Below are 114,892 nucleotides of genomic sequence, written 5' to 3'. Positions count from 1 at the left end.
GAATTAGAGGAAAAGGTTTTAAAATAATAAAAGATAAAGTGCGCTTTACAAATATAAAAATATAATTTATAATCACAAGTAACTTCAATAGATGAAATCGATGAGCAAGAAGAGTACGTATATTTGATGCGTTCAGAGAGCTGGGGTTAGGTGGGAGCCCGGTACGATAAAATATACAGAATGGGCTTGCGAGAGGTATGTTGAACATTGTAGTAGGCAACCCGGGTTCCGCCGTTAAAAGGATAGAGTATCGGAATTATTCCTGTACTTGAACAAGTGGGATTTATCAATCCAATTGAGGTGGTACCACGGTATTTACATTACATATATCGTCCTCTACATGCATATTTGCGTGTAGGGGACTTTTTTATTTTCTAAAGGAGGTGTGCGAGTATGAAATGAAAGTGTATAATTAACAAAAGTTTAAATATTCAGAAAAGGAGAATTTATGATGAAAGAAACACAGCAATGGACGTCGAAAATAGGCTTTGTACTCGCAGCAGCCGGAGCCGCAGTAGGTCTTGGTGCGATATGGAAATTTCCATATGTTGCAGGTAATGGAGGGGGAGGCGCATTCTTCCTTGTATTTTTACTATTAACTTTATTTATAGGTATGCCTCTTCTAATAGCGGAGTTTGTTATTGGACGTAGCACGCAAAAAGAGGCGGTTACAGCTTATAAAGTACTAGTGCCAAATAGCAAATTATATCCTTGGATTGGTCGTATGGGAGTTGTTACTTGTTTTAGTGTACTATCTTTTTATAGTGTTGTAGGTGGATGGATTTTACTTTATTTATATTATAGTGTGACAGGAAGTTTCTGGAATGGTGCAGCTGATTATGGACAATTGTTCGGTGAAACGATTTCAAATCCATTAAGTGCGATTGGAGCACAATTTATCTTTATGCTTTGTACGATTTTTGTTGTAAGTAAAGGTGTAGAGAAAGGGATAGAAAAGGCAAGTAAGTACATGATGCCGCTATTATTTATTTTATTTATTGCGATTATTGTTCGTGCGTTAACACTCGATGGTGCTTTTGCTGGAGTAGAGTTCTTCTTAAAGCCAGATTTTTCAAAGCTTACAGCAGATACGATTTTATATGCAATGGGACAATCTTTCTTCTCGCTAACAGTAGGTGCCTCAGTAATGGTAACGTATAGTTCGTATTTAAAGAAAGAGGAACATTTAACGAAATCAGCAACATCTATTGTAAGTTTAACTGTTTTTGTTACAGTACTTGCAGGATTAGCAATTTTCCCAGCGATTTTCGCATTAGGAGTTAAACCGACTGAAGGACCAGGATTACTGTTTATCGTCCTTCCGGCAGTATTTGCAAAAATACCATTTGGTCAATTTTTCTTTATTATGTTTTTAATTTTATTCTTCTTTGCGACTTTAACATCAGCAATTTCAATGCTTGAAATTGTAGTAGCATCTGTTGCGAAAGGTAATGAGAAGAAGCGTCCTTCAGCATCATTATTAATTGGTATTCTTATTTTTGCAGTCGGTATTCCATCAGCGTTATCATTTGGGATTATGAGTGACGTGAAAATATTTGGGAAAACGTTCTTTGATTTAGTCGACTTTTCAGTAAGTAACGTATTGCTACCGTTAGGAGTACTAGCTATTTCATTATTTGTACCAAATAAAATGAGTAAAGAATTGTTGATGAAAGAATTAGAAGTGACGGAAACGAAAGGGAAAACGTTATTTAACATTTGGTTCTTCTTACTTCGTTATGTTATTCCGGTAACTGTAATAATTGTATTTTTAAATGCGATAAGTGTATTTAAAATGTTTGCATAAAAAAAGGCGGGGATCTCCCGTCTTTTTTTATGGTGATGAATGTAATAGACGATTATACGCTTTATAGGCTGTGGTGACTGCGAGGAATGAACCGATTAAAAATAAAACTGAGCCGCCAAATGTAAATATCCGGCCAATATACGTTTCTCTAGCTTCTTCTATTTTTTGTTGTAATTGCGTATTCATATGGATCACCTCGTAAACTATAGGCATTTAGTTATAGTCTATGTAGAATGCCTATATTGTGTGAAGTGTAAATAAAAAACCTCGGTAGGCACCGAGGTTTTTTTATAATCCGATATAAGGAGATGGGTCAACTGCGTTTGTCTTGCCGACATTCCATTCTCCAAGATGAAGTTCGAAGTGTAAATGTTGTCCGTATGATTGGCCCGTATTCCCCATAAATCCAAGCTGATCGCCTTGTTTTACAGTTTGTCCATTCGATACAGAACGGCTATTCATATGAGCATATACTGTCGTATATGTTTTTCCGTTTATACGGTGAGATAAATACACTACGTTTCCGTAACTAGATGATAATTCTGAGCGAATAACAACGCCATCTGCAGCAGCGATAATTGGAACCGTTCCCGAAGCAGCGATGTCAATTCCTTTATGGTTATCTAAAGAACGTACACCAAATCCGGAAGTTTTTGATCCAGCTGCTGGTTTGATAAAACCACCGATATTTGTATCATGTGGTGTTGGGGCCGCTTGAGCAGATTTAGTAGCTTGTTGTTTGCGAGCCTCTTCTGCCTGGCGGGCTTCTTCCGCTTTACGAGCTTCTTCGGCCCGTTTTTCTTCTTCAATTGCTTTTTGAACAGCTTGACGTTGATTTTCTAAAATGCCTTTGGATTCTTCTAATCCTTCAATCTCTGAATCTACTTTTGCTACTTTCGTATGTAGATCGTTAATAAGAGTTTGTTGCTGCTGTTGGTTATTTTGTAATTCTTGCTGTTTTTGTTCTAGTTTTTGTTCAGAGTCTTTCAGTTGTTGTTCTTTTTTCTCAACAGCCTCTTTTTCTGTCGTTACAGCATTTTGATCAGATGTTTGTTTTTTTACAATATCTGTATCGTTGTTTAATATTAAACTTACGGAGTACATATTATCAACAAGATCAGCAATGTTTGTAGAGTTTGTTAATACTTCTGTAATGATATTTGTACGCGGTTTTTCTTGCATAGATTGTAATCGTTGTTTAATAACTTCCTGACGTGTATCTATGTTTGTTTGTAATTGTTCTATATGTTTCTTTTTGTCAGTAATTACTTGTTGTGTTTTGCTAATTTCTTTTTTTGTATCGTTTAATTCAGTCTCATTTTTATTAATGGAAGTAGTTAATTCATCGATTTTCTTCTGTAATTCTTGAATTTCTTTTTCTATTTGTTCTTTCTCGACTGATTTATTTTGTAAGTCACTTTGTTTGCCTTCTAATTCAGATTGAATGTTAGATAATTTATCTTGATTCGTTTCAGCGTATACGGGTGAAAGTAACGGGGAAGCAAAAATCGTTCCTGCTGCTAAAACGCTAAACGCTGCAAATTTCTTTTTCATTGTTGTCTGACTCCTTTCCCTATGAATGTTATATATCATAAGAAGAAGGGTGTCTATCGTTGTAATCATAATGTAAAGAAAATTTTATAAAATTGCTAAGTTTTGTCGGAATTTATCATTTTTCAACTGTAATTGTCATAGTGCTTACATTTTATTCATATGTGTAACAAAGGTATATTTTGGGATTTATCTGTAAAATGAAGGAGGAAAGTAATCGTTTTTATGAGGTGAAATATTACTTGGAAAGCTAATAAAACACTAGTGAGGAATCGTTCTCATGTTAGGTTTTCTGACATGGGTCTGCTTTTTGTCAAGAAAATTATTTGTATTCGGGCAAAGTTATTTTGTTGTCAGATTTAAATTTTTGATTTATGATTTTTAACAGGGACAAAATGTAGTGAATTGTCGAATAATATGTAATACTCTTAATTTCTTAGTTTTATAGAGATAGAATGAGAGATAGAGTGACACATCGAAGAGGGGGTTACAACAAATATGAAAAGAATAGGACTTGCATGGCAAATATTAATAGGACTTGCGCTTGGTATTGCGGTTGGTGCGATTTTCTTTGATAATCCAGCTGTTGTGAAGTACTTACAACCAATTGGTGATATTTTCATCCGATTAATTAAAATGATCGTTGTACCGATTGTTGTAGCAAGTATTGTTGTTGGGGTTGCTGGTGTTGGCGATGTTAAAAAACTAGGTCGACTAGGCGGAAAAACAATTCTTTACTTTGAAATTATTACAACAATTGCAATTATTGTTGGTCTATTAATAGCGAATATTTTCCAACCAGGAAAAGGCGTAAATATGGAGCAGTTAACAAAGACAGATATTTCGAAATATACACATACGACAGAGCAAGTACAAAGTCATTCATTTGCAGATACATTTGTAAATATTGTTCCAACGAACATTATGAAGTCGTTAGCTGACGGAGATATGCTTGCTATTATCTTCTTCTCTGTACTATTTGGTTTAGGTGTAGCAGCAATTGGTGAAAGAGGAAGACCAGTTCTTCAATTTTTCCAAGGTGTAGCTGATGCAATGTTTTACGTAACAAACCAAGTTATGAAATTTGCACCATTTGGTGTGTTTGCACTAATTGGTGTTACAGTTTCTACATTTGGTCTTGCTTCATTAATTCCATTAGGGAAATTACTAATTGTCGTATATGGAGCAATGATTTTCTTCGTCGTAGTTGTCTTAGGACTTACAGCGAAAATATTTGGAATTAACATTTTCCAATTCTTTAAGATTTTAAAAGACGAGCTGATCTTAGCGTATTCTACAGCAAGCTCAGAAACAGTTTTACCAAAAATCATGGAGAAAATGGAGAAATTTGGTTGCCCGAAAGCAATTACATCTTTCGTTATTCCGACAGGTTACTCATTTAACTTAGATGGATCAACTTTATATCAAGCAATTGCGGCTATTTTCTTAGCGCAAATGTACGGTATTGATTTATCTATTACACAACAAATTACATTGTTGCTTGTATTAATGGTTACATCAAAAGGTATCGCAGGTGTACCGGGCGTATCATTCGTTGTATTATTAGCGACACTTGGTACAGTAGGTATTCCACCTGAAGGCTTAGCGTTCATTGCTGGTATTGACCGTATTTTAGATATGGCTCGTACAGCAGTTAACGTTGTAGGAAACTCTTTAGCAGCTGTAGTTATGTCTAAGTGGGAAGGTCAATATGACGCTGAAAAAGGACAAGCTTATTTAAAAGAGATTTCTGAAAAGGGTCAAGCGGCTTAATTATAATATGAACAAGCTCTCACATAATATGTGGGAGCTTTTCTGTATATAGAAGAGGAGTAGACATAATGAAACGTAAATATGGTGACGGTTCTTCGTGGAAGAGACTAATAGAAAAGAGTTATACGGTTAAGCAAATGGAAGAGGGAATGCTCGGAATACTGGATATAAAAAAGGTGAGAGAGCCTAGTTGTAAAGAATATGATGGTGAAGAACTTTGTATTGCAGCGGATCAGTATACGTGGATTCAATATTTCATAGACGGGAAAAACTTTGCGATTACCGCTATGTTAGATGATCAGAAAAAATTAGTGCAATATTATATCGATGTGGCGAAAGAATATAAAATAGACGATCGTGGTTTACCGTATTTTGATGATTTATATTTAGATGTAGTATTATTATCTAGCGGTAAGGTGTATGTATTAGATGAAGAGGAGCTAGAGGATGCTTATAAAAGTGGTGATGTCACGAAGGAAGAGTATGAGCTAGCTTGGTACACTACGAAATGGATATTAGCAACAATAAAAAATAGTGAATTTTATTGGATTTCAATATTGGAAGAAGAAATCGAAAAGTTAAAATGATTGTTGTATTCAAATTTTTGTATAATTACCAAAAAAATCTATACAAAAAATAATTGACTTTTGTTTTGTAAGCGAGTAAAGTTAGGGAAGAAATTATTATTAAAAAATAAATATGAAACCTTCTTATAAAGAGAGGCGGAGGGACTGGCCCTACGATGCCTCGGCAGCGGACTCGATTTCAGAGTGCTGTGCCAAATCCAGCAAGCATGTGCTTGAAAGATGAGAAGAGCGTTTCTTATAGATGTATAAGACCTCTTCTCATCGGAAGAGGTCTTTTGTTATTCATTAGAAAAAGGTTGAAACTAGGGAGAGATGGTACTTTGAAAGAAACGAGAGGAAATGGTTTAGCTTTATTACCACTTGGGATATTTTTGGCGCTATTTATTGGTTCTGGAATTATTACAGGTGATTTCTATAAATTGCCAATACTTGTAGCGATTTCAATTGCTGTAGGAGTCGCTTTAGTGATGAATCGTAAAGAAAGTTTTAATGTGAAAGTAGAGCGGTTCGCTAAAGGTGCAGGAAATCCGGATATCATGATTATGGTATTAATTTTTGTGCTTGCAGGTGCATTTTCTGAAACTGCTAAAGGAATGGGCGGAGTAGACTCAACTGTTAATTTAGCGTTAACTATTTTACCGCCAGGATTTATCGTAGCTGGAATCTTTGTTATTGGTGCATTTATTTCATTAGCGATGGGAACTTCAATGGGAACAATTGCAGCATTAGCGCCGATTGCTGTAGGTATTAGTGGTCAAACTGATATCTCAATTGCGCTTGCAATGGCTACTGTTGTTGGCGGAGCGATGTTTGGTGATAATTTATCATTTATTTCAGATACAACAATCGCAGCTGTTCGTTCACAAGGAACAGAAATGAAAGATAAGTTTAAAACGAACTTTTTAATTGTGTTACCAGCGGCTATTATTACAATTGTACTATTAGTAATAGTTACTTCAGGAAGTGACACGCAGATTAAAGCACATAGCTTTGATTGGATAAAGATTTTACCGTACGCAGGAGTACTTATTACAGCGTTACTTGGCTGGAATGTACTTATTGTATTAACTGGTGGAACTGTACTATCTGGTGTTATCGGTCTTATAGATGGAAGTTACACGTTAGAAAGTTTCTTTAAAAGTGTAACGACTGGAATGGGCGGTATGATGGAGTTAGTATTACTTGCTATATTAATTGGCGGTATGGTTGAATTAATCCAATATAATGGTGGTATTCAATATTTAATGAATGTATTAACACGTAATATTCGTTCGAAAAAAGGAGCGGAATTTGGTATTGCTGGTTTAGTGAGTATGACGAATATGTGTACAGCGAATAATACGATTTCAATTATCTTTACAGGCCCGCTTGCAAAAAATATTGCAGATCAATATGAAATAGATCCTCGTAAATCAGCGAGTGTATTAGATCTTTTCTCATGTTGTGTGCAAGGATTAATTCCGTACGGTGCCCAAATGTTAACGGCAGCAGGATTTGCAGCGTTATCTCCGGTTGAATTGTTGCCATATGCATTTTATCCAATCTTAGTTGGAGTATGTGGTATTGTTTCTATTTTAATTGGGTTTCCAAGGTTTTCGAAAGTAGCTGAGAAAAAAGAGTATCATAAAACAGCTTAATTTAATATGAATGTTAGTAATTAAAAAACGTGCAGAGAATAGACTCTGCACGTTTTTTTGCGTAAAGGGCTGAATATGACTCGGTCTTAAGTCTGAGTTAAAAACGGTTCTTAAGCTCGTTATGGAAAGATGAAAAAATAGTTAAGATAAGAGTATCAAATCGAAGGGAGGCAAGCACAAGATGAAACAATTTCTAGCGTTTATCGCAGCCGGTATTTTGGCTTTAATTGCTCTTGGTAGTCTTGCTGGTATTGTAGGATTTGCAATCGGAGCAGGAGTTGTATATTGGAGCTATAAATCATTTGTGCGAGCTAAATCATTTTTTGGAAAGTTAGCTTGGGGTATTGTTGGTTTAATCGGTTTATCCATTGCACTTTCTCATTCGCCAGCATTAATCGGTATCGCTGCTTTAGTGGTTTTATACTACGGATACCGTGAGTGGAAAAAAGAAAAAGATGTAGTTGTTGAATCTGCTCCAGAAAGTTCTAAACCATATAGCAACTTTGAAGATGAGTGGAACAAATTAATGAAAAACTAAAACAATAAATCAAATTATAAATAAAGTAGAAGAGAGGAAGATTTATAATGAAACAATCTTTATTCGGACGTGTACGCGATGCAATTTTAGCTGATTTTCATAACGTGTTAGATGAGAAGGAAAGAAAAAATCCAATTGCGATGTTAAACCAATATTTACGTGATAGTGAGCGTGAAATAACAAAAATTGAGAAGTTAATTGAGCGTCATAAAACATTAAAATCTAATTTTGCTCGTGAGCTTGAGCAAGCACGTTATTTCGTTAATAAAAGATCAAAGCAAGCTATCATTGCTCAAGAAGCAGACGAATTACAATTGCACGAACGTGCGTTAGAAGAGGTAGCTTATTATGAAGGGCAAGTAACTCGATTAGAAGAAATGTATGCAGGTGTTGTAGAGCAAATTGATGAGTTAGAGCGTCGTCTTTCTGAAATGAAAAATAAATTAAAAGAAATGCACGCAAAGCGCATGGAACTAATGGCACGTGAAAATATGGCACATGCAAATCGTCGTATGAATACTGCGATGCATAAAATGGATGAAAATAATCCGTTCTTACGATTTGAAGAGATTGAAGATCATATTCGTGACTTAGAAACTCGTATGAATGAAGAGCATGAGCGTGACACGTTTGATATGAAAATTGCAAAACTTGAGCGTGAAATGAAAGAAAAGAATGATGTATCGTTAACGAAAGAGTTAACAAAATAATAGTAGTATATTATAAAACAGGCTTATGATATAGTGATAGGAGAAAAGGTGTTGGAAAGCAATGCCTTTTCTTCTATGTATATGTGACAAGAAGGGGGGAGCTGAAATGAAGAAACATTTTTCAAAGACACAATTAATGGGGATGCTCCTCATCATATTTGGATTCGGTCTTTTTCTTGATATGATACTTGGACATTTTGAACCAGGTGGTCTCATTTTTGCATTTATTATGCTTATGTTTGGAAGGCATTATCGTAAAAAGAATCGTTATGTACGGGGAAATGTATTTTTATTTGTTGGTGGTATCGTATTTTTATTTTTCTTATTTTCATCAGCAGCATTTGTTCTTGTCGTATTTGCTTGTTTAGCTTTAATTGGTTATCAATTGATTCAACAAGGGCATCAGCAAAAAGCAATGAAGGTTGAAATTAAAGAAAAAGGGATTATAGACGAAGAGAAGCAAATATATCGTACAGAAACATATTTGAAAAATATGTTTGTAGGCAATGTGCGAATGATGGATCATATTTATGAACTTGAGGATATTAATGTTCAATATGGTGCTTGTGATGTGGAAATAGATTTAACAAATGCTATGATTCCAGAAGGGGAAACGGTAATTGTTATTCGGGGTGTCGTTGGTAATATTCGTTTATATGTGCCATATGATATTGAACTTTCTTTAAATCATTCTGTTATTGTCGGACGTGTGCTCTTGCCAGGTCATGAAGAGACAGGGTTTAACCGCAATGTTACATTTAGAACAGAGCAGTATAAAGAGGCTCCTCGTCGTATTAAAATTATTTCTTCGCTTGTCGTAGGCGACACGGAAGTGAGGAAAGTATAATGAAGAAACAAAAAAATATTTCGTGGATGTATATTCGTTATTCTATGTTGTCCTCAGTTAGTATCGCACTCATTTGTACAATTGTATATGTATGGAAAAGCGAGCAACAAGTGTATGATTTATTATGGAAGGAATCCATCGCTTCTGTTCCAATTGGCTTGTTTATTATGACTACAAGTTTACTTATCGGGGGAATTGTAGGATATGCAATCGGTTATTATATAGAGCAGCGTATACAAGGATTAAATACTTTTCTATTTGAAGTAGAGCGAGGGAATTTTCCGAGCGATGTTTCGTTTACTGCAGATGATGAATTTCATGAAGTGGAACGAAAAGTAATCGTTCTGGCTCGTCGATTAGAGGAGCAAGCTGGACTCTTTCAAAAAGTAACGAATGAACGAGCTCATTGGAATGAAGAGATGAGACAAGAAGCGATTTCTCAAGAAAGGCATCGTTTAGCAAGGGAGTTGCATGATTCAGTAAGTCAGCAGCTTTTCGCAATGTCGATGATGATGTCAGCGATTAATGAACAAATAACTGAATTTCCAGATGTGACAAAAAAACAATTGCAACTTGTTGAAAATATGGTTGTAAATGCTCAATCAGAAATGAGAGCATTGCTCCTTCATTTACGTCCTGTACAATTGGAAGGTAAGAAACTGACAGAAGGTATAGAGGAATTATTAACGGAATTATCGCGAAAACAACATATGAAAATTGAATGGCTTATTGAGCCAATAGAATTAAAAAAAGGTGTAGAAGATCATTTATTCCGTATTGTGCAAGAAGCGCTATCAAACACGTTGCGACACGCGAAGGCAAAGAAAACAGAAGTGCGCCTTCGAAAAATTGATCAATATGCGATTTTAAAAATCATTGATGACGGCGTTGGGTTTGAAGTAGGGGTTAATAAGGCTGGTTCATATGGCCTAAGATCGATGCAAGAGCGTGTTCATGAAATTGGTGGGACACTTAAGGTACTTAGTTTCCCGGCCAAAGGTACACAAATAGAAGTAAAAGTACCGATTATGATTGAGAGAGGGGGAGAAGTATGATAAAAGTATTGCTTGTCGATGATCATGAAATGGTTCGTATGGGTGTATCGGCATATTTATCGACACAGCCAGATATTGAAGTAGTAGGGGAAGCTGAGAATGGAAGAAAAGGATCAGAATTAGCATTGCAATTAAGGCCGGATATTATTTTAATGGACCTTGTTATGGATGAGATGGATGGTGTCGAAGCAACACGTGCTATTATTCAAGAATGGCCAGAAGCAAAAATTGTAGTTGTAACAAGCTTTTTAGATGACGAAAAATTGTATCCTGTTATTGAGGCTGGGGCGACCAGTTACTTATTAAAAACATCAAGAGCAAGTGATATTGCTGATGCTGTACGAGCTACTTATGATGGAGAAACAGTATTAGAGCCGAAAGTTACCGGGAAAATGATGTCCCGTATGCGTCAAAAGAAAGAGCAACCTTTGCATGATGATTTAACGGAAAGAGAGTTTGAGATTTTGTTATTAATTGCAGAGGGAAAAAGTAATCAAGAGATTGCGGACGAGTTATTTATTGCACTGAAAACGGTAAAGACACATGTGAGTAATATATTAAATAAATTGAATGTAAGTGACCGTACTCAGGCGGTTATTTATGCATTTAGGCATCAATTAACGAAGTGATAAAGTGAAACTTTAATTGGCGGGGAATTCCTCGCTGATTATTGGCTCGATACAATATAGATTTGGCGTTAAAACAATTGAATGTTTTTATTGACGACAAATAATGTAAGCGTTATCATTGAGGTGTTAACAGTACATATAAAGGGGAGAATGTATATGTTAGTTCAAACTATATTCGGAATGGATAAGTCTAAAAAATTAGGGGATTATGTGAACGCATTACAAGCGCTTTGTGAACAATATAATGTTGAAACAGATAAAATTGCGATTATTGAGGCAACAGAGGAATACTATTTATTTTTAGTAAAGCAAGAAGAGCGCTATGATGTTGTCAAGGTAGAAACAGTTGATACGAATATTGAATATTATACGAAGGCTTATAAAATAAGCAGTTTTAATCATGCTGCGTATCAAATGTAAAAAAACTCCCTTTTGGGAGTTTTTTTAGGAGGCTTTTACTTCGTGAGATTCGGTTACTAATGGAACTTTTTTCGTACCGCTTAACTTAGCCGTTGCAAGACCAATAAGACCTCCTACTAATGCTGGTATTAGCCAGCCGATTCCTTCATTATATAAAGGGATAAATTCAAAATATAGTGTGATAAATGAAACTGAAATACCACCTTGTTTTAATCCATCAAATACGCTCACTACAGCTGCTCCAATTAAAGCACCTACATAAACAGAGCGATATCCACCGAAGTATTTATGAAGTAATGATAGTAGTACGAGTACAATCGCAATTGGATACACAACAAGTAGAATTGGAACAGATATTGCGATAATTTTCGTTAAACCTAAGTTGGCAACTAGTAATCCTAATGCGCAAATGATACTCGCGAACGTTTTGTATGAAAATGTAGTCAATAATGTTGAAAAATATTGGCTGCACGCAGATACGAGTCCAACGCATGTCGTTAAACAAGCGAGTGTAACGATAAGAGATAATAGGAGCAAACCGTATGGACCGAATAATTGTTGTACGATAACAGTAAGTAGCTGTCCGCCATTTTTTGCATATCCGAGCGAGACGCTAGTTACCCCAAGCCAGCCGAGTGCACCGTATACAAGTACGAGCCCTGTAGCGGCAATAAGCCCTGCTTTTGCTGTGGCGATGGCAATGGACTTACGATCATTCACACCTTTAGAGCGAATTGCATTTACAACGATAATTCCGAATGCAAGTGCTGAAATAGTGTCCATTGTTAAGTAGCCTTCCATAAAGCCTTTGAAGATTGGAGAAGTTTGATACTCTTGCATCGCTGGTCCTGATTGCCCAAGTGGTGTAAATACACTTTTAACAAATAATAAGAAAATAGAGAGTAATAAAATAGGTGTTAATACATTTCCAATACGATCAACAAGTTTAGATGGATTCAAACTCAGCCAAAATACGATAGTAAAGAAGATGATTGTATATACAAATAGCACTAGGCTGCTAGAGCGGATTGTTTCTGGCAAGAAAGAACTAACCCCCATTTCATAAGCGACATTTGCAACACGTGGGATGCCCATGGATGGACCGATGGCAATGTATACAACTACTGTAAAGAAAATTCCGAATAATGGATGGACATGACTTGCAAGTTGCTGCATTCCATTTCCTGATAGAGAAATTGCGATAACAGTAAGTAGTGGTAAGCCAACTCCTGTTAGTAAAAATCCAATCATTGCTGGCCAAAAGTTTTCACCTGCGTTTTGCCCAAGCATGGGAGGGAAAATTAAATTACCTGCCCCAAAAAATAAAGAAAATAGCATAAGACCCGTGAAAAAAATATGTTTTTTTGATACAGTGTTCATTGTTTTTCCTCCTTTTTCATTCATTTGTAAGAACACAAAAAACTCGTCCCTAAAGAAAGGGACGAGTTATATTTACCCGCGATACCACCCTAATTTACACATGTAGAAATAAATCTATATGTATACGGCTTTGCAACGTACAACATGATACGTGTTCCTTGTAACGGGGGACGGCCGGTAAGAACTTACTGTAACATTCGGTTCTACTTCTCGGAGATGATTTTCGGTTACGCACTGAACGTTGGCTTTCAGCAAATCGCCAACTCTCTGGGGAACAGTTCTATAACGTACTCGTTCTCGTCAATGAATTTTTATTCAAGTATTCTGACAGTATTGTTGCATGTTTTTTTTAGAAAGTCAATATGTTTTTTGAAAGATATATTTATATACGGAAATATCGAAAGTGATATTCGTTGTTGCAAAAGGAATAATGAATTGTAAAATAGGAGTAAAAATTTGCGGAGAATTGTAAAATTCATAGAGAAAGTTGATATTTATAAGAGTAAAGAAGGGATTGTTTGAATTTACAGAGAATAATACAACAATCCACTTGCTGGAAAGAACAAACCAAAAGAGGTGACTGAAATGCTTGCGATGGGAGTATTATTTGGCATTATTGCTATAATTGGTTTTATGTGGTTATATTATTCGCGTTCGTTTAAACAAGCAGAAGTTTTACTCTTTCAAAAAGGTAGTTTATTGACAAATCAGTCTAGATATTTAGTATGTCCGAAGTGTGGAAGTGCACAGGCCAGAAGTGGAGGATATCAAGAGTGTTGCAAAATTAGATTATGAAAGAAAGGAAGCCTCACATTATTTTGTGAGGCTTCCTTCCTTACAACTTCATGGCGCTCCAAATTGTCCATCGATCTCTTTCAATAATAGGAGAGACGTTTTGTAATGCGGTCTGTATATGTTGTAGAAGTTGAGAAAGTTCATCATCTGTTAACTCATATAGAATGGATCGACCTGTTCGAGGAGATAAATCTTGCAATAATGCTTCTACAGAATCATGTATTTTTCGTATTTCCCATTGTGTTTGTGCGGGAAGTACATGAAGAGAATGTTTTTGTAATTCTGTCTGTATAGTGTTGGTTTTTGGACGTCTTTTTGACTCTATTTCAATAAGTTTTGGAAATAGAGAGAAAAAATATCCGCGAATGTGTTCGGGACTTCCTGGAATTGTACAATCTTCAATTGTTCGATCTTGTAAAATAAGTACACCGTTTTTATTTAATATACGAGAAGCTTCACGTAAAAATGTAGGAATGTCTTGTAAATGATGAATAACTGCACGCGAAATAACTATGTCGAATGTTTCATTAGGGTATGGGATATTATGTGCATCACCGTGGATGAATGAAATGTTTGAAAAGTTGTTACAATTTTCTTTTGCAGCTTGTAATATTTCTTTTGAAAAATCAAGTCCCACAACATTTTTGGCTCCCATAAGAGCGAGTTCTTTCGTATAAATCCCACCACCACAGCCGATATCAATTATTTGCTTGTTTTGTATTTCTGTAATGTTTTTTACCATTTCAGCCCAAGAAATATGAGCGTTTCTTGTTGCATATGTGTACTTATTATTTTCATCATGAAAATTAATGGACATGATAAAGACCTCCTTTCAATGATTAGTATAGCGTATTTAATAGGATGTCACGTTTTTGTTTTATGTATGAAGATTATAAGGATTTCTTATCGTAAGAGGAGGATTAATTTGAAAGGGAAATATGTATTGGTGTTGTTGTTTGTTATGTTACTAGCAGCTTGTGGTCAAGTTGAGCCGAAAAAAGAAACAAAAAAAGTAGAAGAGACGGTGAATGAAGTGAAAGAAACAATAGGGGTAACCGTTATACAAAAAAAACATAAAGAGAAAAAGTTGCAGGAATCAGAAGCGAAGTTAGTAATAGACATTTTGAATAAAGCTGAGAAACAAGAAATAACAGGAAGCTTCGGTGAACCTGAATATGAAATACAAATTAGTAGAGATGGGAAAAAAGAAACTTATTATGCATGGTTAAGGGGAGAAGATAGACGAGGATGGGTGCAATATAAGAAAGCTATGTATATGTTGAATGAAAAAGATACGGAAAAGCTTTTGGATATATTTCCAAATGTCTCAGAACAAAAAGAAGATGAGATGCAGGTAAGCCCTTTAACGGAAGTAACAAAAAAAGATTTGCAGATTACCGCGTTTCATATTAAAACAGGCGATCAAAACGTGAATTATACGGTACGGTATACGATTTCACAATCACTATACAATAAGTTAGTGAAGGAGCAAGAATATTATTTGCAACTCAATTTTCCAGAAAAAGTTCAAAAATTAATTGGAGCAAAAGAGAGTGAAATGATTTTAGGTGAAAAAGTAAAGGAAGGGTATAAGCAATATGAATTACATGCTACTGTTCCGATAAAAAGCGCTTCAGAATCACAATTAAAATCATTAGAAACATATTACGAAAATTATGATTTGAAAATATTAAACAGTGAAAAAGAAAAAATAGGTGTGTTTCAAAATATAATTCAGATTGTTAAAGATTATGGTGAAAAAATGAATTTTCAAAGATAAAGTGAGACTTTAATTAGCCCTTACGGATTGGAATGAATGTAAACTCGTCAAATCTATATGACCTTTCCTAGGAAATGATAATAGAGAGGGGAAAGCACCCCTCTCTATTACTTTGCTTTTGTAGATGGCTCATTCATTGATTTTCGTGTAATAAGAAAAGAAATCATAAGAGCGGAAAGGATGACAAGGGCAATAAATACGTGATTGGGCAACAAATCTAATAATAATACGTAACTAACGGTATAAAAAATAAGAGTTGAAGCTAAAAACGATAGAGCACCTATTATAAGAGATTGTAAATTCATTTGTGTACACCTCCTTTTATTTATATTTTTGGCTGAAAATGGATTATATAAACATTATTTCTAACAATAGAAAAAAATATGTCATAATAGAGAAAAGAACAAGCTTTGATGAATGATATGATTCATTAATGAGAGATAAAGGAGAGGAATATGAAAAATAATAAAAAAGGATTATGGGGAATTATTGTTGCGATAGGTCTATTTTTACTGTCTAAGTTAAAGTGGGTATTTGCAATTTTTAAATTAGCAAAGTTTTCAACGGTATTTAGTATGTTTCTATCGCTTGGCGCATACGCAGTTCTATATGGTTGGAAATTTGGAGTGGCGCTCATTTATTTGTTGTTTGTTCATGAAATGGGCCATTTATGGGCTGCGAAAAGAAAGGGGATCCCGACATCGCCAGCAATCTTTATTCCATTTATGGGGGCCCTTATTGGAATGAAAGAGGTGCCGAAAAATGCGAAAGATGAAGCTTACATTGCCTATATGGGGCCGCTTTTCGGACTTCTGTCATTTTTACCGGCGATACCGCTTTATATAATGACGAAAGAGCCATTTTGGGCGCTTGTTATTTTGCTTGGAAGTATGATTAATTTCTTTAATTTAATTCCCGTTTCGCCGCTAGATGGTGGGAGAATTATTTCAGTTGTCAGTACTAAAATTTGGGGAGCAGGCCTTATTTTATTACTTGGCTATTCAATTTACTTTAAAAGTATTTTGGGAGGATTTATTGTTATTATCGGTTGTATGGAGTTATATAGAGTAATAAAGAGAGATGAGCCGATTAAGGAATTAGGGCATAAAATTGATGGGATGAAAGAATATGTTACTAGGCTTGAAGAGGAATTAAAAGAAACGGGTGCTGTACATCGGACTATATACGTGATGCATCATGAGATGAATGCATTAAGACAAAGAGAACGGGAAAAAGAGTTACAAATAGGTGAACTTCAAAAAATGGAAGTGTTAGAGTATCTTTTACCGAAGTTCGAACGGTTAGATTATGTTCCATATGAAGATGAAAAAGATGAGTATACAATTCACATAAGGGAAGCATTTGAAGCGTCAGAAAGAAAATTAAATGAATGGAAAACAGAAAAGGAACAACAAGAAAACTATTATAAAGTGGATGCGAAAACGAAATGGACAGTATTTGCTTGTTATATCGGATTAATGGCTATACTCGGTTACACAGCTTATGAAGGATATATTGTTTTACAAGAACATTTGCCAACGAGAAATGTATAGAAAAATATTGTCGAAATGATAGGAAGAATTTATACAGGAATTATATTTCTACGAGAGAAAGTTACAAGTATAGTCATACATTGTAATATTTTTAGTAGAGAAGGAGTTCTGTATATGAAGAAATTGTTAAGTGTATTCGGGATTATTATCGTGATGATCATTGCGAGTTATAGTCTTATGAAAGTGCTGTTACATTATGCGAATAAGCCTGCTGAGGTAAATACAATAGCTCAAATAGAAGATGTGCAAGAAGAGACAAAAGTGCTAAATTTTATTCGAATGACACATGAAAGCTATAATAATTTCTTAAATTACGGTAAAGCAGAGAATTATACAGACGGGGATTGGAATCAATTTAAGCAATGGTTTCAACAACAAGAATCATCGTTAAAAAATATACATACAGAAATAAAGAATGAAAAAATAAAACGCGATGTAAATAGAAGCTATGAAATTGTAAAAAAAGGTGTGGAACTTCAAAATATTGAGTATGTAGTGTATGCCCACCGTGTATATCATGACTTGGATATTATCGTAAATAAATATAGAGGTGAAACGAATATCTGGGGATATACGGAGTTTGGCGATGGGAAAGATATAAAAGTAATTGAACAAGCTATACAAACAAAATAATAAGCTAGCTAGAATTCTAGTTAGCTTATTTTCTTTTGTAAATATAATGTTCATATATTATTCACAAAAACACCGTGTTAATAGTGATTAAAATCACAATCTGCATTATAAGATTCAGTTAAACTAAAAACAGTTAAGGAAATAGAGGAGTGGGATACAATGTTAAGTGCAAAAACAATTGAAATCGTAAAGTCAACAGTACCATTATTACAAGAAAAAGGCGTTGAAATTACAACGAGATTTTATGAAATTTTATTTTCGGAACATCCGGAGTTATTGAATATTTTCAACCATACAAATCAGAAAAAGGGAAGACAACAACAAGCGTTAGCGAATGCTGTTTATGCAGCTGCAACGTACATTGATAATTTAGAAGCTATTATTCCAGTTGTAAAACAAATTGGTCATAAGCATAGAAGTTTAGGTATTAAAGCAGAGCATTACCCGATTGTAGGTACATGTTTACTACGTGCCATTAAAGAGATCGCAGGTGCACCTGATGAAGTTTTAAATGCATGGGGAGAAGCATATGGTGTCATTGCTGATGCATTCATTAGCATTGAAGCAGAGATGTATGAAGAAGCTGCACATAAAGAAGGTGGATGGAAAGACTTCCGCAACTTTGTGATTGTTAAAAAAGTGAAGGAAAGCGATGTTATTACGTCATTTTATTTGAAACCTGAAGATGGAGGGAAAGTTTCTTCATTCATCCCAGGTCAATATGTAACGATTCAAATCAATATTGAAGGTGAGACATATACACATAATCGTCAATATAGTTTATCCGATGCTCCTGGGAAAGAATATTATCGTATTAGTGTAAAAAAAGAAAAAGGTGTAGATACACCAGACGGTAAAGTGTCTAATTACTTACATGAACATGTAAAAGAAGGAGATGTTTTACCAGTAAGTGCACCAGCGGGAGATTTCGTGTTAAATATGGATTCAACATTACCAGTTGTACTAATTAGTGGTGGAGTAGGGATTACACCGATGATGAGTATGTTAAATACGTTAATTGAACAAGATTCAAAACGTAATGTATATTTTGTTCATGCAGCAATAAATAGTAATACACATGCAATGAAAGAACACGTTAAGACAGTAGAAAATGAATATGAACAAGTTAAAGCATATACTTGTTATTCTGCACCGACTGAAAAAGATTTAGAAATGAAGAACTTTGATAAAGAAGGTTTCATTGAAAGTGAATGGTTAAAAACTATTATTCCGACAACTGAAGCAGAGTTTTATTTCTGTGGTCCAGTAGCATTTATGAAGCATATAAATGCTGCACTAACTGATTTAAGTGTGAAACAAGAGCATATTCATTATGAATTTTTCGGCCCAGCAACAGGCTTACAATAAGCAAAAAAACGAGGTATTTATTTTACCTCGTTTTTTATTTGTTCTCGTAATAAACGGTTTACTGTTTCACGACGTATACCTATCAGTTGACCAATTTCGGTTTGTGTTAATATTTCATATATAGGAATGTCACCTAAATATAGGGTGAACCATTCTTGTAAACGATGAAGACGTTCTTTCGGAGAGACGGTTGTCAATTGATCAATTCGTTGTTGCATCATTCTTAATTTAGATTGCAATTGCATAGCGATGTTAGCATACGATTCGGGATTTGCTTGAAGTCTCTCGTACCATTCACTACTAGTGATCGGTTCCACTTCTGTTTTTATTAAAGCGATAGCTGTACCGTGATATTCTTTCGGTGAAATTAAAGAATGATGAGGTATCGTTTCACCTGGAACGATAATGTTGAATAAAAATGGTGTTCCGTCTTCTTCTAGCCGAACTACTTTTAATAAGCCTGTTTTTATAAAGTATAAAGGACCGTCCTCGCCTTGACGGAATAGTACATCTCCTTTGTGTAGAATCAATGTTAGCCCCCCATTAATATGTTTCTATTTCTTCTATTTTAGCGTATATGTATATAGACAATATGCTATTTCAACAGCAATTTCATTGACGAAATGTATGCTATTACAGTAGTATACTATTTAGTGTGTAATAGTACTAGCAATGAATACGCTGTAGGGGGTTTAGTATATTGTTAGATGCGATGAGAATGACGGATATGAGAATTCCGGCGAATGCTATCATTCATGTAGAAGAAATGAAAGGTGGAGTCGTTTTATCCGTTGAAGTAGACGGCCAAATTATTTATACGATGGCTTATGATGAAGAAACAGATAGCTATGCTGAATTATATGATCGAAACGATAAGAGGGCGTGCCAAGTACATGAAGACTTCATGGGGTGGTCACTTCTTCATTAAAAAAGATGTCAATATGACATCTTTTTTTATTAAATCGATAGAATATACAAAGAAATGAAATATAAGGATAAAATTTGTAATAATTGATTTTGCATTGTTAGCACTCTGTAACTGCAAGTGAACTATTTTTTCGCTATCATAAAGATAACAGTCGCAGTTATAGGAGTGGTCAACTTGAAGAAAGTACATATTTCAAATTATATGTTATTATGTGTTTGTTTAATTTTATTTGTTCTCCTCGGAGGATTTTTATATTCATGTGTATAAGAAAAACGCATTCTAAAAAGAATACGTTATAAAAGGGAAATAATGATTAATCTAGTTCCAAGAATAATCAACGTAATACGTAATAAATTAATTACGGCGTTACCACTTAGTTTTGTATTAATGTAAGCCCCGATTTTTCCGCCAATCCATGCACCCGGAATCAGGATTAATGCATAAATCCAGCTGACATTTCCAAGTGAGATGTGAGTTGCAGAACTTACAATTGCTGATAGAAATACGATGAACATTGAAGTTGCTACTGCAATATGTGCTGGGAATGCAAAAAGAAGCATCATTGCTGGAACAAGTAAGGCACCGCCACCAATTCCAAATAATCCAGATATAAACCCAACTATAAAGGCGATAAAGATAGCAAGAAACGGTGGGAATTGGTAGTGTACAGTATTTCCATCATTATCTGTAAAAGAACGCTTAATTACAGACGTATTTGAGAGGGAAAGAGGTTTTAATTTGTCTCGAAGCATAAGTAGAATTGAGACGAATATAAGGAAAATCCCAAAGTATAAAGAAAATGTGTCTTGGTTTAAAAATTTATTTGCCCATGATCCGATAATACCACCAGGGCCGCTTCCGATAAATAAAATAAGTCCACTTTTATAATCTACTCGCTTATGCTTCATGTAAGTAAGGGTGGAAGATAGTCCTGTGAAAACGACTGTTACCATAGAAGTCCCTACTGCAAGTTGTGGTGATAAACTGTGTAATCCAATTAATAACGGAACAATAATAATTCCGCCTCCAAGCCCAACTAGGCTGCCGACTGTTCCGGCGATTAGTCCGATGAAAAGTAACATGATGTATTCCAAAATTGCCAACTCCTCTAAATAACTTATCCACCAATTATTATACACGCTTTTTAATGAGAAATAGGCTTGTTCACAAAAAAGTCGTCTTCCTAGAAAAATAAGGAAGACGACTTTTGATTAGAAAACAAAATGTAATAGGTAGTAAAACAGAGCAGCTAAAGAAGCTGAAATAGGAAGTGTAATAACCCATGTAATTAACATGCGTTTTGCAGTTCCCCATTTTACCCCTTTCACACGGTGAGAAGCACCAACCCCTAAAATAGAAGAAGAGATAACGTGCGTCGTACTAACCGGTAAGTGAATGAATGTTGCACCGAAAATAACAAGTGATGATGATAAATCGGCAGCTACACCATTTACAGGACGAATTTTCATAATTTGTCCACCGACAGTTTTAATAATTTTCCATCCGCCGACAGAAGTACCAAGCCCCATTGCGATAGCACAAGATAATTGTACCCAGAACGGGATATCGCTAGAAGTATGATAGTTATTAGCCATAAGAGCCATCGTAATGATTCCCATTGCTTTTTGTGCATCATTCGTACCGTGTGTGTAGGCTTGTAATGCTGCAGTGAAAATCTGGAATATACGGAAGTTCTTATTCGTTTTTGTTAAGTTAAAGTTTTTAAATACTACTTTAAAAATACTGTATACGGTATAACCAATAACGAAAGCGATAATCGGTGAAATGATTAAAGCTTCAATAATTTTAATAAATCCTTTAAGATTTAGCGAGCTAATCCCAGCGGCCGCAATTGCTGCACCTGCGATTGAGCCGATAATTGCATGCGAAGAACTACTTGGAATACCGTAGTACCAAGTAATTAAGTTCCAAGCTATCGCCGCAAGCAAAGCAGCTAAAATTACAAGAGAACCATTTTGTAAGGCGAATGGATCAACGATATCTTTTGTAATCGTTTTTGCTACACCTGTAAATGTCATTGCGCCTAAAAAGTTCATAATAGCCGCCATAATAATGGCATGTCTAGGCTTTAGAGCTTTCGTTGAAACAGCCGTTGCAATAGCGTTTGCTGTATCGTGAAATCCATTGATAAAGTCAAAAGCTAAAGCGCAAATGACTACTAAAACGGTCAGTATCAAGAGTGTATCCATGATCAAACTCCTTACGCGTTCTTCATAATAATTGTTTCTAATACGTTTGCAACGCTTTGACAGCTATCAGCTACTTCTTCAAGCTCTTCGTAAATCTCTTTAAATTGAATAATCTTAATCGGATCTTTTTCACGAGAGAATAAGTTCTTAATCGCATGACGGCGAATATCATCACACTGTGATTCATAATCCTTAATTTTAATCGCATTTGTACGAATGTCGACTAATTTTTTGTTAGACATTAATTCAACAGAGTTTGCAATCTCAATCGCACATTGATTAATTGCTTCTACGAATTTAATCATGTATTCATCAGCTTCTGTAATAGAATACATTTCGAACAGACCAGCACTGTGATCTAATCCGTCTAATACATCATCCATACTCATTGCAAGTTGTAGGATGTCCTCACGCTCAATCGGAGTGATAAACGCTTTGTTTAACTCCATAATGATTTCGTGAATAAATGAGTCACCTTTTGACTCATACTCTTTCATGCGCATAGAAAATTCTTTTAAATCGCTAGCATTTTTAATTTTATACTCCACGAAAAACTGCGCGCCTTCTTTTAAATTTTCGGAAACATTCATTAACATTTCAGAAAATTTATCTTTTTTTGATTTAAAGACCATTATTGTTACCCCCACAAAAGTAATATATGTAAAATATATTGGCTAATCAATTCTAACAAAAAACTGTCGTTTTTTAAAACATTTTATCGAAAAGTTTACAAAAACTTAACATAACTCTCGTTGTTCTATTAATAATATTAATATCCAATAGTGAATATCTTACTTGTAGAATGTCCTTTTCTTGCAAAAAGTATGAATGCAAAAGAAAAGCTTTACACTATAGGAATGACTACGTTATTATAATAAATTTAAAAGGCGGTATATTCTTCCTTTTAAAAAGAAGAGTGTAAATAAATGAAGGAAGTGAACGAATGAAATTGAAGAACACTCATTTTAAAAAAATGCTTGAGTGGTTCAATAAGAGGAAGAAACTTCGTAATTCATTAATTGTATTGGGAGGTGTATTCGTTACTCTATTTATTGCTGTAAATATAATAATTTCCATTCAAGACATATCTGAATTAAAACAAGCTGTTCCACAACCGACTTTAATTTATGATGCAAATAATGAGGTCGCAACTAAATTAGCTTCTTCGAAAACAGAAGGCGTTAAAAGAAAAGATATTCCTGATATTATGGTTCAGGCAATTGTTGCAGTAGAAGATAAGGAATTTTTTAACCATCATGGTATTTATTATAGTGGAATTATAAGTGCGGTTTTTAAAAATATTACAGCAGGAGAAGTTGTAGCAGGGGGAAGTACAATAACACAACAACTTGCGAAAAATGTATTTCTGACACAAGACCGCACATACTCCCGAAAAATAAAGGAATATTTTTTAACGAAAAAAATAGAGCGCACGTATACGAAAGATGAAATCATTGAAATGTATATGAACCAAATTTATTTTGGTGAAGGTGCTTGGGGTATAAAAAGGGCAGCTAAATCTTATTTTGATAAAGATGTAAAAGATTTAACAATTTCAGAAGCTGCAACGATTGCGGGCTTGATTAAAGCACCATCTGCGTATTCACCTTATAAAAACTTTAACAAGTCAATTGAAAGACGTAATGTCGTATTAAGTTTAATGAAAGAGCAAGGGTATATTTCTGACGAACAGTATAATAAAGAAAAAGAGAGCGGACTTGTGTTAAAACGTGGCGTTGATGATAAATACAAGGGAAAATACTCTCAATATGTAGACTATATTGTTAGAGAAGCGATGGAAAAGTACGAATTAACACAAAATGAAATTTTAGCGGGTGGTTATCATATTTATACAGAGCTTGACCCGAAAAAACAACAGGCTGTAGAAGACGTTGTGAATAATGATAGTTATTTCAAAGATAGTGGCTCAGACCAACTTATGCAAACGGGTGTAGTTCTTATGAACCCCAAAACAGGTGGTGTACCAGCTCTAGTTGGAGGCAGAGGGCCGTATCAGTTTTTACAGTTTAACCATGCAACCCAATTAAAAAGACAACCTGGCTCAACGTTAAAGCCTTTGGCTGTATATGTACCAGCGTTAGAACAAGGATATGAAGTATACGATATATTAAAAGATGAACCATTTAACATTAAAGAATATAAACCACAAAATAGCGATCATACTTTTCACGGTGATGTGACAATGTATGAAGCTGTGGCAAAGTCGTACAATGTTTCAGCTGTGTGGCTATTAGAACAAATTGGATTAGATAAAGGATTGAAATCTTTAGAGCGATTTGGTATCCCATTAGTGCCAGAAGATCGTACGTATCCGATTGCTTTAGGCGGTATGCATGTGGGGACATCTCCATTTGTAATGGCTCAAGCATACAGTACATTTGCAAATGATGGAGTCCAAGTGGAAGCTCATGCAATTAGGGAGGTACAAAATGCTGAAGGTGAAACGCTTGGAAAGTGGTATAAGAAAGAGACACGAGTGACGAGCGAGAAAGTCTCTCAAAAGATGACATATTTATTAAAAGGTGTTGTCGAAAAGGGAACGGGCGAAAAGGCGAAAGTTAATAATGTTGATACGGCAGGTAAGACAGGAACTACTCAAATTGTAAATGGCCCGAGCACCGGTGCAAAGGATTCATGGTTTGTTGGATACACGCCAGATTTGGTAGGTGCGATTTGGGTAGGATATGATAAAACAGATAGCGATCATTATGTTCCGGGTGGTAGTCAAATTACGACGACAATGTTCCGGGATATTATGAAAAAAGCAAACGCAAATCCAGCTCAAAAAGCATTCCAGTTATCGCTCATATCTGAGGCTGATTATAAAAAACAATTGACTACAATAGAAGAGGAAAAACGAAGAAAAGAAGAAGAGAAGAGAAGGAAAGAAGAGGAACAACAACGAAAACAAGAGCAACAAGAGTGGCTTGATAAAGTGAAAGAATGGATTCCTTCATTTTGGTAAAAGAAAGAGGCGAATAAAAAAATTCGCCTCTTTTTTTGTATGAAAACAAAATAAAATTTTAATCGGTAGAGATTTTTGTCTATCTTAATTAGCTATTAATCCATATCCGTTGAGATACATGATATTACTCATTAAGTACAATATTCGTACTGCCAAAGGATTCGGAATCGTATGTGACGATTATTTTGCCTTTACTAATAGGTTCGTAAGGCAATTCTTCTTCGTAATTACCATTATTTTCATTGTGGATAGAAAGTGTAATTTCATCGATTTTTTTATTTGTATACTGATCTTTAATCGTTTCAGCGATTTGGAGTAACGCCTCGGAACTAGAAGCTTTCGTAATAAGCATTCCTTTTATAACTTTTTTTTCATTATTTGTTGCATTGGAATAAGGGATGTTGCTTTGTTTTGTATACAAAAGTTTGTATGGAACAGTTTTTCTCTCTGCTTTTGATATAGTGGAATATTTTAGAGTTAAAAAAAATCCTACACATAAAATAATGCATACCATAAGAGCAAACCAAATGCGTATCGGTGACATAACTCTCATTTTTCATCCCTCTTTCATATCTTTGACTTCATTATTTATCATACAAAATGAGGATTAAGATAGAGTAAATTTGAGGTAAAGAAACGTAAAGAAGGAGCACTTATCCTCCCAAACAAGTGCTCCTTTTTATTAAAAGAGAGATTTAATAGTCAATCAAAATCACATCTATTACTTATAAATGTGCCTAGTCCTCCCAAAATATTTTCGGAAATTGTGGTTAGTAAATTCGGAAGACAGATAGTGTCGCAGTTGTATCGCCCGCAGGTCCTTGTTGAGGCCCTTGAGCACCAGTAGTCCCCGTAGTTCCTCCGCCTAGGCAACCAGATCCATATTGAACTAGAATAGCTTGACCAAGAGTTTGAAGAAGTCTAACAAATTCTGTAAGTTCTGACTTAGGGATGTTAATGTGACTGCAAGTTCTGACTTCACAACAATCATTACCATAAAATACTTTTCCTTTATTTTTATTGTTCATCTTTTCATTCTTTTCTTTCATAGAATCATTAGTCATTACTATATATTAAAATGAAATTTATACTAAATTCGTGATGGACAAACTACCATTTCTAAAAAAATAAGAAATTGGCCCACCTAGAAAGAAATAAGTAAGATATAGAGAAAGGTTTATATAATGTAAAGAAGAAAAGTGCAACATAAAAAACTACATGCTAATTGTTGGGAGTGTTTAACAATTGGCATGTAGTTCGTGCATTAGTCCTTTATTTACATTGATTTAATTTTTCAAGGGTTGTTTTAGGTAAGATTGGAATAGAAATAGTGAAAGTTGTACCGTTTGAAGCACTAGTCATTTTGAGCGTGCCGTTATGATTTTGGATGATTTTTTTTGTTACTGACAAGCCTAGTCCTGTTCCCGAATCCTTCGTTGAGAAGAATGGATCAAAGATATATTCTTGAATAGCTGGAGGAATACCAATTCCATTATCTGTGAAAGTAATCCGAACGAAGTTATCAAGGCGATAACTAGTAATTTGAATAGAAAGAGGTTCGTCGCCTTGAGCATCGACGGCATTTTGAAATAGATTTAAAAACACTTGAACAAGTTCATGTCGATCAATATTGACTAAAATATCATCTAATTCATTAGAGAAGTTATAATCAATTGAAATATTATGCAAGGAAACTTCACTAACTAGTAACTGTTGAATATACTCACGTAAAAATGTATTAATGGGAAAGGGTTCTCTTTTAAATTCACGTGTTTTTGAAAGAGATAAAAATTTTGTAATGATACTATTTGCTCGATCTAATTCAGGAATAAGTAAATTTTTAAATAGTTCTTTATTAGATGGAGAAACACTTTCTTGTAAAAATTGTAAATATCCTCGTACTGTTGTAAGAGGATTTCGTACTTCGTGTGCAATTCCAGCTGCGATTCGCCCTGCTAACGAAAACTTCTCTGCATCACGTTCTGTATTTAAATAATGAAAGACACTAATAACTCTAAAAATCTCCCCGTTATAATCACGAATAATTCGGTTATTTATAATGCCATAGTTTTTGTCTAAAACTTCTTCATTATATATTTCTGTTCCCGTTTTTAATGTTTCAATCGCTTTAATTTTTTCTTCCGGCAAGTTTAGTAATTGTTGAATCGGTTTTCCGATAATATCATTTCGTATTACACCGAAATCATCTGCAGCAACTTGATTACATAAAGTAATATTCCCTTTACTATCGACAAAGGTTACATGATGTGAAAAGGCATCAAAAATATGTACAAAGTGTTTTTCGAGTTGTTCAAATAAAAATAATGAATCACAAGTAAGTTGAAAATGAGCCTCTTTATTTTCTTTTGGTATTTCTTGAATGGAATGGGTTGTTCTAGTTTTCTTTATTCGTAAACCAATATGTGGATTTTTGTATGTGAAATGATGTGGTAATTGATTCACAAGTTCTTCATAAAAACGTACTTTATTTTCTAGTTCTTCAATTCGTTTTTCATGAGATACAGTAGCATCGTTTGGAAGCATAAATAAATAACCCCTCATTTTAAAAATTCTTCCATATAGTATATCATATTTTTATAAGGATACTCTTAAAGAAAAGGCTACATGATGCAAAGTGTTTGGAAAGTGAATAGAAGATGAAGTTAAAAAGGGAGGGGTATATGTGCTGTTTATTGGAGTGACAGGATGGGGAGATCATGATTCTTTATACATAAATCCCTATGAAAATAGAAATAAATTACGAACATACAGCGAGTATTTTCCTATAGTAGAAGTGGATAGCTCATTTTATGCGATGCAACCTGCACGAAACTATACAAAATGGGCAATGGAAACACCGAAAGATTTTTCTTTTATCGTAAAAGCATATCAAGGAATGACAGGACATATGAAAGGTGAAATTCCTTTTTCTACGTTCGATGAGATGTTTGATGTATATAAACAATCTATTCTTCCTTTAATTGAAGCTGGTAAATTAAAAACGATTTTATTTCAATATCCACCATGGTTTGATTGTAAAAAGAAAAATGTAGATTTTCTCCGATATACAAAAGAAAAAATGGAAGGTTTGCCGTGTGCGATAGAATTTCGAAATCAAACATGGTTTTATCCAAAAATGAGAGATAAGACGTTACAGTTCCTAGAGCAGGAGAAATGGATTCATACAATTTGTGATGAGCCACAGGCAGGGATGGGTTCAGTACCGCTTGTATTAGAAGTAACGAATGCAGAGATGGTGTTAATACGTTTTCATGGCCGGAATGTTCATGGCTGGCTTGATAAAGGGGAAAATTGGAGAGCGGTGCGTTGCTTATATCGCTACAACAATAAAGAATTAGAAGAATGGGTAGAAAGACTAGAACAATTAAAAAAGAAGACAAAGGACATATACGTACTATTTAACAATAATTCGGGCGGCGATGCAGCTGATAATGCGAAACAGCTTATGAAAATGATGAACATTACATATGGTGAGCCAAAGCCTGAGCAATTAAATTTGTTTGAGTGATAATAAACAAGAAAGGCAATGTACAAACAGGGGGAATGTACATTGCCTTTCTATATGAAAAAGAGGGGTAACAATGTTACTGAGCGTTTGGTTGATTCATCAATTGTTGGCTTCGTAATAAATGATAATGGTTATCATTATCATTGTCAATGGTTTTCCGAAAAATAAATAAAAAACTTTTTATATTTTAAATAGAGATAAAAAAAGAACAGCAATTAATGCTGTTCTTTTCCAGTGATGAATTGTTGTAAATCAAAAGGAGTTATCGCTTGGATAAATTCTTTTGAGATAAGTGTTTGAACAAGAGTACTCTCAGAAATAGAAGCACCTGTTTTCTTTTCGTAAGCTTGTTTTAATAAATCAAGTTTTTCAGCCGTTTCTTTCGGTAATTCAATTGTTAAAGTGTTCATAATTTCTCCCCCTTACTATTAGAGTACCACTACAATATAGGAGAGACAAGAAAAGAGAATGTGAAACATAAAAAAGGTTACCATTTATAAATGGTAACCTTTTTTATGTATAAGAGTTATTAAGCAATACCGATATACTTTAAAGTTTTTGATGGAGTACTATGATCAAAGAAGTGTTGTAAAAATGCGATATCAACACCTGATTTGTATGCACAATATCCCCAAGTCTTTCGAAGTGTATGTGAGCTAATCCCTTCTAATCCAACTTCTTTTGCGGCTTTGTTTAAAATGTACCATGCATGTTGTCTCGTAATAGATTTTGTTCCTTTTTGAGATTTTAACAATGGTTCATTACGTTTCCAAGTTTTACGTTCTTTCATGTAGTCTTCGATTGCGTGCTGTAAGTCTTCATTTACAGCAAACCATTTATGTTTCTTCACTTTTTCATTGTAAAATAAAATGGAATGGCGTACATTTTCATTTTCATCGATTACATCACTAACTTTTAATTGTAAGATTTCACTTACTTTTAAGCCAGAATTTACAGCTAATACGAATAATAAGCCATCACGTTTCGAAGATTGTAAAAGTATATTTTTGATAGTTTCTAATTGTTTTTCATTTTGAATAGGTTGTCCTGCTTGTTTCATTTCACGCACTCTCCTCTTTTATATGTGTAAAGGAAAGGATTAACTTGTTTCTTACTATAAAGGGAGAGTGTGAATTTCATGTGAACTCCTAGTGAAATTAAGACAAATTATTTGACTTCTTTTACTTTTTGTAAATTGAAATAGAATACAACACTGTTAGTCGTATTATACACACCATACTCGGCATGATGGAGGTCTAAAATGTTTTTTACAATAGATAATCCGAGACCGGTACCTCCAGTGTGACGGCTACGCGATGCATCTAGACGATAGAAGCGATCCCAAATTTTTTCAAGACTTTCTTCAGGGATAGGGTTTCCTGTATTCTCGATTTCGACTTTTACGGTATCTTCTGCTTCTATAATGGAGACTTGTATTTTTTCTCCCTCTGGCGTATAACGGATTGCATTACTTAGTAAGTTCACAACTACTTGCTCAATGCGACTGCGATTTGCTTTAACAAGTATAGAAGAGTCTGCATCGATGTTCACTTGTAAATGTTTTTCTTCCATGCTAAATAATAATTTTGTGTAGACTTGTTGCGTTAATTCACCGATTGAGAACGTCGTCATATCTAGTTTGTAAGTACCAGATTCCAACTTTGCTAATTCTAACATTTCAACAATCAGCCTGTTCATATTTTCTGTTTCTTCTAAAATAACATCAGTATAATACGAAGTATCCTTACTAACACCATCTTTAATTCCTTCTGCAAAACTTCTAATTACACTTAGCGGTGTTTTTAATTCGTGTGATACGCCAGAAATGAATTCTTTTCTTGTTTTTTCTAATTGACGTTCACGTTCAATATCTTGTTGTAACTTTGTATTAGCAACATTTAATCGATCGATTCGATCTTTTAAATTTACAGATAATGTATTGATACTGCCAGAAAGCCCGCCAATTTCATCGTCAGCTGTAACAGGTAATTTCTCGCTGAAATCAAAATTAGCCATTTTTTTTGTAACACGATTTATTTTAATTAATGGCTTAACAATGATTTTTGAGTAGTAGAAGGATAACAAAATAATTACGAGAAACACGATGATTAAGGCATAGACATAATAATCTTTTAAAACGAGCATCGCTTCATTAACAGGCTGCAAAGATGCTATCGCAAAAGCGTATTCTGTAATCCTTCCATTTTCTATAATCGGTTTTACAAAGATACTATTTTTTATATTTTCTCCGCCATCTAATATGAAAGTACTTAATTGGTTCGAGTTAGAAGTTCCCTCTCTAATCATATCTGCAAAATATTGAACGGCTTGTAATGTTTCAATATCATTTGCAAGACGAACCTCCGCTTTGGATGGGAGCTGTAACTTAGTTATAACACCTGTAAAGACAATTCGAGTTGTAGATTTGTATCGGCTTGCAAGTCTGTTCTTAGAAGGGTTACCATTAATTGACTGAAAATCCGAATAGAAATGTTCGTTCTGCCATTGATTATAATTCGTTCCTAATTTTTGTGGTGTGATTATATTATTCTCTTGTACGACTCCATCAACATTGATTATTACATCTTTTTTTAAACCTAAATTTTCGAATTTATTATATTCTTCTGGTGTTAAAAGATTATTGAGTGGAATGGAATACTGTTTATTATTGTTGGGATTAAATACATCGATATAGTAATTGTTATCACTTTTAATAATACCGTTAGAATCCAAAAACTGCATATCGGCATTTGTTTTATCATGAAATTCTTGTTTTAGTTTTCTAACCTGCTCATAACTTTTATCACTTTTATCATAATTATCTACGAATTTTTCAAAAGCAGTTTGGACTGTTTTTACTTTCTTATTAATATAAAATTTCTCTAAAAATAGAGATTGTCCTAGGAAAAAAAGTAGGAATATGATTGTAAATAAAGTGGATGTTAATAAAAATAGTTTAAAGACGATACTTCTGTTTTTCACTGCGTCACCTCTTATGAGAAATACTGTAAATGATTTCTTTATCCCGCTTTAACGGGCAATAAGACTCCCACTTCAAAATTCGGCGAATACAAGGGAGTTAGGAGGGAGATCAATTGTCCGTAAAATCCGATTGGTTCAACTAATAATCAGTGGGGGATGGAAAAAACCTCCACTGATTAAAGTTTCACTTCATTATAACAAACGTTACAAGAAAGTAGAGGGGAGAAATCTGTCTCTTTATAAAGTAGTTATTTATAAAAAGTCACATAAAAAGAACTCGCCAGACGTATGACAAGTTCTTTAGTGTATTATTGTTGAATTGCTGCATCTAAAGCGATTTCAATCATTTCGTTAAATGTAGTTTGACGCTCTTCAGATGTTGTTTCTTCGCCAGTGAAGATGTGATCGCTAACTGTTAATACAGATAATGCATTTACACCGTATTTCGCTGCTAATGTGTAAAGAGCAGTTGTTTCCATTTCTACTGCTAATACACCGTAATCTCCAAGTTTTTTAACCATGTCCATGCTTTCACGATAAAACACATCTGCTGTTAAAACGTTACCGACACGAACGTGTAATCCTTTTTCAGTTCCAGCATCATAAGCTTTCTTTAAAAGGTCAAAGTTTGCAGCTGGTGCAAAATCAAATCCTGGGAATGTTAAACGGTTCATATTAGAATCAGTACAAGCCGTCATTGCGATAATAACATCACGAACTTTTACATCTTTTTGAATTGCACCGCAAGTTCCAACGCGAATTAAATTTTTAACTCCGTAGCTTTGGATTAATTCGTTTACATAAATAGAAATAGAAGGAACACCCATACCTGTACCTTGAACAGATACACGTTTTCCTTTATAAGTTCCAGTGAAACCTAACATACCACGCACATTATTATAGCAAGTAACGTCCTCTAGAAATGTTTCAGCGATATATTTTGCACGTAATGGATCACCAGGTAATAGAATAGATTCAGCGATTTCGCCTTGTTTTGCTTCGATATGTACACTCATAAAAAAGTCCTCCTTATAATGTATTGATAGAAATCAATATCATTTGCATTATACACTACGAATCCTTTCAATTAAAATCTTTTTATTATTTGTAATATGTACAAAATAGGAGGATTTCATAAATCATAATCTAGAATATATATCTTAAGAAGTTTTGTATGAATAGAGACAATAAAAATGGTAGGTGATGTTTTGAAAAATCTTGTCATTGGGCTTATTGCGTTAGTACTTATTGTGGCAGGAGGATTTTACATAAAAAAATATCAAGAAAACGAAGAGACTGTAGGAGATGTTCAGGAAGTAAAGTGGGATGTTTCAAATGGAAAGGGAAATGAGAAAGTAGATATTGTATTTCAGTTGTTAAACAACAAGAATAATGAAATTCGTGGTGTAAATGATCAAATGCGGGCAGTGATTGTAGATGGACAGTTAAAAAACATACAACAAATTAAACCCACATTTGCAGGGAACGGGTCATATAAGTTATCTTCCAAAATAGCGAAAGACGAAGAATATACAATATTTTTATACGAAGACAAAAATAAGTCCGTAGAGTCATTCGCTAGGAAGAATTTTGGTAGAACGAAAGAGGAGAACAATAAGAAAAAAGTGAAATTTCCAATCGACAGTGTACTTACAAAAAAAATAGGAGAGTATGAAGTTTCTCTTTTATTTGGCGCATTACATCCGAATGAACCAGTTACGTTAACATTTCAGTTTCAAGCGAAAAAGGGTGAAAAATTGAAATTGCATTCAGAGAGAGGAGAAGTAGAGTCACTCTATATAGTGGATGAAACGAAGGAGAATTTTTTATACGCTATGCCTGTAGATACGGATGAGCAATTACAATACCGAATTACATTTCCTGCCGAGGGCACGTATAAAATGTGGGGGAATTTCTATATAAATGGTAAGAAGTATGAAAAAGAATTTATTGTACAAGTTCAAAAAAGAAAAAACAGCTAAGAATTTAGCTGTTTTTTCTTTTTCCTATTAATTTTGTTACAGAGAGCATTGTAATTGGTAAAGAATGATTCTTCCTAAATGCTAAATATTTACCGCTCCATGCTGGTTTATATTTTTCTTTAAAATGTCGTAATCCGCTGAAACTATACGTATAACGAACGTTATTAAAGATTGCAGCAGCCACTCGTTCAGACCAGAAAGACTGTGTGGATAAACCAACATTTGAAAGTGGTGCCATACCGATATTAAAGGAGTGGTATTCATTTTCTTTTGCCCACTGGAATAAGTGGATGAAAATTGCGTCCATAATGCCGCTAGGCGCATCTGGATAATATCGCATTAAATCGACAGATAATAATCCGTTTTGATATACAGGCATGAATGTTGTGAATGCAATAATTTTTCCATCCGCATCAGATAATGTTGCGATAGGAGCGCGACTAATATATTCACGATCGAAGTATCCGAGTGAAAAACCTTTCTCTTTTTTTCCACCAAGCCATGCATCTGAAACTTTTCTTAACTCTTCATATAATTCGTCGGAGAAAGGTGGCTCATGAATAGAGAATGTATAGCCTTCTCTTTCAAAACGGTTGAAAGTAGCTCGCATGCCAGCGCGTTTCTTTCCTGTTATTGTAAAGGTATTTAAATCAACAACAGCTTCTTCACCAAGCTTAAAGAAGTTATAACCAAAATCGTGGTATAAACTCATCCATTTACTTTCAATTTGATAGAATACACAAATGTATCCAAATCGATCAGCCTCAGCTAAAAACTCTTGCAATACAGTACGATAGGAGGAAGGGTCCCCAATTGGATCACCCAGTACAATAAGTCGTTTTCCAGTTATTGAGAAGAGAATGAGTGCTTTTCCATCACTACTGAAAAAGAACTGTTTATCTCCTAAAAAACCTAAATGACTAAGTACATTTCCGCCATGTTCATCTAAGAAGTTTTGTAATCGTTTATCATTAGCTGGTTGCCCGGGAAATTCATTTCGATAACGATTTGCAATGAGTGAACCAATTAGTAAAAAAGTAGGAACAAAAAAGGCAGCTGCTAATGCACTTCGTTTCACTTGTGTAATATTACGAACGACAAAATCAGGTTTGAAAGCTTCTTTTGCACCTGCAAATAAAATACCTAAGTTTTTATATAAATATAACGTTACAAGTAGGAATATAAAAACTTTTACGATATCGGAAAGTGAGACTTCCATTTTCTCACGTACAAACCTTTTACGAAGCATATACAATACAGCGAGTACGATTAATAAAATAAAAGTTTCTTCAACATCAATTCCTTTTAGTGTGTTAAAAATAGCCGCTCCAATTAAAGAAACAATCGTCATATAATAAGAACGTTTTGTTCCGTAATATATCCCCCGCGAAAGAATGAGGAGGAGAATACCGAATGTTAGGGATAAGCTAAAAGAAAATTGAATAAGATGTTTTGGAGCTAGAATATGTAAGGCGTGTGCCCGATTTATACTTGTCGGTAGAATGGTTGATAAAATAACCATTAAGCCAGCAAATACTGTTAAAGCAGCAGATGCCCAAGAACCTAACTTTCCTAGAAAGTCACGCTGCAAAGTCCATATAACACCAGTTGTCTCTAATGCAGGCGCAATAAAAGGTTTATCTTCAAACTTTTTAATGGCTACTCCTGTCATTTCAAAAGCTGCAAAAATGAGACCAAGGCAGAAGGGCAAGATGTAATAGACGAGACGATATAATAACATAGCAGGGAGTAAAACACCTGTATCGATACCGTATTGCCCAAGCCCAGTTAAGAAGACAAGATCAAATGATCCAAGGCCACCAGGAACAAGGCTAACGACACCAGCTAAAGCAGCAATAACATATACGCCTAAAAACTTTTGGAATTCGATTTCAATGCCAAATAATAGTAATATGACGTACATAACAATACCAGCAGATACCCATTCGACTAATGAAACTAATGAGTATAAAACAGTTGGGTTTTTCTCCTCTTCTTCTTGTTCCTCTGTTTGCGTTGCTTTTCTATTTTTTAATTTAGAAAATCCGATATATATAGGGACGAAAAGAGCGAAGAAGATAAGAACAGGCCATAGCCATGGTTTTTCATGCAAAATAAATCTCGTGTCTAATATTCCGATAAGACCAAGAAATGAAAGAATGGCTAATCCATTAATAAAGGCAGTTGTCATCCAAGCGATACTTTTAATAAGTTTTCCATTTTCTTTTATATATGGACGATAAAGCATTGTGCGTACGCCGGCTCCAACAAGACCACCAAACCCGATAAATCCATTTAAAGTATTAGCAATCCACGAGATACGGAAAATCTTTTGGACAGGAATATCAGCTTTTAAGTAACGAAGCATAACATAGTCATAAAAGAACATTGTTGATACAGCGAATGCACCAAGTGTAATTGCTAAAAAGACTCCTCCAGTTGGAATGTTTTTAATTGTATCAATCGCTTCTAAAAAAGAAATGCCCGCTAATTCTTTTTTTGCTTGAAAGAATACAATTGTTAATACAACAAATGGGAAGATAATTTTCCCGATTTGTAAGAAACGTTTCCATGAAAACGACATAAATACAACTCTCCTTGTATAAGAAAACTGAGACAATAATATTATTATGACAAACTTCAAGAAAAATAAAAAGGTAATTTCCTGTATAGGGGAGCTATTTTTTATATAGGTATATTTAAAAGAATATTTAGTTTATCAGAAAATTAAGTTAGAATAAGGTGAAAGAAGGGTGAGGGGGGAGTATATGATTATAAAAGGTTACGTAGGATATGAATTAGAAAAAGAGAAACCTAATACATCAGAAGATTTTTTTAACAGATCTGAAGTGACATATATATTAAATGGTAAAGAGAAAACTTTTTCGGTTTTATACGTTCGATATTTTGAAGAAGTTTTACAAGAAATTACTCCTTTTGAAGGAAATCCAGTGTATAAAGTAGAAGAACAAAACATATATTTGCGCGATATTGTAGCGATATGTTGTTTAATGAAAGATAAGGAGCTTCGTGGGCAAAAACGTTTGTATTTAAATAATATGGAAGAATTTCAACAATATTTTGATGAGGGAACGGTGTCGAAAGTACAAGAAATATTGGCTGAATTACATAAAAATAAAAGAGTAGAAATAGCGTGAAATGGCAAAGGAGAGAGAAAAAAATGTCTAATTTGATGGTTGAAAATCAAACAGAACAAGTTTCTATATTTTTAGAAGATGCTATTAATTTGATAACCAATTATGTAAATTATCATACGTTACCTTCTTTATTAGAGGAAACACCAGCAGGGAATGAGCGATATTATAAAGGGTTATTAGCATCAATGAGACGACTTCTCGTTTTTTGCGAAGAAGGACAGGATGCATGTTTTGTTTTGTTGAATAGCCAGCCATTTCGAAAAACAGCAGCTGAAAAAATTTTATATAAGATTTACCATCAAGTAATTGCAGAGTTTTTTTCACCGAAGAGTGATCATTGGTATGAAAATAGTCGGTCTGCATATACAGGGAAAAATTCTATCGTTTTTCAACAAACACCACCTGCATCTTTAGAGCAAGTGATGAAGAGTTTAGAAGGTAAATTTCAATTGATGCGTGAAGAACTAGAATATTATGAGACGGATTATCAGACAAAGATGTTACACAAATATTGATTGAGGAAAAGAAGCTAAGGTGACTTAGCTTCTTTTCCTTTTGTACAGTTATATAAGGGATTTTCATTGAATATAGTTAAGTGGATAGCATTAGGGAGGTGCAACATGAATCAGCAAGGTGTATTTACAGATTACTTTCATGAAGTAGAAAATTGGTGTGAAAGTGTTCTTCACGTATTAGATAGTCGCGCAATGGAAGTGTATGATGTCCATATGCTTGCGTATAAAATTCAGACGTTATTAGAGCGTATGAAAGAGCATGAGTATGAAACAGATGCAGAGTTTATGTATGAAATAAGCGATGATGTAGAACATATTCAGCATCACTTGCAGGAAGTATTTATGCAAGAAGAAGAGGAATATGAATTATATGAAAGAGGGGATAGTGAACGAGCTGTCCCAATTGGAGGACATACACTCCCGCCATTACCTTATCCATATAATGCGTTAGAACCGTATATTTCTAAAGAAATTATGATGTTACATCATGATAAACATCATCGGAGTTACGTGGAAGGATTAAATAAAGCAGAGAAGATGATGGAAGAAGCGAGAAAAACAAATAAATTTGATTTAATTAAGCATTGGGAAAGGGAAGCGGCTTTTCATGGGTCAGGTCATTACTTACACACGATATTTTGGAATAACATGAAAAAAGACGGTGGTGGAAGTCCAAGAGGAACTTTTTCACAACAAATTGAACAAGATTTTGGGAGCTTTTTACGTTTCCAAAAACATTTTACAGAAGCAGCCTCTAAAGTAGAAGGTTCAGGCTGGGCAATTCTCGTTTGGGTACCCCGGTCTGGAAGGTTAGAAATTTTGCAAAGTACACTTCATCAATTATTTACACAATGGGATACGATACCGCTCCTTGTACTAGATGTCTGGGAACATGCGTATTATTTACAATACCAAAATCGAAAAGATGAATATATTAAAAACTGGTGGAATGTTGTAAATTGGCCTGATGTAGAAAAAAGGTTTGAAACTGCGAAACAAATTGAATGGACACCATATTAGACGCAAATTCTCTGCGTCTTTTTTAATGGAAGTAGAAGGAAGATTTCGTTCATATTTTAAAAGGCCAAGCATACACTTGTACAAAAAGTGCCAAAAGGACGTGGGGGGAAATATGAGACGAATTTGTGTAATCATTACGCTTCTTATGATGTATGCAAGCGTTATGCCGATTCCTACATATGCAAAGATGAACAGCAATGTTAGTGCTCGAAATGCTGTATTAATGGAGCAACAGTCTGGTCGTGTATTATACGGAAAGGCAGAACATGAGCCTCAAAAAATTGCTAGTATAACAAAAATTATGACCGCCTTATTAGCTGCTGAATCAGGGAAGATGAAAGAAATGGTATCAGTTAGTAATGAAGCGGTGAGGGTGGAAGGATCGGCAATCTATTTAAAGCCTGGACAAAAAGTGAAGTTAGAAGATTTAGTATACGGACTCATGCTTAGATCTGGTAATGACGCAGCGCAAGTAATTGCTGAAAGTGTGGGTGGGAGTATAGATGGATTCGTATATTTAATGAATCAAAAAGCGAAAGAAATTGGAATGAAAGATACGCACTTCTCAAACCCTCATGGCTTAGATGGAGATGGATCACATTATTCGTCGGCTTACGATATGGCATTATTAACGAAATATGCAATGGGAAACGAGACATTTAAGAAAATCTTTGGAACCAAAACATATAAATCAGATTCTTGGGATTACCCGTGGAAAAATAAACATAAGCTGGTAACGTCTTATTATGAATTTGCAACAGGGGGAAAAACAGGCTTTACGAAGAAAGCTGGGCGAACGCTTGTTACAACGGCATCAAAAGGTGGACTAGATTTAATTGTCGTAACTTTGAGTGCCTCTAGTGATTGGGATGATCATATGAATTTGTTTGATAAAGGTTTTGACCGTTTCAAACAAACGAAAGTTTTAGGACAAGGAGCAATTGCTGAAATAAATGAAAAGAAGTATGCCAACCATGTTTATACGAAAAATAGTTTTTCGGTACCGTTAACTGAAGAAGAAAAAAAGAACGTAGTATTAAAAGTTGAACTCGATAAAAGTACAAAACTTACGGATGGAGTAAAGGTTGGGAAGACAGACATTTATGTTGGTAATGAAAAAGTTGGAGAACGGAATTTATTTTATAGTAAACGAAAGTTAGTAGCTACAACGGGACTTTACTGGAATAATGTGAAAGAAATTTTTTCTTACATGATAGGTGTTGGGAACGATGGTTAATCTCGTATGGGTAGCGATGGCTGTCATTGGGATTGTATACGCCATGATAAATGGAACGATGGAAGAAGTGAATAAAGCTGTATTTGACGGAGCAAAAGATGCGGTAACGATTTGTATAGGACTTATTAGTGTTTTAGTATTTTGGCTCGGTTTAATGAAAATTGCAGAGGAAGCCGGATTGTTAAAAAAATTAGTTACACTTTTTATGCCGATAGTAAAAAGGTTGTTTCCAGAAATACCAAAGGATCATCCGTCTATGGGATTTATTCTATCAAATATGATGGCAAACTTTTTTGGTCTAGGTAATGCAGCGACCCCTCTTGGTATTAAAGCGATGGAACAACTGAAAGAGTTAAATGGAGGAAAGGATTCGGCGAGCCGTTCTATGGTGACGTTTCTAGCATTAAATACATCAGCTATTACATTAATTCCTACGACAGTCATTTCCATTCGAATGACGTATGAATCAGCGAATCCTACTGAAATTGTTGGGGTAACATTTATTGCACAAGTACTTTCTATGATTGGGGCAATTTGGATTGACCGCTATTTTTACCGAAGAAGGAGTAGAAAGGGGCGGAAAAAATGAGCATTGTAAATACAATTTCCTTATGGGTAATCCCTTGTGTAATTGGTTTTATCCTTTTATATGGCACAATAAAGAAAGTGCCGACGTATGAATCGTTCGTTGAGGGAGGAAAAGAAGGGATTCAAATTGCAATTTCCATCTTACCGTTTATGGTTGGAATGCTTGTGTCTATTTCTATATTCCGGTCTTCAGGTGCGTTAGATGCAATGATATCGGTAATGAAGCCAATGTTAGATTTGATCCATGTTCCAGCAGAAATTGTACCCTTAGCACTTATACGCCCTATTTCAGGCTCTGCTGGTTTAAGTATTACGACCGATTTAATTGCAACATATGGGCCAGATTCGTTTATTGGGAGATTGGCTTCTACGATGCAAGGGAGCACAGATACGACTTTCTATATTTTAACTGTATATTTTGGAGCGGTTGGGATTAGAAAAATGGGGGATGCACTAAAAGTAGGACTTTTTGCAGATTTAATCGGGATTATATGCTCAATTGTGTTCGTTTCTTTATTGTTTCAGTAATACTATTCATTTTTTACGCTATTTCGCTTATAATACGTATACGACCACTATTAAGGTGTAGCTTAATAGTGGTTTTTTTATGTGGTATTTTTGACAAAATGATGAACTTTTATTGTGAGAAATATGAAAAATATGGACAATAATAAAGGGTAAAAACATGATTTGACCTTTATATGTTTATTATCATCGCTATGTTGTTTAAGTAAGATGAAGCGAATAGCCGTAAAGCGTATGCGGTTGCCAAGTCTTTCTAATGTAAGGTAAGATAAATTCGAGGTGAAAAAAAGAAATGGAACGATTACAAAAAGTGATTGCGCAAGCAGGTATTGCATCGAGAAGAAAGGCTGAGGAATTAATTCAGCAAGGAAAAGTGAAAGTTAATGGAAAAATAGTGAAAGAGTTAGGGACAAAAGTAACTCCTCAAGATAAAGTAGAAGTAAATAATATCCCTCTTGAAAAAGAAGAACCTGTTTATTTTTTACTATATAAACCAACTGGCGTAATTTCAAGTGTATCAGACGATAAAGGAAGAAGTGTTGTAACGGACTTTTTCCCGGAAATTACACAACGTTTATTCCCAATCGGACGCTTAGATTATGATACGTCTGGCGTATTATTAATGACAAACGATGGGGACTTCGCAAACGTATTAATGCATCCTAGATATAAAGTTGAAAAAACATATGTTGCAAAAATAAAAGGGCCATTAACAGGTGAGAAAATTCGCATGTTAGAACGCGGTGTTACGTTAGAAGACGGTAAAACAGCACCAGCACGTGTGAAAATTATTTCTTGGGACAAGCGTAAAGAGATGGCTATTGTACAATTAACAATTCATGAAGGACGTAATCGTCAAGTACGTCGTATGTTTGAAGCGTTAGACTGTAAAGTAGTGAAATTAAAACGTGAACGTTATGCTTTCTTAGAAGTAGGAAGCCTGCGACCTGGTGATGCGAGAGAATTGACACCACATGAGGTGAAACAATTACGCGCGCTTGCTTCTACAAAGCCAAGATAAGCTATAGAGTTAAAAATTCACCAGTGGAGTGCTCTGCTGGTGATTTATTCAATACAACATTTACAGAAGATAATACATAACATTTACCGAGGAGAGGAGAGGTAATATGAAGAAAAATCGCTTATTATTTCGCGTTATTATTCTACTCATTTTATGTGGTGCTGTAGGATTTACCCTTTATCAAGGATTCTTTGCTAATAAAGAGAAAATGCAAATCGGAAAAGAAGCACCTAACTTTATTGTGACGGATTTAGAAGGAAAGAAAATTGAACTAAAAGATTTAAAGGGAAAAGGTGTATTTTTAAACTTTTGGGGCACGTGGTGTAAACCTTGTGAAAAAGAAATGCCTTATATGAATGAATTATATCCAAAGTATAAAGAAAAAGGCGTTGAAATCATAGCGTTAGATGCAGATGAAACGGATATTGCAGTAAAGAACTTTGTGAACCAATATGGTTTGAAATTCCCAGTTGCCATTGATAAAGGACAAAAGATTATAGGAACATATGGAGTAGGTCCTTTACCGACAAGCTTTTTGATTGATAAAGATGGAAAAGTAGTGGAGCAAATTATAGGGGAACAAACGAAAGAACAGTTAGAAGGGTATTTAAAGAAAATTACTCCGTAATAAAGAAAGCCTTTACATAAGGGGTGCGTGTTTATAGTGCCTCTGGTTTAAAAATTCTGAGTATTGCGGTAACTTGAGGTTAGAATATACAATAGTACATATAGATACAGGGGCGGTGAGAGTGTTGAAAGAAATTAAATGTGAATGTGGACATGTTAATCCGATAGGAACCGTTTTTTGTGAAGCTTGCGGGAAACCATTTGAAAGCAATGAAAATGCAAAACTATTGGATATGCGCTATGAGGGGAGTGCACGGAGATCTCTCACGCAGACAAAAACGATAGTCGATAAAATTTGGAGCTTTTTCTCTTCTGTAAAAGTAGGTGTATGGCTAATCGTAATAACTTTAGCTGCATCAGCGATAGGAACTATATTTCCGCAAGAAATGTACATAACTCCAGGTATTGCACCAGCTGAATATTATAAACAAGAATATGGATTTTTAGGACAATTATACTATCAATTAGGGTTTAATAATTTATACGGTTCATGGTGGTATATGATTTTGATTGCTTCTATCGGTATTTCACTTGTGATATGTAGTTTAGACCGCGTTATTCCACTTTATAAAGCTTTAAAAAAGCAAGGCGTAAAAAGACATCCTAGTTTTTTAAAGAGACAGAGATTATATGGGACTGGTACACCGCAAGAAGGTGACCTGGAAAGAGTGCAAGAGAATTTAAAGAAAAGAAACTATAACGTGAAAGTGGAAGACGGAAACGTTTTAGCAGAAAAGGGACGCTTCTCGCGTTGGGGTCCATATGTAAATCATATCGGTCTTATTATCTTTTTATTCGGTGCGATGCTTCGTTTTTTACCGAGTATGTACGTAGACGAAGCACTTTGGTTACGTGACGGTGAAACGAAAGAAATACCAGGGACGGATGGACAATACTACTTAAAAAACGAGAAATTTATAAAAGAAGTTTATGATAAAAGTAAGGACAAGGAAGTTTTTGATGAAGCGATTGATCGTGTAGGCGATAAAATGATTGCGAAAAACTTCCAAACGAATGCCGTATTATATAAAGCAGTAGGAGAAAATATAGCAGGACAAAAACCGAAATTAGAAAAAGTAAAAGAAGCGGAAATTCGAGTGAATGAACCACTGAAATTTGATCAATTTGCAGTGTATCAAGTTTCTTATAAAGAAAGTGAATTTAAAAGTATGTCCTTTAACTTGCAAAATAAAGAAAATAATCAAAAGTGGGGACCAATTAAAGTAGATTTAACGAATCCTAAGGAAAAATATGATTTAGGAAATGGTTATTCTCTAGAACTATTAAGCTATTTTCCTGATTTTTATTTTGATGAGAATGGAAAACCAAATACAAAAACGAAATTACCAAACAATCCTGCATTTGTATTTAAAATGTTTACACCTGAAACACCAGATGGTGAAGTGAGTTTTGTTGGTATTCAGCAAAATATAGAACCAGATGGAAACAACAAATATAAAATGTCGTTTGCAGGTGTTGAAATGCAAAATGCCACAGCACTTACTGTAAGAAAAGATTTAACGCTTTGGATTCTCGGCATTGGAGGATTTATATTTATGGTTGGTGTCATTCAAGGTATGTATTGGAATCATCGCCGTATTTGGATACAACGTGTTAATGATGAATGGTGGATTGCAGGGCATACAAATAAAAATTGGTTCGGTTTAAAGAAAGATATTGAAAGAGTACTAGAAGGTACAGCAATTCCACAGCCAAATGATAAAGTAATTGATAAAAAAATTAGTTAAGGTGGGGAAACGATATGGTGCAAATAAGTAGTAACTTTCTCTTTACCGCATTTATTTTATATTTAATTGCCACTCTATTTTTCGGGGGAGCAATTAAAGAAAAGGGTCATAAATGGGCAAATGTAGGAATAACGATTACAATTTTAGGGTTTATTGCACAAACAGTATATTTTGTTACAAGGTGGATTGCATCAGGACATGCGCCAGTTAGTAACTTTTTTGAATTCGGTACATTTTTCGGCATGATGCTTGTAGGAGCATTTATTGTCATGTATTTTATGTACCGTGTAAGCATAATCGGACTATTTGCATTACCAGTTGCGCTTTTATTAATTGCCTATGCAAGTATGTTTCCGAGGGAAATATCTCCGCTTATTCCATCTTTAAAAAGTAATTGGTTACATATTCACGTGACGACGGCAGCAGCAGGACAAGCCATTTTAGCGATTAGTTTTATTACAGGTGTTATGTATTTATTGAAAAATGTAGATCAATCGACGAGAAGTAAACGTACATTTTGGCTAGAGACGGTAGTATTTACACTTGTTTGTACAGTTGGATTTATTGGAGTAACAACGGTATTTTCTAGTATGAAATATGAAGCGAAGTTTCAATGGATTGATAAAAATGAACAACAAGTGGAAATGAAATACAATCTTCCGGCTTTAGTTGGACCGCACGAAGGGAAGTTACTGACAGAAAATAAATTAGAACCGGCAGTTGAAGTTCCAGCGATTGTAAATGCGAAAAAATTAAATACTGTTATTTGGTCAGTGTTAGTTGGAACATTACTGTATATTGTATTAAGACTTGTTTTACGGAAGCGAGTATCGGCGGCACTTCAGCCGTTAGTAAAGAATACGAATAGTGATTTACTAGATGAAATCGGATATCGATCTATTGCAATTGGATTCCCAGTGTTCACATTAGGTGCATTAATTTTTGCGATGATTTGGGCACAAATAGCGTGGACACGTTTTTGGGGCTGGGATCCAAAAGAGGTTTGGGCACTTATCACTTGGCTCTTTTATGCGGCAGTATTACATTTACGCCTATCAAAAGGATGGCATGGAGAGAAGTCAGCTTGGCTTGCAGTAATTGGTTTTGCAATCATTATGTTTAACTTTATTGTAGTAAACTTAATTATTGCCGGTTTACATTCATATGCATAGAGAAATAAAATAGGGGAGTGCATGTCACTTTCCTATTTTATTTTTGTCAACTTTTCTTCTTTTTTGAGAAAAACATGACAAAGTAGCGGTTGATTTTGTAAAATGATGTCGAGGACATTATATGCTGTTCAAAAAAAATACATAGTTTTGGAAAAAAATTGAACAAAATTTATTATTCTTGTGAAGCATAATATGGGAAGTGAAACATTTAGAAGATTGCTTAAATAAACGAGAATAGCGCAACATAATAGTTAAAGAAGGGTAGGTGTGAACCGCTGAGGTGAGAGTGCGCAGCGGGTAGAGATGGAAAATGAATCAAGAATTTTAATTGTAGATGATGAGGATCGTATTCGTCGTTTATTGAAAATGTACTTAGAAAGAGAACAATATACGATTGAAGAAGCAGATAATGGTGATACAGCTTTAGAAATGGCGTTGCAAAATGATTACGATTTAATCTTATTAGATCTTATGATGCCTGGTAAAGATGGCATTGAAGTATGTAAAGGGGTTCGTGAGAAGAAAGCGACACCAATTATTATGCTGACAGCAAAAGGTGAAGAAGTAAATAGAGTACAAGGATTTGAAGTTGGAACAGATGATTATATTGTAAAGCCATTTAGTCCACGTGAGGTCGTACTACGTGTGAAAGCGGTATTACGTCGTGCTGTACCAACAACATTCTTTACACAAGATACAACGACAAAAGATGTTACTGTATTCCCGCACTTAACAATTGATAACGATGCACACCGTGTTACTGCAGATGGTAATGAAGTAAACTTAACGCCGAAAGAATATGAGTTACTATTATTTTTAGCGAAAGCTCCTGATAAAGTATTCGATCGTGAGCAACTGTTAAAAGAAGTATGGCAATATGAATTCTTCGGAGATTTACGTACAGTTGATACACATGTAAAGCGTTTACGTGAGAAGTTAAGCAAAAAATCACCAGATGCAGCGAAAATGATCGTTACTGTTTGGGGTGTAGGTTACAAATTTGAGGTTGTGAACGACTGATGCTTTGGAGAAGTGTAGTAGGGAAGTTATGGATGACCATATTACTTCTCGTTTCGTTTGTTCTTGGATTTGTTGCGATTTTACTTTCACAGTTTTTTAGAACGTATTATGTTGATATGAGTGAAGCTAGGCTTCAAAAAGTTGCAACAAGTGTTTCAGAGTTAATTGAAGAAGGTGCCGATGTAAAAACGATTGAGAATATCGCTTACAAATTCTCTGACCCACTTTCAAGGATTATTATTGTAGAAGATGGTAAAGAAATCTCTTCTTCACCGAAACAAGAAGGGTTAGTCACTCTTACAATGGATGACTTAAAAGAAGATAAAGAATTAGCGGCTGTGTTTACAGACAAAAAAGAAATTAAGAATAATATTAGAAAAGCGTCTAATAGTAGGAAGAATAAAAACACCGAAAATGATATTATGATCGTCGGAAAACCAGTGCAATCAAAAAATCAAAGTGCAGTGTTCGTATATGAATCTTTACAAGTACCGATACAAGGTATGGAAAGAACAACTGATTTTATTTTCTTATCGGCTGGAATTGCGATTATATTAACAACTTTCTTTGCGTTCTTCTTATCTACTCGGATTACAGCACCGCTTCGTAAAATGCGTGAGGTTGCTTTTGAAGTGTCACGTGGGAAGTTTGATGCAAAGGCTCCTATGGTATCTCAGGATGAGATTGGTGAGCTTGCAACGGCCTTAAATCAAATGGGAAAACAGTTGAAGTTTAATATGAACGCCTTGCAACAAGAAAAAGAGCAGTTAGCAAGTATTTTGAGTAGTATGGCAGATGGGGTTATTACGTTAAATCAAGAAGGTGAAGTCGTTGTAATCAATCCGCCGGCCGAACATTTCTTACAAGTTTGGCAAGAAGAAAAAGAGATAGAGCTCAGTAAAAAACTACCTTCTGAACTTGTGGAATTATTCCATCTCGTTGTAGAAAGCGAACAACAACAAGTTGTTGAAATTAATTTACAAAAAGGGAACTATGTAGTTCTTATGACGCCGCTTTACAATCAAACGAAAATTCGTGGAGCTGTAGCAGTGCTGCGAGATATGACGGAAGAACGTCGTCTTGAAAAGATGCGTCAAGATTTTATTGCGAATGTATCACATGAACTTCGTACACCAATGGTCATGCTGCAAGGGTATAGTGAAGCGATTTTAGATGATATTGTGCAAACGAAAGAGGAAATAGATGAGTTTGTTCAAATTATTTATGATGAATCTGTTCGTTTAGGTAAACTTGTAAATGAATTGTTAGATTTAGCTCGTATGGAAAGCGGTCATGTAGAGTTACATATTGGTGAAGTGGATATACATCCGTTTGTTGAAAAAATTGGTCGTAAATTCCAAGGGATTGCAAAGGATAAAGAGGTCGCGTTAACGGTTGATTTCAAAGGTCCAATTGAACAATACCCGTTTGATGCAGATCGTATGGAACAAGTATTGACGAATTTAATTGATAACGCAATACGTCATACGAATGCAGGCGGACATGTAACGCTTGTAATTGATACGAAAAATAACGGTCTTATTTTTGAAGTACAAGATTCGGGTGCAGGCATTCCAGAAGAAGATATTCCATTTTTATTTGATCGTTTCTATAAAGCTGATAAAGCAAGAACACGTGGGAAAAAGGGTGGAACAGGACTCGGGCTTGCGATTGCGAAAAATATTGTTCAAGGCCATGATGGTAAAATTTCTGTATCAAGTGTTGTTGGAGAAGGAACTACATTCTCTGTATATTTACCGAATCGTATAATTTAGATATGCGTTTTTAAAGTTGATAATGAATAAAGTTCTGCTGTTTTTTATTTTTTTGTAAACTCAATTAAATAAAGAATGGTAGAACTTTTTTCTATGTTGCTCGAATAAAGAATAACAAGAGAGGTGCTGTGAAGAAATGAAATTATATACAAAAACAGGAGATAAAGGAACGACAAGTGTAATAGGTGGCAGGGTTGATAAAGATGATATCCGTGTGGAAGCGTATGGAACAATAGACGAGGCAAATTCTCATATTGGATATGCAATGACTAAGCTTCAAGGCGGGGCTTTTATAGATATTTACAATGAGCTCGAAAATATTCAACATGAACTATTTGATTGCGGAGGAGACTTGGCAATAGTGGAACAAAAAATTCCTTATAAAGTGACAATTGTGATGGTTGAAAGTTTAGAAAGAAAGATTGATTTATATATAGAAGAAGCCCCGCCACTAGAACGCTTTATTTTGCCAGGTGGTAGCGAGGCAGCGGCTACTATTCATATTGCACGTACTGTTGTAAGGAGAGCAGAACGCTCTATAGTATCATTGCAAAAAGAAGTGAAAATAAATGAAGTTGTATTAAAGTATGTAAATAGATTATCTGATTATTTGTTTGCGATAGCTCGAGTAATAAATGCCCGATTACAAGTGAAAGATGTGGAGTATAACCGTAGTGCAGTAGTTTTTCGTGATAAGAAAGAGAAGGAAGTGGAGTAATTCACTTTCTTTTTTTGTATACTTTTTTCTGTAATATACCAAAATAGAGAAGGTATGGTGGTAATTAGAAAACGGAGGATGTATATGAAAGTTTTAAAATGCGGTGTCATGTTATTGAGTATACTGTTTGTATCTCAATTACATGTTTATGCAGAAGAAAATCGATGGACATGGCCTGTTGAAGGTCAGATAAGTGATTATTTTGGGACAAGGCATGGAAAACACTATGGTATTGATGTAGCTGCGCCGATTGGAACGCCTGTGGCAGCTATCCAAGATGGTAAGGTAACGAGGTCTTATTATTCAAGTAGTTATGGAAATGTTGTATTTATTAAACACGGAGAATATGAAGCTGTATATGCACATTTAAATAAGAGATATGTGGATCAAGGAGATTATATTTCCAAAGGAGAAAAAATTGGAGAAGTAGGGAACACGGGAGAATCGCGAGGTGCGCACTTACATCTAGAACTTCATCAAGGAAGATGGACGATGGCGAAAAAGAATGCGATGAACCCATTGCTTGTTTTAAGTGAACAAAGAAATGAAGTTGTTTCTTCGTCATTATATGTCGTACAAAAAGGGGATACTTTAGTTAGTATTGCACGGAAATTTAGTATGACACTTAAGGAAATTAAAGAAAAAAATGGATTGCAGCAAGAGCTAATTTATCCTAATCAACAATTATATGTTAAGTAAAGGAAACGCTTCAAAAATTAAACTTTGAACAAATTTATGTTCTTCTTAAATAAGATTCAATGTAAATGAAATTATATGGGCGCTTTTGCTAGAACTATTGAGTGAATCAGAGCATCTATATCTAAAAGAAAACCGTCCCAAAATTTATTTTGGGACGGCTTCTTTTACCAAAAAATAAAGACACATATAAATCCAGAAATAGCTAAATAGCTATATAAGTAAAAAACTTTTGTTCTTGTTTTCTCTTTTGTTCGAAACAGTACGATAGTCGGTTCAATTAAACCGATTGTCAAACAAAGTAGGCCAAGAAGCATACAACCAATCGAGATAGAATACAGGGCGATTTGTGGTGCTTGAAATGGAATCATCCATTTTAATAAAAATGCAATAAGTGCAGTGTAACAAATACTACCGATGTATTTATTCAGTGGTGTATTAGAACGAAAACCAGGAAGTTTTTTTAAGAAAGAGCGGGAAACAACTTCTGTTTGTAAAGATGTATGCTCTTCAATAATTTTTTGAGCTTCTTTTCCTTTTTGAAAAAGAGATAAGATCCAATTTCGCTCACCCTGAAAAATAAATTGAGAAGTTGTCAAATAGTGATCAATCTTCACTTTATTCCAACTCTTCCACGGATGACGCTCACACAATTTTAATTTACTTTCTGTTTTTTTATCATACTGATAAATACTGATGCCATCTTCATCGAAAGTAGCATAGTATGTCTCGTTTGAGAATGTGCCTAAATCAATTGGGCAGTAGAAAAGTAATTCTTTTTTTAAGTAAAAGTATTCTTTTCTTAAGTTTTTTTTCATTGCTTCTCGAATAGAATGTCTCTTGTCTTTTTTCATGACATTTCCTCCATAACTCAGAAAATGTTCTTATCTTAACAATTCAATATCTTATCACTTTTAATTATATATGACTAGGTAATTCAAAAGAGAAATGCCGAATAATAAAAAATATGGATTGTATTGTAAAATATCTCCAATTTATTTGTTGTTACGAAAAATAAATAACTAATTTTAAATAAGTTACAATTTTTTAGTTCACAATGTTATGAGGTTGTTGTATAATGAAGGGGAAAATAGAATATCGGTCTATCTTCGGGGCAGGGTGAAAATCCCGACCGGCGGTGATGAACTATTTATGATTTTGTTCTAAGCCCGCGAGCCGTTAAGGCAGGATTTGGTGTGATTCCAAAGCCGACAGTATAGTCTGGATGGGAGAAGATGGAGGTTCAAGCGTTCAAAAAAGATATGGATTTGAACGTCTGTTTGATGTGCCTTAAATTCTCCCTTTGTGTAAAACACAAAGGGTTTTTTCGTTCTATGAAAAAATAGGCATAGCAGAACCTTTCCACTTTCCATGAGATGATCGATGGAAAAGGAGAGAGAAAGATGAAACAAAAAAACAGTGTAGTGCAGATGGTGAGTGTAGCGATGCTAAGTAGTATTGCATATTTACTAATGATGTTGGATTTCCCGTTCCCAGGGCTTCCGCCATTTTTGAAAATTGATTTTAGTGATGTACCAGCTCTAATTGCGGCAATTATCTTTGGACCAGTAGCAGGAGTGATTGTAGAGGCGATAAAGAACATTTTACATTACGGGATTCAAGGAAGTTTAACGGGAGTACCAGTTGGAGAAATTGCAAACTTTATTGCAGGATGTTTATTTATTGGGCCAGCAGCTTTCTTATTTAGAAAGTATCGTACTGTGAAGAGTTTAACTACAGGATTAATGCTAGGGACAATTACAATGGCACTTATTATGAGTGTATTAAACTACATCATCATATTCCCGGCGTACACTTGGTTTTTAAATTCACCAGCTATGTCTAGCGAAGCTATAAAAACAACGGTTGTAACGGCAATCTTACCATTTAATTTAATTAAAGGGATTGTTGTAACAATTGTATTTGTAGCATTATTCTCACGCCTGAAAGTATGGGTGTTTGCAAAAATGAAAAATGCATAATATATACTAAAACCATTAGTAGTGTGAAACTACTAATGGTTTTTTATTAAGGAAAATAAAATTTAGATACAAAAAACGCCCCTCATCAATAGGAGGGGCGTTTTTTGAAGTTAATAAAAGACTATTCGAATTTTAAAGCGTCTCCGTCGAATGATTCGTCAGCAACTTTAATTGAGTCAGTTGGACAGCCTTCGAATGCATCCATCATATCTTCAATTAATACATCTGGAATTTCAACGATACCTTGGTTATCATCTAATGTTACAAATGCAATACCTTCATCATCATAGTCATAAATGTCTGGTGCAGCAGCGCCACAAGCACCACATGCAATACAAGTATCTTTATCAACGATTGTATATTTTGCCATCTTTTTTCCCTCCTGATAATATGTATGTGAAAAGCTCGCCATAAAAATTATAACCTTATTGTAAAACGGTTTGTAAAACTTTTCAACATAAAATTATAATGATAATGCTTATCAATTAGAGTGTCAACTTATTTTTGAATTATGTCATAAGATTTTCAAAATACGTAAATATGATTTCGTTTGATACAATAGAATATATACAAGTATATAGTTCTTATATGATAAGTTTAATGAGCGACAGTAGATAGTGTAATTGTACTGAAAAGAATGAAGTTAAGATTGGAAGGTGGAAGCGGTCATGCAAATACAATATACTTTGTTGCATTGTTTAAAACAATTGAATGGTGAAAGAACCGTTTCTTCTATTTATTATTTACTAAAGGGCAAACGTTCTTCGCAAACTTTACAAGATGGAAATATGTTCCGAGTTTCTTTTTTGTTCGGAATATATAAATTATTAAATAGAAATGACTATGATGGTGAAGTTGCAAAGTTGTTGCAAGCGGATTTTATTCAAGAAATACATGAAAATACATATGTGTTAACACCTACGGGTAAAATGCAGTTACATAAATGGGAGGAAGTTTATGCTTTTCCGGCGCATTTGCATGGTTTACATTATGGTGAATTAGGTGAAACATTTTGGAAAAGATTATCATTAATTATTCAAACCATATCAAATTTACAACAGAATAATACGAGATTTATTCCAATTCAGCAAGATACAGAAATAATGATGTGGGTGAAATGTTTTCTAACAGGAAGGCCATATAAGAGAAGTGAGTTGGCGAGAAAACTATGGACGGAAGTACATAATCTTTTAGAAAAGAGTAATGCGATAGAAGCGACGATTGTAACATATCGATTAACGGGTTATGAACGCATTGGTTGTACATTGCAACAATTAGCAGAAATTACGAAACAAGATATATTCAGGGTGTATTTTTTATTTTGGGGTACAATACATTTCTTTATACAAGAAGTTCGTGATAAAGAAAATGAATTTCCACTATTAGCTGAAATTATATCTTATCCAAATGAGAGAGCTGAATTATTTAGTTTATCCACGAAAAAAACATATAATTTTTGGAGACAAGGACGTTCTTTAGAAGAAATAGCGGCGATTCGGAATTTAAAGGTTGCAACGATAGAAGATCATTTTGTTGAAATTGCTTTGCGAGAAAAAGATTTTTCTATTGAAATGTTTATGGAAAAAGAAAAGATAGACAAAGTAATAAAAGTAATTGAAGCATTGCAAACGCGGAAGTTACGTGTTTTGAAACAAGCGGTTGGAGAAGATATCTCTTATTTTGAAGTTCGTCTTGTATTAGCGCGGATGGAGGGTGTAAATGAAACTTGAAGAATATTTATATAAGTGGTTTGGATATTCTGAATTTCGTCCAGGTCAAAAAGGAGTAATTACAGATTTATTAGAAGGAAAAGATGTGATAGCAATGCTTCCGACTGGAAGAGGGAAATCTATGTGCTATCAGTTTCCGGGGCTTATGCGAGAAGGAACAGTGCTTGTTGTATCACCGTTATTATCTTTAATGGAAGATCAAGTGACACAATTAAAGTATGTTGTGAAAAACCGAGTGATAGCATTTAATAGTTTTCGGACATTAAATGAAAAAAGAGAAGCGATGAAAAAATTATCTTCATATAAATTTATTTTTGTTTCACCAGAGATGTTGCAGTCGGAGTTATTAATTAGGGAATTGAAGAAAATTCATATTTCATTATTTGTTGTTGATGAGGCTCATTGTATTTCTCAATGGGGTTATGATTTTAGACCGGACTATAAAAAACTAAATGTAGTTATTGAAAATATTGGTTCTCCTACAGTATTAGCATTGACAGCCACAGCGACAAAAGGGGTACTGCAGGATATCGCAGATAGTTTAAATTTAAAGGGTGCCGCGGAACATGTATACTCTATTGATCGTCCTAATATTGCAATGGATGTGCAATTTGTAGAGACGATAGAAGAAAAGAAAGAGGCGCTTTTAGAGCAGGTGATGTATTTACAAGGGCCGGGGATTGTATATTGCTCAAGTAGAGCGTGGACAGAAAGGTTAACGGAATACTTGAGAGGGAAAGGTGTTACTGGTGTAGCTTTTTATCATGGTGGTATGGAACATGAAGAGCGTATGTTAATTCAACAGCAGTTTATGAACGATCAATTGCAACTTGTAATATGCACAAGTGCATTTGGTATGGGGGTAAATAAGGCGAATACGCGATATATTATTCATTTTCATTATCCAACTAATATAGCCTCTTACTTACAAGAAATCGGAAGAGCTGGAAGAGATGGCGAACCGAGTATAGCTATTTTATTATGTAGTCCGTTGGATCATGATTTACCAATTTCAATCATTGAGGATGAATTGCCAAGTAAGTCACAAATAAAATTTTTATTTTCTTTACTACAAGAAAGAATATTTCAAACGAAGGAATTACCAATAGAAGATGTAGAAGAAATTTGTTATAATGCAGCAAGATTTAATGAGCAATATTGGCGTTTCGTTCGTTATCATCTCGAACAGGTTGGAATTATACAACAACGAAGATTATTATTAGAAGGTTTGTCAGATGAAATCATGAACCGATTAATAGCTGAAGTAGAAATAAGGTTGCGTAATAAATATAGTGAGCTAGAAAATATGAAGTCATGGATACAAGTTAAAGGGTGTAGACGTGAATATGTGCTGCAACAGTTCGGTTATAGGAAAGAGCAAGAGTTAATTAATTGCTGCGATTATTGCGGTATTACCAAAGAAGATTATAAAAAAAGACGAGCGCAACAATCGGATTTCGACTATAATTGGGAAACAGAGTTACAAAAGCTTTTCGGCCTAGAAAAGATGGAGGAATGATGAATATTCAAAGGCATAATGTTGAAGATATGAGTCCGCAGGAAATAAGGCTGAATCTATATATAACACAGTTAATTATTATCGGTATTGGCTGTTTACTGGCATATATATTATTTCAAGATGTAAAAGAAGTCTTTAATTTATGGAAATGGGAACCAGTATCTATACTTATTATAGGTGGTTTGTTAGCGATTGGTATTGTGTTATTAGATTATGTTGCAATGCGAGTGTTTCCGGAGTCATGGTTTGATGATGGTGGTATTAACGATAAGATGTTTCGAGGAATGTCCGTTCTACACTTACTCGTTATTACGTTCTTGATTGGTTTTGCAGAAGAATTTTTATTTAGAGGTGTAGTACAGACTCATTTTGGAATTGTAATTGCGAGCTTCGTATTTGCAGTGTTACATATTCGTTATATAACAAAGCCATTTTTATTTTGTTTCGTCTGTTTTATTAGTTTTGTCTTTGGTTATGTATTTGAATGGACAGGAAATTTGTTTATAACAATCTTTGCACACTTTCTTGTTGATTTTATAATGGGACTCCAATTAAGAAAATAAATGGAAGGTGGTGGTGAACAACATGAGGAAACGAATTCCTGATTTTGAAGAGGAATTAGAAGTTGAGCGAGTGGAAGAAAAAGAAAGTTTACCGCCGCGTAGTGAAATTCATAGAAATAAAGAGAAAAAACAAAAGTTTAAAATAAATCACATTTTCGTCCGGGTTTTAACATTTCTATTCATTCTTCTGCCGATTAGTATTTTGTGGTACACGGATAAATATATTCAGGTGAAGGGTGATAGTAATAATGCTGGAAAAAGTGCGTTTGAAGTAATCTTCTTTGATTCAGCTAAATCTGAGTCGCAGAAACATTCTGAAAAAGTAATAACGCATACTGTGAAAGAGGGAGAAACTTTAGAAAGTATAGCGAAGCAATATTTTTCAGATGGAAATGGAATTGAAGTAATTAAAAAGTATAATAACTTGCAGGAAGATGAAGTGAGTGCAGGTCAAGAATTAAAAATTCCGATAAAAGATAAGTCCACAAAGCAAGAAAGCTAGCGAGTTAAGCGATCACAGTTTGTTATAAAAGCCTAGGATTATCTTTATGAGGAGGGAGTCAAAAATATGATATGGATTATATTATTCAGTACTCTCATAGGCATGGGGATTTTATTACTTTTTGTGATGTATAAAGAAGCGATGCGTAATACGGTGTTGGAACATACTTTAGTATTTAAAGAATTTCCGAAAAGTTTTCAAAAAGTAAATGTGTTTTTTATTTCTGATATTCATAGAAGGGTCATTTCGAATTTGTTAATTGAACAAGTAAAAGGAAAAGTAGATCTCGTAATTATCGGAGGAGATTTAGCAGAGAAAGGTGTCTCTTTATCAAAAATCTCTGCGAATATTCAAAAGTTAAGAGAGATAGGTCCTGTATATTTTGTGTGGGGAAACAATGATTATGAGATAGAATATCATGAATTAGATGCGTTATTATTAGAAAATAACGTAAAAGTTTTAGATAATACAAGAGTGGTATTTGAGTCTGAATTAGGAGAGAAAATTTGTTTGCTCGGTATAGATGATGTTGGATTGCACCGTGATCGTCTAGATTTGGCATTGGCGGATTGTAAAGAAGATGGTTTTCGTATCCTAGTTAGTCACAACCCTGATATAATAAAAAAAATGTCTGGAAATGAACAGATTTCACTTGTGTTAAGTGGACATACGCATGGAGGACAAATCCGATTATTCCCATCTAAAAAATATTTAAAAGGTGGCGTATATAACCATTTGAATACGATTCTCTTTGTTAGTAATGGGTATGGAACAACATTGATACCACTTCGTTTCCGAGCACCTGCTCAAACACATATCATTACATTGTGCGGAGGGAAATGATGCCAACTCTTAGTGGGAAATATAATATAAAAGCCGTTTCGAATATAATTGGAGTTCAGCCGAGTACGCTTCGTGCATGGGAAAGACGATATCAAATTATTGCCCCAAAGCGGAATCAAGCTGGGCATCGCTTATATACAGAAGAGCATATTCAAATTTTAAAATGGTTAATGGAAAAAGTTTCTTCCGGTATGATGATTGGACAAGCAGTTCAGTTATTAGAAGAGAATCGTTTGCAGAGTACAGTTCAAAAAGAGATACATTTCGATAAAGAAGTTGTTTTAGTGGACGATTTGCTACAAGCTTTGTTAAAATTTGATGAAATTACAATTGCTGCATTATTAAACGAAGCTTTTAGTATATATTCAACAGAAAAGGTTGTTGCCAGTATCGTTCTTCGAGTGACAGACAAATTATTAACGTCAAAAAATAATAATGAGATTTCAATGGTGCAATTTCAATATGCACTATCATTTTTACAAACGCGTCTAGGGATGGTGTATCACAATGCCTCAATGTTTTCCTCTTTACACAAAGTTATTGTGTTAGAAAAGGATGCATTGAAAGGATTTATTTTTTCAACTTATTTACGCTTAAAAGGATATGAGGCGATATATATTAGGACAAGCTTAGCTGAAGATGGTATGTTATCAGCGGTAGAGGAAATACAGCCGAAATATGTATTTATATCTTTTGCTGACGAACAAGAAATGAAAAAGACGATGAACTTTATAAATTTATTACAAGAAAAAAGGGAATCTCTTTCTGTTGGATTTATCGGAAAGCTAGGCGTTCTAAACCAGTTGGACATTGAAACAATCTTAATTGGTGATACGAAAGAAGAATGGGATGGATGGTTAAAAATGTCGGAATAGTTGTTCGAAAAGAACCATCTATTTTCTATTTCATATAATAAAAATTAGATGCATTGGTTACGTAGGGAGGGTATGAGATGAGGCTGGAACGATTAAATTACAATAAGATAAAAATTTTTCTAACATTTGATGATTTATCTGAACGAGGATTAACGAAAGAAGATTTATGGAGAAATGCACCGAAAGTACAGCAATTATTTCGTGATATGATGCAAGAAGCAAATAAGGAATTAGGGTTTGAAGCAGATGGTCCGATTGCAGTTGAAGTGTTTTCTCTACAAGCACAAGGGATGGTTGTAATTGTAACGAAAGAAAATCAAGAAATGGATACAGATGATGAGTTCCGTGACGAGTTTATTGAAATGCAAGTGACTCTAGATGAAAGTGAGCATATATTATATGAGTTTGCTACGCTAGATGACGTAATTAACCTGTCGAATCGCTTATATAACCTTGGTGTAACTGGCGGAAAGCTATATACGTGGGATGAGCGCTTCTATCTTTGGGTGGAAGAAGAGGAACAAATTCAATTGTTAAAGGCGGATTTTATAGCTATTTTAGCGGAATACGGTAATCCGTCTACAGCAACCATTTATCGCATCATGGAGTACGGTAAAGAATTAATGGATGTTAACGCGATAGAACAAATACACAATTACTTTGTGAAAAAACAAAACCTCAGCTAATACAACATAGCTGAGGTTTTGTTTTTATTTGGAGAAGGGAAGGGATGATTGTAAATACTCGAACATACTTTTTGAAAATAAAATATGCAGTTTTATGGGAGGGTGGTTGATGAAAATAAAAAATATTTAAATATTTAAGTATTTTACTTTTCTAAAAGTAATAAAAGGACTATAATAATAGTGAAAACGCTTGCAACAGAAAATAGTTTGTATATATTTGTTAGCGTTTTCTATTGCATTCCAAATTTAAGGGTGTATACTAGGCAATGAAGGTTTACTAAACAAGTGAAATTACAGGGGGTTTACTTACTATGGTAGCCGAAAAGGGAACTCAAACAAAAACACAACAACAAAGGGAACAACATTTTGAACTATTGAATTCAACACAAATTGTTATTAGTGAAGCGTTAGAAAAATTGGGTTATCCAAACGAAGTATATGAATTATTAAAAGAACCAATTCGTATGATGACAGTGAAAATACCAGTTCGTATGGATGACGGGACTGTTAAAATATTTACAGGATATCGTGCGCAACATAATGATGCTGTTGGTCCAACGAAAGGTGGAATTCGCTTCCATCCGAATGTAACAGAAAATGAAGTGAAAGCACTTTCAATCTGGATGAGTTTAAAATGTGGTATTGTTGATTTACCATATGGTGGAGGTAAGGGTGGAATTATCTGTGATCCACGTGAAATGTCATTCCGTGAGTTAGAAAGATTAAGCCGCGGTTATGTACGAGCAATTAGCCAAATCGTAGGTCCGACGAAAGATATTCCAGCTCCAGATGTATTCACAAACTCTCAAATTATGGCGTGGATGATGGATGAGTATAGCCGTATTGATGAATTTAATTCACCAGGATTTATTACAGGTAAACCGCTTGTATTAGGTGGATCACATGGACGTGAAACAGCAACAGCGAAAGGTGTAACAATTTGTATTCGCGAAGCTGCTAAAAAACGTGGCATTGATATTAAGGGTGCACGCGTTGTTGTTCAAGGATTCGGTAATGCTGGTAGCTTCTTAGCTAAATTTATGCATGATGCAGGTGCGAAAGTTATTGCAATCTCAGATGCTTACGGCGCGTTACATGATCCAAACGGATTAGATATTGATTATTTATTAGACCGTCGTGATAGCTTCGGTACAGTAACAAAGCTATTTAACAATACAATTTCAAACAAAGAATTGTTAGAACTTGATTGCGATATTTTAGTACCAGCTGCAATTGAGAACCAAATTACAGAAGAAAATGCTAATGATATTAAAGCGAAAATCGTTGTTGAAGCTGCAAATGGTCCAACAACATTAGAAGCGACTAAAATTTTAACAGATCGCGGAATTTTGCTTGTTCCAGACGTGTTAGCAAGTGCTGGTGGTGTAACAGTATCTTACTTTGAGTGGGTACAAAACAACCAAGGTTACTACTGGACTGAAGAAGAAGTAGAACAACGTTTAGAAAAAGTAATGGTAAGATCATTTGATTCTATTTATGAAACAGCACAAGTTCGTAAAGTGAACATGCGCTTAGCGGCGTACATGGTTGGTGTTCGTAAAATGGCTGAAGCAAGCCGCTTCAGAGGTTGGGTATAAAATATTATATCTTGAGAAAACGTGATTTCCTTTCGAGGGAATCACGTTTTTTTGTTGAAGTATTAAATGAGGTGTTGTATATGGAGAATGAAATGCTGGAACGAGTAGAACAATTAGAAGAGAAGGTTAAGAGGTTAGAGGGAGAACTTGCAAGAACGATGAAAGCTCGAAAAATAAGTACCGTTCGGATGTTCGGGGAAGGGTTACTGTTTTTGGTATTTGGTGTGGTTGTAGTAGGGCCGATTATTGCCGTTGTAATCTCGATTTTTACTTGGCTTGCTGAAAAATAAAATAAAAATAAAAAGAACGCTTGTTCTATACGAACAAACGTGCTATACTCTCCTTAGATAAACAAAACGGAAATGATTTTAAGGAGAGATAAATGATGAAAATGACAGTAGACCAAAGATTTATGATGCCAGCAGATGTTGTAGAGCGAGTGGAAGTATTACGAAACAAACAAAGCAAGCGTGGCACATTATTACAATCGGTAAATAAATTTTTCGGTTTAGATACGAAAGAAGATTGTGTTTGGTTTTACGGTTTTTATGGAGTGGCTGTAAGTATCTTGTTGTTTATGGTGTTCACTTCAAATATTTTCGATTTTCTCTTCGCGTAAGAAATATGCGATAAGGACATTGCTACCGAATACATATATAAGGAAGTAAGGTAATCTTCTAGAGCGGGAGTTGGTAGCAATGGCGATGTTTCCTATAGAGCGCAACTATATTGGATATGGAAGTTCACGACCGGGGATTCCTCTGACTAAAGTGAGATTTATTGTAAGCCATGATACGGGGAATCCTGGAAGCAATGCGATAGGGAATCGAGATTACTTTAATGAATTACAACCGAAAGCTTCGGCGCATACATTTATAGATGATAAAACAATATTGGAGATTATTCCTATAAATGAAGTTGCGTATCATGTTCGATATGGTGTGCCGACGGATAATGACTTATATGGCTATGACGCGAATAAGGCGGCCATTGGAGTGGAACTTTGTTATGGTGGTGATGTTAACTTTTGGGAAGCATATAATCGTTTTACATGGTATCATGCGTATTTATGCCAAAACTTTGGCTTAAATCCGAAAAAAGATATCGTGTCACATAAAACGCTTGATCCAGCTAGAAAGATTGATCCTGAGAATGTATTAGGGAAACAAGGTATTAAATTTCAGCAGTTTTTAGCAGATGTCTATCGGATGTACGTTTCGTTTAGATGACAAATATATGAAAAATGAATACAATAAAGATAGGTGCCTACTGCTGTAAGTAGGTTTTTTCTTGTTTTTATAAATAGTGTATTGGTAGAAGACTAGGAGTGGACGAGTATGCAGAAAGAAACAGTTATTATAATCGGAGGCGGTCCGTGCGGATTAGCGGCTGCAATTTCGTTGCAAAAGGTAGGGATAAATCCGTTAGTAATTGAAAAAGGAAACATTGTAAATGCCATTTATAATTATCCAACTCATCAAACATTTTTCTCTTCTAGTGAAAAATTAGAAATTGGTGATGTAGCTTTTATTACAGAAAATCGTAAGCCAGTTCGAAATCAAGCGCTTGCGTATTATCGTGAAGTAGTAAGACGTAAATCTGTACGTGTAAATGCTTTTGAGCGAGTGGAGAAAGTTCAAAAAGATGGAGAAGCTTTTCAGGTTGAGACGACAAAGCGTGACGGAAGTAAGGAAATATATATAGCGAAATATATTGTTGTAGCAACTGGATATTATGATAATCCAAATTATATGAATGTTCCAGGTGAGGAATTGAAGAAAGTAGCTCACTATTTTAAAGAGGGGCATCCTTATTTTGATCGAGATGTAGTAGTTATAGGTGGGAAAAACTCGAGTGTAGATGCCGCGTTAGAACTTGTTAAATCTGGTGCACGTGTAACGGTACTGTATCGTGGAAGTGAGTATTCACCAAGCATAAAGCCTTGGATTTTGCCGGAATTTGAGGCGTTAGTACGAAATGGTACAATTCAAATGCATTTTGGGGCTCATGTGAAAGAAATTACTGAGCATACATTAACGTTTACAGTTGATGGTGAAGCTCTTACAATCAAAAACGATTTTGTATTTGCGATGACTGGTTATCATCCTGATCATAGCTTCTTAACGAAGATGGGTGTTCAGATTGATGAAGAAACAGGACGTCCAATTTATACAGAGGATAGAATGGAAACGAATGCTGAAAATATTTTCATTGCAGGTGTCATTGCTGCTGGAAATAATGCAAATGAAATATTTATCGAGAACGGAAGATTTCATGGAGATGCGATTGCGCAAACCATTGCATCAAGAGAAAAATAAAAAGGAGCTGTCGGGAAAACCTCGACAGCTCCTTTTTATTCGTGCATAAACATATTTTGAATGGATTCATGAGAATTTGTATTCTCTAATGCAACAAGTAATTTAATGCGTGCTTTTTGTGCATTTAAGCCGTATGTGAATACAATGCCCATATCTTTTAAGTGTTTACCGCCACCTTCATACGAATATACGTCTTGAACGATACCGTTGAAACAGCGAGAAACTAATACGACAGGAATACCTCTATTTAATAATCTTTCTAGACTAGGTAGTGTTCTTGGAGGGAGATTACCTTGTCCAAGAGCTTCGATAACAATGCCGTCTACAGGAAGATTTTCGATTGCTGCTAATAATGTATCATCCATGCCAGCATATGCTTTTAGAACAACTACATTTTTAGACACTTTGTTTATCGTATATGTTTCGTGATGTACTAAAGCGTGATGGAAGACAACGCCGCGTTTTGTTACCATTCCAATTGGTCCGTATTGTGGGCTTTGGAATGTTGCAACATTACTTGTATGTGTTTTCGTTACATTTGTAGCGCAATGAATTTCGTCGTTTAATACGACTAAAACACCTTTTTCTGCAGCTTCATCACAACTAGCAACTTTTACAGCTGATAAGAAGTTATATAGACCATCAGCACCTAACTCATTGCTAGAGCGCATTGCACCTGTCACTACGATCGGAATAGTTGCTTGTACTGTTAAATCTAAGAAATAAGCTGTTTCTTCTAATGTATCCGTGCCATGCGTAATGACTACGCCATGAATGTTGTCTTGTTTTACTCTTTCATCAATGATGACTTGTAATTGTAACATTTCGCTCGGTGTCATATGAGGAGATGGTAGGTGGAACACATCTTCAACGATTAAATCAACATCGCCTTCTAAATCAGGAATGAATTTTAAAAGAGGATTTTTTTCACCTGGTTGTACGACCCCAGTTTCTTTATCTTCCTCCATTGCAATTGTTCCACCTGTGTGTAAAACTAGGATTCTTTTCAATGCTTATACCCCTTTCAAGTAAAAAAATACATTTAGAACATAACATGTTTTGAGTAAATTCGACAATGGAAATGTATAAAAGTATGCCTCGAAAATGACAATAAAATTAACTGCTATATGTACGATGTATAAAATCATGAAACGAAATGTGCAAATATAGTATAGGAGGGAAGAATTCCGGTGAAAAAGATGGAGAGAATTTTTATTCGTATATTAATAATACAATTCATTTGTCTTTCTGTTGTGCAATTGTTATTTATACATAAGTCATCAGTGAAATATTTATCTAAAATTGTTTATTATGAGGGTGTCATGGTAAAAAACAAAGTGGAAATCTTGCAGGTGAATAGGTAGTTTTCATTTTCTTCTATGAAGGATTATGCTACAATAATTGAGGATTTAATGACGTGAAGCAAATGAGAAGAAGCAGGGTGAACACCTGCTTTTCGTTTTGTTTTATAAGTGAAAAAATGAGGTGTTACAATGGATAAACGAATTTCAATTGCTATAGATGGTCCAGCAGCTGCTGGGAAAAGTACAGTGGCAAAAGTTGTTGCGAAGGAACTTTCTTACGTTTATATTGATACAGGCGCAATGTACCGTACGCTTACATATGCAGCCCTTGAACAAAAAGTAGACATTGAAAATGAAGAGCAGTTAATGGAAGTTGTAAAGAATGTAAATATTGAGTTTCAGCAAGGAGAAAATACACAGCTTGTATTTTTAAATGGACAAGATGTTTCTGAAGTAATTCGTACACCTGATGTGACGAATCGAGTATCTATTGTAGCGAAACATCGCCTTGTTCGTGAAGAAATGGTACGTCGTCAGCAAGAGTTAGCGAAAAAAGGCGGCGTTGTAATGGACGGCCGTGATATTGGTACACATGTATTACCGGATGCTGAAGTGAAAATCTTTATGCTTGCTTCTGTTGAAGAAAGAGCGGAAAGAAGACATTTAGAAAATTTAAATAAAGGTTTCGATTCTAATTTAGAGCAGCTAAAAGAAGAAATTGCTCAGCGTGATAAATTAGATTCAGAACGCGAAGTTTCTCCACTAAAAAAGGCTGATGATGCATTGGAATTAGATACGACTTCTTTATCAATTGAAGAAGTTGTCCAAAAAATTATGAGCATTGTTTCTGGAGTGTTTGCGAAATAAAGAAAGGGGATAGTCCTCTTTCTTTTTTTGTTTAAATAGAAATGTAAAGGATACGTGAATTGTGAGTCTCTTTCCTTGACAAATGAGCTGATTTGTAAGAAGTTAGTTAAAGAGGAATAAAACTGTCAGAATATATTCGCTATTATATTTCAAAACATACTTTTTTCAAGCTGGTTTTGCTGTATACTATTTATATAGGTTTAATATATTTTCTTGTGAATGTTATTGAAAAAGAGTATGTGATGAGAAATTCTTAAACATGCAAATGAAAACTTTGTTTTCATTTCGTATATACATAAAAAATGCTTTGTCAATTCTGTAGGGAGGTATTTCCATGGTAGAGAAAATGAATGAAGAAGTTATGGATTCAAAAGAATTACAAGTTGGTGACGTTGTTACAGGTTCTGTAACGAAGGTTGAAGAGAAACAAGTGCTTGTAAATGTTGGATACAAAACAGATGGCGTAATTCCAATTAGTGAATTAGCTAACGTTCATATTGAAAAAGCAAGCGATGTTGTAGAATTAGATCAAACACTAGAGTTGAAAATTATTAAATTAGAAGAAGATGATCTTGTCTTATCTAAACGTGCTGTTGATGCAGAAAAAGCATGGGTAGAACTACAAGAGAAATTTACTTCTGGTCATGTATTTGATGTTACTGTAAAAGATATTGTGAATGGCGGATTAGTTGTGGACCTTGGTGTTCGCGGTTTTATTCCAGCTTCACTTGTAGAAGTACATTATGTAGAAGACTTTACTGACTATAAAGGTAAAACATTAGCGGTGAAAATTGTTGAATTAGACCGTGAAAAAAATCGTGTAATCCTTTCGCATAAAGCGGTAGTAGAATTAGAACTAGATTCTAAGAAAAAAGAAGCAATTTCTTCATTAAAAGAAGGGGACGTTGTTGAAGGAACAGTACAACGATTAACTGACTTTGGCGCATTCGTTAACGTTGGTGGAGTGGACGGTTTAGTTCACATTTCACAAATTTCACACGAACGTGTAGAGCAACCTTCTGAAGTGTTAGAGCAAGGTCAAAAGGTTAAGGTAAAGGTGTTATCTGTTGATGCTGATACACAACGTATTTCTTTATCAATTAAAGCAGCTCAACCAGGACCTTGGGAAAACGTTGCTGGCGAAATAAAAGCTGGAGATATTCGTGAGGGAGTAGTAAAACGCCTTGTTACATTTGGTGCATTCGTTGAGATTTTACCGGGCGTTGAAGGGCTTGTACACGTATCTCAAATTGCAAATCGTCACGTGAAAAATCCGAATGAAGTATTGGAAATGGGACAAGAAGTAAAAGTGAAAGTACTTGAAGTTCACGTAGCAGAGAAACGTATTTCTTTAAGTATAAAAGAAGCGCTTGAGGAAAATAATGTAACTGAAGATTATAGTCAGTATGAGCCAAATGCTGATTCTGCTACTTTCCAATTAAGTGATATTATTGGTGAACAACTGAAAAAATTAAAGAAATAATGAGGGGTACAAGTGGTAAGGGCAAAACGTAAATTAGATCATATTGAATACGCTCTTTCTACTGGTCAGTCTCGTACGCATGGCTTTCATGATATTGATTTTGTGCATCAAAGCTTGCCAAATTCAAATTATGACACAATAACATGTGAAACAAAAATCGGCGAACTTTCACTAAGTTCGCCGATTTTTATCAATGCGATGACTGGTGGTGGAGGAGAGAAAACGTTACATATTAATGAGCAATTAGCATATGTAGCGAAACATCATAACCTTGCTATGGCTGTAGGTTCGCAAATGGCGGCGTTAAAAGATGAAAGTGAAGCTGCTTCTTATAAGGTGATTAGAAAGGTAAACCCAAATGGTATTTTCTTTGCTAATTTAGGTAGTGAGGCAACTATCGAGCAGGCAGAGCGCGCCGTTGATATGATTGAAGCGAATGCATTACAAATTCATTTAAATGTCATACAAGAGTTAACGATGCCAGAAGGAGACCGTGATTTTACTGGAGTACTTCAGCGCATTGAGAAAATTGTTTTAAATAGTAAAGTTCCTATCATTGTAAAAGAAGTTGGATTTGGGATGAGTAAGGAAACAATGCAACAGTTAGTGAACGTAGGTGTAACAGCAATTGATATTGGTGGGCAAGGTGGTACGAATTTTGCTGCTGTTGAAAACGAAAGAAGACAGCGAATGCTTTCTTATTTTAATAACTGGGGCATACAAACAGCAACCTCGATTATTGAAGCAACCTCTACAAATAATAACCTCTCTTTTATTGCATCTGGGGGTATACAAACAGCGCTTGACGTAGCGAAAGCAATCGCATTAGGGGCGAATACAACTGCGTTTGCTGGTTATTTTTTACGTATTTTAATGCAAGATGGTATCGAGAAGTTAGTAGATGAAATTGAGCTTCTACATACAGATTTGAAATTTATAATGACAGCTCTTGGTGCGAAGACGATAGAAGAGTTGCAATCTGTACCTCTTGTTGTAAAGGGTGAAACATATCATTGGTTAATGCAGCGTGGTATTGATACTGCGCATTATAGTAGGAGATAAAAAATCAACCATTCGGTTGATTTTTTTTTGTTCTATTCTTTTTCGTAATATAAAGTGGAGAATGGAATTAGTATTATATAAAAATATCATTTCGTAAAAATTGTAATTGAAAAAGGGTTGAAAAATGTAGATGGTGTGTTGTCGAATTACTGGAGAGAACTTAATTTTTAATGGGAATAGGTGAAGGTAAAAAGAAGTAATGGGAGGATATAGTATGCGAAATATTATTTCGATATAAATAGAAATCATTAAACTGATTATGTAAAAGACGGTTTCGTACAATATAGAAACCGTCTTTTTGTATTAATTAGTGCTGGTTTTGTTTTCGAGCCTGTTCTGGTGTATCAAGTCCAGTTGCACCTGGATATTGTAGTGATTGATCACGATCGGATTCAACGCGGCGTGATTCTCGTAGTTTTCGTTCTTGGCGATCTTTACCCATAATGAATAACACCTCCTTGTTAAAAGTGTTGCTGTTATAAGAAAAAACTATGCGTAAATAAAGTGGATTAACTTTCATAAAAAGTTCCCATAATGGAAAACATAGGAGGTGAAGTTGATGGATGGAAGTACTTTTTATTTTGTAGCTTGGATAGGGTGGATCATTGTAACCTTTTTTATGAAAAAGGACCCTATCCGATGGAAGTTAGGCGCTTGTATACTGATTTTTATAATTTGCTCTCCGTTACATGTAACGATTGCCTCATTCGTGGTATCAGTAAATGCTCTTTTACTTTGTATTATTTCTTTTATAGGGATCACGCTATATTCCGTCTGGAAAAAATTGTATAGCTTACTTTCGGCACTTATTATTGCAATGTTATATACAAGTTTTCATCTGTTAGAAATATATGATCCGATTTGGATTGTGGTGGATAGAGTGTTTCTGCTAAGTAGTGCTCTTGTGTATGCATCGGTGTTATTGCATGGGGATCGCATATTACGATTATGTTCTCTATATGTAGGGATGTTACAAGGAGAGCTGCTAGTGACATTTATTTTTAGGAAATTGAATTTTCCATATGATTACGGTAGTTTAGCATTTTTTGATATCGTCGCCATTTCTACATTATTCATGGCAATATTGTTTTGGATTGCAAAAGCATCAGTATACATGGAACGGTTTAAGAGAAAAACACGTAAAAGAAAGGCGAGGGTAATACATGACTGAATATACACCAGCCATTTTATGCGGCGTAATAGCGGGGACAGTTACAAGGGTGCTAATGCTTCGGACGGATACGCGGCAATATCCGACGAGGCTACATGGGAAAATTATTCATATTGCAATGGGGTTAATTGCAGCTGCTTTAGGAGCGATTGCAATCCCGTCTATTTTGAAAAAAGATTTTTCTGCCATTACATTTCTTACATTAGCAGCGACACAATTTCGTGATGTACGTAATATGGAAAGAAATACGCTTCAACAATTAGATGGGTATGAGCTCGTACCGCGTGGAAATACATACATTGAAGGAATTGCATTGGTTTTTGAAAGTCGCAACTATTTGGCAATGTTAACGTCGTTTGCAACGACGTTTGCGTATATAGGATTCCGTTCATGGATTGCAGGAGTAATTATGGCTATAATCGCATTTTTTATCGCGAAAAAATTAATGTCTGGTAAAAGGCTACATGATCTTGTTGAAATTGAGCACGTTCCGCTTCGTTTTGAAGGAGCAGGGCTTTATATTGACAATATTTACATTATGAATATTGGATTGCCAGCAAGACAAGAAGAAATTATGAAATATGGTATGGGTTTTATTTTAAAGCCGAAATCAATTGATGCGATGGTTACAATCTCAAATTTAGGGCAACGACAAGCTATTTTACACGATGTTTCAGTAGCGTTAGGGATTTATAGAGATTCTGGTACACCAGCGCTTGTACCGTTAGCAAAGCGTGATTTAGAGGATGGCAGGGTTGGGATTTTTGTCCTGCCGCAAGATCAAGATGCAGAGAAAGCGATAGGTGTCATAGGAAATGTACCAACGTTAGAAAGTGCTGTCCATATGTCATCGGAAGCCCCAAAAGGAAGGGGAGATAAGAGATGATGTTAGAAAGTGTTATTCTGGCAGTTATAACAACGACTCCAGAAAAATTTGCAGGTGGTGCTCCTTTATTCGTTTGCGAATCGACGGAGGAACTAGAATTTGTTGCAAATAATTTAGAAGCAATTTTAGATGGTATTGCACATCGCTTACAAGAGAATGTATATATTATTGTGAAACATTAGCAACGTGTGTTATAATGTGAGGTGTTTTGATACGTTGAGAAATATTCTGGAATGCAAATCCCTTCTTGCACAAAGAAGGGTTTTTTACATAATAAACAGAAGCAAGTTGAAAGGATGAAAGTATATGCCGAAACCAGTAATAGCGATAGTAGGTCGCCCGAACGTAGGGAAATCTACTATTTTCAATAGAATTGTTGGAGAAAGAGTTTCAATCGTAGAAGATATTCCAGGTGTAACGCGCGATCGTATTTATAGCGCTGGAGAATGGTTAAATCATGAATTTAATATTATTGATACGGGCGGAATTGATATTGGAGACGAGCCGTTTTTGACACAAATTCGTCAACAAGCTGAAGTAGCAATTGATGAAGCGGATGTTATCATTTTTATGACAAACGGTCGTGACGGTGTAACAGCAGCTGATGAAGAAGTTGCAAAAATTTTATATCGTTCAAATAAACCGGTTGTACTTGCAGTAAATAAAGTGGACAATCCGGAAATGCGCAGTGACATTTATGACTTTTATGCATTAGGATTTGGCGAACCATTCCCAATTTCAGGTACACACGGATTAGGGTTAGGTGACTTACTAGACGAAGCTGCACAACATTTTCCAAAGATTGAAGAAGACGGATATGATGAAGACACAATTCGTTTCTCTTTAATTGGACGTCCAAACGTAGGGAAATCATCACTTGTAAATGCTCTTCTTGGTCAAGAGCGTGTAATTGTTAGTAATGTAGCAGGAACAACTCGTGATGCTGTCGATACACCATATAGTAAAGATGGAAAAGATTATGTAATTATTGATACAGCTGGTATGCGTAAAAAAGGAAAAGTGTATGAAAGTACAGAAAAATATAGTGTACTTCGTGCGCTAAGAGCGATTGAACGTTCTGACGTTGTTTTAGTCGTTTTAGATGGTGAAGAAGGAATTATTGAGCAAGATAAAAAAATCGCTGGATATGCTCATGATTCAGGGCGAGCTGTTGTTATCGTTGTAAATAAATGGGATGCAGTGAAAAAAGACGAAAAAACAATGAAAGCATTTGAAGAAAATATCCGTGCTCATTTCCAATTCTTAGAATACGCACCAATTGTTTTCTTATCTGCAAAAACGAGAAAACGTACACAAACATTAATACCGGTTATCGATGAGGTAAATGAAAGTCATAGTATCCGTATTCAAACGAACGTATTAAACGATGTAATTATGGATGCGGTAGCGATGAATCCGACGCCAACTCATAATGGTAGCCGTCTGAAAATTTTCTATGCAACACAAGTTGCGGTAAAACCACCGACATTTGTTGTGTTTGTAAACGATCCAGAATTATTGCACTTCTCATATGAGCGTTTCTTAAAGAATCGCTTACGTGAATCATTTGGCTTCGTAGGAACGCCGATTCACATTATCGCTAGAGCAAGAGACTAATGGAGAGGATGTGATTTTATGACAAAAATCACAGTAGTAGGAGCAGGTAGCTGGGGAACAGCGTTAGCGATGGTATTAGCTGACAATGGACATGATGTACGTATTTGGGGAAATCGCCCAGAACTTATGGATGAAATTAATACGAAACATGAGAATAGTCGATATCTCCCAGGCATTACATTGCCAAGCACAATCGTAGCCTACTCTTCTTTAGAAGAAGCATTAGTAGATGTAAATACAGTACTGCTAGTAGTACCAACGAAAGCGTACAGAGATGTATTACAAGAGATGAAAGAAATTGTTACTGAACCAATTACTTGGATTCATGCGAGCAAAGGAATTGAACCTGGTACGTCAAAACGTATTTCGGAAGTGATTGAGGAAGAAATTCCAGAGCACTTAATTAAAGATGTTGTTGTACTGTCTGGACCGAGTCATGCTGAAGAAGTCGGTTTACGACAAGCGACAACAGTTACGTCTGCAGCAAAGCGTATGGAAGCGGCTGAGGAAGTACAAGATTTATTTATGAATAGTTATTTTCGTGTATACACAAATCCAGATATCGTTGGAGTTGAACTTGGTGGTGCGTTAAAAAATATTATCGCATTAGCTGCTGGTATAACTGATGGTCTTGGATTAGGTGATAATGCAAAGGCGGCATTGATGACACGGGGTTTAACAGAGATTGCTCGTTTAGGAAGAAAAATGGGCGGGAATCCGTTAACGTTTGCTGGTCTAACTGGTATGGGAGACTTAATTGTAACTTGTACAAGTGTTCATAGCCGAAATTGGCGCGCTGGAAATATGCTTGGAAAAGGACACTCTTTAGAAGAAGTGTTAGAAAGCATGGGTATGGTTGTGGAAGGTGTAAGAACAACGAAAGCTGCTCATGAATTGGCAGAGAAAATGGAAGTTGAAATGCCGATTACAGCTGCTTTATATGACGTGCTGTTCAATGGGAATAACGTAAAAGATGCAGTAGGCTCATTGATGGGACGTGTTCGAAAACATGAAGTGGAAGCTATACCTGATTTACTGTAAAGAAAAGCGACAGAAGTACATTTGTACTTCTGTCGCTTTTTTATTTTTTGGGTCTTTTCACCATTTTTTCATTTTTGCATAGGATGAAGAGTAACTTGAGGAGAGGGTGAAAAGAATGGATAATAATATTTTTAATAATATTGAGAAGGAAGCGAAAGTAAATAAAGAGGATATTTTTAAATTAGCATCATCCGTGCAAAATGCGAATTTACGTGATGAAACTGTACTTCGTCAATTAATTCATCAAGTGGCTCTTATGGCGGGACGTGAAGTGCCGAAAGAGCAAGAGGATCAAATTGTAAAAGCGATTATTAATAATAATATGCCAACAGATTTTGGTTCGTTAAGCAAAATGTTTAAAAAATAAATTATGAGAAACAAAGAGTTTGGAGATTGCATATGATAGCCATGAAAGAATGGGAATAGAGCTGTTTTTGGGCATATTTGGTCAACCGAAGCGAGAGATACAATCGCTTCGGTTTTATTTTTGCCTAGATTGGTGAGAAATGCTGGAAAACCTATTGATTAAAGTTACATACTCGCGATTTGTAGTAAAATGTTCTTTTTGTATTTGTTTAAAGATTTTAATTTGTTAAAATAGTATAAAAATAGATTAATAAAAAGGGGTGTGTATATGTCAGAAGGGCTTATGAAAATGTGGCTGGCTTTAGGGGCAATTGGATTTATGTTTTTTGCAGTAAGTTTTATTTTATTAAGTAGACATAGAATAAAGAATAAATTTTTGAAAGGGATTACAGCGTTAGTAGCGTACACCCTTATGATTGTGTCAGGAATTGTTATTTTTCTTGTTGTATTTAGTGGACCTGTACAGCAGTAAATGGAATGGTCTCGAAAATACTACATACGGAGCAAATTAGATTAGTATGAAAAGGTGATGCTAGTGAAAAAATTCCATATTATTTTAATATTTTGTTGTATGAGCCTTTTAACGGGGTGTCTGTATCCGAAAGAAAATATGAAGCAAAATGCGGTTCCTTATGAAGATCAGCTACAGGTTGTTCAAAAAGCTGTTGTGACATTTAAGGAGAAAAATGATGGGATATTGCCAATTAAGACGAGGGATATGAGTACACCTATTTATCAAAAGTATCCAATCGATTTTCAACAGATTGCCCCGCGTTACATACAAGAAGCGCCAGGGAATGCGTATGAAAGTGGAGGAGTATATCAATACGTATTAATAGACGTTGAAACAAATCCGACAGTAAAGTTAATTGATGTTAGGATGGCTGAACAAATTCAGGAACTATCTTTAAAGCTTAGGATGTATCGTGATGAACATCAATATCCACCTTTTAAAAAAGTAATTTCAGATGGTGTATATGAATTGGATTTCAAAAAACTAGGATATAAAGATGTGCCACAAGTGACAAGTCCATATTCTGGTAAAGGACTTCCTTTTGTAATTAATGAAAAAGGAGAAGTTTTTGTTGATTATAGAATCGACCTATATGACGCTTTGAAAAAAAATGAAGGGCAGTTTACAGAGGGAGAAGATATTCGAAATATACTTTCGAAAGGTTCCCCGTTTGTACCAGCTTATTCTTTACCGTACACAGTAAAGGACGGAGAACCAATTTTTTTAAAATGATAAGTCATGAACCTTTCTTTTAGTGAATAAGTTCTAGAAGAAAGGTTTTTTATGTTATACAACTTACGATGCAAACAAAAGATATTTTTTAATAGTCATATGAAATTGGACAAAATTATATGATATATTGTCCGAACTTCTAGAATACCATTATATTATATCAGATATTATAGGCAACGTTAGAGAAGGTATTAGTTGACTATAAACGCGGAATTATTCCCAAAAATTTTGAGGGAGGGAATCACTTGGAAAAGGTAGATATTTTTAAAGATATTGCAGAACGAACAGGCGGTGATATTTATTTTGGAGTTGTAGGAGCTGTTCGAACAGGGAAATCAACATTCATTAAAAAATTTATGGAACTTGTAGTTATTCCAAATATTGAGAATGAGTCTGACCGTCAAAGAGCGCAGGATGAATTGCCTCAAAGTGCTGCTGGTCGTACAATTATGACGACGGAACCGAAGTTTGTTCCAAACCAAGCGGTTTCTATCGAAGTAGATGAAGGACTTGAAGTGAATATTCGATTAGTAGATTGTGTTGGATATACGGTTCCTGGAGCGAAGGGCTATGAAGATGAGAATGGCCCGCGTATGATTAATACCCCTTGGTATGAAGAACCTATTCCATTCCATGAAGCTGCAGAAATCGGCACGCGTAAAGTAATTCAAGAACATTCAACAATTGGTGTTGTAATTACAACAGATGGAACAATTGGTGAAATTCCAAGAAGAGATTATATAGAGGCAGAAGAACGCGTTGTAAATGAGTTGAAAGAAGTAGGAAAACCTTTCATTATGATAATTAATACGGTACAGCCGTATCATCCAGATACAGAGCAATTACGCCAAAGTTTATCAGAAGAATATGATATCCCGGTTATTGCAATGAGTGTGGAGAGTTTAAGAGAAACAGATGTATATAATGTACTTCGTGAAGCGCTATTTGAATTCCCTGTATTAGAAGTGAATGTGAACCTTCCGAGTTGGGTAATGGTGCTAAATGAAGGGCATTGGTTGCGTCAAAGTTATCAAGAAGCAGTTCAAGAAACTGTGAAGGATATAAAACGTCTTCGTGATGTGGATCGCGTTGTTTGGCAGTTTAGTCAATATGAATTTATTGATCGAGCGAGCCTAGCTGGCATTGATATGGGGCAAGGTGTGGCGGAGATTGATTTATATGCGCCAGATGAATTATATGATCAGATTTTAAAAGAAGTAGTAGGAGTAGAAATTCGAGGGAAAGATCATTTGTTAAAGCTTATGCTCGATTTATCTCATGCGAAAATAGAGTACGATCAAGTGGCGGATGCACTGCGTATGGTTAAGCAAACAGGATATGGTGTAGCAGCACCTGCATTAGCGGATATGAGCTTAGATGAGCCAGAAATTATTCGTCACGGTTCAAGGTTTGGTGTGAAGTTAAAAGCGGTAGCGCCATCTATTCATATGATTAAAGTAGATGTAGAGTCAACGTTTGAGCCGATTATTGGTACTGAAAAGCAAAGTGAAGAATTAGTTCGTTATTTAATGCAAGATTTTGAAGATGACCCGTTATCAATTTGGAATTCTGATATATTTGGACGTTCACTTAGCTCGATTGTTCGAGAAGGAATTCAGGCGAAATTATCTTTAATGCCAGAAAATGCTAGATATAAATTAAAAGAAACGCTAGAAAGAATTATTAATGAAGGATCTGGCGGATTAATTGCGATTATACTATAAGAAAAAATCCCTCTCATTGTAGAGGGATTTTTTGTTTTTTTTGATTATAAAATAGAAAAATAAACAGTCATTATCTAATACATTGTTGTAAATTGTCAAGTTTCATCAGATTTTCACATTTTAAGAGTAACAATTTCCTTAAAAATATTGAATTATAAAGGAGAATCGTATAATATAGGCGTTGATAATGATTTATCTACATCTTTGTAGTATAGAATTTGCAAAAATTGCCTACAAATGAAAGTAAGACTCATTTTATGATCATTATACAGTCTTATCTTTGGGAGGAGGTGAATGGCATGAACAAGACAGATTTAATCAATGCTGTTGCAGAAGCAAGTTCCCTTTCTAAAAAGGACGCAACAAAAGCAGTAGACGCTGTTTTTGATTCTATCTTAGAAGCTTTAAAACAAGGTGATAAAGTACAACTGATCGGATTCGGTAACTTCGAAGTTCGTGAGCGTGCGGCTCGTAAAGGTCGTAACCCACAAACAGGTGAGGAGATTGAAATCGCTGCAAGTAAAGTACCTGCATTCAAACCTGGTAAAGCGTTAAAAGATGCGGTTAAATAATCCTTACATATTAACAGGGAAGAAGAGTTTCCTTTTTGGGAACTCTTCTTTTTGCTTTTAAAAACATAAATATGCTAGAATGTGTTCGTATCACTTTTAGGTTTTCGGGAGGGCTAGCGGATGGCAAAAGTTAATTTAGAACAAATTGAACATGCAGTACGCCTTATTTTAGAGGCGATTGGGGATGACCCAAATCGTGAGGGAGTACTTGATACACCAAAGCGTGTTGCAAAAATGTACGCAGAAGTGTTCTCAGGTATGCATGAAGATCCGAAAGAGCATTTGCATAAAGTATTCGGAGAAGATCACGAAGAGCTTGTACTAGTAAAAGATATACCATTTTATTCGATGTGTGAGCATCATTTAGTACCATTCTATGGAGTTGCTCACGTTGCATATATTCCGCAAGGTGGAAAGGTAACAGGGTTAAGTAAATTAGCTCGTACCGTAGATACAATTGCACGTCGTCCACAACTGCAAGAACGTATTACATCAACAGTAGCGAACTCTATTATGGAAGTACTAGAGCCTCATGGTGTAATGGTAGTAGTAGAAGCAGAACATATGTGTATGACGATGCGTGGTGTGAAAAAACCAGGTGCGAAAACAGTAACGACAGCAGTGCGTGGTGTGCTTGAAAATGATGCTGCAGCGCGCAGTGAAATTTTATCGTTTATTAAAACGAAGTAAAGAAAAGCGGGAAACTGCTTTTCTTTTTTTTTTTAGTAAATAAATGATATAGTTTTAACTAGACAGAGTGAGATTAGAAAGATTGCTTACATGAATGGTAGGTGTAGCCAAGTTTTGGTTATAGAAAATAGAGTGTATGTGTTATAATAAGTTTTATGAATTAGAAAACAAGGGTGATTTTTTGTGTGTGACATCTACGGAGGGTATGCGGGTATAAAAGAAAAATTGATGGAGAAATTACGCCATCCTTATTTTATAAACTATATTGAAGAACCATTTATTGATGAAGAAAAGATAGCATTGTTATATGGTGCTTTAAAGAGTGCAAACTTACATATAGAACAAATTGAGCATTACGTAGTAACAATTATGCTTGTACAAATTGCGCTTGATACGCATGAAAGGGTATCAAATAAAGCAGGCGAGGAAGAGATTGAATTCCATAAATGTCGTCAATTAACAGTACTTGCAGGCGATTACTATAGTGGACTATATTATTATTTATTGTCTATGAATCGTGATATTGTTTTAATTCGTGCACTTGCTGAAGGAATTAAAGAGATAAATGAACACAAAATTATGTTATACCAAAAAGCGCATGAAACGACGGATGACATAATGAAAAGCATAGTAACGATTGAGTCTGCGCTCCTTCAAAAAACATGTGATCATTTTCAGTTATCACATTGGAAGCCATTTATCACATACGTATTAGGTGGAAATCGCCTTCAAAAAGAAATTCAATTGTATGCTGATAAGCAACATTCACCTGTTTTTCAAGCTATGCAAGATGCTTTAGGGGATAAAGCAGAAGTAGTGATTAATGGTTGGATGAAGGAATTGAGAAAGAAAGAAAAACAATTTTTAGAAAATCACACAGACATAAATGAAATAAATTCTGTGTTAAGGAATAAATAGAAGACATAAGCAATTTTACATTGGAAGAAGGTACGAGCATGCAACAATCAAAAGAAGAAAGAGTACATGACGTATTTGAAAAGATTTCTGATAAATACGATGTGATGAATTCTGTAATTAGTTTTCAAAGACATAAAGCGTGGCGGAAAGAAACGATGCGAATTATGGATGTACAACCAGGCAGTCAAGCGCTTGATGTATGCTGTGGAACCGCAGATTGGACAATTGCGCTAGCTGGAGCCGTAGGTGAGCAAGGAAAGGTTGTTGGCTTAGACTTCAGTGAAAATATGTTATCTGTTGGTAAGCAAAAGGTAGAGGCGTTACAATTAAAACAAGTAGAACTTCTACATGGGAATGCAATGGAACTTCCGTTTGAAGATAATACGTTTGATTATGTGACGATTGGGTTTGGTTTACGTAACGTACCGGATTATATGCACGTATTAAAAGAAATGACGCGTGTAGTAAAACCAGGTGGAAAAGTAATCTGTTTAGAAACATCTCAACCAACAATGATTGGTTTTCGACAAGGGTATATTTTATACTTTAAATATATCATGCCGTTATTTGGAAAGATGTTTGCGAAAAGTTATAAAGAATATTCATGGCTTCAAGAATCTGCTAGTACGTTCCCAGGGATGAAAGAATTGGCTCAAATGTTTGAGCAAGCTGGACTTGAACGTGTGCAAGTGAAACCATTTACTTTTGGGGTAGCAGCAATGCATTTAGGAATTAAACCAGAATCAAAATAGAAAAAAGAAGTTTTAGGTTAAGGTGAACAATATGAAGTTACAACTTATGTACTCTTTTTTACGATCGGATATTAATGTGATAGAAAAAGAATTAAAAAAGACAGTCGCTTCTGAACAGCCATTAGTAGAAGAGGCAGCATTACAGCTTATTGAAGCTGGTGGGAAACGAATTCGTCCTGTATTTGTGTTGCTTGCAGGGAAATTTGGAGATTATAAGTTAGATGCGATTAAGCATGTTGCTGTTGCGTTAGAACTTATTCATATGGCTTCTCTTGTTCACGATGATGTTATTGATGCTGCATTTTTACGACGCGGCAGTGCGACTGTGAATGCGAAATGGGGAGATCGTATTGCGATGTATACAGGGGACTATCTGTTCGCTAAGTCTCTTGAATGTATAACCAATATCGAAATTCCAGAGGCACATCAAGCGTTATCACATACTATTTTAGAAGTCTGTAAAGGTGAAATTGAACAAATTAAAGATAAATACAATTATGACCAAAATTTAAGAACGTATTTAAGAAGAATAAAGCGAAAAACAGCATTATTAATTGCCGCGAGTTGTCAATTGGGAGCGATTGCTGCTGGTGCTAATCGTGATACGGTAAATCGTCTATTTTGGTATGGGTATTTTGTAGGAATGTCTTATCAAATTATTGATGACATTTTAGACTTCGTTTCTACAGAAGAGAAACTTGGAAAACCTGCTGGTGGGGATTTACTACAAGGGAATATTACACTTCCTGCTTTATATGCGATGGAAGATCCCGTACTTCGTCAGAAAATCACATCTGTACATGAAAATTCAACAGCAAGTGAAATGCAAGAAATTATTGATGCTGTAAAAAATAGTACAGCAATTGATCAAGCATTTGCGTTTAGTGAACGTTATTTACATAAAGCTTTAGAAATAATAAAACCACTCCCACGTGGAAAAGCAAAGTACGCATTACAAAATGTTGCAAAGTATATTGGAAAACGAAAATTTTAAGGTTTATTCTAAAAAATAAAATAATCTCTCTATTTCAAAACTATTGCACAATTGTGATAAGGGTGATAATATGTGTGTGGGGATATACAATTACATACATAATTCAGAAGTGGAGAGATTTTTTATGGAAAAAACATTTCTAATGGTAAAACCAGACGGTGTACAACGTGCCTTCATTGGGGAAATTGTAGCTCGTTTTGAGAAAAAAGGCTTTCAATTAGTTGGTGCAAAATTAATGCAAGTCACTCCAGAAATTGCTGGACAACACTACGCTGAGCATAAGGAAAAACCTTTCTTTGGTGAGTTAGTAGACTTTATTACATCTGGACCTGTATTCGCAATGGTATGGCAAGGTGAAGGTGTAGTAGATACAGCTCGTAACATGATGGGGAAAACAAGACCACATGAAGCAGCTCCTGGAACAATTCGTGGAGATTTCGGTGTAACTGTTGCGAAAAATATTATCCATGGTTCTGATTCTTTAGAAAGCGCAGAGCGCGAGATTGCTATTTTCTTTAAAGAAGAAGAATTAGTTGACTACTCAAAATTAATGAATGAATGGATTTACTAATTATTTTGAAATAATTTGTAAACGCTTTAATCACTGTGATAATAGTAAAAAGTGCAAGGAGAATAGGGGTATTCTTCTTGCACTTTTTTTATTTTCAGTTAGTTACGAAGTTTGAACTGTTATGATATGTTGATATTTAAATTAGGACTATCGGAAATATAGAATAAGAAAATGGTCGATTTATGATATAATTTCTTTAATATTTTTAGAATGATAAAAGTTAATATAGTGAGATAAATACATATACGAAAAGAGGAATAACGTATGCGATATATTACAGCTGGTGAATCTCATGGTCCACAACTTACAACGATTATAGAAGGTGTTCCGGCAGGATTGTCTTTAGTAGCAGATGATATAAACGAAGAGTTAGCTAGAAGGCAAAAGGGATATGGGCGCGGTAGACGCATGCAAATTGAAACGGATCAAGTGCAAATTTTAAGTGGTGTTAGACATGGAGAAACATTAGGTTCCCCTATTGCACTTGTTGTTGAAAATCGTGATTTTGCACACTGGACAAAAATTATGGGGACGGAGCCTTTAACTGAGCAAGAAGAAAAAGAGATGAAAAGGAAAGTGACAAAACCAAGGCCTGGGCATGCTGATTTAAATGGTGCGATTAAATATGGTCATAGAGATATGAGGAATGTACTGGAACGTTCGTCAGCGCGCGAAACGACGGTGCGTGTTGCTGCTGGTGCGGTTGCTAAAAAGGTGTTAGCAGAACTTGGTATTAAAGTAGCGGGCCATGTAATTGAAATTGGCGGTGTACAAGCTAAGGAGATTACGTATAGTTCAATTGAAGAATTAAAGAGTATTACCGAAGCATCTCCTGTACGTTGCTTAGATGACGAAGCTGGTAACCAAATGATGAAAGCGATTGATGATGCGAAAGCAAATGGTGATTCAATTGGTGGAATCGTTGAAGTAATTGTGGAAGGGATGCCAATTGGAGTAGGTAGCTACGTGCATTATGATCGAAAACTGGATGCGAAATTAGCAGCTGCAATTATGAGTATTAATGCTTTTAAAGGTGTCGAGATTGGAATTGGTTTTGAAGCAGCGCATAGACCAGGAAGTGAAGTTCATGATGAAATTCTGTGGAATGAGGAGCATGGATATACACGAAGAACAAATAATGCAGGTGGATTAGAAGGCGGTATGACGACTGGAATGCCAATTGTTGTGCGCGGTGTGATGAAACCGATACCTACACTTTATAAACCTCTTCAAAGTGTAGATATTGATACGAAAGAGCCTTTTACAGCGAGCATTGAACGTTCAGATAGTTGTGCAGTGCCAGCAGCTAGTGTCGTTGCAGAAGCGGTTGTGGCTTGGGAATTAGCGACAGCTTTAATAGAACAATTCGGATTAGATCGTATGGAACTAATTCGTGAAAATATTGAGAAACATAATGAATATGCGAGGGGATTTTAATGGGAAACATACATATTCAAACGAAATCAAAAGAATATGATGTACATGTTGGTAAAGAAGTGTTGTCAAACTTAACAACGATCGTTCAGAATATGCAGCCAGCGGTATCTAACGTAATGATTATTTCAGATGAAGCTGTTGCATCACTACATTTACAGACAGTTATCGATGCATTACAAGTAGAGCAGCACGTGTTTTCGTTTGTTGTACCAAGTGGCGAAAAAGAGAAGTCTTTCGAAAATTTCTATGCGGCTCATACGTCAGCTCTTGAAAATAAATTAGATAGAAATTCTTTAATTCTTGCACTTGGAGGCGGAATGATTGGAGATTTAGCTGGTTTTGTTGCTGCATCGTTTATGCGTGGTATTCGCTTTGTGCAGGTTCCGACAACTTTATTAGCGCACGATAGCGCAGTGGGTGGGAAAGTAGCGATTAACCATCCGTTAGGTAAAAATATGATTGGTGCATTCCATCAGCCAGAAGCAGTTGTATATCATACACCGTTTTTACAGTCTCTTCCTGAAAAAGAGTGGCGTTCAGGTTATGCAGAGGTGATAAAGCATGCTCTTATCGGTGATGTGGAGCTATACCATTGGTTAAAAGAAGAAGTGCAAACATTAGCGGATCTTCATGATGAGAAGTTAATCCATATATTAACGAAGGCGATTCCTGTAAAGGCAAATGTTGTGTCACAAGATGAAACAGAGAAGGGTGTACGTGCTCATTTGAATTTTGGACATACGTTAGGACATGCTCTTGAAAAAGAGCTAGGGTATGGAAATATTACTCACGGTGACGGTGTAGCGGTTGGAATGTTATTCGCCATATTTTTAAGTGAGCAAGTGTACAAGGTTGATCTTGCTTATGAAGATATGAAGCAGTGGTTCTTGAAATACGGCTATCCAAAAATGCCAGGAGATTTGAATGTAGAGCGCCTCGTTCAATTGATGAAACAAGATAAGAAAGCAAATGCAGGAGCAATTCATATGGTGCTTATGCAGGAATATGGGGTAGTGAATGTCGTATCTATTTCAGATGAGACTGTTCATATTGCGTTAGAGGCATTTCAAAAAGATATGGTTTAAAATGATAGCGAAGTGCTGTGAAGTGCTCATTTAGAGGTATTCTCGTAATAGTGACGGTTGTGACAAAAGATTACAGTAAGGGGCTATAACCGTATTGTAATCAAATTGAATGAAATGACTGGGGGAAGAAAAATGAGAGTGAAAGAGCAATTGTTAACTTTGAGAGCGTATGTGCCTGGGAAAAACATTGAAGAAGTAAAACGAGAATATGGTTTATCAAAAATTGTGAAATTAGCATCCAACGAAAATCCATTCGGTTGCTCAGCACGTGTGACAGAAGCATTAACTTCTTTAGCGAGCCAATATGCCCTTTATCCAGATGGATATGCCTTTGAACTTCGGACAAAAATAGCGGAACATTTAGGTGTAAAAGCAGAACAACTACTATTTGGTAGTGGATTAGATGAAGTCATTCAAATGATTAGCCGAGCGTTACTACATGAAGGAACAAACGTTGTAATGGCGAATCCTACGTTTTCACAATATCATCACCATGCTGTTATTGAAGGAGCAGAAGTTCGTGAAGTATCACTTAAAGATGGTATTCACGATTTAGATGCAATGCTAGAGCAAGTAGATGAGAAAACGAAAATTGTATGGATTTGTAATCCGAATAATCCAACAGGTACATATGTTGAGAAACAAAAATTACTTTCATTTTTAGAATCAGTTCCTAAGTCGGCTCTCGTTATTATGGACGAAGCATATTATGAATACGCGGAAGCAGAAGACTATCCGCAAACATTACCACTTCTTGAAAAGTATGAAAATCTTATGGTTTTACGCACGTTTTCAAAAGCATATGGTTTAGCTGCTTTTCGTATCGGATATGCGATTGGGGATGCGAAGTTAATCGGACAGCTAGAAGTAGCTAGGTTACCATTCAATACATCAACTGTAGCCCAATCTGTAGCACTCGCTGCATTAGAAGATCAAGCTTTTTTACAAGATTGTGTGCAAAAGAATGCTGAAGGTTTAAATCAGTATTATGCATTTTGTAAAGAATATAACGTATTCTATTATCCATCTCAAACAAATTTCATTTTCTTAAAACTCGGTATACCAGGTAATGAAGCTTTCGAACGATTAATGAAAAAAGGATATATCGTTCGTTCTGGTGCTGCATTTGGTATCGATGATGGTATTCGTATTACTGTCGGTTTGAAGGAAGAAAATGATGAAATTATAGAGTTACTGAAAGAGCTTGTAAATGAGCAAGTACAGAAAGAAGAAACATATTCTTAAGAGATTGTGAAGGCTCCTATTATAGGAGCCTTTTTTATCGCATTCAAAATAAAGGTTGAAGACTGCTAATTAAGTTATTCTGTAAACCACGGTTTGTATGGCTTGATAATTAGTGAGAGAAGTTATTTGCACGGTCATAAAAGAAAGCGGTACAATAGAAGATGATGATAAGGTATCGGTGTCATATCCGAACCTTTTGAACAATTAACTACTCTGTAGGAAGAAGTATAAGAAGAAGCATGCTCATTCTAAAGGTTGCGTTCTAACAGTGAGTTGCTTATGATAAATGAACAGAAAAGAATATTTTTTAGAATTAAAGGAGACGTTTATGCAAAAGTTTGAACAAGCTGTTTCATATATTGAAAATGGTGAAGCAGAAAAAGGATTACAATTATTAAAAGAACAATTAAAAATTGCGAATGATGAAGAGAAGTATGATATCGCTCGTTACTATCATACACTTGGATTTACAGATGAGGCATTAGCAATTACTGAAGACTTACGTTTACTGTATCCAGAAGAAAGTGAATTCACTGTATTTTTAGCAGAATTATATATTGATCTAGATAAAGAAGATGAAGCGATTGAAGTGCTTCATGATATTCCAGAAAATGACGATTTATATGTTCAATCGTTATTACTTGTTGCAGATTTATTCCAAATGCAAGGTTTTGATGATGTAGCAGAGCAAAAACTATTAAAGGCGAAAGAAATGATGCCTGATGAACCTGTTATTACGTTTGGGTTAGCAGAATTATATAGTAGTAAAGGTGAAGAACAAAAGGCAATTACTTATTATGAATCGCTATTAGCGGAACATAAAGTAATGGGTGGTGTTGTGATCGCACTTCGCCTCGCAGAAACGTTAAGCGCGATCGGAAACTGGGAAGAAGCGATTTCTTATTATGAAGCAGGCCTAGAGGAACAAAAAGATATTCACTCATTATTTGGATATGCCTTCACATTATACCAAGGTGAAGAATATCAGAGAGCAATTGGTGCTTGGCAGGAATTAAAAGAATTAGACCCTGAGTACGCATCACTGTACATGTATTTAGCGAAAAGCTATGAAAAAGAAGGAATGCTTCAAGAAAGCTATGAAACGCTTCATGAAGGAATTAAAGTAGATGAGCTTTCAGTTCCATTTTATGTAGAGTTAGCGAACATTGCGGCGAAATTAGGAAAAATAGTAGAAGCAGAGGAAGTTCTTCAAAAAGCGCTTGAGTTAGATCCAGGGCATTTAGGTGCAACATTAAAATATGCATATATCTTAAAAGAACAAGAAAAGTACGAAGAGTTAATTGCAATTGTAGAGCGTGCTATTGATAGTGGAGAACCAGATACACAACTACTTTGGGATCTTGCGTATGCAAAAAAACAATTAGAAATGTATTCGGATGCATTAAAACACTATGAAAGTGCATATACTTCTTTTAAGAATCATCCAGACTTCTTAGAAGAGTACGGTTATTTCTTATTGGAAGAAGGAAAACGAAAAGAGGCGAAAGAAGTATTTACCCAGTTATTACAACTAGACCCGACACAAATTCATATTGAAGAGTTGTTATATAATTTAGAGGATTTTTCATAAGTTGGAAGGAAACTGAATGCCGCTTCTTGAATCTAAAAAGAAAAGAGAAAGACAGAGGAGGGACTTAATTGCTATGAATACCCCTGTTTCTGTAAACGAGAAGAAGGATTTTGTAAAATGGTTTTTGAATAATTACCAACTGAAACAGCGTGAATGTGTATGGATTCTGAATTATTTAATGAGTCACGACCAATTGATGCATAAAGTCCACTTCGTAGAGCATGCAAAATATTGTCCGCGTGGCTTAGTGATGTCAGCGAATTGTGTGAAAGACACACCGTTTCACTTTTTTAAACAAAATGTTATGACAACAGATGCTGAAAAATCGTTTCATGATATTCGTTTAAATCGAGATGAGGATATTTATATTCAACTCAACTTTAAATCATCGTTTCAAAATGCGAATTATGTAGCTGTATTAGAAGAAAACCCATATCTACCAAAGCATATTGAAGTAAATGAAAAAGATCGTTTACTTGCAGAAAGGTTTTTGGAAGAAAGTGTATTTTCGTTTAGGAGAGAACGCCTTTTGAAACAAATTGATGAAGCGTTAGATAAGCAAGATAAGGAAGCGTTTCATAGATTAACGGCAGAGTTAAAAACTTTATAGAATTTATTTGGATTAATAAATTTTTACAAATTTCAGACTTTCATCAAGAAAAACTACCTATATTGGGTAGTTTTTCTTTTTTTACCTCTTTTAGTATGGTTTAATATATATAAAGTGAAAGTTCTGTCATTTGTAAGTGAAGGAGGGAAGGAATTTGAAGTGGATTGTAAAAGATGTGGAACAGTTTGAGCAAGCAAGAGAGTATGTTGATACAGGAGTAATACCGCTGTTATCAATTTCGGCAGCAAAAGAAATGAAAATGGTTGTAGAACAAGGTGAATTTATCGAATTGTTGAGCACGGAATTGGAAAGAGAGTATAAGGGAAGAGTGCTTTTACTGCCTGCGTTTACGTATTTGGTAGAAAGTCAAAAGAATGAAAAAGGTCGTTTGCAAGAATGGACAAATCATTTACGAAGTGAAGGTTTTAAGCATATTGCTTATGTTACAAGTGATTTTTCATGGAAAGAGGATATGCAAGAGTTACAGGGAGATTTGTTTTGGTTTCCTTCATTAGCATTAGAACAATTTAGTGATCAAGCAAAAAGAGAAGTTATTCATGCACATATAAAAAATATAATGGTGATGTTGGAAGAGAAATGGGGAAACTCATAATAAACAGAAAGTTCTTATTATTATGAGTAGTATGATATTGACCTGTGCATGAGCGTATTATATCATGATAGTGTCCTAGTTTTTATTTTTTATATAATTTATCACGAGGGGACAATTTCTGATAGAGGGGGGAAATTTTCGTGAGCGAGAAAGAACATCGCGTGTCAAGAAGACAATTTTTAAATTACACACTCACAGGGGTAGGAGGCTTTATGGCTGCCGGTATTTTAATGCCGATGACGCGATTTGCGCTTGATCCGGTGTTAAGAAAAGAAGCGGGAACGGATATGGTTGCTGTTGCGCAAGTAAAGGATATTACAACAGAGCCGAAGCGTTTCGATTTTAAAGTGAAGCAGGTTGATGGTTGGTACAAGTCTGAAGAACCAAAATCAGCTTGGGTTCATAAAGATGAAAGCGGAGACATTGTTGCGTTCTCTCCAGTATGTAAACATTTAGGATGTACAGTTAACTGGAATTCGGACAAAGCACATCCGAATCAATTCTTTTGCCCATGTCACGGGGGTCGTTATACAAAAGATGGGATTAACATTAAAGGTACGCCACCCCTTGCTCCGCTTGATGTGTACGAGTCTAAAGTGAAAGATGGAACGCTGTATCTAGGAAAAGCGAAGCCAAGAGGGGGTGCAAAGTAGATGTTAAATAAAATTTATGATTGGGTGGATGAAAGATTAGATATTACACCAATATGGCGTGATATCGCTGATCATGAAGTACCTGAACATGTAAACCCGGCACATCACTTTTCTGCATTCGTCTATTGCTTTGGAGGACTTACCTTTTTCGTTACTGTAATTCAAATTTTATCTGGAATGTTTTTGACGATGTATTATGTGCCTGATATTAAAAATGCTTGGGAATCAGTTTACTATTTACAAAATGAAGTTGCTTATGGGCAAATTGTTCGTGGTATGCACCACTGGGGTGCTAGTCTCGTAATTGTAATGATGTTTTTACATACACTCAGAGTTTTCTTCCAAGGTGCGTATAAAAAGCCCCGTGAGTTAAACTGGATTGTTGGTGTTCTTATTTTCTTTGTTATGTTAGGTCTTGGTTTTACTGGATATTTATTACCGTGGGATATGAAAGCTTTATTTGCTACAAAAGTAGGGATTCAAATTGCAGAGCAAACACCGCTCATTGGTCCTTATATTAAAACATTACTCGCTGGTCATTCCGAAATTGTTGGCGCTCAAACATTAACTCGCTTCTTTGCTATTCACGTCTTCTTCTTACCAGCAGCACTTCTAGGTTTAATGGCCTTCCACTTCATCATGATTCGCAAACAAGGTATTTCCGGTCCACTATAAGAGATTGCTAAATTAAAGGGGAAAGAACTAAAGGAGGGAGATTATGCATCGCGGCAAAGGGATGAAGTTTGTAGGAGATTCTCGGGTACCAGTAGCTCGGAAACCAAATATTCCAAAAGACTATTCTGAATACCCAGGGAAAACAGAAGCATTTTGGCCGAACTTCTTGTTAAAAGAATGGATGGTTGGTGCAGTTTTTTTAATCGGTTATTTATGTTTAACAGTGGCGCATCCGTCGCCGCTTGAGAGAATGGCGGACCCAACAGATGCTGGATATATACCACTTCCAGATTGGTATTTCTTATTCTTGTATCAGTTATTAAAGTATTCGTATGCTTCCGGTTCATTTACTGTAATTGGAGCATTTATTATGCCAGGGATTGCGTTTGGAGCATTACTGTTAGCTCCATTTCTTGATCGAGGTCCAGAAAGACGTCCATTGAAGCGTCCTGTGGCAACTGGATTTATGCTTTTAGCAATTGCATCGATTATCTTTTTAACTTGGGAATCTGTAGCACACCACGACTGGGAAGCTGCAAAAAAACAAGGAGCAATTGTAAAAACAGCGCCAGTTGATAAAAATGATGATGGCTATAAATTAATGCAAAAAAATACTTGTTTAACATGTCATGGTGACAATTTACAAGGCGGGGCAGCAGCACCGGCACTGCAAAACTTAACTTTAAAGCCAGAAGAAATTGCTAAAATTGCGAAAGAGGGAAAAGGTTCAATGCCTAAAGGTGTATTTAAAGGTACGGATGAGGAACTGAAGAAGCTTTCGGAATTCGTTGCAAAGTATAATAAAAAATAATAAAAAAGCTGACTACAAAATTTGTAGTCAGCTTTTCTATTTAGTTGGATGAAGTTTGTTATAATAGAGTAGGATTTAGTGAATGAATTACTTTGCTTGAAAGGTGTTGGACATACGGATTGGTGTACTTGTATGCAATGTTAAGACAACGCTCGGTATTATTATTTTTATTAATTGTTAACTTATTAGGTACAATTTATGGATTTATATGGTACGGAAATCAATTGAAAGAAACGTCACCTATATTTTGGCCGTTTGTACCAGATAGTCCTATGGCGACTCTCTTTTTTGTCTTTGTTTTAATTGCTTTTTTGGCAAAGAGAAACTGGGGATTAATAGAAGCGTTAGCGATTGTAACTTTAATAAAATATGGTATTTGGGCTGTTGTTGTAAACGCGATTATGATTTACGTAAAAGGGCCTATAGGCCTTATGGGCTACATGTTAATGCTTTCGCACTTCGCGATGGCAATACAAGGATTTTTATATGCTCCATTCTATCGTATAAAAAAATGGCATTTTATAGTAGCAGCTGTGTGGACGTTGCATAACGATGCAATTGATTATTTATTTTGGCAAATGCCGCGATATGGAATTATGCATTTGTTTGTAGAGGAAATTGGTTATTTTACGTTTTGGTTAAGTATTGCTGTACTATGTATTACATATTATTGTTGCTTACGTGAGCAAAGAAAACAATTTTCTTTATGATGGTTAGAACATTTAGGGGGAGAACATGGAGAAAAATAAGAGTGGTACAAAAATATTGGATCGATTGATTACTTTAGTTGTTTCATATAGCATAGCATTTTCTATTTTTGCACTCGCAACAATGGCAGTTGTATATGGAAAATGGTTGTATTATTTTGAAATTGATTTTTTAAATATTCCTGATTTAGCGGATATGACGAAGGATGAAATTAAAAGAAATTACGATGTGCTTATTACATATTTATCCCCGTTTTATGACGGAGCATTACATTTGCCCACATTAGATATGTCCACAAATGGCCGTATTCATTTTGTAGATGTTAAAAATATTTTAGTAAAGATTCAATATGTGATGTATGCGACAATTATGATTGCAGTGATAGGCGGAATTTATTTATTAAAAAAGAAAAATGAAAAGTTTTTACTGCACGGATCGATTTTAACAATCATTTTTCCGATAGCGCTTATGTTACCAATTGCTATTAATTTTGAAAAGAGTTTTGTATTATTCCATAAACTTTTATTTAGTAATGATTATTGGGTTTTTGATCCTGAAAAGGATCCAATTATATTAATGTTACCAGAAGAGTTCTTTATGCATGCTGCGTGTGCTATTTTATTATTCATTTTAGGTGGGAGTATACTTTGTTACAGCTTATATAGATATCTCGTAAAAAAGAAAAGGATGTCACAGAAAAAATTCTCTGCTTAAAGAGAATTTTTTTCTTTGTAAAACGATAATATATTTTTCGGTCTAGTTCTGTTCTATTCTTGTCCAAATTAACATATTTTGTACTAGTAGTTAAGGGGGGACCGGGATGAAGAGAACATTAATTGGATTGATAGCATTTCTAATTATAATGTTTCCGTTACGTATATATGCTGAAGAGTGGAATGAGCTAACAGGGTTGTTAGACGACTCGTTACAGTTAGTGAAGCGTAATGAAGATGAAAAAGCGGTACAAGTATTACAACATTTCTCGGAGCAGTTTTTAATAAAGGGGAATGAAAAGAAGCAGGAAGTAACACCAGATCAAGTTAGAGTTATTTCTTTAGCTTACGATAAGGCGCAACAATCGCTCTCTGAAGAAGGTTTAGGTAAGCAAGCTAAAATTGATAATGTGCTGGCATTACAACTTGCTGTTGATGCACAAGTATCGAAATATCAACCACTTTGGATGGAAAGAGAAAGGAAAGTAATGGATGCCTTTTCTCAAATGGAAAAAGCGATGGAAAAAGAAGATGCTGGGCAGTTTCAACAAACGTTAAATACGTTTTTAAATGAATTCAATATTATTTATCCAAGCTTAATGATTGCTTTGCCAGAAAACGAGGTCCAGCGTGTAAATGTTCATTTATCTTATTTAGATGAATTTCGTAACGTTATGTTAAAAACGAAAGGCGGCCAAATGCAATTAGGGATTATTAAAGGGGATTTGCAAAAGATATTTCACACAGTAAAAAAAGATGAAATTGCACCCTCTCTCATTTGGTTTATGACAATTACTGGGGGACTTATTTTATTCACATTAACTTATGTTGGATGGAGAAAGTATAAAGGAGAGAGAGAAAAAAGAAAAAGTAATGTACATTCTAAAAATAGATAATGCAATAAATAAAGATATGGATTGTAAGGTTTATTCATTGACAATAGTGGCAGAAGAAAATAGAATGAGAAGTACTATAATTAAAACTTCAATGGAGGTTCATGATGTTTTATTTAATTTACTTCGCGATCATAATGATCATACCGTTGTATGCACAGTCAAGAGTACGTAGTGCCTATAGCAAGTATTCACAAGTTTATTCAACATCAGGTATGACAGGAGCGGAAGTGGCTCGAAAAATTTTAGATGAAAATGGATTATACAACGTAGCTGTAGAAGAAACACCAGGTCATTTATCAGACCATTATGATCCAACCGCTAAGACGGTTCGATTATCAACAGATAACTATTATGGACATTCAGTTGCTGGTACAGCAGTTGCAGCACACGAAGTAGGACACGCAATTCAAGATGCACAAGATTATAACTTTATGCGTATTCGTCATTCGTTAGTTCCTGTGGCTAATTTTGGATCGAATATATCATGGGTATTTATTATGATTGGTATATTTGCGACAATGTCAAAACTATTGTTATTAGGTATCATTTTAATGGCAGCAGGTGTTGTGTTCCAGCTCGTTACATTGCCAGTTGAGTTTGATGCGTCAAAGCGCGCAATGCAACAAATTGAAGCGTTAGGTATTGTATCAACAGATGAATATGGGCAAGCTCGTAAAGTATTAAATGCGGCAGCATTAACATATGTAGCAGCTGCAGCTGTAGCGGTATTTGAATTATTACGTCTCGTATTAATGTATACTGGTATGCAGCGTAGCGACGACTAAAGACTATCAATTTTGATAGTCTTTTTTTGTTGTGTGGATTGAATTATATAATGTATTGCAAATAGAAATAATAGAAGTAATGCGGAAAGGTGGTGGGGGAAATGAAATATCCAGACCATTTAGTAAAACAAGTGCAAAAGCGTAGTGCTCCTTATCAACTAGAAGGTTTTTTAAGTGGACAAGGTCCTGAAAATCCCAAATTTATGTTGTTAGGAGAAGCACCTGGTGAAACAGAAATTCATAATGGGATTCCGTTTAGCGGGAGGGCGGGAAAACAATTAATGGTTTTTTTAGAGCGTATCCACGTTACAAGGGAAGAAGTATATATTACGAGCGCTGTTCGGAGTAGACCTTATAAATGGCGAGAGAAAAAAGAACGAAATGGTGAAATCATACAAAAAAAGTATAATAGAACGCCAAATCAGGGAGAAATAGTTGCCCATGCGCCTTTGTTAGATTATGAATTAGAGAAAATACATCCGAAGCTTATCGTCACGCTTGGAAATATCGGTCTTCAACGTTTAACAGGAAAAAATAAAAAAATCACAGATGTACACGGGCAATTATTAAAACAGCCCATTCAAAAATTAAAGGATATGCAAAGTGCAGAGTTTACATGGTCAGAGAAAGAATATCATGTTTTTCCGACTTTTCATCCAGCTTCCATTTTTTATAATCGGAGTTTATTGGAGCTTATTCATGAGGATTTTGAGAAGCTTAAAAGACTTGTAATAAAAAACTAGAAAAGCTAAGGCGCTTTTCTAGTTATATTTAATTATGTAAAGGGTTTTTATTTTCATCTAACGTAAACCCTTCACCAACTACATCATGTACATCACTTACAGCGACAAAAGCATGAGGATCTACAGAAGTAATGATATTCTTTAATTTCACGATTTCATTTTTAGCAACAACGCAATACAATACATTACGTTCCACTTTTGTATACGATCCAACAGCTTTTAAAAAGGTTGCTCCGCGCTCCATTTCAGATAAAATTTTGGCAGCAATTTCATCGTTTTTCTCTGAGATAATAGTCGCTCCTTTGGCAGCATAAGCTCCTTCTTGCATAAAATCAATGACTTTAGCACCGATAAAAACAGCAACTAGCGTATACATGCCCTCACGGTATGATAAATAGGTAAGAATAGAGACGACGATAACGACAGCATCAAACATAAACATTGTTTTCCCCATACTCCAGCCAACATATTTGTGCGCTAGTCGTGCGATAATATCTACACCGCCAGTAGTCCCGCCATATTTAAATATTATTCCAAGGCCGATACCGATAAATGCCCCGGCGAATAAAGCTGCGAGTGTCATATCATTTTGCAAGTTTAAATGTAAGTTGAGTACTTCGTAACGCTGGAAAATCCATAGAAATAAAGATACGCTAAAGGTTCCAATTAATGTATATAAAAATGTCGTTCTGCCAAGTAACCTCCAGCCAATAAAAAATATAGGGATATTTAAAATTAAGTTTGAGTAGGAAGGATCAAACTTAAATAAAAAATACAATAATAGTGTAATACCAGTAAACCCACCCTCTGCAAGGTGGTTTTCAATATTGATATTGACAATACCGAAAGAAAATATAGCGGAACCAATTAAAATAAAAATAATATTTCGCATCTTCAATTTTGATGTCATATAGAAATCCCCCTAATTATGTAATGATTGCATTGCTCCGCTGAAACGGTAAAACATAATAATAAGTAATTTCTAGTTGCTAGTGAAAATAGTAAGAACCTGATTGATGTGGGCTGATTTTTTGTGAAAAGTGCAAAAGAAAGTTTCACTTTATCCCGCTCTAAAGGCTGATAGGAGATGAAGCAAAGAAGAGGGGCAAACCAGCCGTAGGAACCCGATTGGTGTGGGCTGATCTTTTGCAAAAATCGCAAAAGAAGTTTCACTTTACCCCGTACCAACGGCTGGTAGGAGATAAACCTCTGAAGAAAGGCAAACCAGCCGTAGGAACCCGATTAGTTCAACTAATCTTTTGCAAAAAAATCACAAAAGAAGTTTCACTTTATTATAGTCTATCCAAAAATGGGTCGCAAATAGGTGTTTGGCGGGGAATAATATTTGTCAAATCGCGATGAATTGGCTAACATGAAAGAGGAAGGATTAGAGGTGAATAGTATGGAAGCAAAAACGATGAAAGATATGCAGAAAGAAGTAGATGCATATATTGGTCAGTTTAAAGAAGGTTATTTCAGTCCGCTTGCAATGATGGCTCGTTTAACGGAAGAAATGGGAGAGCTTGCAAGAGAGGTAAATCATTATTATGGTGAGAAACCGAAGAAAACAACTGAAAAAGAAAGAAGTATTGAAGAAGAGCTTGGAGATGTATTATTTGTTATGATTTGTATGGCAAATAGTTTAAATATTGATTTAGAGACAGCACATAACATTGTAATGAATAAATTTAATACACGTGATAAAGATCGCTGGACACGTATTGATGAGGGAGAGAAAGAATAATGAAAGAAATTAAAGTAATTATCGCCGGACCAAGAGGACGTATGGGACATGAAGCAGTCCTTCTTATGGAAAGAACGGAACATTTTAATTTAGTAGCAGCAGTGGATTATAAGCATGGTGGTGAGAAGATTTCTGATTTACCTGGCATGCCAGCATTACATGCGCCGATTTACGCTGATTTACATACTTGTTTAGATGAAGTAGAAGCAGATGTGTTGTTAGATTTAACAACACCAGAAGTGGGGAAACAACACGTTACACTTGCAGTTGAGCGTGGACTTCGTTCGGTTATTGGTACAACTGGATTTACAGAAGAAGAATTGACACGTTTAACAGAGAATGCAAAAGAAAAAGCAGTAGGAACAATTATTGCTCCAAACTTTGCAATTGGTGCAGTTCTTATGATGAAATTCTCACAAATGGCAGCGAAATATTTCCAAGATGTTGAGGTAATTGAATTACATCATGATCAAAAATTAGACGCACCATCTGGTACAGCTGTAAAAACGGTAGAGTTAATTCGCCAAAATCGTGAATCAAAGCAGCAAGGTCATCCAAATGAAGTAGAGCAACTAGCAGGTGCACGAGGTGCAAATGTAGACGGTATTCACATTCATAGTGTACGTTTGCCAGGGCTTATTGCACACCAAGAAGTAATGTTTGGTGGAGATGGACAAATGTTAACAGTTCGTCATGATTCATTCAATCGTGCATCATTTATGTCAGGTGTAAAACTATCAATTGAGACAGTAATGAACCTTGATCATCTTGTGTACGGTTTAGAAAATATTATCGACTAAAGGGGAGACAACGGATGAAAATTGCCTTAATCGCACATGACAAAAAGAAAAATGATATGGTTTCGTTTGCATACGCATATAAACCAATTTTTGAACAACATGAATTATTTGCAACAGGAACGACAGGGCTTCGCATTATGGAAGCGACTGGATTAGTTGTAACAAGATATCAATCTGGCCCTCTTGGTGGAGATCAAGAAATTGGTGCAATGATTGCAAAGAACGATTTAGATATGGTGATTTTCTTCCGCGATCCATTAACAGCACAGCCGCATGAACCGGATGTGAATGCATTACTTCGTTTATGTGATGTATATGCGATTCCACTTGCAACGAATATGGCAAGTGCTGAAATGTTAATGCACGCATTAGAGCGAGGAGATTTAGATTATCGTAAGTTAAGAAAATGAGGGGAACAATTATGAGTGGATTACATATATTAGCGTTTGGTGCTCATGCCGATGATGTTGAAATCGGCATGGCTGGTACCATCGCTAAATATACAAAGCAAGGGTATGAAGTAGGTATTTGTGATTTAACAGAAGCTGATCTTTCTTCAAATGGAACGATAGAGTTGAGAAAAGAAGAAGCGAAGGTCGCAGCTCGTATAATGGGAGTAAAAACGAGGCTGAATTTAGCGATGCCAGACCGTGGTTTGTATATGAAAGAAGAGTATATACGTGAAATTGTCAAGGTGATCCGTACATATAAACCAAAACTAGTTTTTGCGCCGTACTATGAAGATCGCCATCCAGATCATGCAAATTGTGCAAAGCTTGTGGAAGAGGCTATTTTTTCAGCAGGAATCCGTAAATATATGCCGGAACTTTCACCACATCGTGTGGAGTCTTTTTATAATTATATGATTAATGGTTTTCATAAACCGAATTTTTGTATAGATATAAGTGAGTACCTCTCTATAAAGGTGGAAGCATTAGAAGCGTATGAAAGTCAGTTTTCAACAGGGAGTGATGGTGTTAAGACACCGTTAACAGAAGGTTACGTTGAAACTGTGATTGCTCGTGAGAAGATGTTTGGAAAAGAAGTTGGAGTCTTGTATGCCGAGGGATTTATGAGTAAGAAACCGGTTTTATTACATGCTGATTTATTAGGGGGATGTAAATGAAATTAAAAATAGGTATTACATGTTATCCTTCTGTAGGTGGTTCTGGAGTTGTTGGAACAGAATTAGGAAAGCAATTGGCGGAACGTGGGCATGAAATTCACTTTATTACATCGGGTTTACCATTCCGGTTAAATAAAGTATATCCAAACATTTATTTTCATGAAGTGACGGTAAATCAATACTCTGTATTTCAATATCCACCATACGATTTAGCGTTAGCAAGTAAAATGGCCGAGGTTGCACAAAGAGAAAACTTAGACATTTTACATGTGCATTACGCAATACCACATGCAATTTGTGCATATTTAGCAAAACAAATGATCGGAGAGCGTATTAAAATTGTTACAACCTTACATGGAACAGATATTACTGTGTTAGGTTCCGACCCTTCGTTAAATAATTTAATTCGTTTTGGTATTGAGCAATCGGATGTTGTTACTGCTGTCTCGCATTCATTAATTAACGAAACACATGAGCTTGTAAAACCAAGTAAAGAAATTCAAACGGTATATAACTTTATAGACGAACGTGTATATTTCAAGCGTAATATGTCTCAATTAAAGAAAGAATATGGTATAAGTGAGAGTGAAAAAGTACTTATTCATATTTCGAATTTCCGTAAAGTGAAACGTGTGCAGGATGTTGTTCAGGCATTTGCTAAAATTGTTAAAGAAGTAGATGCGAAGTTGCTTCTTGTTGGAGACGGACCAGAATTCTGTACGATTTTACAGATAGTGAAGAATTTACATATTGAAGATCGCGTTTTATTCCTAGGGAAGCAAGATAATGTTGCAGAACTACTTGCGATGAGTGATTTAATGTTGCTTCTATCAGAGAAGGAAAGTTTTGGTCTTGTTTTATTAGAAGCAATGGCGTGTGGTGTACCTTGTATCGGAACACGGGTTGGAGGTATTCCAGAGGTTATTCAACACGGGGAAACAGGATATTTATGTGAAGTTGGCGATACAACAGGAGTGGCAAATCAAGCTATTCAGCTATTAAAGGACGAGGAACTTCACCGTAATATGGGAGAACGAGCAAGAGAAAGTGTTTATGAGCAATTTCGCTCAGAAAAAATTGTTTCACAATATGAAACGATTTACTATGACGTACTAAGGGATGACAAAAATGGAAAGATTTAAAAAAGCTAGTTCTATTATTGAGACATTAAAGCAACAAGGACATGAGGCTTACTTTGTTGGTGGGAGCGTACGAGATCTTATTATCGATAGGCCGATTGGAGATATTGATATTGCGACATCTGCTCTACCAGAAGAAGTGATGGCTATATTCCCAAGAAATGTTCCTGTTGGTCTTGAGCATGGAACTGTAATTGTTGTAGAAAATGGTGAGCCCTATGAGGTAACTACTTTTCGAACAGAAAGCGAATATGAAGATTTTCGAAGACCTAGTAGTGTTCAATTTGTTCGTTCATTAGAAGAGGATTTAAAACGTCGTGATTTCACGATGAATGCAATTGCTATGACAGAAGAAGGCAAAATGGTCGATTTATTTGCTGGACAGGAAGCCATTCAACAGAGAAAAATTGTGACAGTTGGAAATGCTGCGGATCGTTTTCAAGAAGATGCCCTGCGAATGATGCGTGGTATTCGGTTTGTAAGCACGTTAGGTTTTTCATTAGAAATGAAAACGAAGCAAGCGATTGAAACGTATGGGCATTTGCTAGAACATATAGCAATTGAGCGTATTACAGTAGAGTTTGAGAAACTGTTAACTGGTACATATTGTGTGAAAGGTCTCAAAGAATTAGTAGAGACGAAGCTATTTTCTCATTTGCCATATTTACAAATGTCAGAAGAGAGACTGTTAAAAGCTACGCAGTATAAATGGGATTCTTTCGAAACGGATATTGAGGCGTGGGCATTTTTCTTATATTGTATCGGAGAAGAACATCCATCTGTCTTTTTACGTCAATGGAAGTTTTCGAATAAAAAAATAAAAGATATTGTTGCAGTTTTATTGACAATCCGTACTAGAAAGGAGAAGGATTGGGATACAGTCCTTCTTTATAAAACGGGAATTCATATCGCTGAAATGGCAGAGAGAGTATATGAAGCGATGATTGAACGCTATGACCCTACATCTGTTGAACGAGTACAATCAATGTTTCATGCATTGCCAATCCAGGAGCGTCAAGAAATGAATGTGACTGGTAATGATTTATTAAACTGGGCAAACAAAAAGCCTGGTCCGTGGGTTGCTGAGATGCTTCAGAAAATCGAAGAAGCAATCGTACAAGGAAACGTAGTTAATGAGAAAGAGCGTATAAGGGAGTGGCTACAAGGATGCAATCTACTATAAGAAAGCAGTTATTGCAAGTTTTTTCTGAAGCGGATGGCGAGTTTGTATCCGGCCAAACAATTAGTGATAAACTTGGTTGTTCAAGAACTGCTGTGTGGAAACATATGGAGGATCTGCGGAGTGAGGGATATGAACTTGAAGCTGTGCGTCGATTAGGTTACCGAATTGCAAGTAAGCCAGACAAAGTGACCGCTAATGAAATTCAGTTAGGGCTACAAACGAAGCGGATTGGTAGAACAGTGTATTTTGAAGAAACTGTTGAATCAACGCAGCACATTGCAGCAAAACTTGCTTATGAAGGTGCAGAAGAAGGAACAGTCGTTGTAGCAGAAGAACAAACAGCGGGAAGAGGTCGTTTAAGCAGAAAATGGCATTCACCAAAAGGAACAGGGATTTGGATGAGTATTATTTTACGCCCATCAATCCCAGTTCATCATGCACCGCAACTTACTTTGTTAGCGGCCGTTAGTGTTGCACAGGCAATTGAAAAATGCACGGGTGTAAACGTAGGAATAAAATGGCCAAATGATATTTTAATTCAAGGTAAAAAGGCTGTAGGTATATTAACAGAAATGCAAGCGGATCCTGATAAAATTAATGCTGTCATTATGGGCATCGGTATTAATGCGAATCAAAAGCAAGAACATTTTGATGAAGAAATTCAGCACATTGCTACTTCATTAGCGATTGAATCAGGTAAGCCGATTGTTCGTGCAGAACTTATGCAACAAATCTATTTACAACTAGAAAAATTATATGAAGAGTATTTACAAAATGGTTTCTCTGTCATTAAAATTCTTTGGGAAAGTTACGCTGTGAGCATCGGGAAAGAAATTACCGCTCGAACGATGAGAGAGACAATTACGGGGTTAGCAAAAGGAATCACAGAGGATGGTGTATTACTTCTGGAGGATCATGAGGGGAAAGTACATCATATTCATTCTGCAGATATTGAAATTAAGTAAAAGAAGTTCCTCTTTTGGAACTTCTTTTTATTTCAATAGTTTTGAGTTGAATTTGTAACATGATAATAAATTTTTTTCATATTTAAAGTTCATTTCAAAATATCTTCCGCCTAATTGGCAGGGCATGTTATTTGACGATTACTTTGCCTGCCATTCCTTTAAGAAGATGGTATCGACATATTAATTCATATGTACCAGTATTTTTAGGTTTCACGGTAATATTCTTTTCTTTTCCTGACTCGATTACGACGTCAATGCCGAGTTTTTTCACTGTAAAGGTGTGCTCGTTTTTACCTTTATTTTTCAATAGTAATGTTGTTGATCCTGCAAGCGGAATCGTGATAACATTTGGATTAAAGTAATCATCATTTAGTTCAACCTCAATCACTTTCGTTAAATCGGTGGGGGGTGTTACGACAGTAACTGAGGCAAATACATGGGAGGATCCTAAAGACATCCACCATACAATCATTACAAGCAAACTGCTGAATCGAAATAACCACCTGTTCATAGACATCTGCAATTCTCCTTTGTTAAGTACTTTCCTCAATTAACCTGCATCATTAGTTTAAGAGTTATACTATACAGTTAAATGGATTACAGAAAAAATTAACTTGGACTTTTTTAGCATGCGTTGAAAAAACATGTATCTTTTCAGGATAGAATTCTCCATAAAAACTGTATAGCATATATACTCTCGTGTTAAATTTCATATACCGTAATAAGAATAAAAAATTATTTTTTCAAAAAAATGTAGTAATTCCTTTTTGTAGTTTGCTATAATTAGTTCGAATGTGGGCAGTATCAGAGCGAACTGCACCATGATTCGAAGTCATACGAAAAATAATAACTTGGATTCTGCCTTGATCCAATAACGGACTGGGACAGAGGGATGAATAATGCCGACTAACACACAACCCTTCTGCCCTTTTATGGTCAGAGGGGTTTTTTATATGATTTCGGCCATCTCCTCTCTCCTGCATAAAGGAGGAGTAGTTTTTGAAAACAAAAACAGATTTTTTGAAGATGAAAGAGCAAGGTGAGCCGATTACAATGCTAACGGCGTATGATTATCCATCTGCTAAATTAGCAGAAGAAGCTGAAGTTGATATGATTCTAGTTGGAGATTCTCTTGGAATGGTTGTACTCGGATACGATTCAACAGTACCTGTAACAGTAGAGGATATGATTCATCATACGAAAGCTGTACGCCGTGGAGCGAAAGAGACGTTTATTGTAACTGATATGCCATTTATGTCGTATCACGTATCATTACAAGAAACGATGGTGAATGCACGTCGCATCGTTCAAGAGAGCGGGGCACACGCACTGAAGGTAGAAGGTGCTGGAGAAGTTATATCGACGATTCAATATTTGACGAACGCAGGAATTCCTGTTGTAGCGCATTTAGGTTTAACCCCTCAATCGGTAGGAGTGTTGGGTGGATATAAAGTGCAAGGAAAAGATGCGGAGAGTGCAAAAAAATTAATAGAAGATGCAAAGAAATGTGAAGAAGCTGGTGCAATAGCGCTTGTGTTAGAATGTGTACCAATGCAGTTAGCAGAACTTATTTCAGAGCAACTAACAATACCAACAATTGGGATTGGTGCAGGACAAAAAGTAGATGGACAAGTGCTTGTTTATCATGATCTTATCTCATACGGCGTAAATCGTGTTCCGAAATTTGTGAAGCAATATACGTCTGTTCAAGAGGAGATTGTGCGTGGGATTTCACAATATGTTACTGAAGTAAAGACAAGGCAATTTCCTGAAGAAAAACATTCGTTCACAATGAAAGAGGAAGAATGCTTAGCGTTATACGGAGGAAAACAATAATGAAAATCGTAACTACAGTGCAAGAGATGCAGCAAATTACAAGCGAACTTCGTGCAAGTGGAAAGAGTATTGGTTTTGTTCCAACAATGGGTTATTTACATGAAGGCCATGCTACTTTATTACGTAAGGCAAGAGAAGAAAATAAAATTGTAGTTTTAAGTGTATTTGTAAACCCGCTACAATTCGGCCCAAATGAAGATTTAGATCGATACCCTCGTGATATTGATAGAGATGAAAATGTAGCAAAAGAAAACGGTGTAGATTATTTATTTTATCCGAGTGTAGAAGAAATGTATCCAGCAGAACAAACAACAACAGTAGAAGTTGTGAAGCGCACGGGCGTATTATGCGGTCAACAAAGACCTGGTCATTTCGCTGGTGTTGCAACTGTACTGATGAAACTATTTAATATTACGGTGCCAACGCGTGCTTATTTCGGTATGAAAGATGCTCAACAAGTTGCAGTAATTGAAGGATTTGTAACTGATTTCAATATTCCAGTTACAATCGTACCAGTTGATATTGTAAGGGAAGAAGATGGTTTAGCGAAAAGTTCTCGTAACGTGTACCTATCACAAGATGAACGTGAAGAAGCTCTTCATTTATACCGCAGCCTATGTATAGCGAAAGAAAGAATTGAGGCAGGTGAACGTAATCCGGAAATCATTACAAATCTTGTGAAAGATTATATTGAGACGCATACGAAAGGCACTGTAGATTATGCGGATTTATATGCATATCCGTCATTAACAATGGTAGAGAAAGTCGAAGGAAGAATCATTTTAGCTATTGCAGTTAAGTTTGAAAATGTAAGATTAATGGACAATATAACATTAACGGTTAAATAAGGGGGAGCATCTATGTTTCGCACAATGATGAGAGCAAAGTTACATCGTGCAACTGTAACGGAGGCAAATTTAAATTATGTAGGTAGTATTACAATTGATGAAGACTTAATGGATGCAGTAAATATTGTAGAAAACGAAAAAGTCCAAATTGTAAATAATAATAATGGTGCTCGCTTAGAGACATACGTTATTAAAGGGGAACGCGGTAGTGGTGTTGTTTGTTTAAACGGTGCTGCGGCAAGACTTGTACAACCAGGGGACAAAGTAATTATTATTTGTTATGGGCTAGTTACGGAAGAAGAGATTCATACACAAGAACCAAAAATTGCAGTACTAGACGATAATAATCAAATTATTGAAATGTTAGGTGCTGAAAAAGCGGGTACGATATTATAAGTAGAAAGGCTATCTCCATTGCGGAGATAGCTTTTTTGTGCATCTTTTCATTAAGATGAGATAAAACGTGGTATAGTAACATTATATAAATTATTGTTGTTTGAAAGGTAAGAAATTGAGGTGTTACATATATGAGTAAGCGTTATGTCGTTGTTGATTTAGAGACGACAGGGAACTCCTGGAAAGATGGGAAGGATAAAATTACCCAAATTGCAGCTGTTGTAGTAGAAGATGGAGAGATATTGGAGATTTTTTCGTCTTTTGTTAATCCAAAGAGAGAGATCCCACCATTTATTACAGAATTAACAGGGATTGATGAAAGTCTTGTAAAACAAGCCCCGTTATTTCAAGATGTAGCCCCGATGATTGTTGAGCTATTACAAGGTGCGGCTTTCGTTGCGCATAATGTTCACTTTGATTGGAATTTTTTAAATGAAGAATTAAGGCAAGCTGGATATACAGAAATACATTGTCCGAAAATCGACACGGTTGAATTGGCTCAAATTCTTTTGCCGACAGCCGATAGTTATAAATTACGTGATTTAGCTAAGAAGCATGAACTAGAGCACGATCAACCACATCGTGCGGATAGTGATGCTCTTGCAACAGCGGAATTATTTTTACAATTTTTAAATGAAATTGAAAAGTTACCACTTGTCACGTTGCAATCGCTTTATGAATTAAGTGATGTGTTCCAAAGCGATATAGCTGATGTGCTTTCTGAAAATATTTTAAAGAAAGTAATGCACGGTAAAGAAGATATAGCGGAGTATGAAATACATCGAAATATTGCGCTGAAAAAGCGGAACTATTCCTTAAACCTTGGAGAAACGTGTTCATCAAAGTTTGATGCTTTCTTGAATAAAACGATGGATAAATTGGAATCACATATGCCAAAGTTTGAAAGAAGAGAAAGTCAACAACTGATGATGAAAGAGATATATACGGCGTTAAGAGATTCTCGTTTTTCACTAATTGAAGCCGGTACAGGAACAGGAAAGACTCTCGCTTATTTGCTTCCTAGTCTTTATTTTGCAAAGAGAAAAGAAGAACCTGTCATTATAAGTACACAAACGGTACAACTCCAACAACAAATATTAGAAAAAGAAATTCCGTTATTACAAAAAATAATGCCATTTTCATTTGAGGTAGCTCTTCTAAAAGGAAGAAAGCATTATTTATGCTTACATAAATTTGAGTATGCTTTGCAAGAGGAAGAAAAAAATTATGATATGGCACTTACAAAGGCGAAGATTTTAGTTTGGCTATTGCAAACTGAAACAGGTGATCGAGACGAATTAAATATTCCTGAGGGCGGAAAGTTACTTTGGAATCGTATTTGTAGCGATGCGTATAGTCCAGGCGGTATGCAAAGTAATTGGTTTAGTCGTTGTTTTTACCAGCGAGCGAAGAATAAAGCTTTATTTGCAGATATCGTTATTACAAATCATGCGTTATTATTTCAAGATTTTTCAAGTGAAGAACCGTTGTTTGCTTCATGCGAACATATTATTTTTGATGAAGCTCACCATATTGAAGAAGCCGCGAGTAGAACATTGGGTGAACAGTTCTCTTGTATGTATTTTCAATTGGTTATATCTCGTCTTGGGACACTAGAAACAGAAGATGTACTCTCCAAAGTATATAAAATGATGAAAAAATCAGAGCAAGCATCTCGTTCAACTTTCCGTATGATAAGTTATAGTTTGAAGGAACTTAAGTTTGATGCGGATGAACTCTTCCAAATGTTACGTACTTTTATATTTAAACAAACAAAGCAAGAGCAAGGAACGAATAATATGCCGCTCATCTATAGGTATAACGCAGAACTAGAAAAAGGTAAGTTGTGGGATAGTATCGTCGAATTAACAAATCGTTTTATATATGAATTAAGAAGGGTAGTAACTGCTCTTGAGAAGCAAGTGGATATATTGCAAAGTAAGTTAGAATGGGAGATGCATGTTGTAACAGGTGAATTTATGCATTTAATTGAGTTGCTGAGAAAGATGGCAGAATCATTACAGTTACTCGTATTAGAAACGAATTCGTATGTAACTTGGATGGAGACTGAAACGAAAGGGACGATTCATTCAACAGTTCTATATGCACAGCCTGTTCATATTGGTGAAAGATTTGCTGATGAATTTTTAACAGAAAAAAAGAGTGTTATTTTTACATCCGCAACACTAACAGTTAACGATACGTTTGATTATATAAAAGAGGAACTTGGTTTACATGATTTCGCTCCAAATACTTTAAAGGTTCCGTCGCCATTTCGTTATGATGAACAGATGAAATTAATGGTGTCAACGGATGTACCTTTTATTAAGCAAGTAAGTAATGAGCGATATATTGAATCTATATCGGAACATATTGCAAAGATAGCGAAAGCCACAAAAGGCAGAATGCTCGTTTTATTCACTTCGTATGAAATGTTAAAAGAAGCGTATGCGAATTTAAAAAATAATGATGAATTAGAGGGTTATTTATTACTCACCCAAAGTGTGAATAATAGAAGTCGAAGCCGCTTAATTCGAAAGTTTCAAGAGTTCGACAAATCAATTTTATTAGGGACGAGCAGTTTCTGGGAAGGAATAGATATTCCTGGAGATGCCTTAAGTTGTCTTGTTATAGTCCGTCTACCATTTACACCTCCTCATCAGCCGATGATGGAAGCGAAAGGTGAGTGGCTAAAAAATCAAGGTGAAGATGTATTCGCTAAATTAGCGCTCCCACAAGCAATATTACGTTTCAAACAAGGATTCGGCCGCTTAATTCGAACGAATACAGATACAGGAACGGTAGTAGTGTTAGATCGTCGTTTGACGAGTTCTTCCTATGGAAAACGATTTCTACAATCGATTCCTAACGTACCTCTTTATGAAGGACCATTAGAAGAATTGTTAGTACAATTAGAAGAACCATCAAATGAATAAAAATGGAAGAAAAATACGCCTGAAGTACTTATAAACTTCAGGCGTAAAAAATGTGGGTAGGAGGAATTTTATTTTTCTTACTTCTTGTATACAAAATGTGTTGGTTTTCGACTTGAAACCTTTTTTTGCTGTACATGTCCTGCTATAATAGATGGGTGATGAAGCAGGGGTTGTAAAGAATGTACTCTTATTGTAACCGCATTGCGTTCTTCTATAATTAGAAATTTTTGTGTAACGGAGGAGTTTTTTCATGGATAAGAAAATCGAAGTACTATCAACGACGCGTATTAAGTATTCGTCGGATTTGTATAAAATTGTTGATAGTTTAAATCGTACGTTAAAAGAGCAGGACCTCATGTTCGGACTAGCATTAGACGAAAAAGATAAAGAAACAGCTGTATTTACGATTTACAGAACGTAGTGATACAATGAAAAAGTGGATCTTTGCAATCATTATTGTTATCGTTGCTAGCGGAATATATGGGGCGTATGTTTATAATAAAGCGATGGGAAAGAAAATTCCAAAAGAGTCGAAATTTGTAGAAATTGCTAAAGAAAAAGCAAAGCTTACAAAGGTGAAATCTGTTGATTATTACAACGGAAAATCTGCATATATAGTCGTGCAAGGTACAGATGAAAAGGGAGAACAACTTATCGTTTGGGTGCCTGAGAAAAAAGGGGATACTGTAGTAAGGAAAAAGAGCGAAGGTATTTCTGAAAAAGAGGCTATACAAAGAACAATAGAGCAAGTCGGCAATGAAAGTAAGGAATCAAAAAGTAAGCCGAAAGAGATTATGAAAGTGAAATTAGGCTTTGAAAATGATGTACCACTATGGGAAGTTACATATATTGATGATGACAATCGTTATAGTTATTACTATCTTGAATTTAAAGATGGAAAATTTTTAAGACGATATAGCATTGAAAAATAGATGTAGGGGGAACTACAAATGAAATTAGCAAAGCGAGTAGCTGCTTTAACACCGTCTTCAACTTTAGAAATTACAGCAAAGGCACAAGCATTAAAAGCAGAGGGTCATGATGTAATTGGATTAGGGGCAGGGGAACCTGACTTTAATACACCAGAGCATATTATGGATGCTGCACATAAAGCGATGTTAGAAGGGCATACGAAGTATACACCAACAGGTGGATTACAATCGTTAAAACAAGAAATTGTGAAGAAATTTACTCGCGATCAAGGTATTGCGTATGATCCATCTGAAATTATTGTATGTAATGGTGCAAAGCATGCATTATATACATTATTCCAAGTATTACTTGATGAGGGAGATGAAGTTATCATCCCAACTCCTTACTGGGTAAGCTATCCAGAGCAAGTAAAGCTTGCTGGCGGTAAGCCGGTTTATGTAGAAGGTTTAGAAGACAATGAGTACAAAATTACAGCAAAGCAGCTGCGTGAGGCAATTACAGAGAAAACGAAAGCAGTTATTATTAATTCACCGAGCAATCCAACAGGAATGATTTATAGCAAAGAAGAATTACAACAGCTTGGAGAAGTATGTTTAGAACATGATATTTTAATCGTTTCTGATGAAATTTATGAAAAATTAATTTATGGTGGCGTAGAATATACTTCAATTGCCCAGCTTTCTAATGCATTAAAAGAACAAACACTTATTATTAATGGTGTATCTAAATCTCATTCTATGACAGGATGGCGTATTGGATATGCTGCAGGAAATAAGCAGCTTATTAAAGCAATGACGAATTTAGCGAGTCATAGTACGTCAAACCCTACTTCAATCGCTCAATACGGCGCAATTGCGGCATATGCAGGCTCACAAGAACCTGTGGAAACAATGCGTCAAGCCTTTGAAGAGAGATTAAACATCATTTATGATAAATTAATTCAAATCCCTGGCTTTACTTGTATTAAACCGCAAGGGGCATTTTACTTATTCCCTAACGTAAAAGAAGCTGTAGCTTTATCAGGATATGCAACAGTTGATGATTGGGCAAAAGCTCTATTAGAAGAGGAAAAAGTGGCTCTTGTACCAGGTACAGGATTTGGTGCTCCAAATAATGTTCGTTTATCATATGCGACATCTCTTGAACAAGTAGAGAAAGCATTAGAGCGCATCCATACATTTATGAAAAGTAAAGTGCAAGCTTAATTTTATATTTCATTCATGTAATATAAAAAACCTCCCTATTAATGGGGAGGTTTTTTTGACGGATTGTGGCAAAAAGAAATAGCTAAAGGTGTGTTATACTAGAGAGCGAGGTGTTTGGTGATGAAAAAGAAAATGATGTTACAGTGGTTTGAGCAGGGAAGCATTGCAATTCCAAAATTACTTATGATGCATTATAAAAAATTAGGTTTAAATGAGACGGAATTTATGGTTGTACTTCATGTACACACATTTTTAGAATCAGGTAATTCGTTTCCGACTCCTTCAGAGATTTCTGAACGGATGACGATAACGGAAATGAAATGTATGGAAGTAATTCAGACGTTGATTCAAAAAGGTTTTTTATCACTAGAAGGTGGACAAAGATCAGAAGCGATGATGTGCGAAAGTTATTCTTTACAACCGTTATGGGAAAAAATATTACATTTCTTAATGGATGAATCAATAGAGGAAGAGCAAAAAGAAAAAAAACAGCTACAAGTAAATTTATATACAGTATTTGAAAAAGAATTTGGAAGACCACTTTCGCCGTTCGAATGTGAAACGTTAGGGATGTGGGAGGACCAAGATCAACATCATCCAAATTTAATTCAAGCGGCTCTTAGAGAAGCTGTAATGAGTGGAAAACTAAATTTCCGATATATTGATCGTATTTTATTTGAGTGGAAAAAGAATGGAATTAAAACGGTAGATCAGGCTCAAAATCAAGGTCAAAAATTTAGAGCGAATCAACAAAGGGCACAACAAATGACAAAACAAGAGACGAAATTTACTGGAAAAGTGCCTTTTTATAATTGGTTGGAGCAGTAATATAGGAGGAAAAATATGCTTAACAAAACGCAAATCCGTTATTGTTTAGACACAATGGCGGATATGTATCCAGAAGCACATTGTGAATTGGTTCATGATAATCCATTTGAACTTGTAATCGCGGTGGCGTTATCTGCACAATGTACAGATGTACTTGTAAATAAAGTGACAAGAAATTTATTTCAAAAATATAAAACACCAGAAGATTATTTAAGTGTTTCTCTAGAAGAATTACAACAAGATATACGCTCTATCGGATTGTATAGAAATAAAGCAAAAAACATTCAAAAATTATGCCGAATGTTATTAGATGACTATAATGGAGAAGTACCGAACGATCGAGATGAACTTACGAAATTACCAGGTGTAGGAAGGAAAACAGCGAATGTTGTAGTTTCCGTAGCGTTTGGAATTCCGGCAATTGCTGTTGATACACATGTGGAGCGAGTGAGTAAACGATTAGCTATGTGTAGATGGAAAGACTCTGTGTTAGAAGTAGAAAAAACATTAATGAAGAAAGTACCAATGGATGAGTGGGGAGTTACACATCATCGTATGATTTTCTTTGGACGTTATCATTGTAAAGCACAACGACCGCAATGTGAGGAATGCAGACTGTTAGAAGTATGTCGTGAAGGAAAGAAGCGAATGAAGGTGAAATAAAGGATGGAACGAGTTATAGAAATACCGAAAGAATTTCACTGTTTACCATTTTTTAAAGAAAGTGTAAATTTAATTAAGTATCATACAGACAATTCTTTTGAAGAGATAATACAAAATACTTACTTTATATTTGATATTGAAAGACAGTATGAGCCATGGAAGGAAATTGAAAACAGCATTCCAGTGATGTTGAATGTATGGAAAAATAAGCATGAAGACATTGCTATACTGTTTCGAAATAGAAATAAGCAAGAGGCTGAGGGACCAATGATTCTTTTTGCAGCTCACTTGTTATCGGTTGTCTATTGGCTAAATGAACAACCTGTTCATAGTTTGAATGAAATGCAAATAAATACGAATAAATTAAAAGTGCAACCTGTTAATTTTATGGAAAGATATTCATTCATTATAAAGAAACCGAGTAATTATCATTCTTATATTCAATTAGCGCAGTTGTATATCGAAATAGAAAAGCTGTATGTAAAGAAAATGATAACAAAAAAGAAGTCCGCTTCTCGTTAAGAGAAACGGACTTCTTTTTTTGTATATTAGGACTCTGTTGTAACAACAGCACCGTCTGCGTGAGGTGTATCTCCTCCGGGATTTTGCTGTTCTTGTTGTTTCTTAGCCTCTTCTTCAGCTTTTTTCTTGGCCTCTTCTTCAGCTTTCTTCTTAGCTTCTTCTTCAGCTTTTTTCTTAGCTTCTTCTTCAGCTTTCCTTCTAGCTTCCTCATCAGCTTTCTTTTGAGCTTCTTCTTGCTGTTTACGTTGTTGTTCTTGCTGTTGTTCTTGTTGTTTCTTAGCCTCTTCTTCAGCCTTTTTCTTAGCTTCGTCTTGTTTTACTTTATCTTCATTAGCCTTTTTCTGGGCTTCCTCATCAGCTTTTTTCTTAGCTTCTTCATCGGCCTTTTTCTTAGCCTCTTCTTCAGCTTTTTTTGCATCTGGAGTTCCGCCAGGCGCAGTGAAGGATGCACCAACTGCTGGGCTTGTGCCAGTACCTTTTTTCGCTACTACAGAGAAGCTGTAAGTAACACCTGGTTTAATACCACCAAGAGTAGCTGTCGTACCACTTATTGATAGGCTACCACTTGAACCGTCAGTTGCTTTATAGCTGGCTGCATATGCATCAACTTCTGCTGGTCCAGACCAGTTTAGTGTAACTGTGCTAGCGCCATCAAAAGTGACATTCAGACCACTAGGGGCATCTACTTTAATTTGTTTAATTGCATCTTTTTTCGCACCTTTTACGTATAACTCTCCGTTTATTTCTTGTACAGAAGAAGGACGTTCAAAGCGTGATTTATCTGTAGCGAATTTGCTCATCATTACTTGGAACATTTGCTGTGCAATTTTAGTATAACGATCACTAATGTAGTTTTCTGGACCATTCTTTACGTAACCAGTCCATACAGCCATCGTATATTGTGGTGTATATCCAGCGAACCAGCTATCCCTGTTTGCATCAGCTGGAATGCCGTATTTCTTTAAATCTTTTGCATCAAAGTTTTGCGTTCCAGTTTTACCCGCTACGTCAACACCTGAAACATATGCTGTTGGTCCTGTACCACCAGAACCAGGTTTTACTACGTCACGAAGAACGTCAGTTACCATGTAAGCTGTATAGTCTTGCATAGCGCGTTGTTCTTTCGGTTTAAAGCTTTTCTTTTTCCCGTCCGGGAAGGTTACTTCTTTTACGAAGTGTGGTTTATTATAGTTACCACTATTACCGAAGGTTGCATATGCACCTGCTACTGCTAATGGAGAACTATCGTTACTACCAATTGCAGTAGATTCATGTACTCCATTTTCAAATGTCATGCCTAAACCTTCAGCAAACTCTTTTGATTTATTAAGTCCAACTGTTTGAGCTGTCTTTAAAGCCGGGATGTTTAATGACTTCTTCAATGCTTCACGAAGTGAAACGTCACCTTTAAAACTCCCTGTAGCATTTTTAATCTTTGTGCCATCCGAATAAGTATATTCAGAGTCATTTAATTGATGGTAAGTAGACCATTGAAGATTCTCAATCGCTGGACCGTAGTCGAAAATTGGTTTCATTGTTGAACCAACTTGGCGTTTTAAATCAGTTGCCATATTATGACCTTTGAAAGTGGACTTATTTTCTTTACGTCCAGCACCAATTGCTCGAACTTCTCCAGATTGTGTATCCATAAATACGAATGATCCTTGGAATTGATCGTTTGGATACTTAATAAGATTACCATCCATAATTTTTTCAGCGTAATCTTGAGCATCTTGATCAAGTGTTGTATGAATCGTTAAACCATCTGAACCGATATTTACATCAGGATATTCTTTTTCAACTTCTTTTACAACCGCATCTAAAAATGCTTGATACTTCATCTCAGTTACTTCTGAAGACGGTTGAAGGCCCTCAGTTACTGGGATCTTAACGGCGTTATTCATTTCTTCTTTTGTTATATAACCATGTCGATTCATTAATGATAATACGACATTACGACGATTTGTTGCTCGTTCAACATTTTCCTTTTTTGTTGGATCATAAATGTTTGGACCTTGGGGTAAACCAGCGAGCATAGCAGCTTCATGTAATTGCAAGTCTTTTAAATCTTTACCATAATATTTTTGCGCTGCTGTCGCAATACCGTATGAACGGTTACCTAAATTAATCTTATTTAAGTACATTTCTAAAATCTCATGTTTAGAGTATTGTTGCTCTAATTTGTAAGATAAGTACCATTCTTGTACTTTTCTTTTAGCAGTTTTGTCCATCGTTAGAAAGTAGTTTTTAACGACTTGCTGTGTAATCGTACTACCACCTTGGGAACCGAAACCACCAGTGACATTTTCCATAACTGCTTTTGTAGTTCGTTTAAAATCAATTCCATTATGATCATAGAAACGCGAATCCTCAGTTGCAAGGAATGCATTTTCAACTACTTTTGGAATTTGATCATAAGTAACGTGTGTTCGTTTTTCAGCACCGTATTCATAGAAGAAATTCCCGTTTTTATCAAGAAACTTTGTTGATAAAGGATTAACAAGTTTGGCTTTGTCTAATTTTGGAGCATCCTTTACCATAACAAAGAAAGCGGAAACGCCGGCTACAAGACCAACGATACCAAGAAGTAGACAACCTATAAGAAATTTCTTGAAAAAGGAGCCTTTTTTCTTTGGTTTTTCTTCTTTATGTGTTTTTTTCTCTTGATTTTTCACATGATTTCGTTCTGTACGAGAACGATAATTATCTGACATTATACTTTCTCCTACCTTTCATTCTCTCCCCCAAAAGTCGAAAAAAGAGCCTTAGTGATGACTCTATCACGAAAAATAAACCATGTCTAGTACACGGATATAGTCAATCCGAGGGTGATAACCGCATGATAATAAGGATCCATGCTCTTCTATTTCTTCTTTCGTAATCGACTTGCGTCCACCAGTATTTTGACGATTCCAAAATGCAATAATATGTTTTGCATCTAGTAAATAAAATTCATCAAAAAGTGTAAATTTAATAATAACAAATGCAATTCCATTATGAGCAACCACTTGCTTCATATGTTCAATTTGATGAAGGTGGAAGTTTTGAAGTGGGAAACTAGTTTTATTTTTTGTTTCCTTTGCTTCAAAATCGATGTATTTCCCTTTGTATACACCGTTGTAATCTGTTGTAGAAGGTTGTTTAAAATACGCTTCTTTTACCACTGCAGCACTTCGAGCGGGGTAATCTACTTTTACAATTTGAAGAGGTGTAGGCTTTTTATGTACACATGCAATATTATGGGTTAAGTAATATTGATTTGTTTCATTCAATTCCTCTTCAAGGGACATACCTCTATTACTATAAGTATGTGTTTTTATAGGTGTTTTTTGAGGTTGTGAAGCTTGATTATACCTTTTTCCATTTGGGTAACGAATGGTCATAGTGTGTCCACCCCCAACTTGCTAAGAATTACTTACAAAGGTGATTATATCAAAAAATGAAAAAAGATGTGACCTTTTTGATGAAAGGTATGATGACTTATTTATGTTTACATGGAATGATTATATGAAAATGAAACAAAATCGAGAAAAAAATTTTTGTACAGAGGAAGAAAAAGCAATCATTCACAATATTAAAAAGAAAACAGAAATAGCTAATGTGGACAATATTTCTCGGACACAATCTTATCAAGAATATTATTTAAGAAATAGTGAAATCAGGTGGGCCTTTTTAGCGAGTATGGTTTCGAGAAATGCGGGCTGGAATATGACTGATTTAGAAGGGAGATATTATGCTACTGTTTTACCTAGAACGGTAAAAAAACATTTATTTATTCTGTACGAACAGGCTAATTGGATTATTTTTTTAGATGCATTTCCTCAGCTATTATTGTATGAGGAAAGTAAGAAGAGACGTGCACCTCTCTTTCATTTGTTGCAATATTTCAACGTATCAATTTTTATGGAAAAAGAATGGTTACTTTTCTGGGAAAGAAGAGATATGAATAGGCTTATGACAGCGCTTATTATAAATGAACAAAATAAAATTCAAAAACCAGTCATTGAGAACACATATTTTAAAAAACATGTATTCCATACTGCACTTTTTAAAGTACAAGAAAGACTTCATATTAGTGCAGTTATCTTCCCAACAATTGAAGGGAGAATGTATGGATTTTCGGTTTATCAATTTGAAACGTTACAACAGCGTATAGAACTAGGAAAAAAATTAGCATGGTTATTGTTTCATCCAATTTATAATGGTTCGTTTTATAAGTTTGCATTGCAAACTACACATACTGGGTCTAGGGAAGATTATGAAGTTTACGCAAAGGAAACTCGAAAGTCTTATACGCCAACACTTAGAGATATTTATCCTGTTATTTTACATGAAGAAATAAAAATGAGAGATTGGTTTTGTGCAAATATGAAAATGAATGTGCTATTTGTACCTGAAGAACCTAAAGGGGAAGTTAATATAACAGAATGGTATAGAAGAAAGAGAGAACAAATCTATAGGCTATCTATCGCAAATCGTTTTGCTAAAAGGATGGATGAGTTCATGATATAATAAAAAAGAAGTCCCGTCTTCCATTTTGAAGACGGGACTTCTTAATTTGAAACAATCCTGCTATGTGTGCTACAACTTTAATCTCAAAACGTAATGCTAGTAGGAGATTAAGGGTGACTTGAAATTTAACTGTTCGTAATAAAGTCTCGCTTTATGTAGCAGGGAAGTTTGGACCATCTAGCTTTGGATTGCCAGTCTCGGGTTTATTTTGTTGTTTGTTTTGGTTTTTCTTTTTTTCATTTTTGTTCTTTGCCATTGTAATACACCTCCTTTTTGTATTGTTACCATTTCTATAAATGACATACGAAATGATTTCTTTGACGAATAACAACTAGTTTTGTCATGTGGGCAGGAGTGGTGAATCATTCGGCGAAATTACATGACAAAGGAAAAGCAAAGAAGGAGGCGTTTTGTATATGGCGATGGTTCAGAAGGAAGATGTAATGAAAAAAATGGATCAAATGTTAAGTTCTCTCGATTTGCTGGAAATGAATATAGGGATTAGAATGAATCATGCATTAAAGGATGCGAGTGAAAAAATATGCAATAAGATAGAAATAACAGAAATGCATATTGAACATATGGAAAATAAATTAGTGCATCACGAAGAGAAAGGGAATTGGGTAAAGACATTTCAAAACGTCGTAGTGAGTGCATAATAAGGTGGGAAAGAAATGAAGAATGAAGCATTAATACAGTCTTCAGAAAAACTCATGCAGTATAATAATGAAGCGAATGTAAAAAAGAGAGAACTAACCGAATACGACTTTTATAAGGATATGAAACCGTTTGTAGATATGGTAGATGAGGAATTAAAGAAGTGGAAAGAATTAGCTTATAAGTGGATTAAAGAAGAAAAGCCAAAATATATACATGTACAGCAAATTGATCAAGTATATGATAATTTACAAACGAATGTGTTGCAATGCTTTGTAAATAAAGGTAAAGGTAAACGATTCTTTGAAACACACCAAGCCATTTCGTATACTTTGCAAAATATAGTTGAGCAATGTAAATAACAAGAGGGAGAGCCCTCTTGTTATTTTTATGCTTCTGTCATTGTTGTAGGTTTTGTTGCGCCGTTTATTTCTAATTCTTTTATTAATGTTCGATAATCTGATATGCATATTTTTCCTTCGAGATACCAATGTCTCGCAAAGTCTAATAATTCGTTTGCATTCTCTGTGCAATACCCCTTTTTTTGAGAAAACGCTTGTTTTAAATCCCCTAATACCATGTTGATTCCTCCCCCATGAGAATCTTCTTCTTCATTATCATAGCATGGAAGGGTTTTCTTTTTTAATTTTTTAA

The 114,892-nt window shown here is 35.3% G+C and carries 127 protein-coding genes, 2 riboswitches and 2 other annotated features (1 of these 131 running past the window's edge); of the genes, 100 read left to right on the top strand and 27 right to left on the bottom strand.

The window, feature by feature from the left end; genetic code table 11:
• Both ACUN13_RS08310 and ACUN13_RS08305 read left to right on the top strand, forming a co-directional pair.
• Window positions 1–27: the 3' portion of an NAD(P)-binding protein gene (locus ACUN13_RS08310; RefSeq protein WP_000283356.1), read on the top strand. It extends 588 nt beyond the left edge of the window; the window shows 27 of its 615 coding nt (coding positions 589–615); its start codon lies off the left edge, out of view; its stop codon occupies window positions 25–27.
• A 64-nt stretch (window positions 28–91) separates the two neighbouring features.
• Window positions 92–340: a binding site (T-box leader), on the top strand.
• 111 nt (window positions 341–451) lie between these two features.
• Complete coding sequence (locus ACUN13_RS08305; protein WP_025688984.1) at window positions 452–1,807, top strand: sodium-dependent transporter; 1,356 nt, start codon at window positions 452–454, stop codon at window positions 1,805–1,807.
• Between the two features lie 27 nt (window positions 1,808–1,834).
• Here ACUN13_RS08305 and ACUN13_RS08300 read toward each other — a convergent pair whose 3' ends face one another.
• On the bottom strand, window positions 1,835–1,993 hold the full coding sequence (locus ACUN13_RS08300; protein WP_445423750.1) for a hypothetical protein: 159 nt from the start codon (window positions 1,991–1,993) through the stop codon (window positions 1,835–1,837).
• A gap of 102 nt (window positions 1,994–2,095) precedes the next feature.
• Window positions 2,096–3,361 (bottom strand): murein hydrolase activator EnvC family protein, encoded by a 1,266-nt coding sequence (locus ACUN13_RS08295; RefSeq protein ID WP_000726086.1) that lies wholly within the window; start codon window positions 3,359–3,361, stop codon window positions 2,096–2,098.
• A gap of 495 nt (window positions 3,362–3,856) precedes the next feature.
• Here ACUN13_RS08295 and gltP point away from each other — a divergent pair, with 495 nt between their 5' ends.
• The 9 genes from gltP to ACUN13_RS08250 all read left to right on the top strand — a co-directional run bounded on the left by gltP (window position 3,857) and on the right by ACUN13_RS08250 (window position 11,554).
• On the top strand, window positions 3,857–5,131 hold the full coding sequence (gene gltP, locus ACUN13_RS08290; protein WP_000821130.1) for a glutamate/aspartate:proton symporter GltP: 1,275 nt from the start codon (window positions 3,857–3,859) through the stop codon (window positions 5,129–5,131).
• A gap of 68 nt (window positions 5,132–5,199) precedes the next feature.
• Window positions 5,200–5,718 carry a DUF402 domain-containing protein gene (locus ACUN13_RS08285; protein WP_025688989.1) on the top strand — a complete coding sequence of 173 codons (519 nt, stop codon included), beginning with the start codon at window positions 5,200–5,202 and terminating at the stop codon, window positions 5,716–5,718.
• A 120-nt stretch (window positions 5,719–5,838) separates the two neighbouring features.
• Window positions 5,839–5,944: riboswitch (SAM riboswitch) on the top strand.
• A 94-nt stretch (window positions 5,945–6,038) separates the two neighbouring features.
• Window positions 6,039–7,355, top strand: coding sequence for a Na+/H+ antiporter NhaC family protein (locus tag ACUN13_RS08280; RefSeq protein WP_000665496.1), 1,317 nt, complete (start codon window positions 6,039–6,041; stop codon window positions 7,353–7,355).
• A gap of 181 nt (window positions 7,356–7,536) precedes the next feature.
• Window positions 7,537–7,893, top strand: coding sequence for a lmo0954 family membrane protein (locus ACUN13_RS08275; RefSeq protein WP_000808640.1), 357 nt, complete (start codon window positions 7,537–7,539; stop codon window positions 7,891–7,893).
• Between the two features lie 47 nt (window positions 7,894–7,940).
• Window positions 7,941–8,603: a PspA/IM30 family protein gene (locus ACUN13_RS08270; protein WP_000814124.1), complete on the top strand. Its 663-nt coding sequence runs from the start codon at window positions 7,941–7,943 to the stop codon at window positions 8,601–8,603.
• 106 nt (window positions 8,604–8,709) lie between these two features.
• Window positions 8,710–9,450 carry a cell wall-active antibiotics response protein LiaF gene (gene liaF, locus ACUN13_RS08265; protein ID WP_025688992.1) on the top strand — a complete coding sequence of 247 codons (741 nt, stop codon included), beginning with the start codon at window positions 8,710–8,712 and terminating at the stop codon, window positions 9,448–9,450.
• On the top strand, window positions 9,450–10,505 hold the full coding sequence (locus ACUN13_RS08260) for a sensor histidine kinase (protein WP_000744326.1): 1,056 nt from the start codon (window positions 9,450–9,452) through the stop codon (window positions 10,503–10,505). The genes liaF and ACUN13_RS08260 overlap by 1 nt, the downstream gene beginning before the upstream one ends.
• Window positions 10,502–11,134: a response regulator gene (locus ACUN13_RS08255; RefSeq protein WP_000598707.1), complete on the top strand. Its 633-nt coding sequence runs from the start codon at window positions 10,502–10,504 to the stop codon at window positions 11,132–11,134. Before ACUN13_RS08260 ends, ACUN13_RS08255 begins: the two co-directional genes overlap by 4 nt.
• Before the next feature lie 81 nt (window positions 11,135–11,215).
• Window positions 11,216–11,554 carry a DUF3922 domain-containing protein gene (locus ACUN13_RS08250; protein WP_002025529.1) on the top strand — a complete coding sequence of 113 codons (339 nt, stop codon included), beginning with the start codon at window positions 11,216–11,218 and terminating at the stop codon, window positions 11,552–11,554.
• Window positions 11,555–11,578: 24 nt separating this feature from the next.
• On the opposite strand, the gene brnQ3 is transcribed toward ACUN13_RS08250, so the two are convergent.
• Window positions 11,579–12,934, bottom strand: coding sequence for a branched-chain amino acid transport system II carrier protein BrnQ3 (gene brnQ3 / locus ACUN13_RS08245; protein ID WP_025688993.1), 1,356 nt, complete (start codon window positions 12,932–12,934; stop codon window positions 11,579–11,581).
• Window positions 12,935–12,988: 54 nt separating this feature from the next.
• Window positions 12,989–13,247: a binding site (T-box leader), on the bottom strand.
• Window positions 13,248–13,519: 272 nt separating this feature from the next.
• Between brnQ3 and ACUN13_RS08240 the strand changes: the two genes are divergently transcribed.
• Window positions 13,520–13,729: a hypothetical protein gene (locus ACUN13_RS08240; protein WP_000880630.1), complete on the top strand. Its 210-nt coding sequence runs from the start codon at window positions 13,520–13,522 to the stop codon at window positions 13,727–13,729.
• Window positions 13,730–13,769: 40 nt separating this feature from the next.
• Here the strand turns inward: ACUN13_RS08240 and ACUN13_RS08235 are convergent, their stop codons facing one another.
• Window positions 13,770–14,546 carry a class I SAM-dependent methyltransferase gene (locus ACUN13_RS08235; RefSeq protein ID WP_000026281.1) on the bottom strand — a complete coding sequence of 259 codons (777 nt, stop codon included), beginning with the start codon at window positions 14,544–14,546 and terminating at the stop codon, window positions 13,770–13,772.
• Window positions 14,547–14,654: 108 nt separating this feature from the next.
• Here ACUN13_RS08235 and ACUN13_RS08230 point away from each other — a divergent pair, with 108 nt between their 5' ends.
• Window positions 14,655–15,509: a hypothetical protein gene (locus ACUN13_RS08230; RefSeq protein ID WP_000677063.1), complete on the top strand. Its 855-nt coding sequence runs from the start codon at window positions 14,655–14,657 to the stop codon at window positions 15,507–15,509.
• A 107-nt stretch (window positions 15,510–15,616) separates the two neighbouring features.
• Here ACUN13_RS08230 and ACUN13_RS08225 read toward each other — a convergent pair whose 3' ends face one another.
• Window positions 15,617–15,814 (bottom strand): hypothetical protein, encoded by a 198-nt coding sequence (locus ACUN13_RS08225; protein WP_001053357.1) that lies wholly within the window; start codon window positions 15,812–15,814, stop codon window positions 15,617–15,619.
• A gap of 150 nt (window positions 15,815–15,964) precedes the next feature.
• Here ACUN13_RS08225 and ACUN13_RS08220 point away from each other — a divergent pair, with 150 nt between their 5' ends.
• From ACUN13_RS08220 to hmpA, 3 genes are all read left to right on the top strand, one after another.
• A complete protein-coding gene (locus tag ACUN13_RS08220) occupies window positions 15,965–17,062 on the top strand; it encodes a site-2 protease family protein (RefSeq protein ID WP_025688999.1) in 1,098 nt (365 codons plus the stop codon).
• Window positions 17,063–17,176: 114 nt separating this feature from the next.
• Entirely contained in the window at window positions 17,177–17,695 is a 519-nt protein-coding gene (locus ACUN13_RS08215; protein ID WP_000735526.1) for a hypothetical protein, read from the top strand.
• Between the two features lie 159 nt (window positions 17,696–17,854).
• Window positions 17,855–19,063 carry an NO-inducible flavohemoprotein gene (gene hmpA / locus ACUN13_RS08210; protein WP_025689001.1) on the top strand — a complete coding sequence of 403 codons (1,209 nt, stop codon included), beginning with the start codon at window positions 17,855–17,857 and terminating at the stop codon, window positions 19,061–19,063.
• A gap of 17 nt (window positions 19,064–19,080) precedes the next feature.
• Here hmpA and ACUN13_RS08205 read toward each other — a convergent pair whose 3' ends face one another.
• Window positions 19,081–19,593, bottom strand: coding sequence for a Crp/Fnr family transcriptional regulator (locus ACUN13_RS08205; protein ID WP_000600585.1), 513 nt, complete (start codon window positions 19,591–19,593; stop codon window positions 19,081–19,083).
• Between the two features lie 170 nt (window positions 19,594–19,763).
• Between ACUN13_RS08205 and ACUN13_RS08200 the strand changes: the two genes are divergently transcribed.
• Window positions 19,764–19,991: a hypothetical protein gene (locus ACUN13_RS08200; RefSeq protein ID WP_000883009.1), complete on the top strand. Its 228-nt coding sequence runs from the start codon at window positions 19,764–19,766 to the stop codon at window positions 19,989–19,991.
• 293 nt (window positions 19,992–20,284) lie between these two features.
• Here the strand turns inward: ACUN13_RS08200 and ACUN13_RS08195 are convergent, their stop codons facing one another.
• From ACUN13_RS08195 to ACUN13_RS08185, 3 genes are all read right to left on the bottom strand, one after another.
• Window positions 20,285–21,085 carry a sulfite exporter TauE/SafE family protein gene (locus ACUN13_RS08195; RefSeq protein WP_000455762.1) on the bottom strand — a complete coding sequence of 267 codons (801 nt, stop codon included), beginning with the start codon at window positions 21,083–21,085 and terminating at the stop codon, window positions 20,285–20,287.
• A 117-nt stretch (window positions 21,086–21,202) separates the two neighbouring features.
• Window positions 21,203–22,201, bottom strand: a complete 999-nt coding sequence (locus ACUN13_RS08190) for an inorganic phosphate transporter (RefSeq protein WP_000380273.1) — start codon at window positions 22,199–22,201, stop codon at window positions 21,203–21,205.
• Between the two features lie 11 nt (window positions 22,202–22,212).
• On the bottom strand, window positions 22,213–22,833 hold the full coding sequence (locus tag ACUN13_RS08185; protein WP_000231449.1) for a DUF47 domain-containing protein: 621 nt from the start codon (window positions 22,831–22,833) through the stop codon (window positions 22,213–22,215).
• A gap of 311 nt (window positions 22,834–23,144) precedes the next feature.
• Here ACUN13_RS08185 and ACUN13_RS08180 point away from each other — a divergent pair, with 311 nt between their 5' ends.
• Complete coding sequence (locus ACUN13_RS08180) at window positions 23,145–25,187, top strand: transglycosylase domain-containing protein (RefSeq protein WP_445423748.1); 2,043 nt, start codon at window positions 23,145–23,147, stop codon at window positions 25,185–25,187.
• Window positions 25,188–25,311: 124 nt separating this feature from the next.
• Here the strand turns inward: ACUN13_RS08180 and ACUN13_RS08175 are convergent, their stop codons facing one another.
• The 3 genes from ACUN13_RS08175 to ACUN13_RS08165 form a co-directional block, all read right to left on the bottom strand.
• Window positions 25,312–25,740, bottom strand: coding sequence for a hypothetical protein (locus ACUN13_RS08175; RefSeq protein ID WP_025689008.1), 429 nt, complete (start codon window positions 25,738–25,740; stop codon window positions 25,312–25,314).
• A gap of 217 nt (window positions 25,741–25,957) precedes the next feature.
• Complete coding sequence (locus ACUN13_RS08170; RefSeq protein WP_025689010.1) at window positions 25,958–26,236, bottom strand: hypothetical protein; 279 nt, start codon at window positions 26,234–26,236, stop codon at window positions 25,958–25,960.
• Between the two features lie 223 nt (window positions 26,237–26,459).
• Window positions 26,460–27,731, bottom strand: a complete 1,272-nt coding sequence (locus ACUN13_RS08165) for an ATP-binding protein (protein WP_025689012.1) — start codon at window positions 27,729–27,731, stop codon at window positions 26,460–26,462.
• A gap of 139 nt (window positions 27,732–27,870) precedes the next feature.
• Between ACUN13_RS08165 and ACUN13_RS08160 the strand changes: the two genes are divergently transcribed.
• Entirely contained in the window at window positions 27,871–28,716 is an 846-nt protein-coding gene (locus tag ACUN13_RS08160) for a DUF72 domain-containing protein (protein WP_025689014.1), read from the top strand.
• A 215-nt stretch (window positions 28,717–28,931) separates the two neighbouring features.
• Here the strand turns inward: ACUN13_RS08160 and ACUN13_RS08155 are convergent, their stop codons facing one another.
• From ACUN13_RS08155 to deoD, 4 genes are all read right to left on the bottom strand, one after another.
• Complete coding sequence (locus tag ACUN13_RS08155) at window positions 28,932–29,126, bottom strand: DUF3924 domain-containing protein (protein WP_001094858.1); 195 nt, start codon at window positions 29,124–29,126, stop codon at window positions 28,932–28,934.
• A gap of 119 nt (window positions 29,127–29,245) precedes the next feature.
• Window positions 29,246–29,776, bottom strand: coding sequence for a tyrosine-type recombinase/integrase (locus tag ACUN13_RS08150; protein ID WP_000806236.1), 531 nt, complete (start codon window positions 29,774–29,776; stop codon window positions 29,246–29,248).
• A gap of 107 nt (window positions 29,777–29,883) precedes the next feature.
• Window positions 29,884–31,698: a sensor histidine kinase gene (locus tag ACUN13_RS08145; RefSeq protein WP_000797518.1), complete on the bottom strand. Its 1,815-nt coding sequence runs from the start codon at window positions 31,696–31,698 to the stop codon at window positions 29,884–29,886.
• 308 nt (window positions 31,699–32,006) lie between these two features.
• Window positions 32,007–32,714: a purine-nucleoside phosphorylase gene (deoD, locus tag ACUN13_RS08140; protein ID WP_000110707.1), complete on the bottom strand. Its 708-nt coding sequence runs from the start codon at window positions 32,712–32,714 to the stop codon at window positions 32,007–32,009.
• A gap of 177 nt (window positions 32,715–32,891) precedes the next feature.
• Here deoD and ACUN13_RS08135 point away from each other — a divergent pair, with 177 nt between their 5' ends.
• Entirely contained in the window at window positions 32,892–33,680 is a 789-nt protein-coding gene (locus ACUN13_RS08135; RefSeq protein WP_000232610.1) for a hypothetical protein, read from the top strand.
• 4 nt (window positions 33,681–33,684) lie between these two features.
• On the opposite strand, the gene mprF is transcribed toward ACUN13_RS08135, so the two are convergent.
• Complete coding sequence (mprF, locus tag ACUN13_RS08130; RefSeq protein WP_025687633.1) at window positions 33,685–36,264, bottom strand: bifunctional lysylphosphatidylglycerol flippase/synthetase MprF; 2,580 nt, start codon at window positions 36,262–36,264, stop codon at window positions 33,685–33,687.
• A gap of 184 nt (window positions 36,265–36,448) precedes the next feature.
• Here mprF and ACUN13_RS08125 point away from each other — a divergent pair, with 184 nt between their 5' ends.
• The 14 genes from ACUN13_RS08125 to ACUN13_RS08060 all read left to right on the top strand — a co-directional run bounded on the left by ACUN13_RS08125 (window position 36,449) and on the right by ACUN13_RS08060 (window position 49,503).
• Entirely contained in the window at window positions 36,449–36,838 is a 390-nt protein-coding gene (locus ACUN13_RS08125) for a hypothetical protein (protein WP_025687634.1), read from the top strand.
• Window positions 36,839–36,861: 23 nt separating this feature from the next.
• Window positions 36,862–37,353, top strand: coding sequence for a YpuI family protein (locus ACUN13_RS08120; protein WP_000067557.1), 492 nt, complete (start codon window positions 36,862–36,864; stop codon window positions 37,351–37,353).
• A 105-nt stretch (window positions 37,354–37,458) separates the two neighbouring features.
• The gene (locus ACUN13_RS08115; protein WP_001075741.1) at window positions 37,459–38,373 is read left to right on the top strand and encodes a superoxide dismutase; all 915 of its coding nucleotides are present in this window, start codon (window positions 37,459–37,461) and stop codon (window positions 38,371–38,373) included.
• A 112-nt stretch (window positions 38,374–38,485) separates the two neighbouring features.
• Window positions 38,486–39,610, top strand: coding sequence for a D-alanyl-D-alanine carboxypeptidase DacB (gene dacB / locus ACUN13_RS08110; protein ID WP_001252638.1), 1,125 nt, complete (start codon window positions 38,486–38,488; stop codon window positions 39,608–39,610).
• Window positions 39,603–40,199, top strand: a complete 597-nt coding sequence (gene spmA, locus ACUN13_RS08105; protein WP_000247811.1) for a spore maturation protein SpmA — start codon at window positions 39,603–39,605, stop codon at window positions 40,197–40,199. Before dacB ends, spmA begins: the two co-directional genes overlap by 8 nt.
• Window positions 40,196–40,726 carry a spore maturation protein SpmB gene (gene spmB, locus ACUN13_RS08100; RefSeq protein ID WP_000029514.1) on the top strand — a complete coding sequence of 177 codons (531 nt, stop codon included), beginning with the start codon at window positions 40,196–40,198 and terminating at the stop codon, window positions 40,724–40,726. The genes spmA and spmB overlap by 4 nt, the downstream gene beginning before the upstream one ends.
• Before the next feature lie 289 nt (window positions 40,727–41,015).
• Window positions 41,016–41,744 (top strand): 23S rRNA pseudouridine(2605) synthase RluB, encoded by a 729-nt coding sequence (rluB, locus tag ACUN13_RS08095; protein ID WP_000440556.1) that lies wholly within the window; start codon window positions 41,016–41,018, stop codon window positions 41,742–41,744.
• Window positions 41,745–41,850: 106 nt separating this feature from the next.
• The gene (gene resA / locus ACUN13_RS08090) at window positions 41,851–42,372 is read left to right on the top strand and encodes a thiol-disulfide oxidoreductase ResA (RefSeq protein WP_000742192.1); all 522 of its coding nucleotides are present in this window, start codon (window positions 41,851–41,853) and stop codon (window positions 42,370–42,372) included.
• Window positions 42,373–42,493: 121 nt separating this feature from the next.
• Window positions 42,494–44,119: a cytochrome c biogenesis protein ResB gene (gene resB / locus ACUN13_RS08085; protein WP_000910524.1), complete on the top strand. Its 1,626-nt coding sequence runs from the start codon at window positions 42,494–42,496 to the stop codon at window positions 44,117–44,119.
• A 14-nt stretch (window positions 44,120–44,133) separates the two neighbouring features.
• Window positions 44,134–45,291, top strand: a complete 1,158-nt coding sequence (resC, locus tag ACUN13_RS08080; RefSeq protein WP_000250083.1) for a cytochrome c biogenesis protein ResC — start codon at window positions 44,134–44,136, stop codon at window positions 45,289–45,291.
• A gap of 303 nt (window positions 45,292–45,594) precedes the next feature.
• Window positions 45,595–46,311 carry a DNA-binding response regulator ResD gene (gene resD / locus ACUN13_RS08075; RefSeq protein WP_000426861.1) on the top strand — a complete coding sequence of 239 codons (717 nt, stop codon included), beginning with the start codon at window positions 45,595–45,597 and terminating at the stop codon, window positions 46,309–46,311.
• On the top strand, window positions 46,311–48,086 hold the full coding sequence (resE, locus tag ACUN13_RS08070) for a sensor histidine kinase ResE (RefSeq protein ID WP_000964677.1): 1,776 nt from the start codon (window positions 46,311–46,313) through the stop codon (window positions 48,084–48,086). The genes resD and resE overlap by 1 nt, the downstream gene beginning before the upstream one ends.
• A 136-nt stretch (window positions 48,087–48,222) precedes the next feature.
• Window positions 48,223–48,804, top strand: coding sequence for a cob(I)yrinic acid a,c-diamide adenosyltransferase (locus tag ACUN13_RS08065; RefSeq protein ID WP_000781269.1), 582 nt, complete (start codon window positions 48,223–48,225; stop codon window positions 48,802–48,804).
• An 84-nt stretch (window positions 48,805–48,888) separates the two neighbouring features.
• Window positions 48,889–49,503: a peptidoglycan DD-metalloendopeptidase family protein gene (locus ACUN13_RS08060; RefSeq protein ID WP_000866117.1), complete on the top strand. Its 615-nt coding sequence runs from the start codon at window positions 48,889–48,891 to the stop codon at window positions 49,501–49,503.
• A gap of 164 nt (window positions 49,504–49,667) precedes the next feature.
• On the opposite strand, the gene ACUN13_RS08055 is transcribed toward ACUN13_RS08060, so the two are convergent.
• Window positions 49,668–50,354: a hypothetical protein gene (locus tag ACUN13_RS08055; RefSeq protein ID WP_000710837.1), complete on the bottom strand. Its 687-nt coding sequence runs from the start codon at window positions 50,352–50,354 to the stop codon at window positions 49,668–49,670.
• Window positions 50,355–50,601: 247 nt separating this feature from the next.
• A riboswitch (FMN riboswitch) is annotated at window positions 50,602–50,741 on the top strand.
• A gap of 162 nt (window positions 50,742–50,903) precedes the next feature.
• Here ACUN13_RS08055 and ACUN13_RS08050 point away from each other — a divergent pair.
• Window positions 50,904–51,482: an ECF transporter S component gene (locus ACUN13_RS08050; RefSeq protein ID WP_000810855.1), complete on the top strand. Its 579-nt coding sequence runs from the start codon at window positions 50,904–50,906 to the stop codon at window positions 51,480–51,482.
• A gap of 121 nt (window positions 51,483–51,603) precedes the next feature.
• Here the strand turns inward: ACUN13_RS08050 and ACUN13_RS08045 are convergent, their stop codons facing one another.
• Window positions 51,604–51,852 (bottom strand): ferredoxin, encoded by a 249-nt coding sequence (locus ACUN13_RS08045; RefSeq protein WP_001151993.1) that lies wholly within the window; start codon window positions 51,850–51,852, stop codon window positions 51,604–51,606.
• A gap of 298 nt (window positions 51,853–52,150) precedes the next feature.
• Here ACUN13_RS08045 and ACUN13_RS08040 point away from each other — a divergent pair, with 298 nt between their 5' ends.
• The 12 genes from ACUN13_RS08040 to ACUN13_RS07985 all read left to right on the top strand — a co-directional run bounded on the left by ACUN13_RS08040 (window position 52,151) and on the right by ACUN13_RS07985 (window position 62,116).
• Window positions 52,151–53,212, top strand: coding sequence for a helix-turn-helix domain-containing protein (locus tag ACUN13_RS08040; RefSeq protein ID WP_445423747.1), 1,062 nt, complete (start codon window positions 52,151–52,153; stop codon window positions 53,210–53,212).
• On the top strand, window positions 53,202–54,731 hold the full coding sequence (gene recQ, locus ACUN13_RS08035) for an ATP-dependent DNA helicase RecQ (RefSeq protein WP_000762973.1): 1,530 nt from the start codon (window positions 53,202–53,204) through the stop codon (window positions 54,729–54,731). The genes ACUN13_RS08040 and recQ overlap by 11 nt, the downstream gene beginning before the upstream one ends.
• Entirely contained in the window at window positions 54,731–55,294 is a 564-nt protein-coding gene (locus ACUN13_RS08030) for a CPBP family intramembrane glutamic endopeptidase (RefSeq protein WP_001025780.1), read from the top strand. The genes recQ and ACUN13_RS08030 overlap by 1 nt, the downstream gene beginning before the upstream one ends.
• Before the next feature lie 22 nt (window positions 55,295–55,316).
• Window positions 55,317–55,796, top strand: a complete 480-nt coding sequence (locus tag ACUN13_RS08025) for a LysM peptidoglycan-binding domain-containing protein (RefSeq protein WP_001231553.1) — start codon at window positions 55,317–55,319, stop codon at window positions 55,794–55,796.
• Window positions 55,797–55,862: 66 nt separating this feature from the next.
• Entirely contained in the window at window positions 55,863–56,639 is a 777-nt protein-coding gene (locus ACUN13_RS08020) for a metallophosphoesterase (protein ID WP_000637791.1), read from the top strand.
• A complete protein-coding gene (locus ACUN13_RS08015) occupies window positions 56,639–57,514 on the top strand; it encodes a MerR family transcriptional regulator (protein ID WP_001142718.1) in 876 nt (291 codons plus the stop codon). The genes ACUN13_RS08020 and ACUN13_RS08015 overlap by 1 nt, the downstream gene beginning before the upstream one ends.
• Window positions 57,515–57,591: 77 nt before the next feature.
• Window positions 57,592–58,200 (top strand): genetic competence negative regulator, encoded by a 609-nt coding sequence (locus ACUN13_RS08010; protein WP_001235402.1) that lies wholly within the window; start codon window positions 57,592–57,594, stop codon window positions 58,198–58,200.
• A 311-nt stretch (window positions 58,201–58,511) separates the two neighbouring features.
• The gene (gene gudB, locus ACUN13_RS08005) at window positions 58,512–59,798 is read left to right on the top strand and encodes an NAD-specific glutamate dehydrogenase (RefSeq protein WP_000225173.1); all 1,287 of its coding nucleotides are present in this window, start codon (window positions 58,512–58,514) and stop codon (window positions 59,796–59,798) included.
• 80 nt (window positions 59,799–59,878) lie between these two features.
• Window positions 59,879–60,088, top strand: coding sequence for a hypothetical protein (locus tag ACUN13_RS08000; protein ID WP_000426763.1), 210 nt, complete (start codon window positions 59,879–59,881; stop codon window positions 60,086–60,088).
• Between the two features lie 92 nt (window positions 60,089–60,180).
• The gene (locus ACUN13_RS07995; RefSeq protein WP_001983018.1) at window positions 60,181–60,417 is read left to right on the top strand and encodes a DUF3961 domain-containing protein; all 237 of its coding nucleotides are present in this window, start codon (window positions 60,181–60,183) and stop codon (window positions 60,415–60,417) included.
• Between the two features lie 79 nt (window positions 60,418–60,496).
• The gene (locus tag ACUN13_RS07990; protein ID WP_001240655.1) at window positions 60,497–61,027 is read left to right on the top strand and encodes a peptidoglycan recognition protein family protein; all 531 of its coding nucleotides are present in this window, start codon (window positions 60,497–60,499) and stop codon (window positions 61,025–61,027) included.
• Window positions 61,028–61,135: 108 nt separating this feature from the next.
• Entirely contained in the window at window positions 61,136–62,116 is a 981-nt protein-coding gene (locus ACUN13_RS07985; protein WP_001168522.1) for a YpdA family putative bacillithiol disulfide reductase, read from the top strand.
• Window positions 62,117–62,151: 35 nt separating this feature from the next.
• Here ACUN13_RS07985 and ansA read toward each other — a convergent pair whose 3' ends face one another.
• The gene (gene ansA, locus ACUN13_RS07980; RefSeq protein WP_000822010.1) at window positions 62,152–63,126 is read right to left on the bottom strand and encodes an asparaginase; all 975 of its coding nucleotides are present in this window, start codon (window positions 63,124–63,126) and stop codon (window positions 62,152–62,154) included.
• A gap of 180 nt (window positions 63,127–63,306) precedes the next feature.
• Between ansA and ACUN13_RS07975 the strand changes: the two genes are divergently transcribed.
• The 4 genes from ACUN13_RS07975 to ACUN13_RS07960 all read left to right on the top strand — a co-directional run bounded on the left by ACUN13_RS07975 (window position 63,307) and on the right by ACUN13_RS07960 (window position 66,832).
• The gene (locus tag ACUN13_RS07975; RefSeq protein WP_000738057.1) at window positions 63,307–63,480 is read left to right on the top strand and encodes a YpfB family protein; all 174 of its coding nucleotides are present in this window, start codon (window positions 63,307–63,309) and stop codon (window positions 63,478–63,480) included.
• A gap of 129 nt (window positions 63,481–63,609) precedes the next feature.
• Window positions 63,610–64,287, top strand: coding sequence for a (d)CMP kinase (gene cmk, locus ACUN13_RS07970; protein WP_000361252.1), 678 nt, complete (start codon window positions 63,610–63,612; stop codon window positions 64,285–64,287).
• A 334-nt stretch (window positions 64,288–64,621) separates the two neighbouring features.
• Window positions 64,622–65,770: a 30S ribosomal protein S1 gene (rpsA, locus tag ACUN13_RS07965; protein ID WP_000229559.1), complete on the top strand. Its 1,149-nt coding sequence runs from the start codon at window positions 64,622–64,624 to the stop codon at window positions 65,768–65,770.
• A gap of 12 nt (window positions 65,771–65,782) precedes the next feature.
• Window positions 65,783–66,832, top strand: a complete 1,050-nt coding sequence (locus ACUN13_RS07960) for a type 2 isopentenyl-diphosphate Delta-isomerase (protein ID WP_000251036.1) — start codon at window positions 65,783–65,785, stop codon at window positions 66,830–66,832.
• 307 nt (window positions 66,833–67,139) lie between these two features.
• Here ACUN13_RS07960 and ACUN13_RS07955 read toward each other — a convergent pair whose 3' ends face one another.
• A complete protein-coding gene (locus ACUN13_RS07955) occupies window positions 67,140–67,274 on the bottom strand; it encodes a YpzI family protein (protein ID WP_000513900.1) in 135 nt (44 codons plus the stop codon).
• Between the two features lie 117 nt (window positions 67,275–67,391).
• On the opposite strand from ACUN13_RS07955, the gene ACUN13_RS07950 reads away from it, so the two are divergent.
• The 29 genes from ACUN13_RS07950 (at window position 67,392) to ACUN13_RS07810 (ending at window position 91,945) form a co-directional block, all read left to right on the top strand.
• Window positions 67,392–68,003 carry a YphA family membrane protein gene (locus tag ACUN13_RS07950; protein ID WP_000349103.1) on the top strand — a complete coding sequence of 204 codons (612 nt, stop codon included), beginning with the start codon at window positions 67,392–67,394 and terminating at the stop codon, window positions 68,001–68,003.
• Window positions 67,996–68,889, top strand: coding sequence for a YIEGIA family protein (locus ACUN13_RS07945; RefSeq protein WP_000141596.1), 894 nt, complete (start codon window positions 67,996–67,998; stop codon window positions 68,887–68,889). Before ACUN13_RS07950 ends, ACUN13_RS07945 begins: the two co-directional genes overlap by 8 nt.
• The gene (locus ACUN13_RS07940) at window positions 68,886–69,071 is read left to right on the top strand and encodes a capping complex subunit for YIEGIA (protein WP_000979059.1); all 186 of its coding nucleotides are present in this window, start codon (window positions 68,886–68,888) and stop codon (window positions 69,069–69,071) included. The genes ACUN13_RS07945 and ACUN13_RS07940 overlap by 4 nt, the downstream gene beginning before the upstream one ends.
• 124 nt (window positions 69,072–69,195) lie before the next feature.
• A complete protein-coding gene (gene der, locus ACUN13_RS07935) occupies window positions 69,196–70,506 on the top strand; it encodes a ribosome biogenesis GTPase Der (RefSeq protein WP_001125893.1) in 1,311 nt (436 codons plus the stop codon).
• Window positions 70,507–70,524: 18 nt separating this feature from the next.
• Window positions 70,525–71,547 carry an NAD(P)H-dependent glycerol-3-phosphate dehydrogenase gene (locus ACUN13_RS07930; RefSeq protein WP_000161763.1) on the top strand — a complete coding sequence of 341 codons (1,023 nt, stop codon included), beginning with the start codon at window positions 70,525–70,527 and terminating at the stop codon, window positions 71,545–71,547.
• Between the two features lie 115 nt (window positions 71,548–71,662).
• The gene (locus tag ACUN13_RS07925) at window positions 71,663–71,914 is read left to right on the top strand and encodes a stage VI sporulation protein F (RefSeq protein ID WP_000369754.1); all 252 of its coding nucleotides are present in this window, start codon (window positions 71,663–71,665) and stop codon (window positions 71,912–71,914) included.
• Window positions 71,915–72,181: 267 nt separating this feature from the next.
• On the top strand, window positions 72,182–72,385 hold the full coding sequence (locus tag ACUN13_RS07920) for a DUF2768 domain-containing protein (protein WP_001289008.1): 204 nt from the start codon (window positions 72,182–72,184) through the stop codon (window positions 72,383–72,385).
• A gap of 63 nt (window positions 72,386–72,448) precedes the next feature.
• Window positions 72,449–73,159, top strand: coding sequence for a hypothetical protein (locus tag ACUN13_RS07915; protein ID WP_445423746.1), 711 nt, complete (start codon window positions 72,449–72,451; stop codon window positions 73,157–73,159).
• Window positions 73,160–73,404: 245 nt separating this feature from the next.
• On the top strand, window positions 73,405–74,883 hold the full coding sequence (gene spoIVA / locus ACUN13_RS07910) for a stage IV sporulation protein A (RefSeq protein ID WP_000416519.1): 1,479 nt from the start codon (window positions 73,405–73,407) through the stop codon (window positions 74,881–74,883).
• 299 nt (window positions 74,884–75,182) lie between these two features.
• Window positions 75,183–75,455, top strand: a complete 273-nt coding sequence (locus ACUN13_RS07905; RefSeq protein WP_001043860.1) for an HU family DNA-binding protein — start codon at window positions 75,183–75,185, stop codon at window positions 75,453–75,455.
• Between the two features lie 120 nt (window positions 75,456–75,575).
• Entirely contained in the window at window positions 75,576–76,145 is a 570-nt protein-coding gene (gene folE, locus ACUN13_RS07900) for a GTP cyclohydrolase I FolE (protein WP_001151482.1), read from the top strand.
• Window positions 76,146–76,328: 183 nt separating this feature from the next.
• The gene (locus tag ACUN13_RS07895) at window positions 76,329–77,063 is read left to right on the top strand and encodes a heptaprenyl diphosphate synthase component 1 (protein ID WP_000332847.1); all 735 of its coding nucleotides are present in this window, start codon (window positions 76,329–76,331) and stop codon (window positions 77,061–77,063) included.
• Between the two features lie 38 nt (window positions 77,064–77,101).
• Window positions 77,102–77,815, top strand: coding sequence for a 2-heptaprenyl-1,4-naphthoquinone methyltransferase (menG, locus tag ACUN13_RS07890; protein WP_001187674.1), 714 nt, complete (start codon window positions 77,102–77,104; stop codon window positions 77,813–77,815).
• 31 nt (window positions 77,816–77,846) lie between these two features.
• Entirely contained in the window at window positions 77,847–78,809 is a 963-nt protein-coding gene (gene hepT, locus ACUN13_RS07885) for a heptaprenyl diphosphate synthase component II (RefSeq protein ID WP_000776077.1), read from the top strand.
• Between the two features lie 124 nt (window positions 78,810–78,933).
• Window positions 78,934–79,380: a nucleoside-diphosphate kinase gene (gene ndk, locus ACUN13_RS07880; protein WP_000415883.1), complete on the top strand. Its 447-nt coding sequence runs from the start codon at window positions 78,934–78,936 to the stop codon at window positions 79,378–79,380.
• A gap of 264 nt (window positions 79,381–79,644) precedes the next feature.
• Window positions 79,645–80,817, top strand: a complete 1,173-nt coding sequence (aroC, locus tag ACUN13_RS07875) for a chorismate synthase (protein ID WP_445423745.1) — start codon at window positions 79,645–79,647, stop codon at window positions 80,815–80,817.
• Complete coding sequence (aroB, locus tag ACUN13_RS07870; RefSeq protein WP_000526819.1) at window positions 80,817–81,902, top strand: 3-dehydroquinate synthase; 1,086 nt, start codon at window positions 80,817–80,819, stop codon at window positions 81,900–81,902. Before aroC ends, aroB begins: the two co-directional genes overlap by 1 nt.
• Before the next feature lie 132 nt (window positions 81,903–82,034).
• Entirely contained in the window at window positions 82,035–83,147 is a 1,113-nt protein-coding gene (hisC, locus tag ACUN13_RS07865) for a histidinol-phosphate transaminase (protein WP_001264019.1), read from the top strand.
• A gap of 328 nt (window positions 83,148–83,475) precedes the next feature.
• Window positions 83,476–84,738: a tetratricopeptide repeat protein gene (locus tag ACUN13_RS07860; RefSeq protein ID WP_001168671.1), complete on the top strand. Its 1,263-nt coding sequence runs from the start codon at window positions 83,476–83,478 to the stop codon at window positions 84,736–84,738.
• Between the two features lie 73 nt (window positions 84,739–84,811).
• Window positions 84,812–85,348: a ReoY family proteolytic degradation factor gene (locus ACUN13_RS07855; protein ID WP_001095925.1), complete on the top strand. Its 537-nt coding sequence runs from the start codon at window positions 84,812–84,814 to the stop codon at window positions 85,346–85,348.
• A gap of 154 nt (window positions 85,349–85,502) precedes the next feature.
• The gene (locus ACUN13_RS07850) at window positions 85,503–85,961 is read left to right on the top strand and encodes a YpiF family protein (RefSeq protein WP_000871313.1); all 459 of its coding nucleotides are present in this window, start codon (window positions 85,503–85,505) and stop codon (window positions 85,959–85,961) included.
• A 140-nt stretch (window positions 85,962–86,101) separates the two neighbouring features.
• A complete protein-coding gene (qcrA, locus tag ACUN13_RS07845; protein ID WP_001290418.1) occupies window positions 86,102–86,614 on the top strand; it encodes a menaquinol-cytochrome c reductase iron-sulfur subunit in 513 nt (170 codons plus the stop codon).
• A complete protein-coding gene (gene qcrB, locus ACUN13_RS07840) occupies window positions 86,615–87,289 on the top strand; it encodes a menaquinol-cytochrome c reductase cytochrome b subunit (protein WP_000932700.1) in 675 nt (224 codons plus the stop codon).
• A gap of 43 nt (window positions 87,290–87,332) precedes the next feature.
• Window positions 87,333–88,100 (top strand): menaquinol-cytochrome c reductase cytochrome b/c subunit, encoded by a 768-nt coding sequence (qcrC, locus tag ACUN13_RS07835; protein WP_000554603.1) that lies wholly within the window; start codon window positions 87,333–87,335, stop codon window positions 88,098–88,100.
• Window positions 88,101–88,219: 119 nt separating this feature from the next.
• Window positions 88,220–88,810 (top strand): DUF1405 domain-containing protein, encoded by a 591-nt coding sequence (locus tag ACUN13_RS07830; protein ID WP_025709269.1) that lies wholly within the window; start codon window positions 88,220–88,222, stop codon window positions 88,808–88,810.
• A gap of 25 nt (window positions 88,811–88,835) precedes the next feature.
• Complete coding sequence (lit, locus tag ACUN13_RS07825; RefSeq protein ID WP_000414368.1) at window positions 88,836–89,522, top strand: lipoprotein intramolecular transacylase Lit; 687 nt, start codon at window positions 88,836–88,838, stop codon at window positions 89,520–89,522.
• Window positions 89,523–89,628: 106 nt separating this feature from the next.
• Window positions 89,629–90,417, top strand: coding sequence for a sporulation protein YpjB (ypjB, locus tag ACUN13_RS07820; RefSeq protein ID WP_000831584.1), 789 nt, complete (start codon window positions 89,629–89,631; stop codon window positions 90,415–90,417).
• Between the two features lie 101 nt (window positions 90,418–90,518).
• Window positions 90,519–91,202, top strand: coding sequence for a zinc metallopeptidase (locus ACUN13_RS07815; RefSeq protein WP_011109966.1), 684 nt, complete (start codon window positions 90,519–90,521; stop codon window positions 91,200–91,202).
• Between the two features lie 101 nt (window positions 91,203–91,303).
• Window positions 91,304–91,945 carry a uracil-DNA glycosylase gene (locus ACUN13_RS07810; protein ID WP_000876878.1) on the top strand — a complete coding sequence of 214 codons (642 nt, stop codon included), beginning with the start codon at window positions 91,304–91,306 and terminating at the stop codon, window positions 91,943–91,945.
• Window positions 91,946–91,973: 28 nt separating this feature from the next.
• On the opposite strand, the gene ACUN13_RS07805 is transcribed toward ACUN13_RS07810, so the two are convergent.
• Window positions 91,974–92,855, bottom strand: coding sequence for a YitT family protein (locus tag ACUN13_RS07805; RefSeq protein WP_000202121.1), 882 nt, complete (start codon window positions 92,853–92,855; stop codon window positions 91,974–91,976).
• Between the two features lie 492 nt (window positions 92,856–93,347).
• On the opposite strand from ACUN13_RS07805, the gene ACUN13_RS07800 reads away from it, so the two are divergent.
• The 7 genes from ACUN13_RS07800 to ACUN13_RS07770 are packed head-to-tail and all read left to right on the top strand — an operon-like array spanning window position 93,348 to window position 98,902.
• Window positions 93,348–93,689 (top strand): nucleotide pyrophosphohydrolase, encoded by a 342-nt coding sequence (locus ACUN13_RS07800; RefSeq protein ID WP_002108639.1) that lies wholly within the window; start codon window positions 93,348–93,350, stop codon window positions 93,687–93,689.
• Window positions 93,689–94,489: a dihydrodipicolinate reductase gene (dapB, locus tag ACUN13_RS07795; RefSeq protein ID WP_000658813.1), complete on the top strand. Its 801-nt coding sequence runs from the start codon at window positions 93,689–93,691 to the stop codon at window positions 94,487–94,489. The genes ACUN13_RS07800 and dapB overlap by 1 nt, the downstream gene beginning before the upstream one ends.
• A gap of 14 nt (window positions 94,490–94,503) precedes the next feature.
• Window positions 94,504–94,899, top strand: coding sequence for a methylglyoxal synthase (gene mgsA / locus ACUN13_RS07790; RefSeq protein ID WP_000684765.1), 396 nt, complete (start codon window positions 94,504–94,506; stop codon window positions 94,897–94,899).
• An 11-nt stretch (window positions 94,900–94,910) separates the two neighbouring features.
• A complete protein-coding gene (gene bshB1 / locus ACUN13_RS07785; protein WP_000015673.1) occupies window positions 94,911–95,615 on the top strand; it encodes a bacillithiol biosynthesis deacetylase BshB1 in 705 nt (234 codons plus the stop codon).
• Window positions 95,612–96,757 (top strand): N-acetyl-alpha-D-glucosaminyl L-malate synthase BshA, encoded by a 1,146-nt coding sequence (gene bshA / locus ACUN13_RS07780; RefSeq protein WP_000768305.1) that lies wholly within the window; start codon window positions 95,612–95,614, stop codon window positions 96,755–96,757. Before bshB1 ends, bshA begins: the two co-directional genes overlap by 4 nt.
• The gene (locus tag ACUN13_RS07775) at window positions 96,744–97,937 is read left to right on the top strand and encodes a CCA tRNA nucleotidyltransferase (protein WP_025688523.1); all 1,194 of its coding nucleotides are present in this window, start codon (window positions 96,744–96,746) and stop codon (window positions 97,935–97,937) included. The genes bshA and ACUN13_RS07775 overlap by 14 nt, the downstream gene beginning before the upstream one ends.
• The gene (locus tag ACUN13_RS07770; protein ID WP_001192063.1) at window positions 97,922–98,902 is read left to right on the top strand and encodes a biotin--[acetyl-CoA-carboxylase] ligase; all 981 of its coding nucleotides are present in this window, start codon (window positions 97,922–97,924) and stop codon (window positions 98,900–98,902) included. The genes ACUN13_RS07775 and ACUN13_RS07770 overlap by 16 nt, the downstream gene beginning before the upstream one ends.
• Before the next feature lie 127 nt (window positions 98,903–99,029).
• Here the strand turns inward: ACUN13_RS07770 and ACUN13_RS07765 are convergent, their stop codons facing one another.
• Window positions 99,030–99,419 (bottom strand): cupredoxin domain-containing protein, encoded by a 390-nt coding sequence (locus ACUN13_RS07765; protein ID WP_000062387.1) that lies wholly within the window; start codon window positions 99,417–99,419, stop codon window positions 99,030–99,032.
• 482 nt (window positions 99,420–99,901) lie between these two features.
• Between ACUN13_RS07765 and panB the strand changes: the two genes are divergently transcribed.
• The 10 genes from panB (at window position 99,902) to ACUN13_RS07715 (ending at window position 109,069) form a co-directional block, all read left to right on the top strand.
• The gene (panB, locus tag ACUN13_RS07760; protein WP_000851108.1) at window positions 99,902–100,738 is read left to right on the top strand and encodes a 3-methyl-2-oxobutanoate hydroxymethyltransferase; all 837 of its coding nucleotides are present in this window, start codon (window positions 99,902–99,904) and stop codon (window positions 100,736–100,738) included.
• Entirely contained in the window at window positions 100,738–101,586 is an 849-nt protein-coding gene (gene panC, locus ACUN13_RS07755; RefSeq protein ID WP_025688525.1) for a pantoate--beta-alanine ligase, read from the top strand. The genes panB and panC overlap by 1 nt, the downstream gene beginning before the upstream one ends.
• Window positions 101,587–101,598: 12 nt before the next feature.
• Window positions 101,599–101,982 carry an aspartate 1-decarboxylase gene (gene panD / locus ACUN13_RS07750; RefSeq protein ID WP_000490184.1) on the top strand — a complete coding sequence of 128 codons (384 nt, stop codon included), beginning with the start codon at window positions 101,599–101,601 and terminating at the stop codon, window positions 101,980–101,982.
• A 131-nt stretch (window positions 101,983–102,113) separates the two neighbouring features.
• On the top strand, window positions 102,114–104,918 hold the full coding sequence (gene dinG / locus ACUN13_RS07745) for an ATP-dependent DNA helicase DinG (protein WP_445423744.1): 2,805 nt from the start codon (window positions 102,114–102,116) through the stop codon (window positions 104,916–104,918).
• 250 nt (window positions 104,919–105,168) lie between these two features.
• On the top strand, window positions 105,169–105,339 hold the full coding sequence (locus tag ACUN13_RS07740) for a YpmA family protein (RefSeq protein ID WP_000358352.1): 171 nt from the start codon (window positions 105,169–105,171) through the stop codon (window positions 105,337–105,339).
• 7 nt (window positions 105,340–105,346) lie between these two features.
• Window positions 105,347–105,850 carry a cell wall elongation regulator TseB-like domain-containing protein gene (locus ACUN13_RS07735; protein ID WP_000758739.1) on the top strand — a complete coding sequence of 168 codons (504 nt, stop codon included), beginning with the start codon at window positions 105,347–105,349 and terminating at the stop codon, window positions 105,848–105,850.
• 18 nt (window positions 105,851–105,868) lie between these two features.
• On the top strand, window positions 105,869–107,056 hold the full coding sequence (gene aspB / locus ACUN13_RS07730; protein ID WP_000761571.1) for an aspartate transaminase AspB: 1,188 nt from the start codon (window positions 105,869–105,871) through the stop codon (window positions 107,054–107,056).
• Window positions 107,057–107,176: 120 nt separating this feature from the next.
• Complete coding sequence (gene dnaD, locus ACUN13_RS07725; RefSeq protein ID WP_000728552.1) at window positions 107,177–107,884, top strand: DNA replication protein DnaD; 708 nt, start codon at window positions 107,177–107,179, stop codon at window positions 107,882–107,884.
• A gap of 15 nt (window positions 107,885–107,899) precedes the next feature.
• Window positions 107,900–108,547: an endonuclease III gene (nth, locus tag ACUN13_RS07720; protein WP_000933034.1), complete on the top strand. Its 648-nt coding sequence runs from the start codon at window positions 107,900–107,902 to the stop codon at window positions 108,545–108,547.
• 3 nt (window positions 108,548–108,550) lie between these two features.
• Entirely contained in the window at window positions 108,551–109,069 is a 519-nt protein-coding gene (locus ACUN13_RS07715) for a YpoC family protein (RefSeq protein WP_000442652.1), read from the top strand.
• A 26-nt stretch (window positions 109,070–109,095) separates the two neighbouring features.
• Here the strand turns inward: ACUN13_RS07715 and ACUN13_RS07710 are convergent, their stop codons facing one another.
• Window positions 109,096–111,783, bottom strand: a complete 2,688-nt coding sequence (locus tag ACUN13_RS07710; protein WP_025688530.1) for a PBP1A family penicillin-binding protein — start codon at window positions 111,781–111,783, stop codon at window positions 109,096–109,098.
• Between the two features lie 66 nt (window positions 111,784–111,849).
• On the bottom strand, window positions 111,850–112,452 hold the full coding sequence (recU, locus tag ACUN13_RS07705; RefSeq protein WP_000155598.1) for a Holliday junction resolvase RecU: 603 nt from the start codon (window positions 112,450–112,452) through the stop codon (window positions 111,850–111,852).
• Window positions 112,453–112,555: 103 nt separating this feature from the next.
• Here recU and ACUN13_RS07700 point away from each other — a divergent pair, with 103 nt between their 5' ends.
• Entirely contained in the window at window positions 112,556–113,581 is a 1,026-nt protein-coding gene (locus tag ACUN13_RS07700) for a DUF2515 domain-containing protein (RefSeq protein WP_000495658.1), read from the top strand.
• Window positions 113,582–113,732: 151 nt separating this feature from the next.
• On the opposite strand, the gene ACUN13_RS07695 is transcribed toward ACUN13_RS07700, so the two are convergent.
• Window positions 113,733–113,912, bottom strand: coding sequence for a hypothetical protein (locus ACUN13_RS07695; RefSeq protein WP_001987054.1), 180 nt, complete (start codon window positions 113,910–113,912; stop codon window positions 113,733–113,735).
• A gap of 85 nt (window positions 113,913–113,997) precedes the next feature.
• On the opposite strand from ACUN13_RS07695, the gene ACUN13_RS07690 reads away from it, so the two are divergent.
• The gene (locus ACUN13_RS07690) at window positions 113,998–114,240 is read left to right on the top strand and encodes a hypothetical protein (protein WP_001252036.1); all 243 of its coding nucleotides are present in this window, start codon (window positions 113,998–114,000) and stop codon (window positions 114,238–114,240) included.
• A 15-nt stretch (window positions 114,241–114,255) separates the two neighbouring features.
• Window positions 114,256–114,600 carry a YppE family protein gene (locus ACUN13_RS07685; RefSeq protein WP_000786939.1) on the top strand — a complete coding sequence of 115 codons (345 nt, stop codon included), beginning with the start codon at window positions 114,256–114,258 and terminating at the stop codon, window positions 114,598–114,600.
• A 26-nt stretch (window positions 114,601–114,626) separates the two neighbouring features.
• Here the strand turns inward: ACUN13_RS07685 and ACUN13_RS07680 are convergent, their stop codons facing one another.
• On the bottom strand, window positions 114,627–114,818 hold the full coding sequence (locus tag ACUN13_RS07680; RefSeq protein ID WP_000242652.1) for a YppF family protein: 192 nt from the start codon (window positions 114,816–114,818) through the stop codon (window positions 114,627–114,629).
• Window positions 114,819–114,892: the final 74 nt, after the last annotated feature.

It is taken from the genome of Bacillus cereus group sp. Bce041 (assembly GCF_052646455.1).
Note: the sequence above shows the minus strand (reverse complement) of the source record. Positions and strands in the feature narration are given on the sequence as shown.

Bases quoted from the DNA above. Each gene is read 5' to 3' on its own strand.
- resA (WP_000742192.1), top strand. From the start codon at position 41,851: ATGAAGAAAAATCGCTTATTATTTCGCGTTATTATTCTACTCATTTTA.
- ACUN13_RS07815 (WP_011109966.1), top strand. From the start codon at position 90,519: ATGATGTTTTATTTAATTTACTTCGCGATCATAATGATCATACCGTTG.
- ACUN13_RS08040 (WP_445423747.1), top strand. From the start codon at position 52,151: ATGCAAATACAATATACTTTGTTGCATTGTTTAAAACAATTGAATGGT.
- ACUN13_RS07800 (WP_002108639.1), top strand. From the start codon at position 93,348: ATGGAAGCAAAAACGATGAAAGATATGCAGAAAGAAGTAGATGCATAT.
- aspB (WP_000761571.1), top strand. From the start codon at position 105,869: ATGAAATTAGCAAAGCGAGTAGCTGCTTTAACACCGTCTTCAACTTTA.
- aroC (WP_445423745.1), top strand. From the start codon at position 79,645: ATGCGATATATTACAGCTGGTGAATCTCATGGTCCACAACTTACAACG.
- ypjB (WP_000831584.1), top strand. From the start codon at position 89,629: ATGAAGAGAACATTAATTGGATTGATAGCATTTCTAATTATAATGTTT.
- resC (WP_000250083.1), top strand. From the start codon at position 44,134: ATGGTGCAAATAAGTAGTAACTTTCTCTTTACCGCATTTATTTTATAT.
- ACUN13_RS08150 (WP_000806236.1), bottom strand. From the start codon at position 29,776: ATGAAACAAGCAGGACAACCTATTCAAAATGAAAAACAATTAGAAACT.
- ACUN13_RS07945 (WP_000141596.1), top strand. From the start codon at position 67,996: ATGACTGAATATACACCAGCCATTTTATGCGGCGTAATAGCGGGGACA.
- der (WP_001125893.1), top strand. From the start codon at position 69,196: ATGCCGAAACCAGTAATAGCGATAGTAGGTCGCCCGAACGTAGGGAAA.
- ACUN13_RS08025 (WP_001231553.1), top strand. From the start codon at position 55,317: ATGAGGAAACGAATTCCTGATTTTGAAGAGGAATTAGAAGTTGAGCGA.
- rluB (WP_000440556.1), top strand. From the start codon at position 41,016: ATGGAACGATTACAAAAAGTGATTGCGCAAGCAGGTATTGCATCGAGA.
- ACUN13_RS08055 (WP_000710837.1), bottom strand. From the start codon at position 50,354: ATGAAAAAAGACAAGAGACATTCTATTCGAGAAGCAATGAAAAAAAAC.
- ndk (WP_000415883.1), top strand. From the start codon at position 78,934: ATGGAAAAAACATTTCTAATGGTAAAACCAGACGGTGTACAACGTGCC.
- ACUN13_RS08045 (WP_001151993.1), bottom strand. From the start codon at position 51,852: ATGGCAAAATATACAATCGTTGATAAAGATACTTGTATTGCATGTGGT.
- ACUN13_RS07700 (WP_000495658.1), top strand. From the start codon at position 112,556: ATGTTTACATGGAATGATTATATGAAAATGAAACAAAATCGAGAAAAA.
- rpsA (WP_000229559.1), top strand. From the start codon at position 64,622: ATGGTAGAGAAAATGAATGAAGAAGTTATGGATTCAAAAGAATTACAA.
- ACUN13_RS08300 (WP_445423750.1), bottom strand. From the start codon at position 1,993: ATGAATACGCAATTACAACAAAAAATAGAAGAAGCTAGAGAAACGTAT.
- qcrB (WP_000932700.1), top strand. From the start codon at position 86,615: ATGTTAAATAAAATTTATGATTGGGTGGATGAAAGATTAGATATTACA.
- ACUN13_RS07985 (WP_001168522.1), top strand. From the start codon at position 61,136: ATGCAGAAAGAAACAGTTATTATAATCGGAGGCGGTCCGTGCGGATTA.
- ACUN13_RS08270 (WP_000814124.1), top strand. From the start codon at position 7,941: ATGAAACAATCTTTATTCGGACGTGTACGCGATGCAATTTTAGCTGAT.
- bshA (WP_000768305.1), top strand. From the start codon at position 95,612: ATGAAATTAAAAATAGGTATTACATGTTATCCTTCTGTAGGTGGTTCT.
- ACUN13_RS07715 (WP_000442652.1), top strand. From the start codon at position 108,551: ATGGAACGAGTTATAGAAATACCGAAAGAATTTCACTGTTTACCATTT.
- resE (WP_000964677.1), top strand. From the start codon at position 46,311: ATGCTTTGGAGAAGTGTAGTAGGGAAGTTATGGATGACCATATTACTT.
- brnQ3 (WP_025688993.1), bottom strand. From the start codon at position 12,934: ATGAACACTGTATCAAAAAAACATATTTTTTTCACGGGTCTTATGCTA.
- folE (WP_001151482.1), top strand. From the start codon at position 75,576: ATGGCAAAAGTTAATTTAGAACAAATTGAACATGCAGTACGCCTTATT.
- ACUN13_RS07905 (WP_001043860.1), top strand. From the start codon at position 75,183: ATGAACAAGACAGATTTAATCAATGCTGTTGCAGAAGCAAGTTCCCTT.
- mgsA (WP_000684765.1), top strand. From the start codon at position 94,504: ATGAAAATTGCCTTAATCGCACATGACAAAAAGAAAAATGATATGGTT.
- ACUN13_RS07770 (WP_001192063.1), top strand. From the start codon at position 97,922: ATGCAATCTACTATAAGAAAGCAGTTATTGCAAGTTTTTTCTGAAGCG.
- dinG (WP_445423744.1), top strand. From the start codon at position 102,114: ATGAGTAAGCGTTATGTCGTTGTTGATTTAGAGACGACAGGGAACTCC.
- ACUN13_RS07930 (WP_000161763.1), top strand. From the start codon at position 70,525: ATGACAAAAATCACAGTAGTAGGAGCAGGTAGCTGGGGAACAGCGTTA.
- qcrC (WP_000554603.1), top strand. From the start codon at position 87,333: ATGCATCGCGGCAAAGGGATGAAGTTTGTAGGAGATTCTCGGGTACCA.
- ACUN13_RS07690 (WP_001252036.1), top strand. From the start codon at position 113,998: ATGGCGATGGTTCAGAAGGAAGATGTAATGAAAAAAATGGATCAAATG.
- hisC (WP_001264019.1), top strand. From the start codon at position 82,035: ATGAGAGTGAAAGAGCAATTGTTAACTTTGAGAGCGTATGTGCCTGGG.
- ACUN13_RS07805 (WP_000202121.1), bottom strand. From the start codon at position 92,855: ATGACATCAAAATTGAAGATGCGAAATATTATTTTTATTTTAATTGGT.
- deoD (WP_000110707.1), bottom strand. From the start codon at position 32,714: ATGAGTGTACATATCGAAGCAAAACAAGGCGAAATCGCTGAATCTATT.
- ACUN13_RS07735 (WP_000758739.1), top strand. From the start codon at position 105,347: ATGAAAAAGTGGATCTTTGCAATCATTATTGTTATCGTTGCTAGCGGA.
- ACUN13_RS08165 (WP_025689012.1), bottom strand. From the start codon at position 27,731: ATGCTTCCAAACGATGCTACTGTATCTCATGAAAAACGAATTGAAGAA.
- ACUN13_RS07920 (WP_001289008.1), top strand. From the start codon at position 72,182: ATGTCAGAAGGGCTTATGAAAATGTGGCTGGCTTTAGGGGCAATTGGA.
- bshB1 (WP_000015673.1), top strand. From the start codon at position 94,911: ATGAGTGGATTACATATATTAGCGTTTGGTGCTCATGCCGATGATGTT.
- mprF (WP_025687633.1), bottom strand. From the start codon at position 36,264: ATGTCGTTTTCATGGAAACGTTTCTTACAAATCGGGAAAATTATCTTC.
- ACUN13_RS08125 (WP_025687634.1), top strand. From the start codon at position 36,449: ATGATTATAAAAGGTTACGTAGGATATGAATTAGAAAAAGAGAAACCT.
- dnaD (WP_000728552.1), top strand. From the start codon at position 107,177: ATGAAAAAGAAAATGATGTTACAGTGGTTTGAGCAGGGAAGCATTGCA.
- ACUN13_RS08255 (WP_000598707.1), top strand. From the start codon at position 10,502: ATGATAAAAGTATTGCTTGTCGATGATCATGAAATGGTTCGTATGGGT.
- ACUN13_RS08015 (WP_001142718.1), top strand. From the start codon at position 56,639: ATGCCAACTCTTAGTGGGAAATATAATATAAAAGCCGTTTCGAATATA.
- ACUN13_RS07995 (WP_001983018.1), top strand. From the start codon at position 60,181: ATGATGAAAATGACAGTAGACCAAAGATTTATGATGCCAGCAGATGTT.
- ACUN13_RS08170 (WP_025689010.1), bottom strand. From the start codon at position 26,236: ATGAAAGAAAAGAATGAAAAGATGAACAATAAAAATAAAGGAAAAGTA.
- ACUN13_RS07765 (WP_000062387.1), bottom strand. From the start codon at position 99,419: ATGTCTATGAACAGGTGGTTATTTCGATTCAGCAGTTTGCTTGTAATG.
- ACUN13_RS07855 (WP_001095925.1), top strand. From the start codon at position 84,812: ATGAATACCCCTGTTTCTGTAAACGAGAAGAAGGATTTTGTAAAATGG.
- spmA (WP_000247811.1), top strand. From the start codon at position 39,603: ATGGTTAATCTCGTATGGGTAGCGATGGCTGTCATTGGGATTGTATAC.
- ACUN13_RS08060 (WP_000866117.1), top strand. From the start codon at position 48,889: ATGAAAGTTTTAAAATGCGGTGTCATGTTATTGAGTATACTGTTTGTA.
- ACUN13_RS08225 (WP_001053357.1), bottom strand. From the start codon at position 15,814: ATGAATTTACAATCTCTTATAATAGGTGCTCTATCGTTTTTAGCTTCA.
- ACUN13_RS07710 (WP_025688530.1), bottom strand. From the start codon at position 111,783: ATGTCAGATAATTATCGTTCTCGTACAGAACGAAATCATGTGAAAAAT.
- ACUN13_RS07940 (WP_000979059.1), top strand. From the start codon at position 68,886: ATGATGTTAGAAAGTGTTATTCTGGCAGTTATAACAACGACTCCAGAA.
- ACUN13_RS08120 (WP_000067557.1), top strand. From the start codon at position 36,862: ATGTCTAATTTGATGGTTGAAAATCAAACAGAACAAGTTTCTATATTT.
- hmpA (WP_025689001.1), top strand. From the start codon at position 17,855: ATGTTAAGTGCAAAAACAATTGAAATCGTAAAGTCAACAGTACCATTA.
- ACUN13_RS08115 (WP_001075741.1), top strand. From the start codon at position 37,459: ATGAATCAGCAAGGTGTATTTACAGATTACTTTCATGAAGTAGAAAAT.
- ACUN13_RS08235 (WP_000026281.1), bottom strand. From the start codon at position 14,546: ATGTCCATTAATTTTCATGATGAAAATAATAAGTACACATATGCAACA.
- hepT (WP_000776077.1), top strand. From the start codon at position 77,847: ATGAAGTTACAACTTATGTACTCTTTTTTACGATCGGATATTAATGTG.
- aroB (WP_000526819.1), top strand. From the start codon at position 80,817: ATGGGAAACATACATATTCAAACGAAATCAAAAGAATATGATGTACAT.
- ACUN13_RS08180 (WP_445423748.1), top strand. From the start codon at position 23,145: ATGAAATTGAAGAACACTCATTTTAAAAAAATGCTTGAGTGGTTCAAT.
- ACUN13_RS07740 (WP_000358352.1), top strand. From the start codon at position 105,169: ATGGATAAGAAAATCGAAGTACTATCAACGACGCGTATTAAGTATTCG.
- ACUN13_RS07680 (WP_000242652.1), bottom strand. From the start codon at position 114,818: ATGGTATTAGGGGATTTAAAACAAGCGTTTTCTCAAAAAAAGGGGTAT.
- ACUN13_RS08050 (WP_000810855.1), top strand. From the start codon at position 50,904: ATGAAACAAAAAAACAGTGTAGTGCAGATGGTGAGTGTAGCGATGCTA.
- ACUN13_RS08295 (WP_000726086.1), bottom strand. From the start codon at position 3,361: ATGAAAAAGAAATTTGCAGCGTTTAGCGTTTTAGCAGCAGGAACGATT.
- ACUN13_RS08065 (WP_000781269.1), top strand. From the start codon at position 48,223: ATGAAATTATATACAAAAACAGGAGATAAAGGAACGACAAGTGTAATA.
- ACUN13_RS08305 (WP_025688984.1), top strand. From the start codon at position 452: ATGAAAGAAACACAGCAATGGACGTCGAAAATAGGCTTTGTACTCGCA.
- ACUN13_RS08155 (WP_001094858.1), bottom strand. From the start codon at position 29,126: ATGAACACTTTAACAATTGAATTACCGAAAGAAACGGCTGAAAAACTT.
- recU (WP_000155598.1), bottom strand. From the start codon at position 112,452: ATGACCATTCGTTACCCAAATGGAAAAAGGTATAATCAAGCTTCACAA.
- ACUN13_RS08215 (WP_000735526.1), top strand. From the start codon at position 17,177: ATGAAGAAATTGTTAAGTGTATTCGGGATTATTATCGTGATGATCATT.
- spmB (WP_000029514.1), top strand. From the start codon at position 40,196: ATGAGCATTGTAAATACAATTTCCTTATGGGTAATCCCTTGTGTAATT.
- liaF (WP_025688992.1), top strand. From the start codon at position 8,710: ATGAAGAAACATTTTTCAAAGACACAATTAATGGGGATGCTCCTCATC.
- ACUN13_RS08010 (WP_001235402.1), top strand. From the start codon at position 57,592: ATGAGGCTGGAACGATTAAATTACAATAAGATAAAAATTTTTCTAACA.
- ACUN13_RS08275 (WP_000808640.1), top strand. From the start codon at position 7,537: ATGAAACAATTTCTAGCGTTTATCGCAGCCGGTATTTTGGCTTTAATT.
- ACUN13_RS07860 (WP_001168671.1), top strand. From the start codon at position 83,476: ATGCAAAAGTTTGAACAAGCTGTTTCATATATTGAAAATGGTGAAGCA.
- ACUN13_RS07950 (WP_000349103.1), top strand. From the start codon at position 67,392: ATGGATGGAAGTACTTTTTATTTTGTAGCTTGGATAGGGTGGATCATT.
- ACUN13_RS08260 (WP_000744326.1), top strand. From the start codon at position 9,450: ATGAAGAAACAAAAAAATATTTCGTGGATGTATATTCGTTATTCTATG.
- cmk (WP_000361252.1), top strand. From the start codon at position 63,610: ATGGATAAACGAATTTCAATTGCTATAGATGGTCCAGCAGCTGCTGGG.
- nth (WP_000933034.1), top strand. From the start codon at position 107,900: ATGCTTAACAAAACGCAAATCCGTTATTGTTTAGACACAATGGCGGAT.
- dacB (WP_001252638.1), top strand. From the start codon at position 38,486: ATGAGACGAATTTGTGTAATCATTACGCTTCTTATGATGTATGCAAGC.
- ACUN13_RS08285 (WP_025688989.1), top strand. From the start codon at position 5,200: ATGAAACGTAAATATGGTGACGGTTCTTCGTGGAAGAGACTAATAGAA.
- ACUN13_RS08185 (WP_000231449.1), bottom strand. From the start codon at position 22,833: ATGGTCTTTAAATCAAAAAAAGATAAATTTTCTGAAATGTTAATGAAT.
- ACUN13_RS07775 (WP_025688523.1), top strand. From the start codon at position 96,744: ATGGAAAGATTTAAAAAAGCTAGTTCTATTATTGAGACATTAAAGCAA.
- panD (WP_000490184.1), top strand. From the start codon at position 101,599: ATGTTTCGCACAATGATGAGAGCAAAGTTACATCGTGCAACTGTAACG.
- ACUN13_RS08135 (WP_000232610.1), top strand. From the start codon at position 32,892: ATGGTAGGTGATGTTTTGAAAAATCTTGTCATTGGGCTTATTGCGTTA.
- menG (WP_001187674.1), top strand. From the start codon at position 77,102: ATGCAACAATCAAAAGAAGAAAGAGTACATGACGTATTTGAAAAGATT.
- recQ (WP_000762973.1), top strand. From the start codon at position 53,202: ATGAAACTTGAAGAATATTTATATAAGTGGTTTGGATATTCTGAATTT.
- gltP (WP_000821130.1), top strand. From the start codon at position 3,857: ATGAAAAGAATAGGACTTGCATGGCAAATATTAATAGGACTTGCGCTT.
- ACUN13_RS07685 (WP_000786939.1), top strand. From the start codon at position 114,256: ATGAAGAATGAAGCATTAATACAGTCTTCAGAAAAACTCATGCAGTAT.
- ACUN13_RS07955 (WP_000513900.1), bottom strand. From the start codon at position 67,274: ATGGGTAAAGATCGCCAAGAACGAAAACTACGAGAATCACGCCGCGTT.
- ACUN13_RS08190 (WP_000380273.1), bottom strand. From the start codon at position 22,201: ATGGATACACTCTTGATACTGACCGTTTTAGTAGTCATTTGCGCTTTA.
- panC (WP_025688525.1), top strand. From the start codon at position 100,738: ATGAAAATCGTAACTACAGTGCAAGAGATGCAGCAAATTACAAGCGAA.
- dapB (WP_000658813.1), top strand. From the start codon at position 93,689: ATGAAAGAAATTAAAGTAATTATCGCCGGACCAAGAGGACGTATGGGA.
- ACUN13_RS07925 (WP_000369754.1), top strand. From the start codon at position 71,663: ATGGATAATAATATTTTTAATAATATTGAGAAGGAAGCGAAAGTAAAT.
- resD (WP_000426861.1), top strand. From the start codon at position 45,595: ATGGAAAATGAATCAAGAATTTTAATTGTAGATGATGAGGATCGTATT.
- ACUN13_RS08000 (WP_000426763.1), top strand. From the start codon at position 59,879: ATGGAGAATGAAATGCTGGAACGAGTAGAACAATTAGAAGAGAAGGTT.
- ACUN13_RS07810 (WP_000876878.1), top strand. From the start codon at position 91,304: ATGAAATATCCAGACCATTTAGTAAAACAAGTGCAAAAGCGTAGTGCT.
- ACUN13_RS08220 (WP_025688999.1), top strand. From the start codon at position 15,965: ATGAAAAATAATAAAAAAGGATTATGGGGAATTATTGTTGCGATAGGT.
- ACUN13_RS08030 (WP_001025780.1), top strand. From the start codon at position 54,731: ATGAATATTCAAAGGCATAATGTTGAAGATATGAGTCCGCAGGAAATA.
- ACUN13_RS07990 (WP_001240655.1), top strand. From the start codon at position 60,497: ATGGCGATGTTTCCTATAGAGCGCAACTATATTGGATATGGAAGTTCA.
- ACUN13_RS08175 (WP_025689008.1), bottom strand. From the start codon at position 25,740: ATGAGAGTTATGTCACCGATACGCATTTGGTTTGCTCTTATGGTATGC.
- ACUN13_RS08240 (WP_000880630.1), top strand. From the start codon at position 13,520: ATGCTTGCGATGGGAGTATTATTTGGCATTATTGCTATAATTGGTTTT.
- lit (WP_000414368.1), top strand. From the start codon at position 88,836: ATGGAGAAAAATAAGAGTGGTACAAAAATATTGGATCGATTGATTACT.
- ACUN13_RS08020 (WP_000637791.1), top strand. From the start codon at position 55,863: ATGATATGGATTATATTATTCAGTACTCTCATAGGCATGGGGATTTTA.
- gudB (WP_000225173.1), top strand. From the start codon at position 58,512: ATGGTAGCCGAAAAGGGAACTCAAACAAAAACACAACAACAAAGGGAA.
- ACUN13_RS08250 (WP_002025529.1), top strand. From the start codon at position 11,216: ATGTTTTTATTGACGACAAATAATGTAAGCGTTATCATTGAGGTGTTA.